The sequence below is a fragment of the Liquorilactobacillus nagelii DSM 13675 genome (genome assembly GCF_019444005.1).
Lineage (GTDB): Bacteria > Bacillota > Bacilli > Lactobacillales > Lactobacillaceae > Liquorilactobacillus > Liquorilactobacillus nagelii.
On sequence record NZ_CP049304.1, the window covers coordinates 2,017,838 to 2,133,180 of the forward strand.

105 protein-coding genes, 1 tRNA gene, 3 rRNA genes, 2 pseudogenes and 1 other annotated feature (2 of these 112 running past the window's edge) are annotated in these 115,343 nt (G+C 37.2%); of the genes and pseudogenes, 86 read left to right on the top strand and 25 right to left on the bottom strand.

The window, feature by feature from the left end; genetic code table 11:
- Window positions 1-3,738, top strand: the 3' portion of a protein-coding gene (gene gltB, locus G6O73_RS10125) for a glutamate synthase large subunit (RefSeq protein ID WP_057884913.1). It extends 732 nt beyond the left edge of the window; the window shows 3,738 of its 4,470 coding nt (coding positions 733-4,470); its start codon lies beyond the left edge, outside the window; the stop codon is at window positions 3,736-3,738.
- Between the two features lie 14 nt (window positions 3,739-3,752).
- On the top strand, window positions 3,753-5,177 hold the full coding sequence (locus G6O73_RS10130) for a glutamate synthase subunit beta (protein WP_057884914.1): 1,425 nt from the start codon (window positions 3,753-3,755) through the stop codon (window positions 5,175-5,177).
- Window positions 5,178-5,667: 490 nt separating this feature from the next.
- On the opposite strand, the gene G6O73_RS10135 is transcribed toward G6O73_RS10130, so the two are convergent.
- Window positions 5,668-6,555, bottom strand: a complete 888-nt coding sequence (locus G6O73_RS10135) for a LysR family transcriptional regulator (protein WP_057884915.1) — start codon at window positions 6,553-6,555, stop codon at window positions 5,668-5,670.
- A 154-nt stretch (window positions 6,556-6,709) separates the two neighbouring features.
- Here G6O73_RS10135 and G6O73_RS10140 point away from each other — a divergent pair, with 154 nt between their 5' ends.
- On the top strand, window positions 6,710-7,693 hold the full coding sequence (locus G6O73_RS10140; protein WP_057884952.1) for a YeiH family protein: 984 nt from the start codon (window positions 6,710-6,712) through the stop codon (window positions 7,691-7,693).
- Between the two features lie 39 nt (window positions 7,694-7,732).
- Here the strand turns inward: G6O73_RS10140 and G6O73_RS10145 are convergent, their stop codons facing one another.
- Both G6O73_RS10145 and G6O73_RS10150 read right to left on the bottom strand, forming a co-directional pair.
- A complete protein-coding gene (locus tag G6O73_RS10145; RefSeq protein ID WP_057884916.1) occupies window positions 7,733-8,560 on the bottom strand; it encodes an undecaprenyl-diphosphate phosphatase in 828 nt (275 codons plus the stop codon).
- 188 nt (window positions 8,561-8,748) lie between these two features.
- Entirely contained in the window at window positions 8,749-9,564 is an 816-nt protein-coding gene (locus tag G6O73_RS10150) for a 2-keto-4-pentenoate hydratase (protein WP_057884917.1), read from the bottom strand.
- A 208-nt stretch (window positions 9,565-9,772) separates the two neighbouring features.
- Window positions 9,773-10,019 (bottom strand) — a binding site (T-box leader).
- Window positions 10,020-10,173: 154 nt separating this feature from the next.
- On the opposite strand from G6O73_RS10150, the gene G6O73_RS10155 reads away from it, so the two are divergent.
- The 3 genes from G6O73_RS10155 to G6O73_RS10165 all read left to right on the top strand — a co-directional run bounded on the left by G6O73_RS10155 (window position 10,174) and on the right by G6O73_RS10165 (window position 13,364).
- Window positions 10,174-11,022 (top strand): hypothetical protein, encoded by an 849-nt coding sequence (locus G6O73_RS10155; protein WP_057884918.1) that lies wholly within the window; start codon window positions 10,174-10,176, stop codon window positions 11,020-11,022.
- Window positions 11,023-11,129: 107 nt separating this feature from the next.
- Window positions 11,130-11,693: an alkyl hydroperoxide reductase subunit C gene (gene ahpC / locus G6O73_RS10160; RefSeq protein ID WP_057884919.1), complete on the top strand. Its 564-nt coding sequence runs from the start codon at window positions 11,130-11,132 to the stop codon at window positions 11,691-11,693.
- 12 nt (window positions 11,694-11,705) lie between these two features.
- Window positions 11,706-13,364, top strand: a complete 1,659-nt coding sequence (locus tag G6O73_RS10165) for an FAD-dependent oxidoreductase (protein ID WP_057884920.1) — start codon at window positions 11,706-11,708, stop codon at window positions 13,362-13,364.
- Window positions 13,365-13,427: 63 nt separating this feature from the next.
- On the opposite strand, the gene G6O73_RS10170 is transcribed toward G6O73_RS10165, so the two are convergent.
- On the bottom strand, window positions 13,428-13,787 hold the full coding sequence (locus G6O73_RS10170; RefSeq protein ID WP_083478427.1) for a bacteriocin immunity protein: 360 nt from the start codon (window positions 13,785-13,787) through the stop codon (window positions 13,428-13,430).
- Between the two features lie 129 nt (window positions 13,788-13,916).
- Entirely contained in the window at window positions 13,917-14,105 is a 189-nt protein-coding gene (locus tag G6O73_RS10175) for a hypothetical protein (RefSeq protein WP_057884921.1), read from the bottom strand.
- Here G6O73_RS10175 and G6O73_RS10180 point away from each other — a divergent pair.
- A pseudogene (locus G6O73_RS10180) lies at window positions 14,035-14,226 on the top strand (bile acid:sodium symporter family protein); the annotation flags it as partial. The gene G6O73_RS10175 and the pseudogene G6O73_RS10180 overlap by 71 nt on opposite strands.
- A 243-nt stretch (window positions 14,227-14,469) precedes the next feature.
- Window positions 14,470-16,113, top strand: a complete 1,644-nt coding sequence (locus tag G6O73_RS10185) for an APC family permease (protein WP_057884922.1) — start codon at window positions 14,470-14,472, stop codon at window positions 16,111-16,113.
- A 52-nt stretch (window positions 16,114-16,165) separates the two neighbouring features.
- On the opposite strand, the gene G6O73_RS10190 is transcribed toward G6O73_RS10185, so the two are convergent.
- The 5 genes and pseudogenes from G6O73_RS10190 to G6O73_RS10210 form a co-directional block, all read right to left on the bottom strand.
- The gene (locus G6O73_RS10190) at window positions 16,166-16,858 is read right to left on the bottom strand and encodes an ABC transporter ATP-binding protein (RefSeq protein WP_057884923.1); all 693 of its coding nucleotides are present in this window, start codon (window positions 16,856-16,858) and stop codon (window positions 16,166-16,168) included.
- 3 nt (window positions 16,859-16,861) lie between these two features.
- The gene (locus G6O73_RS10195) at window positions 16,862-17,923 is read right to left on the bottom strand and encodes an ABC transporter permease (RefSeq protein ID WP_057884924.1); all 1,062 of its coding nucleotides are present in this window, start codon (window positions 17,921-17,923) and stop codon (window positions 16,862-16,864) included.
- A gap of 24 nt (window positions 17,924-17,947) precedes the next feature.
- Window positions 17,948-18,472, bottom strand: a complete 525-nt coding sequence (locus G6O73_RS10200; RefSeq protein ID WP_057884925.1) for a TetR/AcrR family transcriptional regulator — start codon at window positions 18,470-18,472, stop codon at window positions 17,948-17,950.
- A 238-nt stretch (window positions 18,473-18,710) separates the two neighbouring features.
- Window positions 18,711-20,077, bottom strand: a pseudogene (locus G6O73_RS10205) (aldehyde dehydrogenase family protein).
- Between the two features lie 329 nt (window positions 20,078-20,406).
- Entirely contained in the window at window positions 20,407-20,994 is a 588-nt protein-coding gene (locus tag G6O73_RS10210) for a helix-turn-helix domain-containing protein (RefSeq protein ID WP_057884927.1), read from the bottom strand.
- 642 nt (window positions 20,995-21,636) lie between these two features.
- Here G6O73_RS10210 and G6O73_RS10215 point away from each other — a divergent pair.
- From G6O73_RS10215 to cydC, 5 genes are all read left to right on the top strand, one after another.
- Window positions 21,637-21,981 (top strand): DUF1516 family protein, encoded by a 345-nt coding sequence (locus G6O73_RS10215; RefSeq protein ID WP_057884928.1) that lies wholly within the window; start codon window positions 21,637-21,639, stop codon window positions 21,979-21,981.
- A 344-nt stretch (window positions 21,982-22,325) separates the two neighbouring features.
- A complete protein-coding gene (locus G6O73_RS10220; RefSeq protein WP_057884929.1) occupies window positions 22,326-23,747 on the top strand; it encodes a cytochrome ubiquinol oxidase subunit I in 1,422 nt (473 codons plus the stop codon).
- The gene (cydB, locus tag G6O73_RS10225) at window positions 23,747-24,766 is read left to right on the top strand and encodes a cytochrome d ubiquinol oxidase subunit II (RefSeq protein WP_057884930.1); all 1,020 of its coding nucleotides are present in this window, start codon (window positions 23,747-23,749) and stop codon (window positions 24,764-24,766) included. The genes G6O73_RS10220 and cydB overlap by 1 nt, the downstream gene beginning before the upstream one ends.
- A gap of 2 nt (window positions 24,767-24,768) precedes the next feature.
- Window positions 24,769-26,487, top strand: a complete 1,719-nt coding sequence (cydD, locus tag G6O73_RS10230) for a thiol reductant ABC exporter subunit CydD (protein ID WP_057884931.1) — start codon at window positions 24,769-24,771, stop codon at window positions 26,485-26,487.
- Window positions 26,488-28,242 carry a thiol reductant ABC exporter subunit CydC gene (cydC, locus tag G6O73_RS10235; protein ID WP_057884932.1) on the top strand — a complete coding sequence of 585 codons (1,755 nt, stop codon included), beginning with the start codon at window positions 26,488-26,490 and terminating at the stop codon, window positions 28,240-28,242.
- Between the two features lie 109 nt (window positions 28,243-28,351).
- Here cydC and G6O73_RS10240 read toward each other — a convergent pair whose 3' ends face one another.
- Window positions 28,352-29,332, bottom strand: coding sequence for a polyprenyl synthetase family protein (locus tag G6O73_RS10240; protein ID WP_057884933.1), 981 nt, complete (start codon window positions 29,330-29,332; stop codon window positions 28,352-28,354).
- A gap of 115 nt (window positions 29,333-29,447) precedes the next feature.
- On the opposite strand from G6O73_RS10240, the gene G6O73_RS10245 reads away from it, so the two are divergent.
- Window positions 29,448-30,353: a prenyltransferase gene (locus tag G6O73_RS10245; RefSeq protein ID WP_057884934.1), complete on the top strand. Its 906-nt coding sequence runs from the start codon at window positions 29,448-29,450 to the stop codon at window positions 30,351-30,353.
- Between the two features lie 25 nt (window positions 30,354-30,378).
- Window positions 30,379-31,587: an NAD(P)/FAD-dependent oxidoreductase gene (locus tag G6O73_RS10250; protein WP_057884935.1), complete on the top strand. Its 1,209-nt coding sequence runs from the start codon at window positions 30,379-30,381 to the stop codon at window positions 31,585-31,587.
- Between the two features lie 62 nt (window positions 31,588-31,649).
- On the opposite strand, the gene G6O73_RS10255 is transcribed toward G6O73_RS10250, so the two are convergent.
- On the bottom strand, window positions 31,650-32,507 hold the full coding sequence (locus G6O73_RS10255; RefSeq protein WP_057884936.1) for an NAD(P)-dependent oxidoreductase: 858 nt from the start codon (window positions 32,505-32,507) through the stop codon (window positions 31,650-31,652).
- A gap of 772 nt (window positions 32,508-33,279) precedes the next feature.
- Here G6O73_RS10255 and G6O73_RS10260 point away from each other — a divergent pair.
- Window positions 33,280-34,398, top strand: a complete 1,119-nt coding sequence (locus tag G6O73_RS10260; protein ID WP_057884937.1) for a GGDEF domain-containing protein — start codon at window positions 33,280-33,282, stop codon at window positions 34,396-34,398.
- On the opposite strand, the gene G6O73_RS10265 is transcribed toward G6O73_RS10260, so the two are convergent.
- Window positions 34,346-35,110 carry an EAL domain-containing protein gene (locus G6O73_RS10265; RefSeq protein WP_057884938.1) on the bottom strand — a complete coding sequence of 255 codons (765 nt, stop codon included), beginning with the start codon at window positions 35,108-35,110 and terminating at the stop codon, window positions 34,346-34,348. The two genes, G6O73_RS10260 and G6O73_RS10265, sit on opposite strands and share 53 nt — an antisense overlap.
- Window positions 35,111-35,248: 138 nt before the next feature.
- On the opposite strand from G6O73_RS10265, the gene G6O73_RS10270 reads away from it, so the two are divergent.
- The 14 genes from G6O73_RS10270 (at window position 35,249) to rrf (ending at window position 53,053) form a co-directional block, all read left to right on the top strand.
- Window positions 35,249-36,463, top strand: a complete 1,215-nt coding sequence (locus G6O73_RS10270; protein ID WP_057884939.1) for a Firmicu-CTERM sorting domain-containing protein — start codon at window positions 35,249-35,251, stop codon at window positions 36,461-36,463.
- Window positions 36,460-37,062 carry an exosortase family protein XrtG gene (xrtG, locus tag G6O73_RS10275; RefSeq protein ID WP_057884940.1) on the top strand — a complete coding sequence of 201 codons (603 nt, stop codon included), beginning with the start codon at window positions 36,460-36,462 and terminating at the stop codon, window positions 37,060-37,062. The genes G6O73_RS10270 and xrtG overlap by 4 nt, the downstream gene beginning before the upstream one ends.
- 46 nt (window positions 37,063-37,108) lie before the next feature.
- Window positions 37,109-38,428: a TIGR03111 family XrtG-associated glycosyltransferase gene (locus G6O73_RS10280; protein WP_187327493.1), complete on the top strand. Its 1,320-nt coding sequence runs from the start codon at window positions 37,109-37,111 to the stop codon at window positions 38,426-38,428.
- 3 nt (window positions 38,429-38,431) lie between these two features.
- Window positions 38,432-38,800 carry a 6-carboxytetrahydropterin synthase gene (locus G6O73_RS10285; protein WP_057884942.1) on the top strand — a complete coding sequence of 123 codons (369 nt, stop codon included), beginning with the start codon at window positions 38,432-38,434 and terminating at the stop codon, window positions 38,798-38,800.
- A gap of 12 nt (window positions 38,801-38,812) precedes the next feature.
- Window positions 38,813-40,351, top strand: coding sequence for a TIGR03766 family XrtG-associated glycosyltransferase (locus G6O73_RS10290; RefSeq protein WP_162254585.1), 1,539 nt, complete (start codon window positions 38,813-38,815; stop codon window positions 40,349-40,351).
- A gap of 370 nt (window positions 40,352-40,721) precedes the next feature.
- On the top strand, window positions 40,722-43,556 hold the full coding sequence (locus G6O73_RS10295) for a sigma-54-dependent transcriptional regulator (protein ID WP_057884944.1): 2,835 nt from the start codon (window positions 40,722-40,724) through the stop codon (window positions 43,554-43,556).
- Between the two features lie 219 nt (window positions 43,557-43,775).
- Window positions 43,776-44,273, top strand: coding sequence for a PTS sugar transporter subunit IIB (locus G6O73_RS10300; protein ID WP_083478429.1), 498 nt, complete (start codon window positions 43,776-43,778; stop codon window positions 44,271-44,273).
- Window positions 44,274-44,393: 120 nt separating this feature from the next.
- A complete protein-coding gene (locus G6O73_RS10305) occupies window positions 44,394-45,386 on the top strand; it encodes a mannose/fructose/sorbose PTS transporter subunit IIA (protein WP_057884945.1) in 993 nt (330 codons plus the stop codon).
- Window positions 45,387-45,429: 43 nt separating this feature from the next.
- Window positions 45,430-46,239 carry a PTS mannose/fructose/sorbose transporter subunit IIC gene (locus G6O73_RS10310; protein ID WP_057884946.1) on the top strand — a complete coding sequence of 270 codons (810 nt, stop codon included), beginning with the start codon at window positions 45,430-45,432 and terminating at the stop codon, window positions 46,237-46,239.
- A 22-nt stretch (window positions 46,240-46,261) separates the two neighbouring features.
- Window positions 46,262-47,176, top strand: a complete 915-nt coding sequence (locus G6O73_RS10315; protein WP_057884947.1) for a PTS system mannose/fructose/sorbose family transporter subunit IID — start codon at window positions 46,262-46,264, stop codon at window positions 47,174-47,176.
- A 168-nt stretch (window positions 47,177-47,344) separates the two neighbouring features.
- Window positions 47,345-47,749 (top strand): DUF956 family protein, encoded by a 405-nt coding sequence (locus tag G6O73_RS10320; protein WP_057884948.1) that lies wholly within the window; start codon window positions 47,345-47,347, stop codon window positions 47,747-47,749.
- A 443-nt stretch (window positions 47,750-48,192) separates the two neighbouring features.
- Window positions 48,193-49,752: ribosomal RNA gene (locus G6O73_RS10325) — 16S ribosomal RNA — on the top strand.
- A gap of 188 nt (window positions 49,753-49,940) precedes the next feature.
- Window positions 49,941-52,857: ribosomal RNA gene (locus G6O73_RS10330) — 23S ribosomal RNA — on the top strand.
- Between the two features lie 79 nt (window positions 52,858-52,936).
- Window positions 52,937-53,053, top strand: a 5S ribosomal RNA gene (gene rrf / locus G6O73_RS10335).
- The 16S, 23S and 5S rRNA genes sit together here, the layout of an rRNA operon.
- Before the next feature lie 255 nt (window positions 53,054-53,308).
- On the opposite strand, the gene G6O73_RS10340 is transcribed toward rrf, so the two are convergent.
- The 3 genes from G6O73_RS10340 to helD form a co-directional block, all read right to left on the bottom strand.
- Window positions 53,309-53,914, bottom strand: coding sequence for an RNA polymerase sigma factor (locus G6O73_RS10340; RefSeq protein WP_057884957.1), 606 nt, complete (start codon window positions 53,912-53,914; stop codon window positions 53,309-53,311).
- Window positions 53,915-54,077: 163 nt separating this feature from the next.
- A tRNA-Thr gene (locus tag G6O73_RS10345) sits at window positions 54,078-54,150 on the bottom strand.
- A gap of 111 nt (window positions 54,151-54,261) precedes the next feature.
- On the bottom strand, window positions 54,262-56,526 hold the full coding sequence (gene helD, locus G6O73_RS10350; protein ID WP_057884958.1) for an RNA polymerase recycling motor HelD: 2,265 nt from the start codon (window positions 56,524-56,526) through the stop codon (window positions 54,262-54,264).
- 295 nt (window positions 56,527-56,821) lie between these two features.
- Here helD and trpS point away from each other — a divergent pair, with 295 nt between their 5' ends.
- Together trpS and G6O73_RS10360 are read left to right on the top strand one after the other, a co-directional pair.
- A complete protein-coding gene (trpS, locus tag G6O73_RS10355) occupies window positions 56,822-57,832 on the top strand; it encodes a tryptophan--tRNA ligase (RefSeq protein ID WP_057884959.1) in 1,011 nt (336 codons plus the stop codon).
- 36 nt (window positions 57,833-57,868) lie between these two features.
- Window positions 57,869-58,792 (top strand): Ppx/GppA phosphatase family protein, encoded by a 924-nt coding sequence (locus G6O73_RS10360; RefSeq protein WP_057884960.1) that lies wholly within the window; start codon window positions 57,869-57,871, stop codon window positions 58,790-58,792.
- A 161-nt stretch (window positions 58,793-58,953) separates the two neighbouring features.
- On the opposite strand, the gene G6O73_RS10365 is transcribed toward G6O73_RS10360, so the two are convergent.
- Window positions 58,954-60,192, bottom strand: a complete 1,239-nt coding sequence (locus tag G6O73_RS10365; protein WP_057884961.1) for a C40 family peptidase — start codon at window positions 60,190-60,192, stop codon at window positions 58,954-58,956.
- Window positions 60,193-60,803: 611 nt separating this feature from the next.
- Here G6O73_RS10365 and serC point away from each other — a divergent pair.
- Both serC and G6O73_RS10375 read left to right on the top strand, forming a co-directional pair.
- Window positions 60,804-61,898 (top strand): 3-phosphoserine/phosphohydroxythreonine transaminase, encoded by a 1,095-nt coding sequence (gene serC, locus G6O73_RS10370; RefSeq protein WP_057884962.1) that lies wholly within the window; start codon window positions 60,804-60,806, stop codon window positions 61,896-61,898.
- On the top strand, window positions 61,895-63,067 hold the full coding sequence (locus tag G6O73_RS10375; RefSeq protein WP_057884963.1) for a phosphoglycerate dehydrogenase: 1,173 nt from the start codon (window positions 61,895-61,897) through the stop codon (window positions 63,065-63,067). Before serC ends, G6O73_RS10375 begins: the two co-directional genes overlap by 4 nt.
- A 116-nt stretch (window positions 63,068-63,183) precedes the next feature.
- On the opposite strand, the gene G6O73_RS10380 is transcribed toward G6O73_RS10375, so the two are convergent.
- The 3 genes from G6O73_RS10380 to G6O73_RS10390 all read right to left on the bottom strand — a co-directional run bounded on the left by G6O73_RS10380 (window position 63,184) and on the right by G6O73_RS10390 (window position 65,441).
- Entirely contained in the window at window positions 63,184-63,987 is an 804-nt protein-coding gene (locus G6O73_RS10380; RefSeq protein WP_057884964.1) for a metal ABC transporter permease, read from the bottom strand.
- The gene (locus G6O73_RS10385) at window positions 63,987-64,670 is read right to left on the bottom strand and encodes an ATP-binding cassette domain-containing protein (RefSeq protein WP_057884965.1); all 684 of its coding nucleotides are present in this window, start codon (window positions 64,668-64,670) and stop codon (window positions 63,987-63,989) included. Before G6O73_RS10385 ends, G6O73_RS10380 begins: the two co-directional genes overlap by 1 nt.
- A gap of 108 nt (window positions 64,671-64,778) precedes the next feature.
- Complete coding sequence (locus tag G6O73_RS10390; RefSeq protein WP_057884966.1) at window positions 64,779-65,441, bottom strand: HD domain-containing protein; 663 nt, start codon at window positions 65,439-65,441, stop codon at window positions 64,779-64,781.
- Between the two features lie 335 nt (window positions 65,442-65,776).
- Here G6O73_RS10390 and G6O73_RS10395 point away from each other — a divergent pair, with 335 nt between their 5' ends.
- The 5 genes from G6O73_RS10395 to G6O73_RS10415 all read left to right on the top strand — a co-directional run bounded on the left by G6O73_RS10395 (window position 65,777) and on the right by G6O73_RS10415 (window position 70,499).
- On the top strand, window positions 65,777-66,877 hold the full coding sequence (locus G6O73_RS10395) for a glycosyltransferase (RefSeq protein WP_057884967.1): 1,101 nt from the start codon (window positions 65,777-65,779) through the stop codon (window positions 66,875-66,877).
- Window positions 66,878-67,093: 216 nt separating this feature from the next.
- Window positions 67,094-67,633, top strand: coding sequence for a GNAT family N-acetyltransferase (locus tag G6O73_RS10400; RefSeq protein WP_057884968.1), 540 nt, complete (start codon window positions 67,094-67,096; stop codon window positions 67,631-67,633).
- 89 nt (window positions 67,634-67,722) lie between these two features.
- Window positions 67,723-68,235 (top strand): YagU family protein, encoded by a 513-nt coding sequence (locus G6O73_RS10405; protein WP_057884969.1) that lies wholly within the window; start codon window positions 67,723-67,725, stop codon window positions 68,233-68,235.
- A gap of 20 nt (window positions 68,236-68,255) precedes the next feature.
- The gene (locus G6O73_RS10410; protein WP_057884970.1) at window positions 68,256-69,578 is read left to right on the top strand and encodes an MFS transporter; all 1,323 of its coding nucleotides are present in this window, start codon (window positions 68,256-68,258) and stop codon (window positions 69,576-69,578) included.
- 75 nt (window positions 69,579-69,653) lie between these two features.
- Complete coding sequence (locus tag G6O73_RS10415; RefSeq protein ID WP_057884971.1) at window positions 69,654-70,499, top strand: NAD(P)H-binding protein; 846 nt, start codon at window positions 69,654-69,656, stop codon at window positions 70,497-70,499.
- A 54-nt stretch (window positions 70,500-70,553) separates the two neighbouring features.
- On the opposite strand, the gene G6O73_RS10420 is transcribed toward G6O73_RS10415, so the two are convergent.
- Entirely contained in the window at window positions 70,554-71,333 is a 780-nt protein-coding gene (locus G6O73_RS10420; RefSeq protein ID WP_083478432.1) for an OmpA/MotB family protein, read from the bottom strand.
- On the bottom strand, window positions 71,334-72,125 hold the full coding sequence (gene motA / locus G6O73_RS10425; RefSeq protein ID WP_057884972.1) for a flagellar motor stator protein MotA: 792 nt from the start codon (window positions 72,123-72,125) through the stop codon (window positions 71,334-71,336).
- Window positions 72,126-72,631: 506 nt separating this feature from the next.
- On the opposite strand from motA, the gene flgB reads away from it, so the two are divergent.
- The 39 genes from flgB (at window position 72,632) to flgL (ending at window position 104,869) form a co-directional block, all read left to right on the top strand.
- Window positions 72,632-72,997, top strand: a complete 366-nt coding sequence (flgB, locus tag G6O73_RS10430; RefSeq protein WP_057884973.1) for a flagellar basal body rod protein FlgB — start codon at window positions 72,632-72,634, stop codon at window positions 72,995-72,997.
- Window positions 72,998-73,028: 31 nt separating this feature from the next.
- On the top strand, window positions 73,029-73,466 hold the full coding sequence (flgC, locus tag G6O73_RS10435) for a flagellar basal body rod protein FlgC (protein ID WP_057884974.1): 438 nt from the start codon (window positions 73,029-73,031) through the stop codon (window positions 73,464-73,466).
- Window positions 73,467-73,477: 11 nt separating this feature from the next.
- Complete coding sequence (gene fliE, locus G6O73_RS10440; RefSeq protein ID WP_083478433.1) at window positions 73,478-73,798, top strand: flagellar hook-basal body complex protein FliE; 321 nt, start codon at window positions 73,478-73,480, stop codon at window positions 73,796-73,798.
- A 30-nt stretch (window positions 73,799-73,828) separates the two neighbouring features.
- On the top strand, window positions 73,829-75,424 hold the full coding sequence (gene fliF, locus G6O73_RS10445; protein WP_057884976.1) for a flagellar basal-body MS-ring/collar protein FliF: 1,596 nt from the start codon (window positions 73,829-73,831) through the stop codon (window positions 75,422-75,424).
- 5 nt (window positions 75,425-75,429) lie between these two features.
- Window positions 75,430-76,434: a flagellar motor switch protein FliG gene (gene fliG, locus G6O73_RS10450; protein ID WP_057884977.1), complete on the top strand. Its 1,005-nt coding sequence runs from the start codon at window positions 75,430-75,432 to the stop codon at window positions 76,432-76,434.
- Entirely contained in the window at window positions 76,418-77,176 is a 759-nt protein-coding gene (locus G6O73_RS10455) for a FliH/SctL family protein (RefSeq protein ID WP_057884978.1), read from the top strand. The genes fliG and G6O73_RS10455 overlap by 17 nt, the downstream gene beginning before the upstream one ends.
- Window positions 77,176-78,534, top strand: coding sequence for a flagellar protein export ATPase FliI (gene fliI, locus G6O73_RS10460; RefSeq protein ID WP_057884979.1), 1,359 nt, complete (start codon window positions 77,176-77,178; stop codon window positions 78,532-78,534). Before G6O73_RS10455 ends, fliI begins: the two co-directional genes overlap by 1 nt.
- Window positions 78,535-78,574: 40 nt before the next feature.
- Window positions 78,575-78,979 (top strand): flagellar export protein FliJ, encoded by a 405-nt coding sequence (locus tag G6O73_RS10465; RefSeq protein ID WP_057884980.1) that lies wholly within the window; start codon window positions 78,575-78,577, stop codon window positions 78,977-78,979.
- 32 nt (window positions 78,980-79,011) lie between these two features.
- Window positions 79,012-80,787, top strand: coding sequence for a flagellar hook-length control protein FliK (locus G6O73_RS10470; RefSeq protein WP_219935176.1), 1,776 nt, complete (start codon window positions 79,012-79,014; stop codon window positions 80,785-80,787).
- A gap of 21 nt (window positions 80,788-80,808) precedes the next feature.
- On the top strand, window positions 80,809-81,246 hold the full coding sequence (locus G6O73_RS10475; RefSeq protein ID WP_057884982.1) for a flagellar basal body rod modification protein: 438 nt from the start codon (window positions 80,809-80,811) through the stop codon (window positions 81,244-81,246).
- Window positions 81,246-81,611 (top strand): TIGR02530 family flagellar biosynthesis protein, encoded by a 366-nt coding sequence (locus tag G6O73_RS10480; protein ID WP_057884983.1) that lies wholly within the window; start codon window positions 81,246-81,248, stop codon window positions 81,609-81,611. Before G6O73_RS10475 ends, G6O73_RS10480 begins: the two co-directional genes overlap by 1 nt.
- A 73-nt stretch (window positions 81,612-81,684) precedes the next feature.
- Window positions 81,685-82,560, top strand: coding sequence for a flagellar hook-basal body complex protein (locus G6O73_RS10485; protein WP_057884984.1), 876 nt, complete (start codon window positions 81,685-81,687; stop codon window positions 82,558-82,560).
- 29 nt (window positions 82,561-82,589) lie between these two features.
- The gene (locus tag G6O73_RS10490) at window positions 82,590-82,787 is read left to right on the top strand and encodes a flagellar FlbD family protein (protein ID WP_057884985.1); all 198 of its coding nucleotides are present in this window, start codon (window positions 82,590-82,592) and stop codon (window positions 82,785-82,787) included.
- Between the two features lie 27 nt (window positions 82,788-82,814).
- Window positions 82,815-83,285, top strand: coding sequence for a flagellar basal body-associated FliL family protein (locus G6O73_RS10495; protein ID WP_057884986.1), 471 nt, complete (start codon window positions 82,815-82,817; stop codon window positions 83,283-83,285).
- Between the two features lie 15 nt (window positions 83,286-83,300).
- A complete protein-coding gene (locus G6O73_RS10500) occupies window positions 83,301-83,669 on the top strand; it encodes a flagellar biosynthetic protein FliO (protein ID WP_057884987.1) in 369 nt (122 codons plus the stop codon).
- 3 nt (window positions 83,670-83,672) lie between these two features.
- On the top strand, window positions 83,673-84,443 hold the full coding sequence (fliP, locus tag G6O73_RS10505; protein WP_057884988.1) for a flagellar type III secretion system pore protein FliP: 771 nt from the start codon (window positions 83,673-83,675) through the stop codon (window positions 84,441-84,443).
- A gap of 19 nt (window positions 84,444-84,462) precedes the next feature.
- A complete protein-coding gene (gene fliQ / locus G6O73_RS10510; RefSeq protein ID WP_057884989.1) occupies window positions 84,463-84,726 on the top strand; it encodes a flagellar biosynthesis protein FliQ in 264 nt (87 codons plus the stop codon).
- 13 nt (window positions 84,727-84,739) lie between these two features.
- Entirely contained in the window at window positions 84,740-85,501 is a 762-nt protein-coding gene (locus tag G6O73_RS10515; protein ID WP_083478436.1) for a flagellar biosynthetic protein FliR, read from the top strand.
- Between the two features lie 10 nt (window positions 85,502-85,511).
- Window positions 85,512-86,579, top strand: coding sequence for an EscU/YscU/HrcU family type III secretion system export apparatus switch protein (locus tag G6O73_RS10520; protein ID WP_057884990.1), 1,068 nt, complete (start codon window positions 85,512-85,514; stop codon window positions 86,577-86,579).
- A gap of 24 nt (window positions 86,580-86,603) precedes the next feature.
- A complete protein-coding gene (gene flhA / locus G6O73_RS10525; protein WP_057884991.1) occupies window positions 86,604-88,670 on the top strand; it encodes a flagellar biosynthesis protein FlhA in 2,067 nt (688 codons plus the stop codon).
- 31 nt (window positions 88,671-88,701) lie between these two features.
- Window positions 88,702-89,409: a sigma-70 family RNA polymerase sigma factor gene (locus G6O73_RS10530; RefSeq protein WP_057885056.1), complete on the top strand. Its 708-nt coding sequence runs from the start codon at window positions 88,702-88,704 to the stop codon at window positions 89,407-89,409.
- Window positions 89,406-90,113 carry a flagellar hook-basal body protein gene (locus tag G6O73_RS10535; RefSeq protein WP_057884992.1) on the top strand — a complete coding sequence of 236 codons (708 nt, stop codon included), beginning with the start codon at window positions 89,406-89,408 and terminating at the stop codon, window positions 90,111-90,113. Before G6O73_RS10530 ends, G6O73_RS10535 begins: the two co-directional genes overlap by 4 nt.
- Window positions 90,114-90,125: 12 nt before the next feature.
- Entirely contained in the window at window positions 90,126-90,911 is a 786-nt protein-coding gene (locus tag G6O73_RS10540; RefSeq protein WP_057884993.1) for a flagellar hook-basal body protein, read from the top strand.
- A 17-nt stretch (window positions 90,912-90,928) separates the two neighbouring features.
- Window positions 90,929-91,642: a cell division ATP-binding protein FtsE gene (locus tag G6O73_RS10545; RefSeq protein ID WP_057884994.1), complete on the top strand. Its 714-nt coding sequence runs from the start codon at window positions 90,929-90,931 to the stop codon at window positions 91,640-91,642.
- A 145-nt stretch (window positions 91,643-91,787) separates the two neighbouring features.
- The gene (locus tag G6O73_RS10550) at window positions 91,788-93,086 is read left to right on the top strand and encodes a methyl-accepting chemotaxis protein (RefSeq protein ID WP_057884995.1); all 1,299 of its coding nucleotides are present in this window, start codon (window positions 91,788-91,790) and stop codon (window positions 93,084-93,086) included.
- Between the two features lie 30 nt (window positions 93,087-93,116).
- Window positions 93,117-93,614 carry a chemotaxis protein CheW gene (locus G6O73_RS10555; RefSeq protein ID WP_187327496.1) on the top strand — a complete coding sequence of 166 codons (498 nt, stop codon included), beginning with the start codon at window positions 93,117-93,119 and terminating at the stop codon, window positions 93,612-93,614.
- On the top strand, window positions 93,583-94,086 hold the full coding sequence (locus G6O73_RS10560; protein ID WP_083478437.1) for a chemotaxis protein CheD: 504 nt from the start codon (window positions 93,583-93,585) through the stop codon (window positions 94,084-94,086). The genes G6O73_RS10555 and G6O73_RS10560 overlap by 32 nt, the downstream gene beginning before the upstream one ends.
- An 11-nt stretch (window positions 94,087-94,097) precedes the next feature.
- Window positions 94,098-95,117, top strand: a complete 1,020-nt coding sequence (cheB, locus tag G6O73_RS10565; RefSeq protein WP_235805041.1) for a chemotaxis-specific protein-glutamate methyltransferase CheB — start codon at window positions 94,098-94,100, stop codon at window positions 95,115-95,117.
- Window positions 95,118-95,122: 5 nt separating this feature from the next.
- Window positions 95,123-95,896, top strand: a complete 774-nt coding sequence (locus tag G6O73_RS10570; RefSeq protein WP_057884999.1) for a CheR family methyltransferase — start codon at window positions 95,123-95,125, stop codon at window positions 95,894-95,896.
- 23 nt (window positions 95,897-95,919) lie between these two features.
- Window positions 95,920-98,007: a chemotaxis protein CheA gene (locus G6O73_RS10575; protein ID WP_057885000.1), complete on the top strand. Its 2,088-nt coding sequence runs from the start codon at window positions 95,920-95,922 to the stop codon at window positions 98,005-98,007.
- On the top strand, window positions 98,004-98,591 hold the full coding sequence (locus G6O73_RS10580) for a chemotaxis protein CheC (protein ID WP_057885001.1): 588 nt from the start codon (window positions 98,004-98,006) through the stop codon (window positions 98,589-98,591). The genes G6O73_RS10575 and G6O73_RS10580 overlap by 4 nt, the downstream gene beginning before the upstream one ends.
- Window positions 98,592-98,605: 14 nt before the next feature.
- Window positions 98,606-98,968, top strand: coding sequence for a response regulator (locus G6O73_RS10585; protein WP_057885057.1), 363 nt, complete (start codon window positions 98,606-98,608; stop codon window positions 98,966-98,968).
- 19 nt (window positions 98,969-98,987) lie between these two features.
- Window positions 98,988-99,386 (top strand): chemotaxis protein CheW, encoded by a 399-nt coding sequence (locus G6O73_RS10590; RefSeq protein WP_057885002.1) that lies wholly within the window; start codon window positions 98,988-98,990, stop codon window positions 99,384-99,386.
- Window positions 99,387-99,404: 18 nt separating this feature from the next.
- Window positions 99,405-100,436, top strand: coding sequence for a flagellar motor switch protein FliM (fliM, locus tag G6O73_RS10595; protein WP_057885003.1), 1,032 nt, complete (start codon window positions 99,405-99,407; stop codon window positions 100,434-100,436).
- Complete coding sequence (gene fliY / locus G6O73_RS10600; RefSeq protein WP_057885004.1) at window positions 100,429-101,643, top strand: flagellar motor switch phosphatase FliY; 1,215 nt, start codon at window positions 100,429-100,431, stop codon at window positions 101,641-101,643. The genes fliM and fliY overlap by 8 nt, the downstream gene beginning before the upstream one ends.
- Window positions 101,644-101,745: 102 nt before the next feature.
- On the top strand, window positions 101,746-102,042 hold the full coding sequence (gene flgM, locus G6O73_RS10605; RefSeq protein ID WP_083478438.1) for a flagellar biosynthesis anti-sigma factor FlgM: 297 nt from the start codon (window positions 101,746-101,748) through the stop codon (window positions 102,040-102,042).
- A gap of 2 nt (window positions 102,043-102,044) precedes the next feature.
- Window positions 102,045-102,404 carry a flagellar protein FlgN gene (locus G6O73_RS10610; protein WP_057885006.1) on the top strand — a complete coding sequence of 120 codons (360 nt, stop codon included), beginning with the start codon at window positions 102,045-102,047 and terminating at the stop codon, window positions 102,402-102,404.
- Between the two features lie 14 nt (window positions 102,405-102,418).
- Window positions 102,419-103,939 carry a flagellar hook-associated protein FlgK gene (flgK, locus tag G6O73_RS10615; RefSeq protein ID WP_083478439.1) on the top strand — a complete coding sequence of 507 codons (1,521 nt, stop codon included), beginning with the start codon at window positions 102,419-102,421 and terminating at the stop codon, window positions 103,937-103,939.
- A 6-nt stretch (window positions 103,940-103,945) separates the two neighbouring features.
- On the top strand, window positions 103,946-104,869 hold the full coding sequence (flgL, locus tag G6O73_RS10620) for a flagellar hook-associated protein FlgL (protein ID WP_057885007.1): 924 nt from the start codon (window positions 103,946-103,948) through the stop codon (window positions 104,867-104,869).
- A 191-nt stretch (window positions 104,870-105,060) separates the two neighbouring features.
- On the opposite strand, the gene G6O73_RS10625 is transcribed toward flgL, so the two are convergent.
- Both G6O73_RS10625 and G6O73_RS10630 read right to left on the bottom strand, forming a co-directional pair.
- Window positions 105,061-105,420, bottom strand: a complete 360-nt coding sequence (locus tag G6O73_RS10625) for a transposase (RefSeq protein WP_083478440.1) — start codon at window positions 105,418-105,420, stop codon at window positions 105,061-105,063.
- Window positions 105,421-105,544: 124 nt separating this feature from the next.
- Complete coding sequence (locus tag G6O73_RS10630; RefSeq protein WP_162254586.1) at window positions 105,545-105,769, bottom strand: transposase; 225 nt, start codon at window positions 105,767-105,769, stop codon at window positions 105,545-105,547.
- A 376-nt stretch (window positions 105,770-106,145) separates the two neighbouring features.
- Between G6O73_RS10630 and G6O73_RS10635 the strand changes: the two genes are divergently transcribed.
- The 5 genes from G6O73_RS10635 to fliS all read left to right on the top strand — a co-directional run bounded on the left by G6O73_RS10635 (window position 106,146) and on the right by fliS (window position 109,778).
- The gene (locus G6O73_RS10635) at window positions 106,146-107,015 is read left to right on the top strand and encodes a flagellin N-terminal helical domain-containing protein (RefSeq protein WP_057885009.1); all 870 of its coding nucleotides are present in this window, start codon (window positions 106,146-106,148) and stop codon (window positions 107,013-107,015) included.
- 109 nt (window positions 107,016-107,124) lie between these two features.
- Window positions 107,125-107,520 carry a flagellar protein FlaG gene (locus G6O73_RS10640; protein WP_057885010.1) on the top strand — a complete coding sequence of 132 codons (396 nt, stop codon included), beginning with the start codon at window positions 107,125-107,127 and terminating at the stop codon, window positions 107,518-107,520.
- A 9-nt stretch (window positions 107,521-107,529) separates the two neighbouring features.
- On the top strand, window positions 107,530-109,014 hold the full coding sequence (gene fliD, locus G6O73_RS10645; RefSeq protein WP_235805037.1) for a flagellar filament capping protein FliD: 1,485 nt from the start codon (window positions 107,530-107,532) through the stop codon (window positions 109,012-109,014).
- Between the two features lie 17 nt (window positions 109,015-109,031).
- Window positions 109,032-109,388 carry a hypothetical protein gene (locus G6O73_RS10650; protein ID WP_057885012.1) on the top strand — a complete coding sequence of 119 codons (357 nt, stop codon included), beginning with the start codon at window positions 109,032-109,034 and terminating at the stop codon, window positions 109,386-109,388.
- A 12-nt stretch (window positions 109,389-109,400) separates the two neighbouring features.
- Complete coding sequence (gene fliS, locus G6O73_RS10655; protein ID WP_057885013.1) at window positions 109,401-109,778, top strand: flagellar export chaperone FliS; 378 nt, start codon at window positions 109,401-109,403, stop codon at window positions 109,776-109,778.
- A gap of 70 nt (window positions 109,779-109,848) precedes the next feature.
- Here the strand turns inward: fliS and G6O73_RS10660 are convergent, their stop codons facing one another.
- Complete coding sequence (locus G6O73_RS10660) at window positions 109,849-112,047, bottom strand: glycosyltransferase (RefSeq protein ID WP_057885014.1); 2,199 nt, start codon at window positions 112,045-112,047, stop codon at window positions 109,849-109,851.
- 236 nt (window positions 112,048-112,283) lie between these two features.
- On the opposite strand from G6O73_RS10660, the gene G6O73_RS10665 reads away from it, so the two are divergent.
- The 3 genes in view from G6O73_RS10665 to G6O73_RS10675 are tightly spaced (at most 42 nt apart) and all read left to right on the top strand, a layout consistent with a single transcriptional unit that may run on beyond the window.
- Window positions 112,284-113,720 carry a CDP-glycerol glycerophosphotransferase family protein gene (locus tag G6O73_RS10665; protein ID WP_219935178.1) on the top strand — a complete coding sequence of 479 codons (1,437 nt, stop codon included), beginning with the start codon at window positions 112,284-112,286 and terminating at the stop codon, window positions 113,718-113,720.
- Window positions 113,717-114,556, top strand: coding sequence for a LicD family protein (locus tag G6O73_RS10670; protein WP_057885016.1), 840 nt, complete (start codon window positions 113,717-113,719; stop codon window positions 114,554-114,556). The genes G6O73_RS10665 and G6O73_RS10670 overlap by 4 nt, the downstream gene beginning before the upstream one ends.
- 42 nt (window positions 114,557-114,598) lie before the next feature.
- On the top strand, window positions 114,599-115,343 hold the 5' portion of the coding sequence (locus tag G6O73_RS10675) for a Gfo/Idh/MocA family oxidoreductase (protein ID WP_057885017.1). 599 nt of this gene lie beyond the right edge of the window; 745 of the gene's 1,344 nt are visible here — the first part of the coding sequence; it begins with the start codon at window positions 114,599-114,601; its stop codon lies beyond the right edge, outside the window.

A 115,343-nucleotide genomic window follows, 5' to 3' on the forward strand; every position in this document is an offset into this window, starting at 1 on the left:
CATAATGGTGAAATTAATACTTTAAAACGAACAGAAAATTGGATGGCTAGCCATAACATTGAAATTTATAATGAAGATGATTCTGATTCAGCAAAACTTGAAAACTGTATGGAATATCTTTATCGTCATGGTCGCAGTATCCCGCAAATTTTACTGATGATGTTGCCAGAAGCTTGGGGTGAAGGTACTCACTTAAGTAATCAACAACGGGCATTTGATGAATATAATGCTAGTTTCATTGCTCCATGGGATGGACCAGCTGCTTTATGTTTTACGGATGGAGTTCAAGTCGGAGCTGTCTTGGATCGAAATGGTTTACGTCCATCGCGTTACCAGTTAGTTAAAGGTAACTTTTTAATTGTAGCTTCTGAATCAGGTGTTTATGATGTAGTGCCAGCAGATATCCTTGATAAAGGAATTCTAGGCCCAGCGGATATGATTTTAGTAGATACCCAAGAAGGATGTTTCTATCGGACAGCTGAAATTAAAAAACATTTTGCTAGTCAACATCCCTATCATGAATGGTTAAAAAGTCAACAATTAACTTTAGCTGATTTGCCAGCTGCTGATGTAGACGAGAATCTATCAGATAGTGCTTTGCAGACTCTTTGGCGTCGCCATGGATATACCGAAGACGTTATTCAGGATGCCTTGATTCCAATGGCTAAGAATGGTGAGGAACCTGTAATCTCAATGGGTTATGATTCACCACTCTCGGTTCTCAGTCAAAAACCGCAGTCTCTATTTACTTACTTTAAACAACAGTTTGCGCAGGTAACCAATCCACCAATTGATGCCATTCGGGAGAAACTGGTTATCGGAAAAGAAATGTTTTTGGGTGCTGATGGTGATATTACAGCTGATGTTGAAAAAAATGCCAAAAAAATCAAGCTAGAATCACCGTTATTGAATTCAGCAGCTTATGAAAAACTTCGACATTTAAATGGTAAGTTTGGCTTTAAAGCTGCTGAAATATCCCTATGTTATGAACATGTGACTCGAACAAATCGTCTAGAACAGGCTTTAGATGACATGTTTAAAGCTGCTGAAAGTCAGCTTGATCAAGGAGCAAACTTGATTATTTTGACTGATCGTGGGGCAACCCAGGACAAATTAATTATTCCCGTGTTACTAGCCGTGGCAGGTCTCAATAATTATCTAGTCAGGAAAAGTAAACGGGAACTAGCCTCAATTATTGTTGATACCGGAGAAGCCTGTGAAATTCATCATTTTGCGACATTGTTAGGATATGGTGCTTCAGCAATTCATCCTTATGGTGCATATGCAACATTAAATGCATATGGATTAAATGATAAGTTAGAGAATTATCGTCAAGCAGCAGAAAAAGGCATTATTAAAATCATGAGTCGAATGGGAATTTCAACTATTATCGGCTACCAAGGGGCACAATTATTTGAAGCAGTTGGATTATCACAAGCGGTAGTTGATGAATATTTCACAGGGACGGAAAGCCGAATTGGTGGATTAACCCTAGATCAGATTGAAGCCGAATATTTAACGCGCTATCAACGAGCATTTGGGATGAAAGCTGTTGAGCAACTACCATCCGGTGGTAGCTTTAAATATCGGCGTGATGGTGAACATCATCTTTACAATCCATTAACAATGTATAAATTTCAACAAGCGGTTCGAAGTGGTGATTATCAATTATATCAAGAGTATGTTCAAGAAATGCGACAAGAAGAGGCACAGTCACCGACAACATTACGGTCTCTATGGAAAATTAAGAAGACTCGCTCAGCCGTACCATTAAGTGAGGTTGAACCAGTTAATCAAATTGTTAAACGATTTAAATCAGGTGCGATGAGTTTTGGATCGTTGTCACAAGAAGCCCATGAGTGTATTGCACAGGCTATGAATGAATTAGGTGCGAAGAGCAATAGTGGCGAAGGTGGTGAAAATCGTCGTCGGTTTAAACTTCAAGCAGATGGTCGCAATTTGAATAGTAAAATAAAACAAGTTGCTTCGGCTAGATTTGGTGTTAATACAGAATATTTAATGAGTGCTGAAGAATTACAGATTAAGATGGCTCAGGGGGCTAAACCAGGCGAAGGTGGTCAACTGCCAGGAAATAAAAACTTTCCATGGGTAGCGGAGATCCGTGGCTCAGTACCAGGTGTTCGTTTAATTTCACCGCCACCGCACCATGACATTTATTCAATTGAAGATTTAAAACAATTAATTCATGATTTGAAACAAGTTAATCCGTTTGCCAAAGTTACAGTTAAACTAGTTTCAAGTACAGGCGTTGGTACAATTGCAACTGGAGTCGTTAAATCAGGCGCCGACAAAGTTGTAATTAGTGGTTATGATGGTGGCACCGGGGCTGCTCCGCGAAATTCGGTTCGTGATGCTGGATTGCCATGGGAAATGGGATTAGCTGAAGCTCATCAAACTTTGGCTTTAAATAATTTGCGTCAGCGAACGACTTTAGAAACTGATGGGAAATTGATGACTGGACGCGATATTGCAATTGCAATTATGCTGGGAGCTGAAGAATTTAGCTTTGCTTCACTAGTCTTGGTAGCGATTGGCTGCATAATGATGCGAGTTTGCAGCAAAAATACGTGTCCAACCGGAATTGCAACCCAAAATCCAGGATTACGGAAATTTTTTGTTGGAAAACCAGAGCATGTCAAAAACTGCATGCGCTTTTTGGCGGAGGATTTACGAGAAGAAATGGCTAAATTAGGCTATCGTACAATTGATGAACTAGTTGGACATACCGAAAACCTAGTTCCACGGTTTATCGCTAAGGGGAAAGCTAAATCACTTGATTTCTCAAGAATTCTAGGAACTTCAATTGGAATCCAACGAAAAACAACTGATCCTTTTGCTCCAGATGACCAATGGCCAGAGTTGAATGCTTTTGCACAAACGGCAATTGGTGGTCAACAGCCAATTGTTATTAAAAGCTTGATTAATAATCGAATGCGGACAGTTGGAGCTCGAATGAGTGGCTGGATTGCTCAAAGATTTGGCAATACAGGTTTGCCAGCCGGGCGTTTAAAGTATCAATATACTGGGGTAGCTGGTCAAAGTTTTGGAGCTTTTGCAACTCAAGGTTTGGAATTAGAATTGATTGGTGAAGCTAATGATTATGTTGGCAAAGGGCTCAGCGGTGGTCGATTAATAGTTCGAGCACCAGAAGACGCGAAACGCTTGTATAGTAAGGCGCCTATTGTAGGTAATGTCGCTTGTTTTGGAGCAACTGCTGGTGAAGCTTATTTTAACGGTCGAGCAGGAGAACGTTTCTGTGTTCGTAATTCAGGAGCTAAGGTAGTAGTTGAGGGTATCGGTGACCATGGCTGCGAATACATGACGAATGGAATTGCGGTAATTTTAGGTTCAACTGGACGTAATTTTGGAGCGGGGATGTCTGGTGGAGTGGCTTATGTTTACGATCCAGCGGATAATTTTTCTCAACATTGTAATTTTGAAATGATTGAGTTATTTAAATTAGAACGACCAGCAGATGAACAGCAGCTATTGAGCCTGGTTAAACAGCATTACCAATATACAGGTTCCGAAAAAGCTAAGTATCTGCTGAACAATTGGCAAATGGAACGGCAGCATTTTGTTAAAGTATATCCAAAAGAATATCGCCAAATTAATGAAATTATGGCACATTATGCTGATCAGAATTTATCAGTTGCACAATTACAGCAAAAAGCATTTGATGTTGTTGTTGGTGCGCAACCAACACTCATGAAGTAAAGGAGGAAATTACCATGGCTGATCCATTTGGATTTATGAAGTATCCCCGAAAAACTAATCCTTATCGTGAGGTGAAGGAACGCATCAAAGATTTTGCAGAGATGCAGCTGCCTTTGAGTGATGAAGAACGGCGCAAACAAGCGGCACGATGTATGAATTGTGGGGTTCCCCATTGTCATGCTGGTTTTTTCTATGCTGGTGGTCGAGCTGTTAGTGGCTGTCCTAATGACAATCTGATTCCTGAATGGAATGACTTGATTTATCGCCAAGAAGATAAACGAGCTTTTGAACGATTGACTAAAACGAATCCTTTACCAGAGTTCACCGGACGAGTCTGCCCAGCTCCTTGTGAAGTAGCTTGTAATGAAGCGCTCAACGGGAAAGGAATCACGATTAAAGATAATGAACGATTTATTATTGAACAGGGATTTAAGTTTGATTGGGTGATTGATAGCGGAATGCCACAGCATCGAAATGGAATTAAAGTTGCGATTGTTGGCAGCGGTCCAGCTGGTTTATCTGCTGCTTGGCAATTAAACAAGTTTGGTTTTGATGTAACGGTTTATGAACGCGATGACCGCCCAGGTGGGTTAACTATGTATGGCATTCCAAATATGAAATTGCCCAAAGAAATCGTTGCTCGGCGAATTACGACCATGGAAGCAGTTGGAATTAAATTTGTGGTTAATACAGAAGTCGGTGTTGATATCACTGCAAAAGAACTTAAAGATCAATATCAGAGGGTTATTTTAACCGTTGGAGCCCGAGCAGCACGTGATTTAGCGGTGCCTGGTCGTAATCTGAAGGGAATAATGCAAGCTGTCGACTTTTTAACCCAAGCAACTAAAGAGGTTTTGCAAGATGGAATTAAGGCCAATCGGTTGTTAGCTGGGAAAAAAGTAGTTGTAATTGGTGGCGGTGATACCGGTAACGATTGTATTGCAACTGCTGTTCGCCAAGGAGCTGCAGAAATTCAACAGTTAGAGATAACTCGACAACCACCTAAAGAACGGCTTGCTAGCAATCCTTGGCCGCAGTGGCCGATGGTTGCCAAAACGGGTTACGGACAACAAGAAGCTCAAGAAGTATTGGGTCAGCCATTAACTGCTTATGAAACAACAGCCATTAGTTTTAGTGGCAAAAATGGTCAAGTAACTAAAATGACGACTAGCAAAGCACGGTTATTTAAGCCGGTTGTAGGCACAGAACATGATCAGCCGGTTGACTTAGTATTATTAGCAATGGGTTTTACCGGTCCACAGCAAACGGTTTTAGATGCATTTGGAGTTACAAAGATTAACAATGATTATTCAACGAATGAAGAAAGTGTCTTTGTGGCTGGTGATGCTCGGCGTGGCCCAAGTCTAGTTATTTGGGGAATCTATGAGGGAAGAATGGCTGCTGAGCAAGTAGCTCGTTCATGTGAAGTTCGCTTATAATCTTTTCTTGAAAAATCTTTAAGAAGCGGTACTGTGCGTTTTTGTGCAGTACCGTTTTTTTGAGGTGAACTATATGGCTATTTATTTAACCAAGCTGAGCCCAATATGAAGCGAATTTTAAAAAGTCAATTGGACATATTTGTAGGGGATTTGTAACTTCTAAGCAAAAACAGTTGAGGAATTATTAGTAGCATTGCAAAGCAACATACATCGTAAGCTATTAGAAGACGGCTTGATAAGTTACAAGAGTGAAGTAATGCTATGTCCGTGCTCTTTAAATGAATTTAGAAATATCTAAAGCGATGAGCTATTATGGAATAAAATTATTGGCGGAAGAAACCAAAAAATGCAAGAATTGATGTATTTGGCTAACATTAGATGTAAATAATCAATATAGCTTCTTGAAAGTAGCTAGAATTCTTAACAATGTTCGGGTTCTTTGAAAAGCCTATTCTTTTTTTGTAGAGGTCTCGAAATTTTAGCTGCTAGTTTATTGCAGCTGCTGTTTAAGTTCTGTAAACCATTTAAAATATTGTTGCGCAAAATAATTTTCTTTGGCATAAATAAAATATAGATCATGGGCAATTGTCCCGCGTTCAAGCGGTAGTTGTTTAATTGTCCCAGCTGCTAACTCTTTTTTGATTAATAAGCGATAGAGAAAACTAATTCCTGATCCGGCACAGACCAATTGGCGAATTAAGGTTGGTTCAGAAATGGTAATTAACTGCTTAAAGTCATTTAAACTGATGTTTTCTTTTTGTGCCAAAGCAGTTAACAAGGTTCGTGATCCAGATCCGGGTTCGCGAATTAGCAGCGGGTAGGCCGCTAAATCGTTCCAACTAACAATTTTCTTTCTTGCTAAGGGATGAGTCGGGCTGCAAATGGGAATGAATTCTTCTTGGCTGAGGATATGATATGAAAATTTAGCTTTATTAAAATTACCTTCAATAATGCCAAAGTCCATTTTTCCAAGTTCGATTTGTTGTAAAATGTGCTGTGTATTTTCAGCTAAACAACTAATTTTTTGCAAATCATTTTTTAGTTGCAACAATTCAATCAACTGACTACCAAAAACTTCACCTAATGAACGAGTGATTCCGAATTGAATCTCGTGTTTTTGGTGATCATCTTGTAAAATCTCCATTAACTGTGTTGTTTGCGAACGCATTCGGGTAAGAAAAACTGCTAATTTTTCGCCAGCAGGTGTAAGTTTCAGATAAGGACGCTGATAATCAACTAATTTGATTTCTAATTGATTTTCAAGCCGTTGAATTTGTTGGGTGACAGCTGGTTGAGAAATGAAAAGCTTAGCCGCTGTTTTAGTATAAGAAAGGGTTTCGCTTAAAATTAAAAAAGTTTGATATTCAGCAGTTATCATCGCAAGCTCCCATAAGTATTCATTATATTACTATAATAAATCATAATTTTATTTTATGAATGATAGTTAGTATTATTAAAACATTACTTGGGAGGGAATACTAGTGAAGTTTTCAACAGTTTTAAAAACAAAGAGTTTTTGGTTAGCAACTGCGATGACACTGATTTGTGCTGTAATTGGTAGTTTGTTAGCACAATTGCCATATTTTTCATTATTTGGAGCTTTAATTATTGCTTTGATTTTAGGGATGATATTTCAAACAGCAGGAACTTTAAAGAGTCAGGCTGGAATTGGAATTGGCTTTATTTCAAATAAGTTTTTGCGTTTAGGAATTATTTTATTAGGATTTAAGCTAAATTTAATTCAATTGGCACAAGCGGGAATTAAAACGATTCTGTTGGCGGTGGTCGTGGTTAGTGGAACGATTTGTTTGACTTATTTTATAGAAAGAAAATTTGGAGTCGAACCAGAATTAGCTATTCTGGCAGCCAGTGGAACTGGAATTTGTGGGGCAGCAGCAGTAATGGGGATTTCTCCGCAGATAAAAGTGCCGGCAAAACAAGCTGAACGTCAACGGGAGAATGAAGTTTTAGCCGTGGCAATTGTGGCAATTATGGGAACAATTTTTACTTTTATCGATCTGGGCTTAAAACCTTTGTTAGGGTTAAATGCCACTCAGTTTGGAGTTTTTGTCGGCGGATCATTGCATGAAATAGCTCATGCCGTTGCTGCTGGCAGTGCTGCTGGTTCAATCGGTTTAGACAATGCAATTATTACTAAGTTATCTCGTGTTTTAATGTTGGCACCGGCAGCGTTAGCCATTGGTTTCTGGTATCAAAAACACAGTCAAAAGACGCAACCAGTTAGTGATAAAAAAGCTAAATTACCGATTCCTTGGTTTATGGGTGGCTTTATTTTAGCAAGTGTTTTAGGAACTTTTTTGCCATTTAGTACAGCAGCTTTAACAGCCTTGGTTAAAGTAGCTTATATTTTTTTGGGGATGGCAATGGCAGCCTTAGGTATGAGTGTTAATTTTAGAGTTATTTTAAAAAGAGGGTTGCCGGCATTTGCTGCAGCTTTCATTTCATCAGTAATTTTGGCAATTGGAGTTTTAATTGCCAGCAAAATTTGGTTTTAAAAAAAGGCTCAGCAAGATTTTCTTGCTGAGCCTTAATAATTAATGGACTAACATAAAGTAACCAATTACAACAATTCCTAAAATAATTCGGTACCAACCAAAGGCTTTAAAGTCATTTTTCTTAATATAATTCAATAAGAAGCGGATTGACAGATAGGCAACGACAAAGGAAACGACGACGCCAACTAATAATACAATTCCTGGTAAGCCGGCTAAACTTCCACCGTGCATGAAATATTTCAACAGTTTCAAAAACGAAGCACCAAACATGGTTGGGATTGCTAAGAAGAACGAAAACTCAGTTGCAACATATCTTGAGGTTCCAATGGTAATGGCTCCTAAAATAGTAGAACCTGAACGTGAAGTACCCGGAACTAGTGATAGTACCTGACAAATCCCAATTGCAATTGCAGTTGAATAAGGCAAAGTGTCTAAATCTGCATAACGTGGAGTTGTATCCTTGTTGTGATTCTCAATAATGATAAACAAGATACCATAGATAATTAAGGCAGCAGAAACAACTTGCCAGTTCATTAAATGCTCATCCATCCAGTCATTTAGCGGTAAGCCAACAACTACTGATGGAATGACAGCGATAATGACTTTTTTCCAAAGTGTCCAGGTGTTTTTCTTCTCTAATCGGCTTTTCTTAGGTGACCAAGGATTTAACTTATGGAAGTAGATAATGACAACTGCCATAATTGCCCCTAATTGGATAACAACATTGAACATATCGATAAATTGTTTTGATTGTTGTAGCTTAATGAATTCATCAACTAAAACTAAATGTCCAGTTGAACTAATTGGTAAGAATTCAGTAATACCTTCAACAATTCCTAAAATAATTGCTTTGATAATATCAAACATGAAAACTCTCCTTATTCAAAAATCAGATTTACTGATTAATCATACAGCAAATAGGAGGTTTAAACAATTTTATTAAATAAAACCTCTGATTTCTAAGTATTATTTGAGCTGTTTTTTAGAAAAAATAAGCTGTTTTTGGAGAAGCAATCGATCTTCAGCAAAAGCAGCTTATTTTATTGAGTTTTTATTTAATCGGTAACTTTAAAATCAACATTGCCTAGACCATGATCAAAACGTGCCGACCAGTTACCAACTGTTAGTTTAGGAGGTAAGACAAAGGTTCCAGAAGAAACCATTTGGCCAGCGGAGAAAGTCTTTCCCTGCTCAGCTAATTTTGTGACTAGCCAGTGCAATGATTTCAAGGGATTACCTAAGACCTCTGAAGATAAACCTTCAGTTACTTTTTTTTCATCGTGGAACAATTCGCATTTAACATTAGTTGCTGCTGCTACATCATTGAAGACCTTGTTTGTGTCAAATTCTTTCCCATGTAGAACTAAGCCGCCAACTGCTGCATCGGACATGACCATGTATTTTGAAAGCTTTGGAAACCAATCAGCAAAACGAGAATCAGGAACTTCCATGCCAGCTGCGACAGTTGTTTTCTTCATTAAATCACTTAGGGAATCAGTTGGTTTTAAATCTTCTTTAGCCCGAAATTCAAGTTCAACTTCGACTAACGGTTCCATCAGTGTCTTAAGGCTGCGGGTAACTGGGGCTGCCAGAAAATGGCTTTTTACCTGGGCACCATAGAGTGGAGAATCAGAATCAAACATTTTTTGTGTCTGTTCACTAGTCAAAGAAACTTTATAGCCACCAACAGCTTCATTTTTCAAAGCAGTTAGCCTTGCTTGAACTTGATAAGCAGAGGCATCGTCGGTGACGGTTGATTGCCAGTCTTTTTCGGTTAATGGTTGTTGAGTTGTATAAGCTTGATAAAGAGCCTGAGCAAATTTTTCTTCATTGGCAGTTAATTTAGTTGTTGTTGTTTGTGTTTTAGTCATAATAAATTCCTCCGTTTGATTTTTAAGTTAGCAGTCTCCTGCCCACACGTGGGAGAACTGCAGTTGTTAGTAATGAATAGAGCTGTTTAATCTGAATCTGACCATCATCGTTATTTTGAATCTGACTGGAATCATGCATGATCCCCCACCTCACTTTTGAAACGGATTTTAAATTCTAACAAAAAACGCCCTTTAACAACATCTGTTGTTAAAGGGCGTTTTCAGCGCGGTACCACCTTTAATTAAACTAACTTCTCATGAAATTAGCTCCATCTTAACTAGTCAACTATCATTATTATCAATTGCCTACCCCGGTAATGTGGGGAAACAGTTAAGCTTAAAAATTCAGCTTACGGCTCAAAGGTGATATTCATCAAATACATCCTGACTGCTTTGCACTAACCAGCAGCTCCCTGACATTCAATATTGATTACTGTCCTTGTCATTGCTTTTAATTAGAATTTAATTATTTAATGAGTGTATCTTAATCTATTTATTATTGTTTGTCAATAATAAAATAAAAATTTTTCAATAGCGAATCAATTGCCCGAATGCGATTTTTCAGCTATCTTGAAATAAAAGGAAAGTTTTAAGGAAGAAGGGTGTAGCATGAAAAAACAATTATTGGTATTAACTACACTTTTAGTACTTGGGGGATGTAGTTTTAGTAGAAATAAAACTGCTAAAAGTAGTTTGTCAGTTTCAAGTAGTACGAGTGAAGTTAAACATCATTCAACCGGTAGTGATTCATCACATACAAGCTATTCAAATTCAACCACCAGTCAGAGAGCAACGACTAGTTCTAGTTCTTCAGTAACGAATCAAGCAACAAATGTTTCACGGGTAACATTAATGAATCAGCAGCTCATGAGAAGTTTAGGACAAGTTCCTTTGCCTCAAACTGATGGTTTAGAAAATGGTAGCAATCGGCTAAATGTGTATTATCAAGGCGATTCTAATAATTTTACGATTAATTACAGTGTTGGATCACGGGCCAAAAAATTTAATGATGCAACTCTTAAGCAAGAAAACCCTTATGCAGTTTACACGAAAAAGACATATGAATCTGAAACAACAGCAAGACAGCAAATTGGCTATCGTTCAGCAACCGAGTTTAAAGGATTGCCCACGGTTGATTTGGGAGATGAGTTAACGGGAACAATTGATGCTGGGGCCGGACAACAATATTTAAGTTGGTACGAAGGAAATTGGTTTTTGACAGTTCATGCAACAACAGTTAATCAAGGGGACCCCCAGTCTTTAGCTAAAGAAGTAGTTTCTTTTTTAGCTAAAAACAGCTTACCAGCACCTGAAAATTATGGTCGAGTAAGTTTTCAAACCGCGATTGTTGAACGTCAACGTGAGCAGTTGATTATTTGGCAAAAGGGTAATGCTGTTTATCAATTGCAAACACATACGCCGCAAACTGCGTTGAAAATGGCAGTTAGCATAAAATAAAGTTTTCATTAAATTTACATTAGCCATTTACATTGTGCACAATTGATTCTATAATAGGAGTTGGAATTAGAAAAATTCTAAATTACTATTAAAGGAAGGGTGCTCTTATGAACTTTATCAATCAAAAGTTAACCGACTTTAAGGTTAATGCTTATCAACAAGGTGAAACACATCCTGTAACTTTACAAGATGTTTTAGGTAAATGGTCGGTTTTCTTCTTTTACCCAGCAGACTTTTCATTTGTTTGTCCAACTGAATTAGGTGATCTGCAAGATCATTATGCTGAATTTAAACAAGCAAATGCGGAAGTTTATTCAGTTTCGGAAGACACTGAATTTGTTCACAAAGCGTGGGCTGAAGCAACTGATACGATTGGCAAGGTTCAGTACCCAATGTTAGCTGATCCAGCAGGAAAGTTGGCCCGGTTCTTTGGCGTTTTGGATGAAGAAGCTGGTCAAGCGTTTCGTGGTGTGTTTATCGTTGATCCAGAGGGACAAATTAAATCTTATACGATCAATGATATGGGGATTGGTCGAGATGCCGGTGAAATTTTACGAACTTTACAAGCAGCTCAATTTGTCGAAAAGCATGGCGATAAAGTTTGTCCTGCTCATTGGCATCCAGGTGACGACACAATTACTCCAAGCTTAGATTTGGTTGGCAAAATTTAAGAGGACCCGATGATGGCAGATAAAAAAATTTACGATACTGTGATTATTGGTGCTGGGCCAGCTGGATTAAGCGCAGCAATTTATGCGGGTCGAGCAACGATGGACACCTTAGTGATTGAAGCGAATCAAGTGGGCGGTCAAGTAACGACTACTTCGGTAGTTTGGAACTATCCAGCAGTCGAAAAGATTGATGGCACGGCCCTCATGAATCAGATGCAGCAGCAAGCTGCCAATTTTGGTGTGCAAATTGTCCATGATCAAATTACTGATTATGAATTAGAAGGTGATTTGAAAGTTTTGCATGGTAGGCAGGATTATTATGCACGCAGTGTGATTATTGCCGCTGGTGCCAAACCGCGTGAACTTAACTTTCCTGGAGAGCAACAATTTCGTGGACATGGGATAGCATTTTGTTCAACTTGTGATGGTGAATTATTTACTGGCCTGCAAGTTTTTGTAATTGGCGGCGGGTATGCTGCTGCTGAAGAGGCCGATTATCTAACACGTTATGCTAAACATGTAACGGTGATTTCACGTGAAGCAGAATTTACTTGTGCCCCCCTAACTGCGGCCCGTGCTTTAAATAATCCCAAGGTAGATGTCAAGTTTAATACGGAGATTGTTCGAGTTACTGGGAAAGATTATTTGGAAACAGCTGTTTTTAAAAATAATCAAACTGGAAAAGAGTTTTCTTACCAACCTGATTCAAGTGAGCAGACATTTGGTGTTTTTATTTATATCGGTACCCAGCCGGCAACAGCTAAGTTGACTAAAATATTAAACCATGATGAACATGGTTATTTAAAAGCTGATGCTACTTTGGCAACTAACTTGCCGGGTGTCTTTGCTGCTGGTGATATTGTTGTTAAACCACTACGGCAAATTGTTACTGCAGCTAGTGATGGAGCAGTTGCCGCAACTAGTGCAGAGCATTATGTAACAGCGCTTAAACAACGGCTACAGATTCCGATTGAAAGGAAGCAAAAATCAGCAACTAAACCAGTGGGACAAACAACCAAATTGGCGGAAAAATCAACCGTAATGGTTCATCAAGGATCTTGGTTTGATGCTAAGTTGCAGCAGCAATTAAAATCAATTTTTGAAAGATTAACTCAAAAGGTTACTTTGCAGGTCTTGAGTGATAACGGTCAGAAGAGTCAAGAATTGCAAAGTTTCGTTAAAGAGTTCTGTGATTTAGATCGGCACTTGGACTATCAAGTTCGAGCTGCTGATGGTGGAGAAGACTTTTTGCCTTTGTTGGAACTATTAAATCAGCAACAAAATCTGACTGGTATTCGTTTTGCAGGTATTCCAACTGGCCATGAACTGAATTCATTGGTGTTGGCAGTTTATAATTTAGCTGGGCCCGGGCAAGAATTAGCTCCGGAACTTATTGAACGGATCAAGGCTTTGCCTGTGACAAAGATAAAAATCGGGGTAGCTTTAACTTGTCATTTTTGTCCTGATGTAGTATCAACTTGTCAGCATATGGCAGCTATTAATCCAAATGTTTCGGCAGAAATGCTTGATTTACAGCTTTTCCCTGAACTTCGGCAAGCAAAACACATTATGAGTGTTCCAGCAACCATGATTAACGATCGGCCAGTAATTTTTGGCAGTCAAACTGCTGAACAGTTAGTAGCTGCTTGTGAATCAGCGACGGTTAAGTAATTAGTATTTTAAAAAAGCGATTTGATACTGAAGTTTGGCAGTATCAAATCGCTTTTTTGCTGATTAGTCACGTTGGGAAACGTGTTCGAAAATGCTGTAAAATTGTGATTTATCAGTATATCCACCTAAATAATTACCATTTATACCAGCTTTTTGGCCCAGAACTTCTAATTCAATAATTATTTTTTCTTCAGCTGGTGGGAAGTGAAGTTTTCCCTTTAAGGCGGTACTGCGGAGATAATTAATGAAGTGGTTAATTAAGACAGCGGGGTCTTTTGTCTGATCTAATTTAGTATAGACTTGCAGTAAAACATCGATAATGTCTAATAATTCAGCTGGCCGATCTGTTTTCTTATCTAATTGCTGCAACAGTTTTTTTGTGAGCTCTTTAGCTCTTTGGCGGTCGTTGATGGAATCTTTCAAGTGAATCAGCTCCTTGGGTTAAATTACTTATCATTAATTTTACTCTTAAAAAATAATAAAAACCAGTTTTAGCAGTAATTGCTTAAACTGGTTTTTATTATAAGCATACCCCTTAGGAGTATGCTGAAACTATTTTGTGAAATCAACATCTTTAGTTTCGATGATTGTTAGTAAAGCAATGAAGCAGGCAATAGCCATGGTTCCTAGATAGAGTCCAACTGACTTAATTCCCCAATTATCGGCTAACCAAGTTGCGATTGTCGGTGCAACTTTAGCGATGAAGTATTTTGCTCCAGCAGCAGCAATTCCTTCGACCATTTTCAGTATATGGCACAATATTTCCGGTTCAGTTTTATCTTCGTATTGGCGAAATAAAACTGAGTTGGCAGTTCCAAGTCAAGTTAAAGTTTCCCAATCAGCAGCAAGTTCAGATAACTAACTTCTGATTAAATAGAAAAAATTAAAAAGTTTCCATGAATTTTCAGTTAACAATTAGTGTGATTGAAAATTTGTGAAAACTTTTTTATTTGAAGATAATATTTTACAATGTTAACATTTTATATGTTGTTTGTGGAAAATGTATTCTAAGGGGTTAATTAGATTGGAACCTGTGTCCATTATTAAGAATAAGTAACTAAAGAGATTTTAATTTTAAACAAAAGAGGAGATTACTACTTAAACTATGAATTCTACTAGCAACAAAATCAGTTTATTTAATGCAGTAATGTTGGGACTCGGCACAATTATCGGATCGGGTTGGTTATTTGGTTCATGGGAAGCAGCACGAGTTGCTGGGCCAGCGGCAATTATTTCCTGGGTTATAGGGGCAGTTATTATTGCTATTATTTCCTATAATTATATTGAATTAGGAACAATGTTGCCAGAAAATGGCGGAATGAGCAAATATGCCCAATACACTCATGGATCATTAGTTGGTTTTATTGCGGCATGGGCGAACTGGATTGCTTTAATAACAATTATCCCAATTGAAGCTGTTGCTGCAGTTCAATATATGAGCAGTTGGCCGTGGAAGTGGGCAAACTTTACCAATGGCTTGATGCAACACAACCAAATTACGACTAGTGGTTTACTGGTGGTCTTTGTGTTTATTATTATTTTTACATTATTTAATTTTTGGTCAGTTAGTTTATTAACGCGTTTTACCAGTTTTATTTCGATTTTTAAAATTGGGATTCCTTTGCTAACAATTATTATGTTGTTATTTAGTAGTTTTCACCTTGAAAATTTAGGTAGCAATTTACATGCATTTATGCCATATGGTTCAGCACCGATTTTTAAGGCAACGACAACCGCGGGGATAATTTTTTCTTTTAATGCTTTTCAAACAATTATTAATATTGGTAGTGATTTAGAAAATCCTAAGGTGAATATTAAACGAGCAATTAATCTTTCCCTCTTAATCAGCGGGATTATCTATATTTTGCTACAAATAACTTTTATTACGGCAATTTCACCTAAACTAATTGCTAGGGTTGGTTGGAGTGGAATTAACTTTAATTCACCATTTGCTGACTTAGCAATTTTATTAGGAATTTATTGGCTTTCGGTGCTGTTGTACATGGATGCCTTTATCTCACCTTTTGGCACAGGGGTTTCAACAGTTGCCTCAACTAGTCGAGTTTTAGCAGCAATGGTTGATAATGAACACTTGCCCAAATTCTTAGGAAAAATTAATCAACGTTACCAGATACCTAGAAATGCTATGATAGCTAATGCTGTTTTAAGTATTTTAATGGTAACTTTCTTTCGTTCTTGGGACACATTAGCGACAGTAATCTCAACTTCAATGTTAATTGCACTGCTGACCGGACCAGTAACGCTAATTGCTTTTCGAAAAATGGCTCCCGAATTTGCTCGACCAATTAAAAATTCACGGGTCAATTTGACAACATCACTATCATTTATATTAGCTTCGCTGGCAATTTATTGGGCGATGTGGCCAACAACCCTTGAGGTTACTTTAGTCATTCTTTTAGGATTGCCATTGTATTTTTACTATGAGTGGAAGAATGATTGGAAACGGACCAAACGCCAATTTGACGGTAGTTGGTGGATGATCTTTTATTTATTGGCGTTGTCAGGAATGTCTTTTATTGGTAGTAAGGAATTTAATGGAATTAATTTAATTCCATATCCGTTTGATTTGTTAGCGGTTATTGCACTGGCTCTCGGGTTTTATTACTGGGGAACTAACAGCAATTTGTTTACTAAATATTTCAAATATGCTAAAAAATTGAATTATACTAAAGTGATGTCACCGAAAAGGCGTAAACTACTTTTGCGAAAAGCCAACCGCAGAAAATAATTATTGGCAGTCTAAATAGTAGTCCCTAGTTGAACACGACTGGGGACTACTATTAGTGATTGATAACTGTCGGTAATAGTTGACCATCTTTAATTTCGTTGATTTGATCAGCAAATCTTTTTAGCCGCAAGTCATGAGTAACAATGATCACGGCTTTTTGTTCAGTATGAGCTAAATCAGCAAATAATTGTCCGACTTGTTCAACTCGCTGACTATCAAGAGCAGCTGTCGGCTCATCAGCCAAAATAATTGGTGGATTGGGGTAAAGCGCACGTGCAATTGCTACACGTTGATTTTGCCCACCTGAGAGTTCGGCTGGATATTTATCGATTAATTCAGCAATTCCTAGTTCATCCAATAAGCTAGCTAATTCAGTTGGGGAAAGATTATTAGTAGGTTTGATTCGGTCAACTAAAGCGAATTGATCGCTAACTTTGAGGTAAGGTAGGAGATTGTATGCTTGTAAGACAAAGCCAATTTGATTTAAGCGCAATGAATCACGCTGTTTAGCAGATAATTCTGTTAATACTTGTCCAGCCAACTTGACTTGTCCGCTGGAAGGTGACTGCAGGCCACCGGCGATTGTTAAAAAGGTGCTTTTCCCAGATCCAGATGGACCTAGGATCAAATTTAACTGACCTGCCGCTGCTGCAAAATTTAGATCATGCAAGACATGAACTTTACTTAGACCATTACCAAAACTTTTATTAATTTGCTGCATTTCAAGCAATTTTTTTGTAGTCATTACTTAACCTCCAATTGCAGAAACTGGATCAATTTTAGCAATTGTCCAAACTGGTATCAATGCCCCCACTAAAGCTGTGACAATCAGACCACCAGCAATACTAGTTAACAGCGGCAGGTTAAAAGTCATAGGAGTTCCAGCGGGAATAGCAACTGCCGTAACTCCAGTTAATCCCGCTGCAATGATTATTCCGATTAAGACTAATAAGAGTGCTTGAGTAAGCGTCGCTCGAATTAAGAATCGGGCTGGGATACCTTGGGCTCGCAAAACGGCATAGTTTTGAATTTTTTGAATTGTCAAAATATATAAGAAAACAGCAATTACAATTAAAGAAATTATCATCAGAAAAGCGATCATAAAGGTAAAAGTTATATTTTGAGCGGAGTAGCCAGGCAATTTGTTAATGAATTTTTGAATACTATATGTTTTTAAACCGTTTGAATGAGATTGGTAATTAGCTTGCTGAGAAACGACAGCACTGGCCTTGAATGATTTGTTCAGATTTTTGAGTTGTTGCCAGGCTGCTAATTGCCCATAAATGACTGGAGCGACACTTAACTTGGCATTCTCAGTAAAACCAACGATTTGATAGTCAGTTTTGTTAGAGTTTAATTTTAAATGATCACCTAATTTATAGCCGGCAGTTTTAAATGCTTGATCGACAACTAATTGTTGCGAGTTCTTTACCCAATGTCCGCTGGTTAATTTAACTTGTTTAGCAATAAATTGATTCGATTCTAACCCAATGAATTGAGCAGATTCTTTGGCTAAGCCGCTTTTTTTGGCAACTACTGGAGCTTGACCGATATAGGCCTCTTTTTTAGTTAGATGGAGTTGTTGGCTGTTTTTTTTAGTAATTAATGATTGAGTTAAGTTAATATTGGCATTATTATTCAGAACTATTTGTTTAACATTCCATGACTTAATAGCAGCTGTGTTCTGTTGTGCCAGACCTTGAGCTAAGCCAGTTAAAACGAAGACTAGATAACTAATTAGCATAATCATTCCGATAATTAAGCTATAGCGTAATTTTTCATACTTAATTTCTTTCAATGATAAAAACATTTAATCAACTCTTTTCTAAACCAGCTAATCCTGATCGACTAATGAGGTTAAAGCGATTGCCAAACGATCTAAAAAAGTTTGGCGTTTAGCAGGCTGAAGTAAAATATCACGAATGGTTGCGTGAGACAAAGTCATAGCTGACCAATGGCGGGCATCTAGAGTTAAAGCTGGTGCTGGTTTAGCTTGGGGCAAAATGACTTCGTTATATAGGATGTGTAACTTGATTAAGTTGTAATAACGGCTATTAACGATTTTTCCGGTAAAATCACTGGCAGTTTGCAGATAAATTTCCGGTTGATAATTGCTGGTTAAACTGGCGGTGGGCAGTGGTTGATGAATAGCTGTCATTGCTTGATGATACAAGTATTGATAAGCATCGGGTAAGTCTTTAAAGTAGGTGTAAAAGGAACCACGGGAGATATCAGCACTTTTAACGATTCGGGCAACCTGTGCTTGATTAAGTGGGTAACTCGAAAATTCTTTTAATAGGGCCGAGTTGATTCGCTGCAATTTAGTATCAGTTACCTTAGATAGATTCGCGAGCACCATTAATAAATTCCTCCTTTATTGACACCGTGTCAATTTTTATTTAGTCTAGCATTTCATTGACACTGTGTCAACGAATGATGTTTAGTTAATCCAAAAGAAAAAGCATTGGTTTAATAATTATAACTAACTAGTGAAGAAGGTCAGCTAATAAAAAATTAGCTGACCTTCTTTGAGGATTAAAATATTTAAATTTTATGTTCTGTCGTGTTTACAAAAAACAAAGTAATTATAAAATCATTTAACCAAGAATAGTTTTAATATTAGCAAATTCTCGTATACCGAGATCGCTAAGTTCCCGGCCGTAGCCAGAATGTTTTACACCACCGAAAGGCAATTCAGGAATTGAAGATAGTGGTTGATTAATAGCTACTTGACCAGTTTCAATTTTTGCTGCTAAAGCTCGAGCAGCTGGTAAATTTTCAGAATAAATAGCTCCACCTAGACCGTAATTTGAGTGGTTAGCAATTCTCAAAATGTCAGCTTCATCAGTAACGCGATAAAGCTGGGCAACTGGTCCAAATAGTTCTTGGTCGTACATCGGATTATCAAATTTCATTCCACTAATAATTAAGGGATTGAAAAAAGCTCCCGGACCACTGACAGGTGTTGGATCCCCCATAAAACTTTTGCACCACCAGCTAATACATCCTTAACTTGTTGCTGTAAAGTTTTTTGAGCTGATTTTGAGGATAGTGGAGCCAGCGTTGTATTTTCATCCAAGGGATTTCCAGGTTGGTATTTGGCAAACTCTTGTTTAAGTTCTGCTAAAAAATCATCATAAATTCCAGATTGGACTAAGTAGCGTTTGGCAGCAGTACAAACTTGTCCTGAATTATTTAATCTACCTTTTGCAGCACCGACAACCGCTTTATTTAAGTCAGCATCATCTAAAATAACACAAACATCTGTTCCACCAAGTTCCATAGTTGATTTTTTAATGTTTTTACCAGCGGCAGCTGCAATTTTGGCGCCAGCTTTTTCTGATCCGGTCAAGGCAACCCCTTGCACACGAGCATCACTAATCATAGTAGTAACTTGATCATAAGAAGCAAAAAGATTTTTAAAAGCACCTGTTGGAATTTCAGCTGTTTGACAAGCTTCTTCAAAGGCGTGAGCACACTCGGGAACGATGCTAGCATGTTTTAAAATTACGGGGTTACCCAAAATAAAGTTAGGCGCAAAAACCCGCATTACTTGGGTATAGGGAAAATTCCAAGGTTCGACGGCGACAATCGCACCAATTGAACTGAATTCTAGATGTGCCGGTTGTTTTGCACTTGCGGAGTAATCTTGATTAGCTAAAGCCGCCGCTCCATGATCAACATAGTATTGAGCAAAAGCCGCTGTTTTTTTAACTTCTGCTTGGGCGTCATTAATTAATTTTCCCATATTTGTAGTAATGAAGCGTGCATAATAATCACAATTTTTTGTGAACTCTGCAGCCAAAGCAGCAAGTTGTTTAGCTCGTTGTTCAAAAGACTGTTTTTTGGCATTTTGATAAAAATTTTCAGCAGCTGTTAAAGCTTCTTCAACTTCAGTATCGGTACTTGGAGCAAATTCTTTAATTAATTTTCCGTTATAAGGGTTAACTGCGCGATAAGCCATAAAATCTCCTCCTGTGGTTTTTCACCTAGAAAGTCTGCTGTTTTACTATCCTAAAGATACAATTTTATTATAAGAAGTTATAAGTGGAAAAGGAACTAATATGTTTCTAGGTTAATTCAGCCCTAAAACCAAAGCTGAATAAGATTGTAAATCAAGTAGAGCTGGCAGTTGGATCCGATGATAGATATTAAGCAGCGTTTTAAAGAAAAGTTGTAATAATTTCAGGTAGTTCAGCATAAGCTAGCGTAAAATGAAAATTTTTGATATCAAGTAATTATTACTGGTTCAAGTGTTCTTAGTATCTACTTTGGGGGATGGTAACTTGATAATTAGTGCAGATACTTATAGAGAAACATGAAAGGTATCGCTACGATCACTGTGATCACCAAGATAATCACTCCAATACCAATGGCAAGCCCCCATTGGTGTAATTGATCACGCACCCAATTACGATGTCTTCTAATTTTCTCAATGTCTTTGTTATCCTCATAGGCAATGATTTCCTTGTAGGTGCGGACGTCTACCTTGTGTTTGAGATATTCTAAATGAATTGCTGGAATAAATCCAAGAACAAAAGGAGTTATAACCATAATGTAGAACCAAGGACTAGGCAACCATAGTGATGGTCCAATAGTAACTATTCCAATTATCCAACATGCAATCATCAGTTTAGCATCTCGATTGGATTCTTTTGTGAAGACTTTCTTTTTCATATTTGGTACATCTCCTTTGACTAATTGGTCTAAGGAGGTATCGAATAGCACACTCAGCAAAAGAAGATTCTCGATATCTGGGTAGTGTCGATCATTTTCCCAGTTAGAAACTGTCTGACGAGAAACATATAATTTATTAGCCAGCTGGTCTTGGGGCATGTTCAGACGCTCTCGTTGCTTTTGAATTTGTTTGCCAATTTTCATTTTTTACCTCCTTCTCAATAGTCACAGGAACATTGAGATTTCTCTATCAAACAGTTTTGTCGGTGGCGCTAAAACCTTTTTACCTTTCTTTTAGGAGTGAGTTTGCAGCAGTTGTTGCAGGTTTGGTGATTTCACATAGTATTGGTGTTCGAAGACCTGACTAATCACGATTTGATAATGTATGTAAAGTTCCTGTGATTTAGTCTTGCGCTTCCGATTTAGCAAGTAAGAAGATGCAAATCTCTATCAACTAGTGGAACTGTATCATCGCTACGATAGTTTGTAAAGCTGACTGGTGTGGAAAAGTAACCATGAACTGTGATTGAAGCACGAAAAAGATAGCAGCTTATTAAGAGGACTGTTTGTTTAAGCTAGGCCAATTTTGGGACAACTTGTTACTGTAACATTTTTGATATTAAGCAATATCAGTAGTTTAATTGTTTAGCAAATTTATTTCCCAGGAAATAAGGGCTTTTAAGTGATAGAAAATAAAGATTACTGATAGTTCATATCATTGCTGTCTCTTTAAGGGGGTTTTCGTTTTTAAATTAATACAACGATTGATTTTTTTGACAATAAGTTCATCTGAGTGTACTTTTTAACCAGTGAGTTTAGAATAAGAGGAAAGTGAGGTGTTATAAAATGTGGATTTGGCTACACTTAATAACGTGGATTGTATTAGCAGGAGTAATTTTAACTGCAATAGTTCAAAAGAAAACAACTAGATTAGGGGTGACGATTGCCCGAATTTGTTATGTAGTAGCAATTATCAGTGGCATCATGCTGACGGGGTATGCTTGGCAGCATTCACCAGTTTTGACAGTTTTTAAAATTTTATTGGCAATCGGCGCAATTGGGTTTTGTGAGATCTTTTTCAGCCAAACAGACCATTTTTCAGCTACTAAACGATGGTTATTATTAGCGGTTATTTTTGCAGTTGGAGTTGTGGGCTTGTTTTTGGCAGGAGGCTATCCTTTTGTGAGATAGCTAAGAAACGGATTTGTTTTTAATGAAAAATTAATTTTTTATTTGTGAATAAAAATTCAATTTTTGAGATTTTAAAACGGGCTTGGTAAAGAAAAGAGTGATGGCTCTTTAAAATTAAAGCTTTGGTGGAAACGCCATCTTCGGCTAGTAGTCGCTTTTCTTTAAGAATATTCAAAACAGCTTTTAGCTAACAAAAATTATATTTTTCACAAGGTTTATGCAGGAATTTGGTTGGAATTTTCAATTGAATGGAGTATATTTGAAGTGTTAAGTAGAAATTTTTTAAATTTTGCGAAAGTTATCACTTTTGCAATTAAGTAATTATAAAAAAGGAGGAGATCTGAATGAGTATCGTTTCATTGGCGCGCTTTCAATTTGCAATGACAACGGTTTTCCACTTTTTCTTTGTACCATTTTCAATTGGAACCGCACTTGCTGTTGCAATTATGGAAACGACTTATGTTGTTACTAAGAAAAAAGAGTATCTCCGAATGACAAAATTTTGGGGAAATATTTTCCTACTTAGTTTTGCAGTCGGAGTGGTTACTGGCATTATTCAAGAATTTCAGTTCGGAATGAACTGGTCGGATTATTCAAGATTTATGGGGGATATTTTTGGAGCACCATTAGCAATTGAGGCGTTGTTGGCTTTCTTTATGGAGTCGACTTTCCTTGGCTTGTGGATGTTTACTTGGGATCGTCTCAGCCCTAAAGTCCATGTAGTGTTTATCTGGCTGGTGACTTTTGCCTCAATGATTTCAGCTTTGTGGATTTTAACAGCTAATAGCTTCATGCAGCATCCAACAGGCTATGCAATTAAAAATGGTCATGCTGTTATGACTAGTTTTTCGGCACTTTTAAAAAATCCGCAAGTTTGGTTTGAATTTGGTCATGTAATTGCTGGAACAGTGGTTACTGGTGGGATTATTATTGCTGGCTTGTCAGCTTTTCGATTACTTCATCAAAAGGCGAAAGAAACAGCTTTTTATAAAAAGTCACTACGACTAGGACTACTGTTGAGTTTGATTGGTGCAGTATTAGTGATTTTTGCTGGTGATCAGCAAATGAAGTATTTGATTAATGAGCAACCAATGAAATTTGCGGCAACTGAGGGAGTATATAACACAACTAAAAATCATGCGGCGTGGTCGGTAATTGACTGGTCTAATGAAAAAGAACACAAAAATGATTTTAGTTTGGACATTCCTGATATGCTAAGTATTTTAGCATATGGCCGGCCTTCTGGTGCGGTTCAAGGAATGAATGAAGTTAATAAACAGTTAGAAAAGAAGTACGGAAAGAATAATAACTATTACCCACCCGTTAATGCATTATTCTGGAGTTTTCGAATTATGGCTGGCTTTGGCGGCTTGATGTTGTTAGTTTCAGCTTTAGGTCTCTTCTTCACTCGCAAAAAGAAGCAGATTTTGTATGAGAAGAAGTGGATGTTGTGGGTTTTAGGATTGTGTACTTTTACACCATTTTTGGCTAATACGGCTGGTTGGTTAGTAACTGAACTTGGTCGTTATCCGTGGACGGTTTATGGCTTGTTTACCATAAAACAAAGTGTCTCACCAAATGTTTCAGTTGGTTCACTTCTAACAACTAATATTGTCTATTTCTTATTATTTGCATTCATTGCAGCAACGATGATTTCTTTGGTTCGTTTAGAGTTGAAAAAAGGACCATTTTATGAAGATGAGATTGCTGCTGACGATCACAAGGCCGACCAAGTCGATCCATTTGATAAGGAGGCGTTTGAATAATGAGCCCATTACAATTTATTTGGTTTTTATTAATTGGTGTTTTGTTCGCAGGATTCTTCTTTTTGGAAGGGTTTGATTATGGCGTTGGAATGGCCACAAAAACTTTGGCACGCAATGAGCAGGAAAAGAATCAGTTAATTGCAACGATTGGACCTGTTTGGGATGGTAATGAAGTTTGGTTGATTACTGCCGGAGGAGCAATGTTTGCTTCTTTCCCATTTTGGTATTCTGCTCTTTTCAGTGGTTACTATCTAATTTTATTTCTTATTTTGGTTGGTTTAATTATTCGCGGGGTTTCCTTTGAATTCCGAGCTAAATCTCCAACCAGCAAACAAGGTGTTTGGGGAGCAACGCTAGTTCTTGGGAGTTTCTTGGTTCCATTTTTCTTTGGTGTGATGTTTATCAGTATGATTCAGGGAATGCCATTGGATGCTAAGGGTAACATGACGGCAACGTTCTTTAATTACATTAATTTATTTTCAATTGTTGGGGGAGTTGCGGTTGTTTTAATGAGTTATCTGCACGGTTTGAATTATATTGCATTGAAGACAACTGGTCCCGTTCGTGAACGAGCTAAAATGCAGGCAAGCAAGCTTTATTGGGTTTTATATGCTGGCCTAGTAGTGTTTGCAGTTTTGCTTTATTTACAAACAGATTTCTTTAAACTGCATTTTACAGCCACACTGGCCTGGGTCGTACTGATTGTTTTGTTGACAGTTGCGGCTCATGCAGCAGTTATGAAGGGCAAAGAACTACCAGCTTTCTTAGCTAGTGGTTTGACTTTTGTAGCTTTAGTTGGATTATTATTCAATGGATTGTTTCCACGAGTAATGATTAGTTCAATTAGTTCTAAATATGATTTGTTAATTTCAACTGCATCATCAAGTCCATATACACTAAAAGTTATGACAATTGTAGTTTGTGTATTTTTACCATTTGTGTTGGCGTATATCGGTTGGACCTACTATATTTTCCATAAACGGATCAGTCATCGGCCAGAATCACAAACTGGGTATTAAGTATGATTGATAAAAAATTAATGTCTTTTCCTGGAATTCGCCGAGTTTTAGCGTTGTTGTTAGGATTGGCACTATTGCAAGCCGCTTCGATTCTGGGGCAGGCTTGTTTTTTAGCCAAAGCAATTACTAATTTGTGGGAAGGAAAGTCTTTAACCGAACAATGGAACTGGATCTTAGCTTTTGTTGCTTGCTATTTGTTGCGTCATATATGTTTGTTATTGCGTACGCGTATACTAGACAATTATGCTCAGCAACAAGCACAACGGTTGCGGCAAGATTTACTAACTAAGGTTTTTGAGCAAGGACCGCAAATTATTCAAGATCAAGGTACCGGTAACGTGACAACAATGGCTTTAGAGGGAATTGATCAAGTTGAAAATTATCTGCAATTAATTTTGGCAAAAGTTGCGACTATGACGATTGTTCCTTGGGTGTTATTAGCGGCAGTTTGGTTGCTTGATTGGAAATCAGGGGCTTTCTTATTGGCGATTTATCCATTGATAATTATTTTTATGATTGTTTTGGGTTATGCAGCCCAAGCTAAAGCAGACCATCAATATCATACGTATCAATTATTATCAAATCATTTTGTTGATTCCTTGCGGGGAATTGATACTTTACGTTATCTAGGGCTTAGTCGGCGTTATGCTCGGAGTATTTTTAAAACGAGTGAACGTTTCCGCAAAGCGACAATGAGCACTTTGCGAATTGCAATCTTGTCAACTTTTGCTTTGGATTTCTTTACTACACTTTCGATTGCAGTAGTCGCTGTAATTTTGGGTATTAGGTTAATTAATGGGGCAATTTTGTTATTTCCGGCTTTGACCATTTTGATTTTAAGTCCAGAGTACTTTTTACCTATCCGTGATTTTTCTAATGATTATCATGCTACTTTAGATGGTAAAAATGCTTTGACAGCAATCGAGGAAATTTTAGCAAATAAAAAAAATGAGATTAAAATGATTGAATTGCCAACTTGGCGAACAGATAGTCATTTGACAATTCAACAACTTGATTTTACCTACGCTAAGCAAACATCACCGACTTTAAAACAGCTTGATTTAGCAGTCACAGGTTTCCAGAAGATTGGAATTATTGGACTCAGCGGTTCTGGAAAGTCAACTTTAATTAACCTATTGGGAGGGTTTTTAAATCCTGATCGAGCACAGATTCAGATAGCTGGAAAAACGATTTCGTCATTTGAGCAACCAACCTGGCAGCGGCAATTGATTTATATTCCGCAAAATCCTTACATTTTTCGGGCAACATTACGGGAAAATATTGCTTTTTACCGTCCGAGTGCTTCAATCGCAGCAATTAAAGAAGCGGTTAAAGTGGTCGGCTTAGAGCAGTTGGTTGCAGAATTACCCCATGGCTTGGATACCCAAATTGGGGAGGGCGCACGTGGTTTAAGCGGTGGTCAAGCGCAACGTATTGCTTTAGCCCGCGCATTTTTAGACCAACAACGAAAAATTCTGTTATTTGACGAACCAACAGCTCACTTGGATATTGAAACTGAAGTTGAATTAAAAGAGCGGATGTTGCCATTGATGGAAAATCATTTAGTATTTTTTGCGACGCATCGGCTGCATTGGATGCAGGAAATGGATCAGATTGTTGTCTTAGATCACGGTCGGATTGCTGAGCAAGGTAGTTTAGCTCAATTGCAGCAACAGCAGGGAGCTTTTGCCAAGTTGAGTCAATCATTAAGGAGTGTCTAAATGCAGCTATTTAACCTTTTTAAAGAAGATAAATGGGTTCGTCCCTTTTTGAGAAAATATCGCCGGTCCCTGATTTTAGCTTTAGTTTTGGGCTTTGCAACCTTCTTTTGTGCTTCGGCTTTAATGTTTAACTCAGGGTATCTGATTAGTCGCTCGGCATCCCTACCAGAAAACATTCTTTTGGTTTATGTACCAATCGTTTTGACTAGGGCTTTTGGGATTGGTCGCCCGGTTTTTCGTTATTTAGAACGCTTAACTAGTCATAATTGGGTTTTGCGTTTAACCTCGCGTTTACGTTTGAAGTTATATCAAACTTTGGAAAGAGATGCTGTTTTTTTCAAAAGTCGGCATCAAACCGGTGATGTCTTAGGTTTATTATCTGATGATATTGCTCATTTACAGAATCTATATTTGCGAACAGTTTTTCCAACCGTTACAGCTTGGATGTTATATTTGTTCATTATTCTAGGCCTGGGTTGGTTCTCTTGGTGGTTTGGTTTGGTGATGCTTTTATTTTTTGGTGTCATAGTATTTGTTTTTCCGTTATGGTCACTATTGGCTAATGCAGCTCGACAGGAAAGACGTAAACAGTTACGCACACAATTGTATACTGATTTGACCGATAATATTTTAGGTGTTTCCGATTGGATTTTTAGTCAAAGAGCAGATGAGTATCTGAACACACATCGACAACACGAACAACAATTGGCCGCAGTTAAAGCCAAATTACAACAGTTCGATCGGCGGCGGGATTTTATGGTTCAAGTTGTTTTTGGTGTGATTGCTATCATGCTGTTGGTATGGAGCAGTTTTCGTTTTCCAGGTAGCCATGGAGGAGCAGCTAATTGGATTGCCGCATTTGTGCTCTCGATTTTCCCGTTGGTTGATGCATTTGCTCCACTAAGTCAAGCTGCTGAGGAAACTAATATTTATCAAGATTCGTTACTTCGATTAAATAAGCTGCCAGAAAATGAAAAGCAAATGACGGCTACGACGGTTGAACCGCCTCGGGGACCATACACTTTAAAAATTGATCAAATTAGTTATACTTATCCGCGAGCAATTAAGCCGGCTTTGAAGGAGTTAAGTTTGACTATTAAACCCGGAGAAAAGTTAGCAATTCTTGGCCGAAGTGGTTCAGGAAAAACTACTTTGGCTCATTTGCTACGTGGTGATTTAAAACCAAGTAGCGGTCTGGTGACACTAAATGGTCAATCCACTTGGAAAATGACACAGCAAATTAGTCATTTCATCGGCGTTTTGCATCAGGCCCCGTACCTTTTCCATACAACCTTAAGTAATAATTTACGCTTAGCTGATGAAAATGCTACTGATCAACAGTTATGGGCTGTCTTGGAGCGAGTTGGACTAAAGGAATTGGTTAAGCAGTTGCCGCAGCAATTAGAAACCGAAGTTGATGAGGCCGGATTGCGCTTTTCTGGTGGAGAGCGCCATCGTTTGGCTTTAGCACGAATCTTACTTCAACAAGTGCCAATCGTTATTTTGGATGAGCCGACCGTCAGTTTGGATCCAATTACGGAACAGGCATTAATTGAAACTTTTAATCAACAATTAAAAGATAAAACTTTAATTTGGATTACTCATCATTTGCAAGGATTATCTTTAATGGACAAAATTATTTTCATTGAAGATGGTCAATTGCAAATGAGCGGATCACCAACTGAGTTAGCGACTAATAATCGACACTATCAACGACTATTGGCAGTTGACCGCGGAATTTGGAAAAATGAATAATTTTTTCTAAGTTAAACTCTAAATATTAGAAATAAATTATTATATGATTTAAAATGTAATTAGTTAAAACAAAAAAACTGCCGCAATTAACTTGCTGCAGTTTGATTAGTCAAAATTTTCTCTTTAATAATTTTTGCGCTAGCTGAGATATTTCGCTAGTGACAGGAGAGTCAGGTAGAAGTGAAATCTTTTCAGCGGCTTTTTCAGTAAAGCTCTGGGCTAATTTTTTAGCTTGATTGACACCTTGATGTTTTCTTACTAAGTGGGCAACTTGGCGAATTTCACTTTTAGTTATGTGCTGTCTTTTATCGAGCAGGTCTTTAAATTCAGTTGGAGCTGTCTGATAGGCTAACAGGAGCGGCAATGTATAGACACCTTGGGCAACATCTTCAAGAACAGGTTTCCTTAAGACTCCAGTACTGGAAGAGTAGTCAAGAATATCATCAAAGATTTGAAAGGCCATGCCAATATTTTCGCCGATTTCACCAGCTAGTTCAATTGTTGTTGAATCACTACCGCCAAAGTAAGCTCCTTCTAAGCAAGCTAAGCGAAATAATGCGGCAGTTTTACCGCGAATGTTTTCTAAATAAGCCGTAACTGGTTGCTGTTGTTGAAAACGAGCTGCCATTTGGCTCAGCTCTCCGCGGAGCAATTGTTGCATAGCATCAGCGTTGATTTTTAGATAGTGAGTGCCATTCATCGTTTCAATTAACAATTGAAAAAAGACGGTGAATAATAAGTCACCTGCATAAACGGCCGTATCCTTACCATATTTTGCTTGAAGCGTAATTGCCCCGCGGCGTAAAGGAGAATCATCAATGATGTCATCATGGATCAGCGTTGCTTGATGAAGAATTTCAAGGGAAGCAGCAATTTTAATTAATCTGTCACTTTTTTCTGCAGGAGTTGCCGTTAATTGAGAGAACAATAAAAAGAATCCTGGCCGTAACATTTTTCCTTGTTGACGGGCACAGTCATTTAATAAAGATTGAATAGCTGGGTTGTCAGAAATCATTAATTTCTGAATTAATGAATTAACATCATTAAGCTGCTCCGAGACTTGCGGGTAACGCTTCCATAAATCTAACATTGGTTAAATCCCTTCCTGTACTTGCATTTGATTTTGTGCAAGGTAATACTTCTAAGTAATATTAAACCACACTTTTCAATTAAGCGGGGAAAAATAAGAATTGGAGGAACATTGAATGTCGCTGCGTGTTTTTTTAGAACTGGTTGAAATTAAGGCTAAAACAGCAAGCGTATTACCTTTTATTTTAGGAGCTTGTTATAGCTGGTATAATTACCATTCAATTCATCCAGGATTGTTGCTACTGTTTTTTATTGCTATGTTTATTTTTAATATGTCAGTTGACATCATGGATAATTATAACGATTATCACCATGCAATTGATACTGATAACTATCGTGAAAAAACCAATATTATTGGTCGCGAAAATTTATCGCTGCAATTAGTTTTCGGGTTGATGTGTGGAATGATTGCCTTATCTGCACTTATTGGCATTGGAATTTCGGCTATTGTCGGTTGGCCACTGTTAGTAATGGGGTTTGTCTGTTATTTTGTTGGCATTTTTTATTCATCTGGTCCTAAACCGTTATCAAGCTTGCCATTAGGTGAACTTTTTTCTGGACCAACGATGGGCTTTATGATTACATTGATCTGTGTTTATATCAATACTTACCAAGTCTTTACGTGGAACTGGACTAGTTTAGGTCAGGTAGTGCTAATTTCGCTACCAAATACTTTGTGGATTTCAAACTTGATGTTGGCCAACAATATTTGTGATTTAGCTGAAGATGAAAGCAATCAGAGATATACTTTAGTTCATTATTTAGGAAAAGAACGTGCACTACATTTTTTTGGTATAATGAATTTGGCAGCAATTATTGGCTTGATTGCAGCAGTCTTCGTTGGAATTGCACCATGGACAGTTTTGTTATCTTTGTTAGCTTTGCCAGTTATTATTAAACAGGTACGTTTGTTCTGGCAAAAGCAAGTCAAGAAAGAAACTTTTAGCTGTGCGATCAAGATTCTAGCGATTGGTGCTGCTAGCCAAGCACTTTCATATTTAATTTATATGCCATTTGTTTAAAAAGATTAAAGGAGATGTTGGAAAAATGAAGGAAATTGTAATTTTAGGTGCAGGTTATGCTGGATTAAGAGCATTACATCGTTTACAAGCAGAAAAAGGTGACTTTCATATTACTTTGGTTGATCGGAACAGTTATCATTACGAAGCAACTGATTTGCATGAAGTTGCAGCTGGTACTCAACCAAAGGAGAAAATTACCTTCGAAATTAACGATGTAGTTAAGTCCTCGATGACAACTTTTGTTCAGGCTACTGTTGAAAGGATTAATCGTGAGCAGCGAGAAGTAACATTGAGCAACGGTAAAACCATCCACTATGATTATTTAATTGTTTCCTTGGGCTTTCGTTCAGAATCGTTTGGAATCCCTGGAGTTGAGGAATATGCATTGCAGATGGTTGATATTGAAACTGCTGAAAAAGTTTATCAGCATATTGTGGAACAAATGCGTGATTATCAACAAACTAAAAATCCGGCTGACTTGAAAATTGTTGTTTGTGGAGCAGGATTTACAGGGATTGAGCTATTGGGTTCATTATCGGATGCTCGTCGTCATTTGGCATCGATTGCAGGTGTTCAGCCAGAAGAATTACAATATTACTGTGTTGAAGCGGTGACACGTTTACTACCAATGTTTAATGAAAAATTGGCGGATTACGGAATTTCCCATTTGAAAGATTGGGGTGTTAACTTCCTGACCGGTAAGCCAATCAAAGAAATTAAACCAGACACAGTAATCTATCAGGATGATAAAGAAACTGGTGCTACTAAAGAATTAACAGCTAAAACAATTATTTGGACTACCGGAGTAAGCGGCAGCAAAGTAATGGAAGTATCTGAATTCAAGCAGCGTCGTGGTCGAGTAATGGTGAGCCCAGATTTGACTGATCCAGATTATCCAAATGTTTATATCATCGGGGATGTTTCAGCTGTGATGAATGACGAAAATCAGCGGCCTTACCCGACAACGGCTCAAATTGCTTTAAAGATGGGAGAGCATGCAGCTAATAATTTATTAGCGCAATTGAATGGATCTAAAGGTGAGAAGTTTACTTTCCAATCACAAGGATCAGTAGCCTCAATTGGCAACACCCATGCCTTTGGAATGGTTGGCACAAAAGACATCAAGGGCTATCCAGCATCTTTTGTAAAGAAGGCAATCATGGATAAAGCGTTGTATGCTACTGGCGGATTAAAGGAAATGTTCGCTAAAGGTCGTTTTGATTTATATCATTAGACAAAAAATAAAAAGGCTTTGAAGTAACTGAACTCAGTTGCTTCAAAGCTTTTTTGTGCTCATTAGTAAATATTAATTAACCCTTGGGTGCCTTGATCGCCTAAGCCTTTGACATCGACCATGATTTCATATAATCGTTTTGCGTTCTCAGTTGCACGTAAATCTAAGCCCATTTTATCAGCTTCAGCTAATGCAATCCGCAAATCTTTTAAAAAATGGCGGGCAAAAAATCCGGGAGTGTAATCGTCACGCAAGATTCTTGGCACATAGTTTTCCATACTCCAATTAGCGGCTCCTCCGCCTGATAAGGCAGCAAGTACTTTCTGTTCATCTAAGCCAGCTTTTTTGGTATATAATAACATTTCAGTTAAACCGGTCATTGTTCCAGCAATCATAATTTGATTAGCCATTTTGGCATGTTGTCCGGCACCGGCTTTTCCAAAATAAGTTGTTGTTTTACCCATCAATTTAAATATTGGCAAGAGCTGTTGATAAATTTTTTCTTCACCACCAACCATAATAGTTAGATTAGCATTTTTGGCCCCAATATCACCGCCGGATACAGGAGCATCCAATGCGTGGAAGTTATGTTCAGTAGCATAATTGCCAATTTGGGCAGCAAGCGACGGTTGACTGGTCGTCATGTCAACAACAATTGAATTTTTTCGCAATTGTTTAAATATTCCTTTTTCTCCAAAATAAACAGCTTTAACATCACTAGGGAAACCAACCATTGTAAAAACTAATTCACTGACTGCAGCTACTTCGGCCGGTGAATCATACCAGACAGCTCCTTGCGCGACTAGCTGATCAGTTTTGCTCTTGGTCCGATTATATACTGCTAATTGATGACCGGCGGCAATTAAATGACCAGCAATGGCGGATCCCATGACGCCAGTTCCGATAAATCCGATTTTCAATGTTCATTCTTCCTTTCTTGATGCAAATCTATCTTAAGGTTAGCATACTAATCTCAAGTATTGAAATTTATTGATTACTACTTGCGGTTGACAAACTATAGTTTGCATGTTAAACTTAAGATTCTATTATACGGCGAGGTATCTGCGTGGAAGGCAGATACCATTTTTTTTTGCAAAAAATATTACTTAGATGGCAATTATAATTGGTTTCATAAAATAAACATGTGTTTAAGTCTTGGGGAATTAGCATCTATCAGGACTAAAACCAAGTAATAATAACAATGAAAAAGTTTTCAAAACCTAAATAAGCTTAGGTATTGGTATCTGAAATTAACTATCACATTAAACTTTAAACACTAAATTTATTTTGTAAATATTCAAAAGCTGTTTGATAAACTTCTTTAAATCAACGATTCGATGTTGAGTTTTCTAAAGAATAAGGATATAATTTGAAGAAAGGTTTTTAAGATTTTTTTAACACATTTTTTTAAAAAAAGTTATAAGTAAATAAATTTTTTGAAGTGGTTTTAAGGAGCAAACTATTTTTAAGGAGCAAGTACCATTGATTAAAAATAAGTGTTTTTGGTGAATTTAAAGCCTTTCCTTATAAACAAGCGTTTAATTTAGTAGATGATGAAGTTCAAAGAACGTTTTAATTCAAACAGTTCTCTATTAAAGCGTTATGATGATGAACATTTTTGTTAGAATAGTCACTAATTATTTAATATTATGTAAAACAATCTCATTTTTAAGCTATCTAGGAGCGAAAATTATGAACGAGATAGTTACTTTAGGCTTTATTATGCCAATCATGAATATCTGTTTTTTGTTCTGTAAGTTTCATTTTTTTCGACTTTATGAGAATGAAATCAGACAGCAATTTTTAAAGTATGGAGTTTTAGCAGTTTTTTTCCTGGTTTTTGGCTTTGTTATGGCAACTTTCTCGTTGAATTATTTTCAATTCATTAGTTTCCAATATACAGTTCCAATTACGGCTTTCTTTTTTGATGGTCGAAAGCGCAGTTATTTTACTTTCATATTAGTACCATTAACAATTGCGCTCTCACTGAGTGTGAATGGGCTTTTTTCCCTTAAAGCAATGATGGTAGTTCTGATAGAGGCTGTAGGAACAATATTGTTTTGTGAATTAATTCAGCTATTGAACAAACTTGATGTTTTTGCAAAATATGCAACTTCAATAATTATTATTAATATTATTACACCTATTGAAAATCAATATAAATGGAACCTGGTTTTAACAGATCAGTTATCGACTTTTTCTTTACCAATTCTAATTGGTTCAATCATTATTACGGTATTGGTTTGCTCCTATGTAAAAGCAATGCAAAAAAGAGAAGCTACAATGGAAAAATTAGAATACGAAACGAATCACGATAATTTAACAGCGTTACTAAATTATCGAGCTTTCTCAAATTATATTATTCGAATTACTAATCAAACCAAAGTTAATTACACGATTTTGATGATTGACTTGGATAACTTTAAGCGAATTAATGACCAGTTTGGCCATTTAGAAGGAAATCACCTTTTGAAATCATTCGCCAAAAAGCTTAGGCATTTCTTTGAAATTAAATATCAAGAAAAAGTCAAAGTGTTTCGTTTTGGTGGTGAGGAATTCTGTATTGTTTTAAAAAATGTTTCTCTCGAGGATGGTTATGAAACTATCTGGGAATTTGAAGAATTGTTATCTAAAGCGGATTATTCAACAACCGATGGAGAGCAGGCGACAATAACTTTTTCTGGTGGAATTGCTAACACCGATAAGAAAATAAATATCCATGAAACAATTAGAAATGCTGATGCAGCTGTGTATATGGCTAAGAGTAACGGTCGGGCACAAATTGTTTGTCCGGACTGTTCAATTGATTGATTTGGTGATTGTTAACTAATTTACGCCACCAAAAGCCTTGTTGTAAAGAAATGCCATGGTCTAAAGCAAGTTTAGCTTTTTGTGCACAGTCAATTCCTTCAACTACTAATTCTAAATGTTCTTTCTCAGCTAACATTTGAGTAAAAGTTAGCAATTCAGCTAATAAATCTGCATCTAGCTGTTTGAATTTTAACAGCGAAAGTTTAATTCTTTTGAAATATTTTAAGTCATTTAAAAGTAACTCTAAAGTGTTCTGCCCGCTTCCTAGGTCATCAAAAGCAAGTTTATAACCACTGTTACATAGGTGTATAAGAGCCTTATCAAACTCGACTTTTTGTTCAGCTGCAAAGGAAAACTGTTCAGTTATTTCGATGATTAGCTGTGATTGATGGCTTGACAATTCGCACAATAAATTTGTAGTACTAGGAAATGCCAGCTGCTGTGGATCAAAGTTGATTGAAATTGTTTTAGCAGGATCTTTTTTGAATTCATTTAGCAGGGCTTCTCTAAGCCAGTGCATTAAGGCAGAATTGTATTTTTCATTTTGAATAAGTGCGTTGAATTCGCTTAGTGGGAACTTGTTGTCCTTTTTAGAGCGCAATAAGAATTCATAATCACTTATTTTTAACTCAGAAGCATTTACAATTGGCTGCAATTCATAGGAAAGCGAGGCTATTAATTGATTGTTTCTCAGATTGAACGTTTCTTCCATAATTACCTCCGATTGAACAAGTTTTAAACACTCTAGATTGTTTATCGGCTAAAATTTTTGGATATTAATTGTCGGCTAATACTTTTTGATTTTTCTAAGCAAGTTTGGGTTTGAAGGACAGAATACGAGGGGAAAGTTATGAAAAGAAACTTTTTGATAGTTACACTAATACTTTGCTTAATAAGTATTTACTACTGGTTTTTACCAACTGTTAAAGCAGACAGCATCAGTGTTGACGGAGATTTTGCTGACTGGAGCCAAGTTGATAAAACGAATTTTGGCTCTTCTGGGGGAAAATGGGCACTAACAGTTAGTGATAGTCAAGTTTACATCTATATAAAAAATACCAATGTACCTAGTAATAGTTATGATTTAAAAATTAATGGAATTGATTTTTATTTATATTTCAACAATTCGAGCTCTTCGGGAACTGTTAGTGCCGGAAACAATAATGGATTTGGCTGGCGGGATGGTATTGGCCAATTTTGCTTTAAACAAGACGGCAATGTTCAGGTTTGTGAAATTGGGCTTCCGCTAGCTAAGCTAGGTGTTAGTGATGTAACTGCTGAAAATGTTAGTTTGACTCAGCAAGGTCAGACAATTAAAGCAACTCAGCTTTCTGCTGTAGCTAGTTCAAGTTCATCTTCTGCTGCAGAAAGTTCTTCTTCTGATTCATCATCCTCGGCGACTGATTCATCTTCAACAAGTCAGTCCTCGGCAACTGGAAATTTAGGAATTACAATTAATGGCGATTTTTCTGACTGGTATGATAAGACTAAGTCAGCTATGAAAGAAAACGGGGATAATGACAATATAAAGTACGTTTCATTATTAACAGATGATAAGAATGTATATTTCTATGTTGAAATGAAGCCCCAATTGTCAGGAGGTTACACTGAACTTCAGCCGTCTGGGTATAAATTAACAGTTGGGGGAGTCGTATATGATATTGATTTTAATAATAATAAATCTGTTTCTTTAAGTAAGGGCCAAATCAAAGAGTTATCCGTTGGAATTTATAATGAAAAAACGGGTTCGTATACGGTTCTTAATAATCAAGTAGCAGTTAAATACCAAAAAATCACGCAGGAAATGGGGGATAGCTCCAGCGTTGACGGCTGGGGAGCGGTATTAGAGTGCGAAATTCCATTTAGTGCGCTGACGAGCAGCTCAAATACTGCTGGTCAGGTTATTACTTTAGCAAATAGAAATTTATGGGAAGGGCAAGTTACTGCTAGTGGTGGCAGTACTAGACCATTTATTTTAGCGTTGATTAGCTTTCTAGTTGCAGTAGGTGCACTATGGATGATTTTTAAAAAACAGCAGACAAGGAGCGATCAAGGGAGTAAATGAATCCATATTTAATAATTGGCAGTATTTTGTGGGTATATATACTTTCACTATTAAAGAGAGCTAAATTAACCGCGTTTTTCTTTATCTGGGGAAGCATTGGACTATTTTTTATCTTGATTGCATTAAGCGATCCATATTGGATTTGGTTAGCCACGCATTTAGTGACTAGAACGACAGGTTGGTTGGGATCATTAGTTAATATGAGTCAGACAATGATTCACTATAATATTATTAGTATTTTTAATGCAACTGAACCAATTAATATGACAATTGATTATGAATGTTCTGGAATTATCGAAACACTGGCTTTTTGGAGTTTAGTTATTTTCTTTCCGATTTTTAATCGCTATGAGAAGTTGTTTTTCGGGATAATAGGTGCACTATGGATTTATTTGGCAAACTTAGTCCGTTTAATGTTAATCATTATTTTGATTCATTTTTTGGGGGGACAATACTTTTTTGTTGTCCATTCAATTTTAGGCCGACTTGTTTTTTATATCTTAGCGATAACTCTTTATTATAATGTTTTCACTTACTCACAATTAGTCAAAAGCATATATACAAGGTGGCAGAAACTGTTTAGCCACATAGCATCTTAAAGGAGCTGCAGATTTGAATTATTGGGTAGACTTAACATTCTTCAAAATGGGTTTTTGGATTACATGGGCGTTGATCCCCGTAGTCGTAGAAATTTTTCCGGCAATAATTTCAGGCACTTGGCTGTTAATCCATAATTGGCGGACAGAAAAATTGGCAATACCGGAGAAACTGCCGTTAATTTCACTAATTGTTCCAGTTTATAATTCGGAAGCCACGCTTTTTAAATGTATTCGTTCAATTGCAGTTTCAACTTATCCAAAAGAACTGATTCAGATAATTTTAGCTGACAATCAAAGTACTGATGATAGTTTTTTGATTTATGATCAAGCTCAAAAAGAATTCCCTGATTTGAATATTCAATTGATTCGGACAGAAAAGGGGAAGGCCAAAGCGCTGAATGCAGCAGTTTATAGTAGTATTGGAACTTATATTATTAATATTGATAGTGATGGTGCTCTAGAAAAAAAAGCACTCATGAATATGGTTTTACAATTTGAAAATAATCCCCAAATTGCTGCATTAACAGGAGTTATTTTACCTGAACCTGAGATGGTTAAAGAAAAGCAGTATTTAGGATTAGCTCTGTTACAGCGAAATGAATTTTTTGAGTATGCCCAAGCTTTTTTAGCTGGTCGTTCAATTGAATCACGGCATAATCAATTATTTACAATGTCAGGTGCCTTTTCGGCGTTTCGTCGGAGCTATTTATTAGACACTTTTTTGTATAACACTGAGACAATTGGAGAAGATACCGATATGACTTTTCAAATAAGGGAGAGGCTGAATGATCAAGTTGTAATTTGTACAAAAGCAATTTTCTTTATTGAACCGATTAAAAGCTTAGACAATTTATATCGTCAGCGGCAACGTTGGCAGCGCGGAGAAATTGAAGTAGTACAGCAATACAATCGAAAATTGAAAATAACTTATTTTTTTAAGAACTTTTTGGTTCGCCGAATGTTGATTGACCATACTTTTTTATTTCCTAAAATGATTTGGTTATTTGCCAGTTTAGTTTTAGTTGCGTTAGGCTACTCTTGGAAATTATTATTGTTATCTTATTTGGTAATTTATTTGCTTTATGTTTTTGTGGGGGCATTAAATTATATTTGTGTGCTGTTGTTATTACGGGGATTTTCGGTTGAAAAAAAATTTTTTGCAGTTTTATGGTGGGTTGCATTGACCTTACCGTTTTACAATTTTATTTGTTCTTGGATTCGATTTATCGGCATTTTGAATAGTATGACTCAAAAATCAAGTTGGAATGCTCTTACATTTAATGAAGAATTTTCTGCTTTGAAATTAGTTTTGAAAAAGGATTTGCAGCTCTTTAAGAAAAAAGTATCCAAGAAAGGTAGAGAATAAAAAATGACTTTAAAGTATAGTTACAAAATTAGATCGTTTTTCAATGCAAGTCACGCAGTACGTTGGGAAAATGGAATTGGTCAGCAGCATACACATACATGGGAAGTTGTCTGTGAATTAAGTAGTTCGGCAGATAAAACAGTGATTTTTAAAGAAATTGAAGATACCATACATAAAGTCTTCCAGACCTTTTCAGGTAAATTTTTAAATAATTTGCCATACTTTAAAGAAACTAACCCAACTGTGGAAAATGTTACGGTGTGGTTGTATCAGTTATTGACAGAGGCTTTTCTGGCTTTAGGCATTCAGCTAATCAGAATTGAAGTCGGAGAATCACCAACACGTTCATATTGCATTAGTGTAGCAGATTAGGAAATGGTGAATATGTATAAACGACTTAATAATGGTATTTTATATTTGTTTTATTTTTTGTTTATTCTAACGCTTTTTTTTGCTCTGACATCGCCTAATTTAATTTTGGGAGACAATCGAATTACTGGGGCGGGAACTACCTACTTTACAACAATCGTATTATTAATAATTGGAACAATGGGTGTTTGTCTGATTGTTTTTACAACTTTTAGGAAATGGCTCAAAAAAATATTTATAGATAAAGGCTTGCTTACATCTATCGTTAGTTTGGTGTTGGTTGTTTTGTGGCAGTTACTATTTGTATTTTTAGTTCATCCCGCAATTGGTTTTGATGTCAGTGCAATTCATCAAGCTTTAGTAGATCAATCTAACACAACAATTCGCTCGTATTTCAGTCAAAATTATAATAATTTGCCTTTACTGTTAGTTCAGCATCAGTTAGCACTTGTTTTTAAAACAACTAGCTGGTTATTCTTTGATTTAATAACGCTATTTTTAGTTGACTTAGCAGCTATTTTTAATATTTTTACAATCTGGATAATTGATCGCAAAAAGATTTTGATTGCAATTTATTTGCAAGTTTTTTGGTTAGCTGTTTTTCCAATGATTATTGTTCCATACACTGATACTTGGGTTTTACCATTGGTGGCAGGTTATTTATTAGGATATTGTATGCTTTTTCATAGTAAACGATCAGTTCTTTTTAAAATGACTGGGGCAATATTATTTGGAGTGGCGTTGGTAGCGGCATATTTTCTCAAACCATCAGCAATTATTGGCGGCATTGCAATATTGCTGATTGAGCTATTGCAATTATTTGGAATAGGTAAAGACACTCGAAATTCAAGGAATGAAAATTTATTGCTAGTTTTATTGATGTTTTTATCCTTAGGAGGCAGTTATTATTATGTAAGTCGTACAATTAAGGGACAACAATATATCAAAGTTGATCAAAGCCGAGAAATACCAGCGATTCATTTTATTAGTATGGGTGTATCAGGCAATGGCGGATACAATCCTAAGGACGCTTTGGAGATGGCAAAAATTCAAACCAAACAAGGTCGAATTGATTACTCTAAAGAAGTTTTATGGGAAAGATTACAAAAAAAAGGTTTTGGAGGGTATTTGTGGTTCTTGGTTCAAAAGCAACAAAGCAATACTGCAGATGGAACTTTTGCTTGGGTCAAAGAAGGCAACTTTATTGCCGGCGAAACTAAACCGTTATCTGACGGAGTGGCTCGTCAATTAGAACAATTTATTTATTTGTATGGTACTCGGTTAGGTGACTTTCGCTTTATTGCGCAAATTTGGTGGTGCTGTTTACTGCTGTTAATTGCTTGGGGATGGCAGGAGCGCAGTCGTTTTGTCCAAATGTTGCGGCTGGCAATTATTGGCAGCTTTGTGTACTTATTAATTTTTGAGGGTGGACGCAGTCGCTACTTGATTCAGTTTTTACCATATTTTTTGACACTGGCAGCAATGGTTGGTTCTACTACTTGGAAAAACTGGAAATTAACTTACCAATGGCTAAGCGGTAAATTGACTAATTAAAATCTAAAATGTATTAATATGTTCACAGAAACAAGCTTAGGTAAGTTTCTGTGAACATTATTTTATCAGTAGTTTTATTGATTAAATTAAGTTAAAGATAAACAGCGAAAATGAATTGCTAAGTTCCGAAGAGTTAAGTAATACTAAAAGCAATCTATTTTATTATGTTAAGTGATTTTTGAACTTTCCAGTTTCAGTTAAGATAACTGTAACTCAATGATATCGACGAGTACGGTCTATTTTTGTACTTTCAACCTTTAGTGATTAATAGTTCGATGATTAAATGTCAGAAGATGTTTTAACCTAGGCTTTATTTATTTCTGTGATACACTTGTGATACACAAGGAATTATGTGAAAGGTGGGGCTAATATGACTCGGCGGGAAAAAATTCTGCAGTATTTGCAGGCACATGCAAAGGTAGACGTTGGGTTAACAACTAATGAGATTGCTCAGTCACTCGGTATTTTACGTTCAAATGTCAGTAAAGAACTAAATAATCTGGTTCGACAAAAGCAAATATTTAAACTTAAAGGTCGACCAGTGCATTATTTACCAGTTACTGAATCTAATACGACGTTCAATGATTATCTTCAAAGTGAACAAGCACCCACAATTGGTTTTGCGGGCCAAGCTAAGCAGCCAACAGCTAGATCGACTAAAAATGATGATCGGAATGTTTTCGATAAAATGGTCGGTAGCCGTGCAAGTTTGAAAAATCAAGTCGAACAGGCAAAAGCAGCTTTACTTTATCCACCACACGGTTTGAACACCTTAATTATTGGTCCTACTGGTTCTGGGAAGACTTATTTTGCTAATACAATGTATCGCTTTGCTCGTGGACAAGGACTGGTTGGTGATCAAGAATTTGCAACCTTTAATTGTGCGGATTATGCACACAATCCGCAATTATTAATGTCTCATTTATTTGGTTATGTTAGAGGGGCCTTTACCGGGGCTAGTGAAGATCAACCAGGCTTAATTGAACAAGCTGCTGGCGGAATTCTGTTTTTAGACGAGGTACATCGCCTGCCACCAGAAGGACAAGAAATGATTTTCTATTTTATGGATCATGGAACTTATAGTCGTTTAGGTGAGACAGCGAAAACACACCATGCTGATGTACGATTGATTTGTGCTACGACAGAAGATCCAGAAAGTGCACTTCTGCAAACCTTTGTGCGCAGAATTCCAATTTTAATCCAATTACCGCCTTTTAATCAGCGTACTCCGCAAGAAAAATTAGCTTTATTGGAACAATTACTGACACTTGAAGCAAATCGAATCCATAAGAACATTCGTTTAAATGAAGATGTGGTGCAAGCATTGCTAGGAAGTGTAACTTATGGGAATGTTGGACAATTAAAATCAAATATTCAGTTAGTTTGTGCTCAGGGGTTTTTGAATAGTATTCAAAATAAAGCAGAGATTACTTTGAAATTTGATCAGTTACCGCCAAATATTAAAGATGGTTTGACCAATTTAGCAGGAAATCGGCAAGAACTTGGTAAGCTGACGCGCTTATTAGAACCGATAATGTTAATTAAGCCGGATGCGCAACGAGATGTGCCGCAAATTGATAGTTATGAATTACCGTATAATTTGTACGAAATTATTGGTGATAAAGCAGCTTTACTTAAAGATGAGGGCTTAGACCAGCCATCGATTAACAATTTCATCATGACAGACATCAATTTGCATTTAAAGTCTTTCTACCATCAGGGACAATTTGATAGGGCGGAGAATCGACTTAATGAGATAGTTGATCAGGAAATTATTGATTTAACCAAAAAAATCCAAAAATTTTTGCGCCAACAGCAATATCCAGTTCGCGAAAATTTTATTTATGCGATGAGCTTGCATATCAGTTCATTTATAAAACGAATTCAGTCAGGTAAACCATTACGCGAAATTTCAGCTGATTTAATTTCTTTGGTTCATGATTATCCGGCAGAACTGAAAATGGCTAGTCAAGTTAAAAGTTTGATTGAAAAACATTATCATATTCCAATCCCTGAATCGGAGGTTTATTATTTGGCTGTTTTGTTGGCTTCTTTGCGCTCGGCTCCGAAAACCGGTAAAGTAGGAATTGTTGTCGCAGCTCATGGTAAAAGTACGGCGACATCAATGTCTCAAGTCGTTTCGCAGTTGTTGTCAATTGATAATATTGCTGCTTTTGACATGCCGTTAGAAATGAGCCCTAAAAGTGCATTACTGGGAATTGCTCAGCAAATTAAAAAGGTTGATCAGGGCAATGGGGTATTGTTATTGGTTGATATGGGGTCGTTAAGTACGTTTAGTGAAAAGTTGACAGAAATGACTAATATTCAAGTTAAGACAATCGATATGGTAACGACAGCGATGGTTTTAGAGGCAGCTCGTAAAACTTCTTTGATTGATAGTGATTTACAGACGGTATCTCATGAATTACAAGAATTTGATGGATACTCTCGAACACCGAGTGGCCATGGTTTGGCAGCTAAATCAGTAACACACGAAAAAATGACAGTGGATCAGCGGCATAAAGCAATTGTGGCAGTTTGTTCAACGGGACAGGGAACAGCGCAAAAAATTAAAGATTTGTTAGATAAACTGTTAATTGATAATTTGATTGAAGATGTTAGTGTGATTCCAATTTCAATTGTTAACATGAAAAGTCGATTGCAACAAATTCAGCAAAAATATCAAATTATTGCCACGACGGGAGTCACTAAACCTGAAATCGCAGCACCTTTTATCTCGCTGGAAAGCCTGCTTCAAGGCGGGGGAGAAGCTTTTATTAATATGATTGATCAGTTGAGTGGTGAAGATCAATCGGCATTAATGATGCTAGAGAATTCTCCAGAGGCTACTGAACAATTGGCAGAAAAATATTTAGCACAATACTTTACTTTTATTAATCCCCCGAAAGTTATCAAGGTTTTGGATAGTTATTGTGACTTTATTGAACGACGTCAGCAACTTAGCTTAAGCAATTCATTTAAACTTAGCCTTGTAATGCATTTGGCTGGTGCGATTGAGCGGTGCTTAACTAACTCACAAATGCATGTTGAACAAGAACAGATTTCACAGCTGCGAAAACAGCCGCTTTTTCAAGTAATTAGCCAAGCAAACGATATTTTGCGAGAAACTTTGAATTTAAATTTAGCAGCCGCTGAAACATACTATATTTATCAGCTGATTGATACAGAAATAAAAAAACAGTGATACACTAAAGACACACTATTCTTAAATTAGTGTGTCTTTTTTATTTTTAAAGTAAAATGCTGTTAAATAAGTCCTGAAAGCGATACACAAAAGTTGGCATGCTTTTTGCTTATAAATAAAGTGAAGTGTTGTTAAGCGTGGCGAATTACTGCTAAAGATCAATTGCTACGAATTCACCTGCTTTTTACAAAATCAGTCATTGGGAATTTGGTGATGTGAATGTCAATGGATATTCGCCTATTGCGAATTGATAGTCGTTTACTGCATGGTCAGGTTACTACTAACTGGGCAAAGGTAACTAAAGTTAATCGGATTTTAGTTGTTTCGGATGAAGCTGCTCACAATAACATTAGGCGAACATTGATGTTTCAAGCAGCACCTCCCGGGATTCGAGTAAATGTTATGCCAGTATCTAAGATGCTTAGCATCTATCGCGATCCGCGCTTTGATTTCTTTCAAGTACTTGTTTTAGTGGAACGACCAGTTGATGCGCAGCGTTTAATTGCTGGAGGACTTAAAGTTTCGAAGGTTAACATTGGAGCTTTAAGTTTTGATAGTAGTCGGATAATGGTAACGGATACAATTGCTGTTAATCAAGATGATGTCCTAGCTTTTAAATGGATGCACCAGCATGATATTCAATTAGATGTTCGCAAAGTCTCTGGAGATAATTCTAAGAATTTGTGGAAATATTTGAAAGATAAAAAGTTAGTCTAGACTGTTTGAAGATGAAAGGTGGTGAGTAGATTCACGGCAGGTATTTTCAGTAATTTGGGAATGCGTGACACTTTGCAACCCTTAATGTGTTAAGGGAATAAATTTTAGGAGGTATTAAACATGGTAGGAATTATCCTAGCAAGTCATGGTGGCTTTGCTGAAGGCATTTACCAATCCGGATCAATGATTTTCGGCGACCAGGAAAATGTTGCAGCAGTTACCTTGATGCCAAATGAAGGCCCAGATGATGTCAGAGCTAAAATGGAAAAAGCGATTGCATCATTTGATAATCAAGATCAGGTTTTGTTCTTAATTGACCTTTGGGGCGGAACACCGTTCAATCAAGCCAATAATTTATTAGAAGCACACAAAGATAAGTGGGCAATTGTAGCAGGAATGAATTTGCCAATGGTGATTGAAGCTTATGCCTCAAGATTATCGATGGAATCAGCTCACGAAATTGCTGCTCATATTATTGCAACAGCCAAAGATGGAGTTAAAGTCAAACCTGAGGCGCTGCAGCCAAAAACTCAAGCAGCTACTAAGGTAGCTAAAGGACCGCGTGGCCGATTAGCACCAGGAACAGTTGTTGGTGATGGCAAGATTAAGTATGTTTTGGCACGAATTGATTCTCGTTTGTTACACGGACAGGTTGCAACAGCTTGGACAAAGACGACTCAGCCGACGCGAATTATTGTCGTTTCTGATAATGTTGCTAAAGATGAATTACGTAAAAAATTGATTGTTCAAGCAGCTCCCCCAGATGTTAAAGCCAATGTTATTCCAATTGATAAGTTGATTGAAATTGCAAAAGATCCACGATTTGGCAATACTAAAGCTTTATTGTTGTTTGAAAATCCAGAAGATGCTTTACGGGCAATTGAAGGTGGAGTTGATATTAAAGAATTAAATATCGGTTCAATGGCACATTCAGTTGGCAAAGTTGTTGTTAATAAGGTTTTATCGATGAGTCCTGAAGATGTGGAGACATTTGAAAAATTGAAGGGAAAAGGCATTAGTTTTGATGTCCGCAAGGTTCCAAATGATTCACATGGCAATATGGATGAATTAATTAAAAAAGCAAAGTCTGAATTGGCAGCAGTTCAAAATTAATATTGTTGTCAAAGAGATATAACTGAAAAAAAGGAGGATTATCATGTCTGCTATATCGATTATTTTAGTTGTCATCGTTGCATTTTTTGCAGGGATGGAAGGTATTTTAGATGAGTTTCAATTTCATCAACCATTAGTAGCATGTACTTTAATTGGTTTGGTGACAGGCCAGTTGATTCCATGTATCATTTTAGGTGGTCAGTTGCAAATGATTGCTTTAGGTTGGGCAAATATCGGTGCAGCTGTTGCTCCCGATGCTGCTTTGGCTGCTGTAGCTTCTGCTATTATTTTGGTTTTAGGTGGTCAAGGAACTAAAGGTGTAGGAACATCAGTTGCAATGGCAATTCCGTTGGCTGTTGCTGGTTTGTTCTTAACTATGATTGCTCGGACATTGGCTGTTCCGATTGTTCACTTTATGGATGCAGCAGCTGCTGAAGGTGATACACGTAAGATTGATTTTTGGCAAGTTGTAGCAATTTGTATGCAAGGATTACGAATCGCAATCCCGGCTGCAGCTATGATGTTTATTCCAGCTTCAACAGTTAAAGGTGTCATGGAATCAATGCCTTCTTGGTTAACAGATGGGATGACCATTGGTGGTGGCATGGTTGTCGCTGTTGGGTATGCAATGGTTATTAACATGATGGCAAGCCGTGAAGTTTGGCCATTCTTTGCAATTGGTTTTGTTGTAGCAACTGTTACAGATTTGACTTTAATTGCAATTGGCGCATTAGGCTTGTCACTAGCTTTAATTTACCAAAACTTGTCGAAGAAAGCCGCTAATGGTGGCGGTAACGGTGGCAATGGCGGTAATGGTGGCGATCCGTTAGACGATATTTTGAATGATTATTAATTTAATGAAGGAGGAATAAAAAATGGCAGAAAAGAAGATTCAACTAACAAAAAAGGATCGTTTAGCCGTTGCTTGGCGTTCTACCTTCATTCAAGGTTCTTGGAACTATGAACGTATGCAAAATGGTGGTTGGTGCTATGCTTTAATTCCAGCTTTGAAAAAGTTATATCCCAAAAAAGAAGATCGGGCGGCAGCTTTAAAACGTCATATGGAATTTTTCAATACCCATCCGTATTTAGCTTCACCAGTTATCGGTGTTACATTAGCTTTGGAAGAAGATCGAGCAAATGGGGCTGCAGTTGATGATGTAGCTATCCAAGGTGTTAAAGTTGGTATGATGGGACCTTTGGCTGGTGTTGGTGATCCAGTGTTCTGGTACACGGTTCGTCCAATCTTAGGTGCTTTAGGTGCTTCACTAGCAATTAGTGGAAATATTGTTGGACCAATTTTGTTCTTTGTTTTATGGAACATTATTCGTTGGGCATTTATGTGGTATACACAGGAATTTGGTTATCGCGCGGGTTCAAAGATCACTGATGACTTGTCTGGTGGTTTACTTCATGATGTAACTAGTTTAGCTTCGATGATGGGAATGTTTGTTTTAGCAGCTTTGGTACAACGTTGGGTATCAATTAAGTTTATACCAGTTGTTTCTAATGTTAAACTTAGTTCCGGTGCTTATATTGATTGGGACAAAATCTCAATGAATCATGCAGGACTTTTAAAGGCGTTTACAGATTATAAGGCTGGTTTGTCCTTAACCCAATATAAAACGACGACGCTGCAAAACAACTTAGATTCATTAATTCCTGGCTTAGCTGGTTTATTATTAACCTTCTTATGCATGTGGCTTTTAAAGAAGAAAGTTTCGCCGATTATCATTATTCTAGGACTTTTCGTAGTTGGTGTTGTAGGCCATGTTATTGGATTGCTTTAAAATAGTGAAATAGTTTGATTGTTTTTTGCCTATTGAAGGGTTGGCTTAGGTCTATGGTAAAGCGAGAGTTTTATCATAGACCTTTTTATTAACAAATAATGTAGGGAATCGAATTTTTTGACTTATAATTAATACTATAGAAGACATTCAGTTAGAGGAGGTTAAAAAATGGTACAATCACTTAATACAAAGGTTGAATTGGTAATGGAGTCAACTTCATTTTTGGGTTTAGGCGATTACGGTCAAGTAATGGTTGGAAATCGAGCTTTTGAGTTTTATAATTCTCGTGATAAAAATAAGTATATTCAAATTCCCTGGGAGGAGATTGATTATGTGGAAGCAGCTTCAATCTTAAATGGCAGATGGATTCCACGTTATGCAATTAACACTAAAAAAAATGGTCGCTATATGTTTTCATCACGACATCCTAAAGAAGTTTTAAGAGCGATTCGTGTTCATTTAGGGCCCAACAAAATGTTTCACTCACTAACCTTCTTTCAAATCATTGCGCGTGGACTAAGGGCAAGCAGATTTAATTTTAAAAAAAAGCAAGAACATGAAGAAAAAAAATAATTTTTTTGAGGAATTTCTATATTTGAGAGATTCCTTTTTTGTTTGCTTTTTGGGGTAATTTTAAGTTATCAAGTCTATTTAAAATATAGTTAACGGATACAAAACTAATGAAAATGTGAAGGCATAGAAAAAAAGTCTGTTTATTTGGTGAGTTCCATTTATTGGCTAACAAGAAAAAAGCAAATTCAGCTTGACTTATTTGAGGCACAAAGGTAATATTAAACACGTTGCTGCTGAGCAACCGAGCTTTTAAAAATAAAAACTTCAAATTAGTTCTTGACTGATTATGAATTATGTTATATACTTTAAAAGTTGCGTTATTAAAACAGTAGACCTTTGAAAACTGAACAAAGTTTCGATAAAGCAAATGTGCAGGGCCTTGCGAAAGCAAGGACAAAATTTGCGAAGTCAATTCGCTAGTAATAAAAATGAGTCACAAACTTTAAAATGAGAGTTTGATCCTGGCTCAGGACGAACGCTGGCGGCGTGCCTAATACATGCAAGTCGAACGAAGCTGTTTTAACTGGTGCTTGCACCGACTTAAACAACTGAGTGGCGAACGGGTGAGTAACACGTGGGTAACCTGCCCCAAAGCGGGGGATAACATTTGGAAACAGATGCTAATACCGCATAACCACAGAAACCACATGGTTTCTGTGTCAAAGATGGTTTCGGCTATCACTTTGGGATGGACCCGCGGCGTATTAGCTAGTTGGTAAGGTAATGGCTTACCAAGGCAATGATACGTAGCCGAACTGAGAGGTTGATCGGCCACATTGGGACTGAGACACGGCCCAAACTCCTACGGGAGGCAGCAGTAGGGAATCTTCCACAATGGACGAAAGTCTGATGGAGCAACGCCGCGTGAGTGAAGAAGGTTTTCGGATCGTAAAACTCTGTTGTCAGAGAAGAACGTGTGCGAGAGTAACTGCTCGTGCAGTGACGGTATCTGGCCAGAAAGCCACGGCTAACTACGTGCCAGCAGCCGCGGTAATACGTAGGTGGCAAGCGTTGTCCGGATTTATTGGGCGTAAAGGGAACGCAGGCGGTCTTTTAAGTCTGATGTGAAAGCCTTCGGCTTAACCGAAGTCGTGCATTGGAAACTGGGAGACTTGAGTGCAGAAGAGGAGAGTGGAACTCCATGTGTAGCGGTGAAATGCGTAGATATATGGAAGAACACCAGTGGCGAAAGCGGCTCTCTGGTCTGTAACTGACGCTGAGGTTCGAAAGCGTGGGTAGCAAACAGGATTAGATACCCTGGTAGTCCACGCTGTAAACGATGAATGCTAAGTGTTGGAGGGTTTCCGCCCTTCAGTGCCGCAGCAAACGCATTAAGCATTCCGCCTGGGGAGTACGACCGCAAGGTTGAAACTCAAAGGAATTGACGGGGGCCCGCACAAGCGGTGGAGCATGTGGTTTAATTCGAAGCAACGCGAAGAACCTTACCAGGTCTTGACATCTTCTGATAGCCTAAGAGATTAGGTGTTCCCTTCGGGGACAGAATGACAGGTGGTGCATGGTTGTCGTCAGCTCGTGTCGTGAGATGTTGGGTTAAGTCCCGCAACGAGCGCAACCCTTATTGTCAGTTGCCAGCATTAAGTTGGGCACTCTGGCAAGACTGCCGGTGACAAACCGGAGGAAGGTGGGGATGACGTCAAATCATCATGCCCCTTATGACCTGGGCTACACACGTGCTACAATGGACGATACAACGAGTCGCTAGACCGCGAGGTTAAGCTAATCTCTGAAAGTCGTTCTCAGTTCGGATTGCAGGCTGCAACTCGCCTGCATGAAGTCGGAATCGCTAGTAATCGCGGATCAGCATGCCGCGGTGAATACGTTCCCGGGCCTTGTACACACCGCCCGTCACACCATGAGAGTTTGTAACACCCAAAGCCGGTGGGGTAACCAATAGGAGCCAGCCGTCTAAGGTGGGACAGATGATTGGGGTGAAGTCGTAACAAGGTAGCCGTAGGAGAACCTGCGGCTGGATCACCTCCTTTCTAAGGATAGAAACGGAACCTGCACAAGCACGAAACTTTGTTTAGTTTTGAGAGGTTTACTCTCAAACTTGTTCTTTGAAAACCAGATAATATCTTTTTTATTAAACCGAGAACACCGCGTATTAAAAGAGTTTTGAACAAGAAGTTCTTGACGCAAACTCATAACCGTTTTACCGCAGGTAAAACAAGGTTAAGTTGATAAGGGCGCATGGTGGATGCCTTGGCACTAGGAGCTGATGAAGGACGGGACTAACACCGATATGCTCCGGGGAGCTGTAAGTAAGCTGTGATCCGGAGATTTCCGAATGGGGCAACCCAATAGCTGTAATGAGCTATTACTGCTAGTTGAATACATAGACTAGTTAGAAGCAAACGCAGGGAACTGAAACATCTAAGTACCTGCAGGAAGATAAAGAAAACTCGATTCCCCCAGTAGCGGCGAGCGAAGCGGGAAGAGCCCAAACTAGAAAGCTTGCTTTCTAGGGTTGTAGGACTGAACATTTGAGTTAACAAAGAAAACGATAGTCGAATGATCTGGGAAGGTCAGCAAAATAAGGTGAGAGCCCCGTAGACAAAATCGTTTTCCCTCAGTTCAGGATCCTGAGTACGGCGGAACACGTGAAATTCCGTCGGAATCCGGGAGGACCATCTCCCAAGGCTAAATACTACCTAGTGACCGATAGTGAACCAGTACCGTGAGGGAAAGGTGAAAAGCACCCCGGAAGGGGAGTGAAATAGTTCCTGAAACCATGTGCCTACAAGTAGTTAGAGCCCGTTAACGGGTGATAGCGTGCCTTTTGTAGAATGAACCGGCGAGTTACGTTTGTATGCAAGGTTAAGTCGTAAATGACGGAGCCGTAGCGAAAGCGAGTCTGAAGAGGGCGAATTAGTATGCAGACGTAGACCCGAAACCAGGTGACCTACCCATGTCCAGGTTGAAGGTGTGGTAAAACGCACTGGAGGACCGAACTCGTGTATGTTGAAAAATGCTGAGATGAGATGTGGGTAGCGGAGAAATTCCAAACGAACTTGGAGATAGCTGGTTCTCTCCGAAATAGCTTTAGGGCTAGCCTCGAAGTTAGGATAATGGAGGTAGAGCACTGTTTGAACTAGGGGCCCGTCTTGGGTTACTGAATTCAGATAAACTCCGAATGCCATATATTTATCTTCGGGAGTCAGACTGCGAGTGATAAGATCCGTAGTCGAAAGGGAAACAGCCCAGACCACCAATTAAGGTCCCTAAATATATGTTAAGTGGAAAAGGATGTGGAATTGCACAGACAACTAGGATGTTGGCTCAGAAGCAGCCACCATTTAAAGAGTGCGTAATAGCTCACTAGTCGAGTGATCCTGCGCCGAAAATGTACCGGGGCTAAACATATTACCGAAATTGTGGATGCAACCGTAAGGTTGCGTGGTAGGAGAGCGTTCTAAGGGCGGAGAAGCTGGATCGTAAGGACCAGTGGAGCGCTTAGAAGTGAGAATGCCGGTATGAGTAGCGCAAGACAGGTGAGAATCCTGTCCACCGAATGACTAAGGTTTCCTGGGGAAGGCTCGTCCACCCAGGGTTAGTCGGGACCTAAGCTGAGGCCGCAAGGCGTAGGCGATGGATAACAGGTTGAGATTCCTGTACCAGCAATGATTGTTTGAGCAATGGAGGGACGCAGGAGGCTAAGCACGCACACTGTTGGAGGTGTGTTCAAGCAACAAGTCTGTTAGTGAGTAAAATGCTTGCTGACATAAGGACAAGTTGTGATGAATAGCGAAATTTAAGTAGTGAAGGTGCTGATGTCACACTGCCGAGAAAAGCTTCTAGTGAGATCAAAGCTGCCCGTACCGCAAACCGACACAGGTAGTCGAGGAGAGAATCCTCAGGTGAGCGAGAGAACTCTCGTTAAGGAACTCGGCAAAATGACCCCGTAACTTCGGGAGAAGGGGTGCTGAGCGTAAGCTCAGCCGCAGTGAAAAGGCCCAGGCGACTGTTTATCAAAAACACAGGTTTCTGCAAAATCGTAAGATGACGTATAGGGGCTGACGCCTGCCCGGTGCTGGAAGGTTAAGAGGATGGGTTAGCTTCGGCGAAGCTCAGAATTGAAGCCCCAGTAAACGGCGGCCGTAACTATAACGGTCCTAAGGTAGCGAAATTCCTTGTCGGGTAAGTTCCGACCCGCACGAAAGGCGTAACGATCTGGGCACTGTCTCGACGAGAGACTCGGTGAAATTATAATACCCGTGAAGATGCGGGTTACCCGCGACAGGACGGAAAGACCCCATGGAGCTTTACTGTAGCTTGATATTGGGTGTTTGTACAACTTGTACAGGATAGGTAGGAGCCATAGAAGCCGGAACGCTAGTTTCGGCAGAGGCATTGGTGGGATACTACCCTCGTTGTATGAACACTCTAACCCTCGCCAATAAACTTGGCGGGAGACAGTGTCAGGTGGGCAGTTTGACTGGGGCGGTCGCCTCCTAAAAGGTAACGGAGGCGCCCAAAGGTTCCCTCAGAATGGTTGGAAATCATTCGCAGAGTGTAAAGGCACAAGGGAGCTTGACTGCGAGACAGACAAGTCGAGCAGGGACGAAAGTCGGGCTTAGTGATCCGGTGGTTCCGAATGGAAGGGCCATCGCTCAACGGATAAAAGCTACCCTGGGGATAACAGGCTTATCTCCCCCAAGAGTCCACATCGACGGGGAGGTTTGGCACCTCGATGTCGGCTCATCGCATCCTGGGGCTGTAGTCGGTCCCAAGGGTTGGGCTGTTCGCCCATTAAAGCGGTACGCGAGCTGGGTTCAGAACGTCGTGAGACAGTTCGGTCCCTATCCGTCGCGGGCGTAGGAAATTTGAGAGGAGCTGTCCTTAGTACGAGAGGACCGGGATGGACACACCGCTGGTGTACCAGTTGTTCTGCCAAGAGCATAGCTGGGTAGCTAAGTGTGGATGAGATAAACGCTGAAAGCATCTAAGTGCGAAACTCACCTCAAGATAAGATTTCCCATTCTTTAGAGAAATAAGGTTCCTGAGAGAAGATCAGGTAGATAGGCTGGAAGTGGAAGTTCAGTGATGAATGGAGCGGACCAGTACTAATGAACCGAAGACTTAACCAAAGAAGAAGAACGGAGTTCGAGGGAAAAAGAAAAAGATATTAGCTGGTTTTGAGAGAACAAGATTTTCTCAAAAGAAGAGTGCGGTGGCGATAGCAAGAAGGATACACCTGTTCCCATGCCGAACACAGAAGTTAAGCTTCTTAACGCCGATAGTAGTTGGGGGATCGCCCCCTGTGAGGGTAGGAAGTTGCCGTGCTCATAGAAAAAAGCAGTTGATGTGTAAAAGCATCAGCTGCTTTTTTGAGGTGCGCCCGGGTGATAACTAGGCGGTGTAAGTCCGCTGTGGGCCGTAATTGAAATAATCAATTACCTCCTACTTGGATTGTCGAACTTTATGACTAAGGAACCTTTAATACAAGCAAAAAAATTAACGAATCTTATAAAAATAGCAAATGAAAAAGCTATTGGTAGATTCCACTACACAATAGCCACTACAACAATTAAAGCAAATTTATTTTTTTTGAATTGTTTCAGAAATTTTCTTATGACAACGAGATATTGCTCGCTTAATTTGAATTGTTTCTTTTTCCAGCTCAGCAGCAATTCTTTCTGGTGTTTGGTGTTCAACCATTAGTAAATACATAATTTCAAATTCCATTTCAGATAAATATTCAATCGCTTCTTGGAGTTGTTCTTGAGCAATGAGAATTGAGAGAGGATAATAACTGAAGCTTGTTAAAGATACTGAATAATCTCTTCGATTTTCTAATACTTCTTCAAAAGATTCAGCATATTTTTCTTGTTGTCTTTTTGAAGCGTTTTCTTTTCTTAACAAACTACAATAGTGGTTTCGCAAACTACGTTGGAAAAATTTTCCGAATGAAACTTGAGATTTTAATTTATAGGCTAAAACATCTTGGTAACAAACCAATCGAGCCTCTTGCACTAAATCTTCTATTTCTAAAAATCTGAAATGATATCGAGTAATTGAATTGCAAACAACAGGGAGGTATTTTTGAAATAATGATTTAAACGCCAAACTATCATTATATTTTCTGATTTTTTTGATTAATTGCTGATTTTGAACATTCGATTTAACAAAAGCTATTTCATCCATTTTGTTTCCCACCTTAATTAGTTAATTTATTTGACAACCACAATATATCAAATAATACATTTAGAAAAAGTTATCTATATTACAAAATTAAAAAAATTAGGGAATTTATTTTGGAATTCTAAAAAAAAACGACTGGCTTTAAAAGTCAGTCGTTAAAATTAAGAGCCACTTACCGGACTTGAACCGGTGACCCCCACCTTACCATGGTGGTGCTCTACCTGCTGAGCTAAAGTGGCAACAAAACATTACTTAAATAGTATATTACAGTCGAGATTTAAAATCAACGGTAATTAAAAATAATTAATTATCAAGCATGCTTTGCAAACGATTGAGGAAGATAGCAAAATTTATTTTAGTAACTGGTTAGTGAAGTCTTTTTTCTCAAAAGTTGTTGGGTCAATTTGCTCTATCAGTTCAGCGGGTGTACCAATGCTTAGCAATGTTAAGCGATGCATTGCACGTGAACAAGCAGTGTAGAGGATACTGCGATGTTTGTTAGGATATTCTAGCTCACTGACGTCGTAAACTATTACAGCGTCAAATTCTAATCCCTTTGCTAAGTAAACTGGTAAAATAATAATTCCACTTGGTAATTTGTAATTATTACTTTGCAAAACAGTTGTTTTAAGTTGTGGTCGTAAATAAGCTTGAAGCTTCATTGCTGTTTTACTTGTTTGAGTTATAATCGCAATTGAAGTAAATTCAGTGTGCAGATTGGAGATTTGTTGCAATAGCCTTTCTTTCCAATTAGTTTGATCACAAATTAGCCATTCGGGTCGTGTTCCATGACGACTAAAAGGTTTAATACTTTCGTCAACTGGGAGCATTTGTCGAACAAACAAGGTTATTTCTTGGCTTGAACGATAGCTTTTATTTAATTCAACCAATTGAGCATGTTTAAAATGTAAAGCTGTTTTTAGATCAAAAAGTGTTTTTTTGGCGCTTTGAGCAGTAGTATAAAGTGCTTGTTCACTATCACCAAGCAAAGTAAAGTGAGCATTTGGAAAAGCATGTTTTAAATAAAGTAATTGCGCAGGAGTGTAATCTTGCATCTCATCGATAAATAATTGTTTAATTTGATGATTTTGGCCAGACCCGGTTAATGTGTCACGCAGTATCAATAAGGGAGCACAGTCTGCTAAAGTTAAACGATGAAATTCTAGTTGTTGATTAAATAAATCAGCAGCGGTTTCATCATTTTCGGTTAAAAAGAGGCTGTACTGTTTATAGATATCGATGAAGTAATCATTATAAATTGCTTGAAATAAAGGCTGATAACTTTCAGTGACAAGTCGCTGGCGCAATGCTTGTTCGATTACTACGGGATCATTATCTAATCCCACTGTCATTGAACGAATTTGTTCGTCACTCAAATCTTGCAATTTATCAGTTACCCAATCTTTATTCAAATTGGCTTGAATTTTATTGCGCAGCAAAAGACGTAATTTTTTCTTGGTTTCGCTATAACGTAGGTTGGCTGGCCAGGCTGCTGGTGTTGCTTGATACAAAGAACGAATTTTTCTTTGGGTAATGATAGTTCTGCCAGCTAAACTTAAGGGAACAAATTGCAATGATTCTGCTGGTAACTTTTTAGCGTAGTCACGCACTACACGAATGAATTCAGCTGATTGTTTAATCTGATTAATTTGAGTTAAAATTGAATTTGAATCGGCTACTTGTTGTTCAAAACTATTAAAAAGATTTTCAATTTTTAGTCCCTCAAAACGTTTACTAAAAAATTCAGCTAATGTTACTTGGCGAAGATTGTTTTCCCCTAAACTGGGTAAGACTTCAGAAATATAATTGCTAAACAAGCGATTCGGTGAAAACAAAACCATTTGTTCTGCTGTTAAATTTTCACGGCTATGGTAGAGTAAAAAAGCAATGCGTTGGAGTGCAGCTGAAGTTTTTCCACTGCCAGCGACCCCTTGGACCAATAATAAATCATGTTTTGTATCACGGATAATTGTATTTTGCTCTTGTTGAATTGTAGCAACAATATTTTGCATATACTCCGTGCTATGTTCACTAAGCATTTCTTGTAATAATTGATCTCCGACTGTTTCATTAGTATCAAACATCTGCCTGATTTGGCCCTGTTTGATGCGAAACTGTCTTTTTTTCATCAGCTGAGCTGTTTGCTTACCGCCAGGTGTCTGGTAAGCAACTTGTCCAAGAGTACCATTATAATAAATACTGGAAACGGGTGCTCGCCAATCATAAATCAAAAAATTATTTTTTTTGTCGGCGAATGAAGCATTGCCGATATATAAGGTTTCAGCTTCTGGTTCATCGTCTTCATGAATATCGATGCGGCCAAAGTATGGGGATGAACTTAACGAATTCAAAGTTTTAACTTGCTGGTCTAAAATGTCTTCACTTTGGATATTTTTAGCCACTAATTGTTTTTGTTGTTGAACTTCAGCATTGGTTTCCATTTGGTCATCAATTTCAAAAGTGTTGATTTTTGCATTTTGACCATAGTTTTTTTCAACTGCTGAGCGCTCAGTTCGAGCTTGTTGTAATTCTGCAGTTTTAGTGGTTAATTTGTTTTTAATTTTGGCAACAACTTGGTTAACTCGTTGTTGTTCGATTCTTTTTTCGTTTTTCATAGTTCCTCCTTGGGACTATTATCTTAGCATATCAAGTTATCAGCAACAATTATAGCGCATAAAACGGGCCAGCTTTTGACTTTTAAGTAAAATTTGCGTTAAAATAAAGCAAAGTAACTAAGTAGTTGAGCTATTGACAGAGATGTACTAGATGCTGAAAGGTACAAAGGTTCGACGAAATGGACTAAGTTAAATTTGATATTGAGAGGCAGGAGCATCCTGCAAAATAGGTGGCACCGCGATAATTCGTCCTATTGCATTTTTTGCAATAGGTTTTTTTTATAGGAGGAAAATTATGAAGACAATTTTAACAGGTGATCGACCAACTGGCAAATTACACATTGGACATTATATCGGATCTTTAAAAAATCGTGTAAAAATGCAAAATAGTGGTAAGTACCGGACTTTTATCATGATTGCAGACCAACAAGCATTGACAGATAATGCTCGTGATCCAGAAAAGATTCGGCGCTCACTGATTGAAGTAGCACTAGATTATCTTGCAGTTGGGATTGATCCAGCTAAATCAACTATTTTAGTGCAGTCACAAATTCCAGCTTTAACTGAATTAACTAGCTATTATTTAAATTTAGTGACAGTGTCCCGGATTGAAAGAAATCCAACTGTCAAAGCGGAAATTCAGCAAAAGCATTTTGAAAGATCAATCCCAGCCGGCTTTTTTATTTACCCCGTTAGCCAAACAGCTGATATTACGGCTTTTAAAGCTGATTTGGTGCCAGTAGGTGATGATCAAGAACCAATGATTGAACAAGCACGTGAAATTGTTCGAAGCTTTAATACTATTTACCAAAAGGAAATCTTAGTTGAACCGCAAGGAGTTTTTCCACCTAAAGGATTTGGCCGATTGCCCGGGTTAGATGGTAACGCTAAGATGAGTAAGTCATTAGGAAACTGTATTTATCTTTCAGATGATGCGGATACTTTACGCCAAAAAGTTATGTCAATGTACACTGATCCTGATCATATCCATGTTAGTGATCCAGGTAAGGTAGAAGGAAATATGGTCTTTACTTATCTTGACATTTTTGATACAAATAAGGCTAAAGTAGCTGAGTTAAAAGAGCAGTATCAAGCCGGTGGATTAGGTGATGTCAAGATTAAACGTTATTTGAATGATATTTTGGAAGCTGAATTTCGGCCGATTCGCGAACGACGGCAAGAATTTGCTAAAGATATCCCAGCAGTGTATGATATTCTAAAAACTGGTAGTCAGCGAGCAAATGAAGTAGCTGAGCAAACGCTTAAAGAAGTTCGTGAGGCAATTGGAGTTAATTATTTTGACTAATCAGTTACCGTACAGGTTACACTAGAGGTGATGGGAATGAACAACTTAGTTGTACTGGATTTTGGTTCTAATTCAGTTCGGTTTTCAATCAATCAAATTACAGGTAAAAATGACTTTAAAGAGATTTTAAGGCGCAAAGCAACTACTAGATTAGCCGAAGGAATGGGACTTGCTAAGGGTGAGAAACGATTAACACAGGGAGCAATCAAACGGACAATGACAGCTGTTGCTGATTTTAAAAAAATCTACCAGCAATACTCAGATTATCAGGTAGTTGGTATTGCCACTGCTGCTGTCCGTGAAGCTGTGAATCGCCAAGAGTTGCTTGATCAAGTGACTCGTCTAACGGGTTGCCGTTTACAGGTTTTAAGTGCGGATCAAGAAACCTATTTTGATTTTTTAGCAGTTACTAATTCTTTATCAATTAAAGATTGTCTAATCTTTGACATTGGTGGTGGCAGTTGTGAATTAGCATGGGTTGCGGCAGGGAATTTTCAAGTTGGTGTTAGCTTGCCATTTGGTGCAGTTAGTCTAACTGAACAATTTGCCGCAAAAGATTTAACCGCAGCCAACTTATTTGCTATGCAGCGTTTTTTGCAAGAACAATTTCATAACTTGCCGTGGTTACGGCAAGCAGTTAAGCTACCTTTAGTTTTATTGGGGGGATGTAATCGTTCAGTAGCCCGAATCAAACGAACTGAAATTAATTTGCAGCCAATTGATTCTTTCCATGGATTCAAGGTGACCACATCTGACTTTCAAAGAATTTATCAGCAATTATTAGCTTTAAGCAACCAGCAACGTAAAGAAGTTCTGGGTATGGAAGTTTTACGTTCTGATATCATTTTAGCTGGCATGACACCGGTCGTTTTACTTCAGCAGCAATTAAGCTCACCTAGAGTAATTTTCTCAGAGAGTGGCGCCCGTGAAGGTTTTATCTATCATCAATTACAAGAGTAAGATCAGACAGTTGCGAAAATGAGGATAACTAATAAAAGAAGCTCGGTTAATTTTAAAATTAGCCGGGCTTCTTTTATAGCAGTGATGAAATTGCTTATTAGACGAAAAGAGCCCAAAATCTTCTATTTGATTTTGGACTCTTAAAAATTGAATATTTCTTATTAGTTCATATGAATAGCAAATGAAGGTTGGAAGTACTGGAAGCTCTTAACAGCAACTGATTGGCCAGTTGTTGGAGCAGCAATATAACTTGAACCGCCAACGTAAATCCCTACATGCCATGCAGAACCCTGACCACCCCAGAATAATAAATCACCTGGTTGAGCTGATGAAACAGAAACGGCTGAGCCAATTGTTGATTGATTTTCAGAAGTTCTTGGCAAGCTAACACCAAAATGAGCGTAAACATACTGTACAAAGCCAGAGCAATCAAAACCACTAGGAGAAGTTCCACCAGATACATAAGGAACCCCGACAAATTGTTCTGCATAGCTAATTACTGAAGAAGCTGATACGCTAGCAGTTGAAGTAGTAGCAGTTTGGCTGCTGGTAGTAGTTGTTGCTTGAGTACTTTGTGTAGCCTGTGAAGTACTGTTAGTAGTAGTAGCTGCACTGCTGCTTGAAGCTGCAGTTGTTTGAGTGCTACTTGAGGTTGCAGTAGCTTGAGAACTTGCACTTGAACTAGCAGCTTGTGTACTTGTAGTAGTTGCTGCACTACTTGTGTCAGTAGCAGTTGAAGTAGTAGCTGTTGTTGCAGGAGTCTTAGTTGGGTCATTAATTGTCAAAGTCTGACCGGGCAATAAGACGCTGCTCAAATTATTGGAAGAACGTAATGAATCTACTGAAATACCATATTCTTGAGCAATAGTATATAATGAATCACCTGATTTAACTGTGTATGTAACATGGTTAGCAGATACAGTTACTTGAGATGTAGTTGTTGCTGTTTTTGTAGTTTGAGTAGCAGTTGTTGTTGCAGTGCCACTAACTTTCAAATTTTGACCAACAGTAATTAAAGTTTCACTATCGGAAAAGCCGTTTAATTTTTGCAAATTAGCAACGGTTGTACCGTATTTTTGAGCAATTGTCCAAAGTGAATCACCACTATTGACAGTTACAGAAGAAGTATTGCTACTATCTGTATTTGTTTTAGTTGTATTTGAACTCTTGTCAGGAATAGTTAAAGATTGGTTTTGTAAAATCAAATGACTACTTGTACTGATATGATTTGTTGATTCAATTGAATCAATTGAGACATTGTATTTCTTTGCAAGTCCCCATACAGTATCATTCTTAGCTACTTTAACAGTGGTAGATGCGCTCGCGTTTGCTGTAGAAGCGAGGAATAAACCTGCAGCACCAACAGTGCCCGCGATAATTGTCTTTGTTGTTTTTTTCAAAATTAATTCACTCCTACTAAAATTTTCAGTCTTTTCAACTTTTACTTTATTTAATCAGTGCCTATAGTTTAACTGATTAATATTGCAAAAGAGTAGAAAAAACATTACAAATTCTAGGTTAATGTAATAAAACAGCTGAAAATCCTATTAAATCAAGTAAGCATGATTTTTTTTTTTTTAAGTTTAAAAAAATCGAAGCTTTTGTTAAGCGAAAATGCTGAATTTTCGCTGTTTTTAAGTAGAAAAGTTATTTTAAGAGTAATAATTGCAGAGATTTTGTTTACAATAATGTTACAAAAAGTTTAAATTTACTGAATTAACTATTTTTCATCACAATTTAGAAAAGTTATAATTTCTTGATTTTTAAAGAATTTATTACGAAAGTGTTAAATTAACAAATCATTTATTATTAGGCAGAATTTTTGTAATGGGTAATTGGTTAATAAAACAAAAAAACTGCCGGTTTATACTTAGAATTCATTAGAAAACAACTTGACATTGTTAAAATAATGAGCTAGATTTTGAACATTGGTTATCTTTTTCATTAACCCTAAATGAGAGTTTGATGAGCAAATAACTGATGATTAAAACAAAGAAAGAAGTGGGAAGCTTTGCCGCAAGTGTATAATTTTGCAGCTGGACCGGCAGTTTTACCGGCCGAAGTTGTCAAACAAGTTCAGCAGGAACTAACATCTTATCAGAAAAGTGGAATGAGTATTTTGGAGATCAGTCATCGCTCCTCACTGTTCACTAATCTCCAAACAGCAGCTGAAAACGATTTACGTCAGTTGATGCAAATTCCAGTCGATTATGATGTTTTGTTTCTTCAAGGGGGGGCCACACTGCAGTTTACGATGACAGCTCTTAATTTGGCTCATAAAACGGGGAAAATTGCTTTTGTGGACACTGGCCATTGGTCACAACGGGCCATTCAAGAAGCATCTTTGCTACCGGATATCAAACCGACGGTAATTGCTAGTGGAAAAGAAAGCAAGTTTACGGCCCTTCCAGATATTCCTGAAATTAGTGAAAACTTTGATTACGTGCATTTAACGATTAACAACACGATTGAAGGAACGATGTACCATCAATTGCCAGTAAACTTAAAGCATCAGTCGGTAGTTGCGGATATGTCTTCAATCATTTTAGGATATAACTATCAAGTAAAAGATTTTGATTTGATTTATGCTGGAGCACAAAAAAATATTGGACCAGCTGGATTAACAGTCGTAATTTTAAAACATGAACTTTTAAAAAATATTCCAGATTTACCAGCTATGCTTAGTTATCCGAAACAAGTCAAAAAAAACTCTACATTAAATACGCCACCAGTTTTTGCGATTTATACTGCTGGGCTAGTTTTCAAGTGGTTATTACGTCAAGGCGGTGTTGCAGCAATGCAGCAGCAAAATGAAATTAAGGCACAACTTTTATATGATGAAATTGCTAATTCTAAACTCTATCATTCTCCCGTGACCGTTGCTGATCGATCCCTAACAAATATTCCATTTGTAACAGGTTCTAAAGAATTAGATACAGAGTTTGTTGTTCGTGCAACTGAGAAAGGATTATTAAATTTGAAGGGGCATCGATTAGTCGGTGGAATGCGAGCTAGCTTGTATAATGCAATGCCATTAGCCGGTGTTAAGCAACTGGTTGAATTTATGCAGCAATTTGAAATGAATCATGAAGGAGTTGCAAAATGAAACAAGATATTAAGACCTATAATGTAATTGCTGAAGAGGGATTGGCACTCTTTCCAAAAGATCAGTATAGAATTAATCAAAGTGACAAACCAACAGCCTTGTTGATACGCAGCCAGGATATGCATAAAACATATTTTGGACCGAATGTTTTGGCGATTGCTCGCGCGGGAGCTGGAGTGAATAATATTCCCTTAGTTCAAGCAACATCTAATGGAACTGTTGTTTTTAATACTCCGGGTTCGAATGCCAATGCGGTCAAAGAATTAATTATTACGATGCTGATTTTGGCAAATCGACCGGTTATTAAGTCAATTGATTGGGCGAAAAAGGTTGTAGGAGCCGATGTCAGCTTGCAAACAGAAGAAGGCAAAAATCACTTTGCAGGAACGGAGATTGCTGGCAAAACACTTGGAGTGATCGGACTAGGTTCAGTTGGTTCGAGAGTTGCCCAGGCAGCTGGGGCACTCGGGATGAAAGTAATTGGCTATGATCCTTATATTAGTGTTGAACACGCTTGGCAGCTCTCAAATCAAATTCCACGGGCTGAAAAATTAAGTGATTTATTACCACAATGTGATTATTTGACGATTCATATTCCTTATACGGAGAAAAATAAAAATTTGATTACTGCCGAGCAATTGAAACAGATGAAATCAAGTGCAGTTTTATTAAATTATTCTCGTTGGGGAATCGTTAATGAAAAAGCAGTAGTTGCAGCCTTAGATAACGGAGAATTACAAAAGTATGTAACTGATTTTAGTTCAAATACAATAATAGGTCATCCGAAGATTGTAATTACACCGCATATCGGCGGTACGACTAACGAAGCTGAGGTTAATGGTGCTAAAATGGCAGCACGGACACTTCGAAAGTATTTAGAGACGGGGAACATTATTAACTCAGTTAATTTTCCAACAATTGAAATGCCCTTTGAAGCACCAGTTCGCTTGACTTTAATTCACCAGAATGTACCCAATATGGTTGGCCGTATTACAACTATTTTGGCAGATGAAGAGATCAATATCGATAATATGATTAATCGCAGTCGGGATACGATTGCTTATACGGTGATTGATACTGGAATGATTGTTGAATCACTCTTGAAAAAAATTAAAGCACGATTGTTGCAGATTCCTGAAGTAATTCGGGTGCGGGCTTTAGAAAAATAATTATGGTATAATTGGGTTCCTTGGCAGGGGCACTATAATAAAACAACCAGTCAGTGATGAAATTTTTCATCTCTGGCTGGTTGTTTTATTAGAAAGTAAAAATTAAGAATCTAAGTTTAAGCAGTGATTGTTTTTCGATAAACTGCCGCAATTAAATAAAAAACAGTTTCGATTGTGGCAATGAAAAAGGTTACTGGTAAATTAGTTAAATAGCCTAAATAAAGGCCGCCCCAAGTTCCAATCAGAGCAAGGACAATACTAAGCAGAATTAAGCTACTAACGGAACGGCAGAATGGTTGAGCACTGGCACTGGGCAATGTTAGGAGAACAAAAATTAATAAAGCACCCACGATTTGGGCAGCAACACTAACACTTAACGCCACCATTACTAAAAAGATCAAAGTGATCCAATGACTGGAGACATGCTCAATTTCGGCGCCAGTTGCATCAAAAGAATCGAATTTTAAGCGACGATAGATTAGTCCTAAAGACAGTAAGACAATCAGTGACACAATGACAATTTGGGTAACATTTTCTTGGCTAATACCAACGATGCTGCCAAATAAAATGCTGGTAGCATAGGAGGAATTTTGACTGGATAAGGATAAAAATAAAACCCCTAAACCCATGAAAAAGGCTGAAACAGTACTGATAACTGCATCACTAGTCTCATTATGGTTATCGCCTAGACCTAGTCGATCAGCAGCTAAGGCACTTAAGATAGTAAAGATCATCATTCCTTGTAATGGTGATAAGCCAATCCAAACTCCGAAGGAAGCTCCGGAAAAGCCGATTTCTGAAAGTGTATGAGTCATGAATGGTAAGCGACGAGCGGCAACGAAAACTCCCATCGCTCCGCAAAGAATAGCAACGATTGTGCCAGCTTCAAAGGCATAGCGCATAAAGTTTAAAGCAAACATTATTTTCCTCCTAAATCAGCTGTTGCACCAGTTGTATATTGACCACTATCGAATTCAAGGTAGTGTTTGCCGTATTTGTTTACCAAATCCCAATCATGAGAAATGAAAATGATAGTTGTTCCAGCTGTTTCATTCAATTGCTTAACGGTCTCTAATACTTCATACTTGGCTGTTTTATCCAGACTGGCAGTTGGCTCATCAAGGATCAGTAATTCTGGTTGATTTAAAATTGCTTGAGCCAGATAAGCCCGTTGTTTTTCACCACCAGAAGCTTTTCCGAGTATCTGTTGTCGCTTAGCGGTCAATCCAGTCAGTTGCAGAGCTTGAGTCACTAACCCTTTTTCCTTTTTAGAGAGCCAAGGCTTGAGTGAATTACTTAGTTTCAAAGCTACGAAATTTTCAATTGAGAGTGGATAGTTTGCGTCAATATTGCGAAATTGAGGAACATAACCAATATTGCTAGCATTATGTAATTCTGTGGCTAGTTCGATTTTACCGTTAGTTGGAATTTCTTTACCCAATAATAGTTTGATAAAAGTTGTTTTGCCTGTTCCATTTGCACCTAGAAGGCAGAAAAAATCACCTTGGCGAATGACTAGGTTTAAATCAGTAAAAAGCTGTTTATTGCCAAAGGCCATTGTTAAGTGAGAGCAAGAAATTAACGAAGCAGATAATTCAGACATGGCATCCTCCTGCAAATAAAAAAAGTAATCGGTACTGCTTGATTATATCAGTTTTAGCTTTGGTGTAAAGAGTAACCATTACTTTTTGCTTTAATAAAAACAAATTCTTTACTTTTCACCAGTCCATTCGGCTTTAAATTCAGTTAAAAAATTCAGCATGAACTGTTGTCGCTGTTCAGCAAGCAGTTTTCCGCCAGTCGTATTCATTAAAGCTTTTAGCTTCAACAACTTCTCATAGAAATGATTAATGATTGTTTCATTGGCTAGGTCACGATACTCTTGTTTAGAAAAACTTTTACGGGGTTTGATTTTTGGATCATAAATTATTTCTTGATGGGCACCACCATAGTAGATAGCTCGGGTAATCCCGATTGCTCCAATTGCATCCAATCGATCAGCATCTTGGACCATCTGTCCAGCCAAAGAAAGCTGCTGGTGTTTATTTTCTAAGGATTTGCTGAAGGACATGTTATGTGTAATTGTAGTGATGGCTGCAATTTGTGAGGGCAGAAACTCAATTGAGGTTAAAAAATTCTTCATTTCAGTCTCACTTGCTTGAACATCAGTAACTAGTTTATCATCGGCAATGTCATGTAGATAAGCTGCACTAACAGCGGTTAAATAATTAAATGGTTGCGTCTCTTGAGCAGCAATGTATTTAGTCAGATTAACTACCCTTTGAATATGGTCAAAACCATGGCCAGTTTTATCAGATTTCATCTTTTCATAGGTATATTGATGAATTGCCCTTAATTGCTGAGCAGTATTCAAATTAAACCCTTCTTTCATGTAATTTAAAATTAGTATAGCAGATCAGCTTAACAATTAAATTAAACAAATATTTACTTTTTATCTACAAAGCTAAAATTAACGTGGAATTATGAAGGCTGATATATTAAGAAAATTTATTTGTTTTGGTTATTAATCAAGTGAAGGTAAGCAAAATGTTTTTAAATTTCTAATTAGTATGATAAAGTTATCTCATAGGAAACTACATTAAGCGTCGGTCGGTTTGATTTTAGTCGTTGCTTAATGCATTTTTTTCTACCCAATTTTATCAATTAGTGAAGGGAGGGAGTGGTCTTTCTCACAAAGACTGCCTGTAGATGAAATTATTAATCGTTTTAGAAAATGTTGTAATGGATGGGGTTAAGCGAGCAGCAACTGTGTTGGGGAACAATTTAAACCGACAAATGGATGTTGCTTTTTATTCATTAGAGAACGTTCAACCGTATTATACTTTGGAGGCACCATTAGTAACTGCTAAACGGCCAGCACCAAGTAATGTTTTAAATTATTATGGAGCTGAGCCCTATCAACAATATGCTGATCAAATTGAAGATTTGTGTGATTACTTAGTTACTGAAAAATATACTAGTGTTATTTTGCCGGCTGGATTACTGACCAGTTTTGCTCCATTAATTAAAAATCAAGTTCCCGAGATTCGGGTGATTGCTTGGATGCATAATAACTTTAAAACTTACATGACACAGTACTACAAATTAATGCAGACAGAGTTTAAAGCTGGCCTTGCGGCGGCAGATACGGTAGTGGTTCTAACTGATTCAGATTTAGAACATTATCGACAATTTAATCCTAATACTGTTAAGATATACAACCCACTGACCTTAGCACCGGAGCGGCAAGCTGATTTGAATAGTCATGTAATTGCTTTTACCGGCCGAATTGCGATTCAGCATAAGGGAATTGATTATTTATTAGAAGCAGCCAAATTTTTACCAGCAGATTGGAAAATTGCGATTGCTGGCAGTGGAACAGCTGAAGACATGGCGATTTTTAAACAATTGATTAATAAATTTCAAGTGGCTGATAAAATAATTTATCGTGGTGCTTTAAAGGATCGGCAGCTGCAACAACATTATGAAACAGCTTCGATTTTTGTGTCAACTTCGCGCTGGGAAGGCATGCCATTGGTAATGGGAGAAGCGATGGCCTTTGGTTTACCCATTATTGCCATGGAAAATACCGGATCAGCTGAGTACTTACAGCAGAACAGTTACGGAATTATGACTAAATCACAAGATGTTGCAGACTTTGTTCGGGTGCTCCAACGTTTTACTAGCAGTCGTTTTCTGCGTCGTTATTATGCTGAGCGTTCATTAGAACGAATCAGTCATTTCACACCAGCAACGATTGCAGCTCAGTGGTTACCTTTAGTTAAAGAAACAAACCAAGAATTAGTTTAACTAACTAATCAATAAAGAGGAATGAAAATTGAATAAGAATGAATTTTATTATTAAAGAGTGGCAATAAAAAATGCGACTCTTTTATTTTGTGTTCAAAACAAGTATGAAAATATTTTTAGATTGCATAAAATGATTTTTTTTTATAACCAAATCAGGTAAAATGTAATCTACCCGACAAAAAGATGTCGGTAATAAATTTGAGGAGTGAACTACTAATGGCAGCAACTTTTATTCGACCAGCAACTTTAACTGATTTACCGGCAATGATGGGGATTATTGAAGAAGCACGACAACTTTTAGCAGTGGATAATATTCCTCAGTGGCAGGATGGTTATCCTAATAAAGAATCTATCAAGCAAGATATTGAAAATGAAATTGCTTATGTGCTGGTGAATGATCAGCAAGTAGCTGGCGTCGCCGCATTGCAAACTTGGCCGGATCCCGATTATTCCGAGATCTTTGCCGGTGCTTGGCAACGACCAGATCAAAAGCATTATGCGACAATTCATCGAATTGCAATCGCACAGCGTTATCGTGGGCAACATCTGGCACAATTGTTTTTAAGCAATTTGACCTCACAGGCTTGGCAATTAGGGTTTGACCAAGTCAGAATTGATACTCATCCGACTAATCAGCGGATGCGACATTTAGTTACTAAATCTGGTTTTGATTTTGCCGGGGAAGTCCACCTAAAAGAACGCGCAGTGCCGGAACGTTTGGCTTACCAATTATTCTTAAAATCCGAGGTAGATTGATTTAAAAACCAAACTGATTATTGGTAAGTTAAAAGTAAAACGAGTAAAATTAATCCAGAATCAGACTCTTAGTCAAGGGGGATCATATGATGGGAAAAGATAATTTTGATGTTAAAAATGCGATTATTGCCGGAAGTATTGCCGGAATTGTTTCAGGCTTTGTCAAATTAGGCTGGGAAAATTTATTTCCACCGCGGACACCAGACAGGGATGCAACTAATCCACCGCAGCAATTTTTACAGCAACTGGGTGTTCCAAGCAAATTAACTCACGCAACTTATACCTATTCTGAACATAAATTGCCATGGGTCAGCTTTTTACTGCATTTTGGCTTTTCAACCAGTTTTGGAGCTTTTTATACCGTCGCTGGTCATTACTTGCCACTACTTAAAATTGGGCAAGGAACTTTTTTTGGTGCCGGCGTCTGGGCAGCCGCACATCTAGTTGCTTTGCCACAATTAGGGACAGTACCAGCAGCCAAAGATCAGCCTCTCGAAGAACATTTGTCTGAACTATTTGGTCATGTTTCTTGGATGTGGGTCACACATGTTGTCGCTGAGGAGCTGCTGGCGGAGAATAAGCCGCATAAATCGACAAATTAAATCGGGAAAGGAAATCCCAAATGAAAGATGAAGCTAAATGGCAAACACGGTGGCCGGAAAGAATTAGTTATGGCTTGAGTGATGCAGCTGATAACTTAGTTTTTCAAATGATGACCACCTATTTACTGTTCTTTTATACTGATGTTTATGGTTTGGGTGCTGGTGCAGCTGCAATTCTCTTTATTGTTGCTCGAATCGCTGATGTAGTTGAAAGTTTGATTATCGGCTTGATGATCGACCACACCCATTCAAAATATGGGAAGAGTCGGCCGTTTTTCTTGTGGTATGCCTTACCATATGCAATTTTTGCAATTTTAACTTTTGTTACGCCTAATTTTTCGGCAACAGGTAAATTAGTTTGGGCTTATGTAACTTATTTAGGTTTGGGATTCTTATATACTGCAGTTAATTCGCCGATTACTTCAATTTTACCAACGATGACCCAAAATCCTCGTGAGCTAACTTTGTTAGGTGTTATTCGTCAATTCTGTGGTAGCTCAGTTCAAATTATTGTAGCTGTTTTTACTTTGCCATTAGTTGCTTTTTTTGGTGGGGGCAATCAGCGGCAGGGCTTTTTCTGGACAATCGTTGTATTCGGTGTAATTTCGTTGATTTTGATTTTGAATACTTTTGTGCATGTTCGGGAACGATTTACAGATCATGAAATTGCTCACCAACCCTTGAAGAAAGTTGTTAAAATGTTGCGGCAAAATCATCAGTGGATTGTGATTTCAATTGTGATTTTTTTGTTTTGGCTGGTTACAGCAATTAAGAATCAAACAACAATTTACTATTTTAAATATACTTTGCATACGGCTGGATTGGTACCATTGGCAAATAGTTTTACCTTGAGTTCTTTAATTGGCGTTTTATTGATTATGCGGTTGACCCATTTTTTAAGCAAGAAGCAAACGATGCAACTGGGAATTTTAGTTGAATTGATTGGCCAACTATTGTTAACTGGTGGTGTTTATCTAAATTGGCTACCATTACTGTTTGCTGGAATTTTAATTAATTCAATTGGCAACGGAATCGTTGTTGGCTTGGTTTCAATTATGATAGCAGACACTGTAAGATATGGGATGACAATGGGAATCCAAGCAGAAGGTGTCTTAGCTTCAACTGATGATTTTGGTGTTAATATGGGTCTAGGCTTAGGAGGCTTAATAACTGCTGGCTTGTTTGATTTAGCAGGCTATGTCCCTAATCATTCACAAAATGTGGCTACTCTTGGGATGATCAATCTGAACTATGTCTGGTTACCGTTAATAATTTATTTATTGATGCTGTCTGCTCTTCACTTCTATAATGAACAACAAATGTTATTGGAAATTGATAAATAATTCATTTTTTTTGACAATTCTTTTACTTGATGTTACTTTTATAATTACAAAAGTCAATTTAAGGAGGAATTTTCGATGAAATATGGAATTACAGCTGCGACAGGTAAGTTTGGAAAAACGGTGGTGGAAACACTATTGAAAACAGTGGACCCAACTGAGATTGTCGCGATTGTCCGTAACCCTGAAAAGGCAAAACAAAGCTTGCCGAAAAATGTTGAAATTCGTCAAGGGGACTACACCAAGCTGGGACAACTTGAAGAAGCTTTTCAAGGAATTGAACGCTTGTTATTTATTTCCTCACTTCCAGGCGGTAACTACCCACGAGATAAACAGCATTTGAACGTTGTTGCTGCTGCAAAGAAGGCAAAAGTTGACTATATAGCTTATACTAGTTTTCCTCATGCTGATCAAGCAAAGAGTGTTTTATCGGCTGATCATCGAATAACAGAAAAAGCATTGCAGGATAGTGGTATAGCGTATTCATTTTTGCGGAATAACTGGTATTTGGAAAACCAGACTGATTTAATTCGTTCAGCACAAGCCGGTAAGCCAATTTACTTTTCAGCTGGTGACGGTCAAGTTGGTTGGACACTGGAGAAATATTACGCTCAAGCGGCAGCTAAAGTTTTACAGTTGAAACAACCGAAACCAGTTTATGAGTTTGCTGGTGCACCACATACTTTTACTGAATTAGCAAAAATAGCCGCTAAGCTTAGTGAAAAGTCAGCTAAAATTTACCAAGTTAGTGATACTGAATATCGCGAAATTTTAAATAAAGCTGGATTACAGGCTGCCTCAGAGGCAATTGTTATGATTCAGCAGTTAATTCGTCAAGGCGAACTTGCTGAAAAAACTAGCGATTTAACAGATGTTTTGGGTCAACAGTTACCGAGCTTAAGTGAATCAATTCAAGAAATTTAATTCAAAGCAAAAAAAAGAGATGACTTTCCTTTAATTAAGGGATTCATCTCTTTTTTACTTGCTGTAATTTATTCTTTGAATAACAATTTCAACGCGTCGATTCAGAGCTTGACCGGCGGGAGTTGAGTTAGAAGCACGGGGTTTGTTTTCCGCGTAGGCTTGAATAGAAACATTGCTTTCATTCAAAGTTTGATTATTAACATAGAATTGCATAACATTTATTGCCCGAGCTGAGCTTAGTTCCCAGTTGGAATGGTATTGACCGTTTCCGCCTTGAAAGGGAACATTGTCGGTGTAACCTGCAATAACAACAGGATTTTGACTTAAAATTTTCAATGATGGTGATAAAGTATTAAGCGCATTTTTGGCTTGATCATTTAGGTCGGCACTTCCGGTAGCAAATAAAATATTACTTTTTAAGTTAATATGAATACCGTCTGACTGTAAGCTGATAGTAATGTTTTGCGATAGGTTTGGGTCTTTGTTGATACTTTGCTGTAGTTCATTACTAACATTTTGTAATTGTTGTGTTTCTAATTGATCTTTTTTAACTAAGGAAGCGTCACTTTTGGTTGCTCCAGATTTTTTTAGGATGCTTTTGTCAGAACCTTCAGCAGATTTGACACTAATCATATTTTTGCCGGATTGGTACGTATTTGAGTGATTTGATAAGATTGTTCCAAACTCGGTTTTAAATTCCTGAAATTTATGTTGATCTATCTTTGCCATAGCAAATAAGATAATAAACAATGCTAACAGTAAAGTCATCATATCAGAATATGGTAAAAGCCAAGCTTCAGACGTCTCCTCATCTTTTCTCTTTTTTTTTCTCAATTATTTTTTCCGCCCCTCCTTATCCTGATCTTCGTTTTGAGTTCGCTGGGCTGGAGCAATCAGACTATTTAATTTTTGTTCGATACTTCTGGGAGCTTGACCGGACTGAATTGCCAATACTCCTTCTAGAATTAAATTAAGAGCTTGAATCTCTTGTTCAGATTTAACGGTTAGCCGTGACCCCATAGGTACCAAAATAACATAACCAAAAAAAATCCCAAACATTGTAGCTACAAAAGCTGATGAGATCATTTCTCCCAACTTACTAATGTTTTGTAGATTGCCTAAGGCGCCAATTAAACCAATAACAGCACCCAATACCCCTAGAGTTGGAGCGGTCGCACCAGCTGTTTTAAAAATACCAGCACCAACTCGGTGACGTTCCTCAATTCCTTCAATTTCATTTTCCATAATTTCCCGGACTTCATCGGGGTCAACCCCATCAACAACCATTTCGAGTCCTTTTTTCATAAAAGGATTTTCCAATTTTTGCACAGGTTCTTCTAAAGCGAGCAGCCCATCTTTTCTAGCTCGAGTAGCTAAGTCAACGATTGTACTGACGATTTCACCATATTGGTATTCTTTATTTGAAAATAGAATTTTAAACATTTTTGGAACACGTTTAATTTCTTGAACTGGATATGAATTGATAGTTGCGGCAATTAAACCGACAAAAATAATTAGTGCAGCTTCTGGACTAATTAGAATTGAAATGCTGGCACCTTTTAGCAGCATACCTGCTAAGACTGCAACGGTTCCAACAATAATTCCGATTATTAAAAATAAATCCATGATTAATAGCCTCCTACAGTTGAATAACTCCGTATATATATATCGGTTCAGTTAGTCAAATAATTAAGAACAAAGCACTTATTTTTATGTTTGTAGAAAACAAATAATTTTTTTTTTACAAATTTAATTTAGTCAGTTTTTACATTTTTTTCAGACCACAACAATTATAATTTGAAACTCTAATTTAAAATTAAAATTATTTTATAAATATTAAGAGGCAAATGTAGCTGTTAGTACACCAATAATAAGCTTTGTTCGATTAGAGAATAATTTTATATTCTTTAAAACAATATTTGCGTTTTTTGAACAATAATTATTTAGAAAAAGGATAATATTATATTTAAAATTTAATAAAATGTAAAATAATATAATCTTAAATGCTTTTATTAAAGCAAAAACTAAAATCGTATTTAGAAAAAGAGAATGTTATAATAAACCATAGAAAAACTTAAAATTTATATCTCCTTAATTTTTATAGACTATTTTACGAAAGAGGGGGCTTGTAATTGGATACTTATGATTTAATGAAAACAGCAATGGGAGTTTCAGCTACACAAGCTAAAGTTATTTCAAGCAATATTGCCAATGTAAATACTGCAAATTATAAAGCAAAACGAGTGATTTTTGAAAATCAATTAGCAGGAGCTAAACAAAACCTAGGTTTAGTAACGACAAATAAAAGGCATATTGATTCTGGTTATTCAAATGCGTATATAACGATGAATAGCGATACCAGTGTAACAAAAAATGGTAATAATGTAGATTTAGATGTTGAGTTGGCTAATCAAGCAACTAACAGCTTGTATTACAATTCCTTGGTGTCTCAGATTAATGGACGATTGCAAATGATGGGATATGTGGTTGAACATTGATAAAAATTCTTGAAAAGAGGGTGGAAGTAAATTGAGTGTTTTTGATGGGTTAGCAATCAATACTAGTGGATTGGCACTTGAAAGATTGAAATTAGATACTATTTCAACCAATATTGCTAATGTTAATACGAACACGACGGCAGATGGCGGACCATATAAATCAAAGTCAGTTTTATTTGCTGAAAATGTTAAGAATGCTGGTAAAGACGATTCGGCAATTACAGATAATGGTCAAATGAGTTATGGCGTTAAGGTTACTGGAATCCAGCAGGATAATTCAGTTAAAAGGACTTATGATCCAACGAGTCCGCAAGCGGATCAAAATGGTTACGTTGAAACTTCAAACGTTAATTTGGCAGACCAAATGGTTGATATGATCCAAGCAATGCGGACTTACGAAGCAAATGAAACAGCCGCGGAATCGAATAAAGAAATGTTAAAAAAAGCATTGGAAATTAGTAAAGGGTAAGGTGACTAATAATGGGCACAAGTAGCATTGGAGCAGTAAACTTGCAAAATTATCAAAAGTCATTAGAAAAGTTAACTGGATTTGATCAGACAAACAAAACAAATAAAAATGCTGCAACCTTCAGCAATTATTTAGACAAGGCAGTTTCAGGTGTTAATCAGAAGTTAGTCTCGATGGATAATGCTACTGATAATATGATTAGTGGAAAATCGAGCGACCTAGGTAATGTAATGGTCAAAATGACTGAAGCACAGTTGTCAATGGAAACAGCGGTCCAAGTTAGAAACAAATTGTTGGATGCCTATAACGATATCAAAAATATGCAATTTTAAGGTGAGTAGCTAGAGGGAGTTTGAACAACTGTGGGAAAAGTGGCTGCGTTTTTTTCAGGATTAAAAGAAAAATGGCAAGATCAAAGCCGAATAAAGAAAATTATTTGGATCTTAGCAATTCTAAGTATCCTTTTTGTTTCCGGCACAGTTTATTATTTAAACACTAGGGTACAATACGATGTGCTCTTTACCGGACTAAGCGAAGGCGATGCTGGAACAATCGCCGATGAACTAAAACAAGAAAATGTTCCTTATAAATTAGCTGATAATGGTCAAACAATTATGGTAGATAAAACACAGGTTGATCAGGTCAGAATTCAATTGGCAGAAGATAATAAGTTACCAAACAGTTCACAAGGATTTGAATTGTTTGATAATTCAAATGTAATGACGACTGATGCTGATCGTCGAATTATGTATCAGCGAGCTTTAACTGGAGAATTGGAAAAAGCAATTGATGCGCTTAGCGAAGTGCAAACGTCAAAGGTGATGTTGGTGACACCTAAGGAAAGTGTTTTTGCCGACAGCGATAATGGCGATAGCTCTAAACCGGCTAAGGCCTCAATTGTTTTGACTTTAAAGAGCAGCGGTATTTCTAATCAAGCGGTTCAGGGAATTGTCGCATTAACAGCTGGAGCAGTCGAGAATCTGGATCAACAACATATCAAAGTAGTTGATAGTCAGGGTAATGTTCTTTTCAATGGCAAGAAAGGTTCCGGCAGTTTGGTTAGTGCCAATGATAAATATTTGACGATTAAGCAAAATTATGAAAAGAGTTTGCAAAAAAAGATTCATAGCTTATTAGATCCAATTTATGGCAAGAAAAATGTTGAAGTATCTATTAATCTCGATATGAATTTTGACTCAGTCAAAAATAAAACTGTTACTTACAATAATCCGCAAATTAGAAGTGAAAAAACTGATAGTGAAACAAATGGTAATACAACCCAAAACACCCAAACAGGTGAAGCTAATAATAATGCTTCTAACCAGACGGGAAATAATAATGGTGCAAGCCAGTCATCTAGTCGGACTGTTAATAATGAGTTGAACACGTCAACTACAGACACCATTCGAGCACCAGGGTCAATTAACCGTATGACGACATCAGTAATTATTGCTGATGGTGTTTCTGGTGCTGATCGTAAACGAATTCGAAAGTTGGTTTCGGCAGCTATAGGCTATAACCAAGGTCGTGGCGATAGTTTGCAAGTGCAGGGCGTTAACTTTGCTAAACATAATAAAAAACCACATCATACAACTAAAAAACACAAGAAGAGCAGTAATTGGAATATTTGGGCTTATATTGGGTTAGGTGTAGCAGCTTTAGTTCTAATCGGAACAATTTTCTTCTTAATTATGCGTTTTCGGCGTCGCCGGTTGGAAGAGGAATATGAAGATTATGAGGATGAAACAGCTCCAACTGCTGATGTTACAGCAGATGCAGCTACTAAGTATCCTGAAGAACAGAAACCGGAAAAAGAAGATAAGGAACCACTTGTTAAACCAGCGAAACCATCTAAAGAACAGGAACTTAATAAGCGGACGCGTGAATATGCTAAAGAAAATCCAGAAGAGGTTGCTGATTTATTAAAGGCATGGATGAAAGAAGACAATAAGGGGTAAAGATTATGGATTCAATGGAAGGAGTTAGGAAAGCAGCAATTCTTTTAATTTCTTTAGGTTCAGAAACCTCTTCGAAAATCATGAAATTGTTGCCGGAAAATCTCATTAAAAAACTAACCTATGCAATTGCGAATATTGAAGCGGTCGATTCGGATGAACAGTCACAAGTTCTAAATGAAGTTGTTAATACGATTCATGCCCATAAATATGTTTTAGATGGTGGGATTGATTACGCTAAGAATTTATTAATGCAAGCAGTCGGTCCGCAAAAAGCAAAGGAAATTCTAGACGTTTTAAAACAAATTCAACTAAAAGAACGTCCCTTTGATATTGTGAGACGAGCAGATGTTAAACAACTGGTCAATTTATTGTCGGATGAACATCCTCAAACAGTAGCGTTAATCTTTTGCTATTTACAATCAAATAAGGCTGCCGAAGTTCTTTCAAATTTCCCACCTGAAAAGCAAGCGGATATTGCCGAACGAATCGGAACGATTTCCAGTGCTTCGCCAGCAATTATCAAGCAAGTTGAAGGGGTAATTGAAACTAAGTTTTCAAGCTATGTTGAAAATGATAATGAAAATATTGGTGGTGTGAAAACCTTAGTTGATATTCTCAATTCTGTTAGCCGCAGTACTGAAAAACATATTTTGGGAGACTTGGAAAAGCGGCAGCCTGAATTGGCGAGCGAAGTTAAGGCTAGTCTCTTTACCTTTGATGACATCATCACACTTGATCCACGAGATGTTCAAAAAGTCTTGCGCGATGTTGAAAATGATGTCTTGGTATTGTCGCTTAAAGGTGCTAATGATCAAATTAAAGAATTTGTCTTCTCTAACTTATCAACGCGAGCTGTTGAAAATATCAAAGAAGAAATTGAGTTCTTGGGGCCTACTCGATTGTCCAATATTGAAGAGGCTCAACAGAAAATCGTTGGCGTTATTCGTCGCTTAGATGAAGCTGGTGAGATTATCATTCAAAGAGGTGGGCAAGATGAAGTCGTCAGCTAAGAGCATTTTAAAACAAGCAGCGGTGGCTGAATCAGGCCAAGCTAAGGCGATTATTACTAAGCAGCCTCTTAAAAGCCAATCAGAGGACGAAACTGGAAATTTGTGGTTGAAAGATGGAACATTGAATCCACAAACTAAATTAATTTCGCCTGAAGAACAACTTGAGCTTAAGTCCGTCCGACAGCAAATTATTGATCAGGCGAAAAAAGATGCTGAACGATTAAAACAACAGGGCTATCAAGCAGGCGAAGCTGCCGGACATAAAGCGGGCTATCAAGCAGGTTATCAAAAAGGTCTATCGGCTGGGCAGCAGGCAGCTGAAAAATTAACAGCACAAGCTGAAAAAAATATGCAAATAGCGATGACAAGTGCTCAGACATATGTCCTTGAACGGAAAAAGGAGTTAATGCAATTTGTGATTAAGATGGCTGAAACTTTGGTCAAGAAAGAATTGGATCAAGATCCGACTGCCATTAATGCAATCTTACAGCCGATTCTATTACAAATGCAGCAACCGGAACAGCTATTAATTATTCGAGCTCATCCACGTTATCACCAGCAGTTAGAACGTCAGATGAAATTAGAAAAGCAAAAGTTGCCGGGATTTCGTTATTTGATTTTAGATGATGCTGATAAATCAGCTTATCAAGTATCGGTTGAATCTGATGAAGGACTTGCTTTATTTGATTTAGGCCAAGAATTGGAACGCTTTTTACAACAGGCTGAGAAAAAGGTGATTTGATGGAATTTTCACTCCCACTAACAGATTATTTAAATCAAGCACAAAAATATCATTTTTTCTTTACTTATGGAAAAGTTAGCGAAGTTGTTGGTTTATTGATTAAAGTTGAGGGACTAAATGTTTTTATTGGTGAAGTTTGTGAAGTTGAAGTCAATAAATCAGGGAGAGTAGCTCAAGCCGAAGTTGTTGGATTTGTCAAAAAGACAGTTCTACTGATGCCTCTAGGGGAATTAAATGGTATTGGTCCGGGATGCTTGGTCCGACCAACTGGTCACTTATTGTCAGTCAAGGTAGGAAAAGCCCTGTTAGGGCACACTCTGGATGGCTTAGGACGAATAATTGATGGAAATTCAGTTGATCAAGCAGATTTAATTGCTTATCCGGTTCAACATGATTCACCTGATCCATTTCGCCGTCGACCGATTAAGCAGATTTTACCAACTGGTGTGCGGCCGATTGATGGTTTATTGACGGTTGGAGAAGGGCAGCGATTAGGCATTTTTGCTGGTAGTGGGGTTGGAAAGAGTACGCTATTAGGGATGATTGCTAAATTTAGTGAAGCAGATGTCATTGTAATTGGATTGATTGGTGAACGTGGACGTGAAGTTCGTGAGTTTATTGAAAAGGACTTAGGTGAAGAAGGTTATCGTAAAGCGGTAGTGGTTTGTGCGACTTCAGATCAGCCACCACTAGTTCGTTTGAAGGGGGCTTATGTTGCTACGGCCATTGCAGAATATTTTCGTGATCAAGGCAAAAAAGTAGTTTTGATGATGGATTCAGTTACTCGTTTTGCAATGGCTCAGCGAGAGATTGGTTTGTCAGTTGGTGAACCGCCAACAACCAAAGGGTATCCGCCATCAGTATTTGCTATTTTACCAAAGCTGCTAGAACGCAGCGGTACCTCATCACATGGCTCAATTACCGCCTTTTATACGGTTTTAGTTGAAGGTGATGATATGAACGAGCCAATTGCTGACGCGGTTCGAGGAATATTAGATGGACATATTATTTTATCACGTAAGATAGCTAGTCAAAATCATTATCCAGCAATTGATATTCAAAATAGCTTAAGTCGGTTGATGAAGGACTTAGTAGCCGATGAACAATACAAAGCAGCAGGTGAATTACGGGAAAATATGACAGTTTATGCTGATGCAAAGGATTTATTAGATGTTGGAGCCTATAAACCGGGAACTAATGCTGTGATTGATTATGCTGTATCGTTGCATCATCCAATCGATTCATTTTTATGTCAGCAGGTAGACGAGTTTTCCGAATATTCAGCTACTGTCAAGCAATTATTGCAACTGTTTGATGATCAATCAACAGACCGTTCGCAACAACTACAGTCAACCTAATAGATAGGTGGTAAGAATCATTAAAAAGTTTAATTTTCAATTGACAAATTTATTAGATTTTCGTCAACAACAAACAGATCAGGCTAAAGAAAACTTAATGCTTGAACAAAAAAAGCTTAATTTGCTGCAACAGAAATTAAGTGATTTGTTACAAGAAAAAAAAGCAACGTTTAAAATAGATGATTTTAATATTGGCAGAATGCAGTTACAGTATCGCTATATTTTAAGTTTGGAACATGAAATTCAACTAGCAGCGGCGGCAGTAGCACAGCAACAACAGCAAGTTGAACAAGTTCGGGAAAAGTTGATAGCTGCAAAAAAAGAAAGCCAAGTTTTAGAAAAGTTGGAAGAAAAACAATACAGTCAATATTTGTTAGATAGCAAACGCCAAGAACAAATTGTTTTAGATGAAATTGCTAATCGAAAGAAGTTTTCTTTATTTTAAGTTATTAATTAAATTTGAAAGGAGGTGAAAAAATGGGAAATATCGGAAGATTACTTAAAGCGACAACTGTCAAAGCAAACGGTAATAGTAAAAACAATAAAGCAGATAAATTAAAGTTTTATCAGACAATGTCACAATTGCAACTGAGTTCAGCGAAAACTACGGCATTACCAAGCCAATTAAAAGTCAACTCATTGTTGGATGGTAAACAAGCAGTAGCGGCAACTCGGACGGCTATTATAACAAAAAATTCACTTTCAAGTTCTCCTACAAAAAACAACAATAATTCTTTTTCTGGTGCTAATCGTTTAGCAGACAAAAATTTGGATCAAACTGAACAAGAAGATCAGGCAATAGCATCAGCTTTGGCAAGCTCAATTTTGATAACTAGCCAAAACCAATCTAATATGCCATTAGTTGAACAAAATCAAAAAGAACAACCAGCATTGTCAGTCAATTCTATTAGTAGCGAGGATGAAAAAGCAGCCAATTCAAGTTCAGTTGCACCGCCAACTAGTCCAGTCACAACAACGACTAATGTTGCAGCGACTGAAACAGCCAGCCCGTTGAAAGGTTCAATTACAAGTGTCAAACCAACGGAAAAAGCTGAGCTTAAAGCAGCCAATTCAAGTTCAGTTGCACCGCCAACTAGTCCAGTCACAACAACAACTAATGTTGCAGCGACTGAAACAGCCAGCCCGTTGAAAGGTTCAATTACAAGTGTCAAACCAACGGAAAAAGCTGAGCTTAAAGCAGCCAATTCAAGTTCAGTTGCACCGCCAACTAGTTCAGTCACAACAACAACGACTAATGTTGCAGCGACTGAAACAGCCAGCCCGTTGAAAGGTTCAATTACAAGTGTCAAACCAACGGGAAAAGTTGAGCTTAAAGCAGCCAATTCAAGTTCAGTTGCACCGCCAACTAGTCCAGTCACAACAACAACGACTAATGTTGCAGCGACTGAAACAACGGATCAATTAGAAAAAATAAGCTTGGGCACTGCCAATGAGACTATATCAAAAAATTCTGAAATGCAAAACATTTCTGACAAATCGCAATCATTTAGTTTAGAGAAGGTTATTGTGATTCCATTGGCCAACCAACAGCAAAGCACAGCTGGAGCAATTAGTGATTCAGTCGAATTGAGGAATGCACCAACAGCTGCACATACTCTAGTAAAGTCGACTACAATCAATAAAAATGTTGCGAAAACAGGAATGACATCGGATTTGATTCAAAATATCATCTCGGCTAACTCAAGTACAAAAATTAACACTAACACTAGGCCTTCTGCAAACCAGGGGAAGCAAGAGTTAGTTTGGAACGTCGCTGATTCACGAGGACAAACTCGGCTTGTCAGCAATTTAACTAAGGAAATTACAACACTAAAAATTCCTGAAAGTAAAACTGTTACGATTAAATTATCTCCAGAAAATTTAGGAAATGTTGAAATTACCATGAAAACAGGCCAAAGCCAAGTATCTCTCGCAGTTAAGGTTCAAAATACAGCAGCAAAAGAATTATTAGGGTCGATTATGGATAAACTGGAACAAGTTTTACAAAATCAACCCTATTCAACTGATGGAAGTAATGGGCTAAAAAATGCAATTCCAGTTAATCAGGCTAATTTGACAACTGCAGCTAACACATTTTTTAACTTTAATAGTTCGCAGCAGCAATTTACTCGTCAGCAACCACAACACAATTTTGTTGGATCTAGCTCAAAATTTGCAAATGAAGCACAGAAGCAAACTGCTGAAGTCCAACAACGAGATTTGCAAAAAAGTACGATTAGCATCTTGGCCTAATTAAGGAAGGAGGTAGTTATTGTGAACAATAGTTTAACTGACGCAATTGCATCACTTGCTAGTTCAAATATCTATAATGCTGATAGTAGTAGCTCGAAAACTACGGTTTCAATGGATGATTTTCTGAAAATTATGTCTGCAACGATGAGCAATCCTTCAATGGATGGCAGCAGCTCTTCTGGCAGTGGGTCAAGCACTGATTATATGACATCACTGGCTCAATATGAAAGCTTGAATACCTTAATGGCAATGAATAAATCTTTAACAGCGTCTGTAGCTGTACAGCAACAGCAAGAGGCACTGGGAATGTTAGGCAAGCAGGTTACCTTGATTGATAACGGTCAGTCGGTTAGCGGCAAGGTTGATCAAGTTAAATTTTCTAATGGTTTAGCAACGTTAGTGGTGAATGGAAAAGAATATCAGCTTAGTTCCCTGAGTGAAGTAGGTGAAGGTAAATAATGTTGGATAGAATTAATGGGATAGCTTCCAATAGTTTGAATGTTCCAACAAAGGCCATGGATTCAAAAGCAGCAAAAGTGCCAGCTTTTAAGCAAATTTTACAGCAAAAAACAAATAAAGTTAATGTTTCTAAACATGCGCAACAGCGCCTAGTATCTCGTAATTTGCAACTTGGACAAGATGATATTCATCAATTGTCGACAGCGATGAATGAGCTGAAAGCCAAGGGAAGTAAGGAATCGCTTTTGGTCTATAAGAATATGGGTATTATTGCTAATGTCCAAAATCGAACGATTATTACAGCGATGGATATGAATGAATTGGAAACAGTAACTAATATTGACAGTACAAAGTTTATTAAATAAAAGCGACTGGACCGCAAGGAAGTTGTTAAGCTTTCTGATTGACGGAAGAAAGCAATTTAGGGAGGAAATACAAATGTTAAGATCACTTTATTCAGGTGTTAGTGGATTGAAAAGTATGCAGACAGATTTGGATGTAGTTGCAAACAACATTGCTAATGTTAATACTCCAGGTTTTAAATCGAGTCGAGCGATGTTTCAAGATATGGTTAGCCAAACATTGTCGGATGCAACGGCACCTTCAAACGCTTCTGGCGGGATTAATGCTAAACAGATTGGATTAGGTACTCAAATTGGATCGATTGATACGATTACGACTAATGGAGCACCAAAATCAACCGGTCGAAGCCTAGATTTGTATATAAATGGTGGTGGCTATTTTGCTGTTCAAGGAACAGGAACAACTCCACAGACATACTATACGCGGGTCGGAGCATTTGAACGGGATGCAAGTGGAAATCTAGTGTCTACTAGTGGTGGCATGAAAGTTTTAGGTTGGACCCAGACGCCGGCTGCATATAATGGAACGGATAATGTTTCGACTACAGGGAATCCTGGAACAATCAATATTCCCAGCACATTGAATGGTGTGCAATATAGCGCTGGATCATTGGCAATAGATCAAAATGGGTTAATAACAGCTACGTATGGTAATCAAAAATATGCTTTTGGGAAATTAGCATTTGCAAACTTTACCAATCCTGAAGGCTTAGAGCGTGTTGGGGATACTCAATTTGCCGCTTCCGCTAACTCGGGTGCTGTTAGTTATTCACCATCGGGGTCTAATGGCGTTGGTTCACTTGTTTCTGGCGAATTGGAGATGTCAAATGTTGATTTGTCATCAGAGTTTACAGAAATGATTATTGCTAATCGAGCTTATCAAGCAAATGCCCGTGTGATTACTACTTCAGATGATGTTTTACAAGAATTGACAGGTTTAAAGAGAAGCTAATAGCATGGTAGAAAGTTGGGGGATAGTTATTGATTGAACTCACAGCAATTAGCGGAGCAAAGTTTTTTTTGAATCCAGACTTGATTTATCGAGTTGAAGAAACACCAGATACAGTGATTACGTTGACAACTGAGAAAGTACTTTTGGCACAAGAGTCAGCAGAACAAATCAATTATTTAATTATTGCTTATCGGCGTGAAATATTTGCCAAGTTGTTTGAGCATTAAAAAGGGGCGTTATTGAGGTGGATAGATATGGCTAAAGAGGAAAAAAGTTCTAAAGGGAAAAAATGGATTATTATTATTCCTTTAGTGTTAATTCTAGCAGTTGGCTGTGGAATCGGAGGCGATCTCCTAGCCAATAAGTTATTGAATAAGCCTAAAGTTGAAAAAAAAGTTGATACTGGTGGAATTGCTAATGGCGAGAAGATTGTTCCAATGGATAAGTTTTTGGTTAATTTAGCTAATGATGGTTCTTCACAAAAATATATTAGTGTCAATATTTCGTTAGTTGTGTCGAGTAAAAAGGCGGCACAGTTAAAGAAAAACACTGCTCTAGTTAGAGATAGTGTAATTAATGTTTTGCGGCAAAAGAAAGAAAGCGATATTTTAGCCAATGCTAATAGTGTGCCGAATCTGAAGACTGAATTGATTAATACAATCAACCAGAACTATGGTCAAAAAATTGTTGATCAGGTTTTCATCACTAATATGGTAATTCAATAGGAGACAAAGTAAAAAATGGAAATGCTGTTTACGGTACTAAAACTGATCATCGGACTAGTTGTAGTCGTGTATTTGATTAATATTTTCTTGAAATATTTAAATCATTATTCGCTGCAAACTAACAAGTCGTTTCGTATTCTCCAAAAGATTCCAGTTAGCAAAAGTTCTTCAATTGGAATTGTCCAAGTTGTTGACCGGGTTTATGTAATGAGCTTTTCAGAACAGCAAAACCAAATTTTATTTGAAATACCAACTGATGAAGCTAAAAAACTATTGGCTGAAATTCAACAAACAACTACGACCGATCCTAAGAAACTGCAGCAAAGCTTTGTTAGTGTGCTAGCTCAAGCTAAACGAAATTTAGAAAATAAAAAGAGGAAGTAACCGATGAAAAAAAAGCTGACATTGTTATCAATATCCGGATTAGCTGCTTTATTTTGGCTTTTGATTCCAGCGACACCTGTATTGGCAATCAGCACAAGTGGAATTTCATCGGCCGTTAATAATCTAGTTGGTGGAAATAGTGGGTCAAATCAAATTATCAATACATTTTTGATGTTGACTTTGCTGTCGTTTATCCCTTTACTATTGGTTATGACAACTTCTTTTACTCGCATCATTATGGTATTGTCATTTACTCGTAGTGCACTAGGAACTCAACAAAACCCGCCTAATCAAGTTTTGATTGGGCTGGCTTTGTTTTTGACTTTTTTCATTATGCGGCCAGTCTATACTAACATTTATCAACAAGCCGTGGTTCCCTATGAACGACAACAAATTACGCAACAGCAAGCGGTTGATCGATCGGAATTGCGAATGAAAAAGTTTATGTATAAGCAAACACGAGAAAAAGATATTCAATTATTTGTTGAGCAAAGTTCTACTCCAAATCAGCACTACCATTCATATAAGAAAGTACCAATGACAATTATTACACCGGCGTTTATCTTGAGCGAATTGCGAACGGCTTTTAGCATCGGTTTTTTAATCTTTATTCCGTTTTTGATTATTGATATGGTTGTTTCAAGTGTCTTAATGTCAATGGGGATGGTAATGTTGCCACCAGTTATGATTTCATTGCCATTCAAAATTTTGTTATTTGTTTTGGCTGATGGTTGGTATTTGTTGGTTGAATCACTAATTCAGAGTTTTAAATAATTGCTTGGAGGAAAATGCAATGTCGCTTGAAATGGTTATGGATGTTTTACGAGATGCATTTATTAGAACCTTACTAATTTCAGCACCAGTTTTGTTGGTTGGAATGCTGGTTGGCCTGGTTATTAGTGTCTTTCAGGCAACAACGCAAATTCAAGAACAGACATTGAGTTTTGTTCCCAAGTTAATAGCGGTTTTTTTGACGCTGATTTTAACCGGGAATTTTATGATTAATATCTTGTTAGAATTTACCAAATATATTTTTCGGTTGATTTCTTCCTTATGAGGTGATGAATTCAGTGATTACATTGGTCGAGGTTCAAATTGTTGCATTATTACTTTGCCGGATCATGTCCTTTTTGGCTGCTGCACCTATCTTCTCACAGAAGGCCTTCCCTAACCTAGCTAAAATAATCATTGGTTTTAGTCTGATTATTGCTGCTTATCCAATTGTCGCTAAATATCAAGGAACGAGTAACGAATTAGTTTTTATCTTGTTGGCAGCCAAAGAGATTTTAGTTGGCTTGGCGATGGGATATTTAAGTCAACTTGTTTTTAATGCAGTAATGATTGCCGGTCAGATGATTGATTTTCAAGTTGGTTTTTCAATTGCCCAAGCTTATGATGCAACTTTCCAAATGATGTCTTCACAATTTGGGCGTGTCTATTATTGGTTAGCAACGGCGGTTTTTTTCATGATGGATTTTTATCAGCAATTAATCATTGGTGTTGTCCGATCGTTTAAGATTATTTCATTAACTGGTGGATCAGCTGACGGAGCAACAATTCAGGGTGTAGTTCGTTTGTTTTGCCAAGCTATTGTAATGTCATTGGAGTTAGCAGCACCAATGGTTGTTGCTATGCTGGTAGTTAATTTATTACTAGGAGTTATTTCAAGATCGATTCCGCAGATTAATGTTTTGATGCTTAGCTTACCATTACAAACTGGTTTGAGCTTCTTATTGATGTTGCTGATATTGCCAAATTTAATTAGTTTTTTTCAACAAAATTTACCAAATTCAATTAACAACATGATGGATTTTGTCAGGTCATTGAAGTAAGGAGCTTTCCATGCAGGATAAAAACGGGAAAACTGAAAAGCCGACTGCTCACCGGCTGCGTAAAGCGCGGCGTGAGGGCAATGTTCCGCGTAGCCAGGATCTTAATTCTGCGTTGGCTTTATTGGTGTTCGCTGTTGTACTGATTCCTTTATGGGAATATGTAGTTGAACATTTTGTGCCATATTTAATTGAGCTAATTGAACAGCTAGCTAACTACCAACGAATGATTACAGATTTACCCAAAATTGCTTTGCAAGTAGTTTTGCTTGTTTTGTTTCTTTCAGCACCATTTTTTGTTTTGAGTTTGTCGATTGGTTTTTTATCAAATTTTTTGCAAGTTGGGGTGCTCTTTACTACCAAAACATTAAAACCAGATTTTAAAAAGATTAATCCATTAAAGGGCTTTAAACAAATGTTTAGTATGCGAGCTTTAGAAAACTTGGTTAAAACATTGGCAAAATTTGGGATTGTAGTATATTTCTGTTACCAAAAATTTATGGAGTATTTACCGGGCTTCTATAATTTAAGCGATGTTGAACTGCCACAGGTGTTGTTTTTTGTTTTGAAGTTTGCCCAAGCACTTTCACTGCAAACGGCGATTGTTCTACTGGTTTTAGCTTTCCTTGATTACGGTTATCAGTTTTACAGTCACCGACGTGATTTACGGATGACAAAGCAGGAAGTCAAGGATGAATTTAAGCAACAAGAAGGCGATCCACGGTTAAAGGCTCAACGTCGTTCGAAGTATGCAGCGATGGTACGAAATTCATTAAAACAGGTTAAGGATGCTACAGTTTTGGTAACTAACCCGACCCATTTAGCATTGGCGATTAAATACGATGCTGATAGTGAAGGCGTTCCGCGACTGTTGGCTAAAGGGGCAGATCGTTTGGCACAGCAAATGCGAGCTGAAGCACGCAAATATAACGTACCAATTATTGAGAATCGTCCTTTGGCTTGGGCTTTATATGGCAAAGTTGAACCGGGAGAATTTGTTCCGGTAGAACTTTATGAATCAGTTGCTGAAGTTATTGCTTTAGTTTATAAACTTAACGAACAAGCTAAAAATAAAATTTGAGAGAGTTGAGGAGGAGAAGAATTTATGAATCGAGTATTCGGCAAGAAAATGACTAGATCAGATATCTGGATATCTTTTTTGGTGGTCGCGATAATTGCGCTGATCATTATTCCTTTGCCGGCAGCATTATTAGATATCTTGATAGTAATCAACTTGACGCTCTCAATGAATATTTTGCTGATTACCTTGTTTACTAAATCGGTATTGGAGTTTGTTTCATTTCCAACGCTATTATTATTTACAACCATGTTTAAATTAAGTTTGAATATGGCTTCAACGAGATTAATTTTAACCGATGGTAGCGCAGGTCAAGTAATTAGTGCTTTTGCTAATGTTGTTACGGGTAGCAACTATGTTGTTGGGATAATCCTGTTTATTATTATTATGATTGTTCAATTAGCGGTTGTTACAAACGGAACCGGCCGAGTAGCTGAAGTTTCAGCCAGATTCACGTTGGACGCGATGCCAGGAAAACAAATGGCAATTGATTCTGACTTGAACTCTGGTTTGTTAGATGAAAAACAAGCGCGGAAAAAACGTGAAGATTTACAGCAAGAAGCCGATTTTTACGGGTCGATGGACGGCGCTAGCAAATTTGTTAAAGGCGATGCAATTGCTAGTATCTTGATTGTCTTAATCAATTTGATTGGCGGACCAATTATCTTTGCTGCTGGCGGAAAAATGACAATTATCGCAGCACTTAGCCAATTTGGTAAGCTGTCAATTGGTGATGGTTTAGTTAGTGCTATTCCATCGTTGTTAATTTCGATTGCTTCAGGTGTCATTGTTACTCGATCAGAAAACCAAATTTCCTTTGGTTCGACATTAACTAGGGACTTATTGCGCAACCCACAGTTGTTTAGAATTGTTGCGGTTATTCTAATAGTGTTATCAATTATTCCTGGTTTTCCCTTTATTCCGTTCGCATTAATGGGAGTAGTAATGTTTGTAGCTAGTTCAATGGTGGAAAAGAAAACTGTTCAACATGCGCAGGCTAAAAAACGTCAACAGCAGCAGTTGGAATTAAAGAAAAAACGGACGAAACAAGAACCTGATGAATCTGTAGCATCTTTTCAGGTGGAACCCCTGGCAATTGAAATTGGCTATGGGTTGATCCCATTAGTTGATAACTCAATTGAAAATAGCTTAATGGATCGAATTGTTTCAATTCGCCGTCAAATTGCCAAGGAATTAGGAATTCTAATTAGTCCAGTACGAATTAGGGATAATTTGTACTTGGATTCAAATGGGTATTCAATAAAAATTCGTGGTAATGAAGTTGCTAAAGGTAAAATTTATCCTGACAAGTTTATGATTATTGCCCAAAATGATGGCAGTTTTCCTTTTAAAGGTATGCCAACTAAAGATCCAGCTTTTCATTTAGATGCTTTATGGATTAATGCTCAAGATAAAGAACAAGCCGAATTACAAAACTTTACGATTATAGAACCATTGACGGTAATTGCTACTCATTTAAAAGAGGTTATCAATAAGCATGCTCCTGAACTACTTGGACGTCAGGAAGTTAAGAAGCTTTTGGAAGGAATTAAAGATCAATCTGGAGTAGTAATTGATGAATTGATTCCAGATATTATGCGCTTAGGTGAAGTTGAAAAAGTTTTACAAAATCTATTGGCGGAACAAGTGCCGATTAATGATTTGGCTACGATCCTTGAAACGTTAGCTGATTATGGCACTATTACCAAAGATGCTGAAATGTTAACTGAGTACGTTCGCCAAGCCCTAAAACGAACAATCGCGGCACAATATGCTGATGAAACGGAAAATATTAATATTGTGACAGTTCATCCACGGGTTGAAGAGATGGTTGCTCAAAACATTCAAAAGACACCAACTGGTTCTTACCCGGTTCTCAAGTCAGAGACGGTTAACCAGATTTTAACGGCCGTTGGCAAAGTTCAACAAGAGCTACTAGTCAAAGATATCAAGTTTGTGATTTTGACTTCACCAAAAATCCGCCTAGTATTTAAAAAATTAATTTCGATGAATTATCCAGATATAGCGGTTATTTCATTAAATGAAATTCCAAATGAAATTAAAATTGCAACAGTTGGCACAATTGAGCTTTGATGATCAAATTCAAACGGAAGGAGCAATCCCTATGTATAAGATAAAGCTTGAAGATAAGGTGTTAAAATATTTGCCATTAGTTGAGCGGGTAGCTAGTCGAATTCCGATTAAAAACTCTGAATATGAGTATGGCGATCTGTATGATATTGGAGTAATCGGCTTAATTGATGCGTTGCAAAAATTTGATGCCAGTAAACAAGTTCCGTTTGAAAGATACGCCATGATTCGAATTAAAGGAGCCATTATTGATGAGGTTAGGAAACACGCGAAAATTTCACGTTATAAAATGGCTAACATTAATAGCTTTTATGCAGCTAAACAAGAATTGGAACAGAAATTAAAGCGTGAAGTAACTGACCAGGAAATTAGCGAGGAAATGAAAATTTCCTTGACTCAATTGAATGAAATTTATGAGAATATTCATTACCTGGCAAGCATTTCATTGGAAAGTACTATTTTTCCGCAAGCCGATGATTTTACTTTAGAAGATATTTTGGAAGATACGGCAGCAGTTAATGGTGAAAAGGGCTTATTACAAGAAGAAGAAAAAAAAGCGCTAATAATAGCTGTAAAAAAATTGAATCAGCGAGAGCAATTAATTTTGAGCTTGTATTATGAACAAAATGCAACTTTAAAAGAAATAGCAGCAATTCTAGATGTTTCAATTGCCCGGGTTTCACAAATTCATGGAAAAACGATTATCAAGTTACGCCAGTTGATCAAGGAGGAAATGAAATGATCAGAGGTTTGGATACACTTTATCAAAGTGTCAATCTGTTAGAAAAGAGACAAGAAAATATTAGTGGCAACATTGCCAATGTTCAAACAAGCGGTTATCAAGCTAAAGAACTTTTTCAGTCAACCTATAAACAAGTTCAACTGCATAACTTTCAAGGCGGTAATAACAATAATCAAAGAATTCAATATGATGGGTTTACTTTTGGTAATTATCTAGCAGGTTCATATCTGAACTCAACGAAAGGAGCTTTACAGCAAACGGGCAGAACAACAGATTTTGCGATTAATAGTGATGGCTATTTTCGAGTACGGATGAATAATGGTCAGGTTGCTTATACGCGAAATGGGAACTTCCGTTTAAACGATCAGAATCAATATGTTACTCAAGAAGGTTATCAAGTATTGGGCAACAACAATGGATCAGTTACAGCAACCACTGGCATTCCTGATTTTTCAGTGGTTTCTTTTCCCAATGATGGTGCTTTAGAAAGCGTCGGTAATGCTTATTATACCAGTCAAAACGCTGGAACTGCAGTTGCTTCACCTCAATTGGAACAGGGCTACTTAGAACAATCTAATGTTTCAACTGCTGATGAGATGGTTTCAATGATTCAGACCTCGCGCGAGTTTCAAGCCAATCAAAAAGCATTAAGTGCAACTGATGATACTTTGAAGAAAGCAGTCAATGATTTAGGAAAAATTTAGGGGGGATAAGTAATGAATGTTAATGATATTTTGTCAATTAGCCGGACAGGGTTAAATGGTTTGCAAAATAATCTTGATATTGTAGCCAATAATGTTGCTAATTCAAATACAGTTGGTTTTAAAAATCGTGATACTAGCTTTACTGATTTGTTAGAAAATTCAACTACGTCTCAAGATGTCAATGTAGAGAATGGGCAGCAGAATAAAATGGGGATGACAACGGGCTTAGCAACTCATCAGCAATCAATTAATTTCTCACAGGGAAGTTTGCGTAATACAGATTCGCCTTATGATTTAGCAATTAGCGGGAAAGGCTTTTTCGGGGTACGTGGTAGTGATGGTCAACTTTACTTAACTAGAAATGGCGACTTTACTCGTGACGCTAATGGAAATGTTGTCGATCAAGCAGGTCGCAAATTAGACATTCAGGCGACAATACCAGAAAATCAATGGCCGCAAGGAACTGTTTCAATTGGTCAGACAGGACAAATCACAATTGAACAAAATGGGCGCAGTACACAGGTGGGCAGTATTGTCTTATATCAACCAACTGAGCCGCAAGACTTACAGGCTGTCGGAAATAATTTGTATCGTGTTCAAGGCGGGACATTGAATTCGTCATTGAATGGGGCGAACGGTTTAGGAACAATTGAACAGTATCATTTAGAGAATTCAACTACCGATTTAGCTGATGCAATGAGCAATATGATATTAACTCAACGAGCCTATTCCTTAAATTCACGAGTTTTACAGTCAACCGATGATATGTTGGGGACAATTAATGAGTTTTCAAATTAATAAAGGTTGGGATCAGATTGATTAAACTTGAACATGTTTCAAAGTTATATGATGGTAAGGTGCAGGCTTTAGAGGATATATCTCTTCAAATTAATCAAGGTGAGTTTGTTTATATTGTTGGACCAAGTGGTGCTGGAAAGACAACACTTTTGAAGTTAATGGACAAGCAAGAAAATCTGACATCTGGTTCATTACAAATGGGGAGTATGTTGGTTGAACGAATACGGCCTAGTCAAACCTATATTTTGCGTCGTCAAATTGGAATTGTATTGCAGCAAGATTTATTTATTCCTTATTTGAATGTTGACGAGAACATTATTTACAGTTTAGCAGCTTCTGGTGTCAGTGACTTACAGCAGCAGAGAGAAAAAATGCAGGCAGTATTAACAACGGTTGGCATGTCTGCTTATCAAAATCGACGTCCAGCAGAACTGTCGGTTGGACAGCGTAAAAAAGTAGCGATTGCGCGAGCCCTAATCAATCAGCCCTCAGTTGTATTAGCAGATGAACCAACAGCTAATTTAGATGCTAGATCAGCGATTGAAATCATGAAATTATTTTTTAAGTTTAATCTGAATGGAACAACAGTTATTATTGCGACGCATGATAGTACAATTGTTAATTCGCTACGTCATCGTGTTATTGAATTACAAAAGGGAAAGATAATCCGTGATGAGAATAATGGAAAGTATTCAACTCGTTCTGATCCAAAAGATATTTATGTTTGGTAACGAAACGACTTAATTTCAAAAATTATTTACCGATAGTAGATAATAGATTGCTATCCAAGTTTTTAGATTAGGGGAGTGAGGGTTAGCGTATCTTTGGATGCATCTGCAACGTTTAACTATCAAATTGATAGAAAGGGATAGAATTATGGCAAAAAAGAATACTAGTTTTTGGAAAAAGTTTAAGTGGGGTTCACTACTACCAGTTGGGATTACCATTTTAGTATTGCTGATTTGTTATTTTATAGTAATTAAACCAGTTGCTAATGGCGGATTGGACCATAGTTTCGGAATGTTTTCCATTGTTCTAATCATTGTTCATTTATTGGCAGTTTTATTTTTAGCACCTCAAGGCGGTCACAGTGCTAGTCCAGAATTGAATCAAATGCTGAAAATTTTTGATCAAGTCAGCACAGGTGATTTAACGGGCGCAGAAAAGTTAGGCCAAATGAAAGTGCAAAGCCCATTAATCGGTAAAATAAAAGACAGTTTTCAATCAATTATTAATGTCTTCAAAGCTGTTGTTGAGGGAATGAAAGATGAGAGTCAACGTTTAGGCAAAATGTCACAAGATTTGACCAAAACGACAACTCAGGCTAAGGATTCAATCAGCAGTGTCAAAGAAACAATGAGTACGATTGCTGATTCAGCGAGTTCTCAAGCTGCAGAAGCTGAGCAAACCTCGAATGATATGAAAGAACTTGGCAGCAAGATCGAAAAAATTCATACCGAGATTGAACGTATGAATGGCTATGCCGATACTTCACGCCAGAGTAATCAGAAGAACTCGAAATTAATGGTTGATGTTTCTCAAAGTTGGGAAACAGAACGTCAGAGCCAATCAGAATTGGTTAAAGAAATGAATGATATGAATAAAAACGTTCAAAGTATTGGTAAAATTGTTCATTTAATCAACGATATTTCTGAACAGACTAATTTGTTGGCATTGAATGCCTCAATTGAAGCAGCTCGGGCTGGTGATGCCGGAAAAGGTTTCGCAATTGTGGCAGAAGAAATTCGGAATTTAGCCGAACAAAGCGGCCAGTCTGCAAAAAATATTACTGAAATTATTGAAGCAATTCGGAATCAATCTGAACAAATGGTGACGGCGTTAAATGATTCTTACTCCAGCAGTGAAAAGCAGACAGAGACAATCAATAATGCGATTGACTCATCTAAGGAAATCTCAGAGATTGTTGAAAAGTTTGTCGAAAGTATTGAAACAGTCAAAGCGCATATCAATGGAATTTCGAAAGAAAAAGATTTAGTTGCTAAATCAGTCAATTCTATCTCCTCATCAATTACAGAAACTTCTGCCGGAACCGAAGAAGTTACTGCCAGCATTGAAGAATTTTATCAAGGATTGGAACAGTTTGAGAAGAATGTTAAAGAAGTTAGTCAATCAGCTGAAATCTTCAAATTCCAAGTAGAGAATTTCAAGATTTAAGGTTATTAAGATCAAAAGGGGGGATAACTGGTGGAACAATATGTCGTTTTTAAAAGTCATGATCAATTTTTTGCCTTACCAGTCTTATTAGTTACACGGGTCGTTGAAACTGATCAATTTATTTCTTTGCCGGATGTGCCGGATTTTGTTTTAGGCGTGTTTGAATACCAAAAACATATGATTCCGATTATTGATTTGCGGCGCAAACTGTTTGCTGAGTTTACACCAACGACTGATGCAACTAAAGTGATTTTGTGTGATTGGCAGGGGCAGCATTTGGGGTTGTTTATCGAAAATATTGTTGGAATTAATTACTTGGAAGAAACCAATTATGAAGAAGAATTATCGCAAGCTGATTTAAAACGCGGTTATATTGGAAAGTTTTTGAAATTTAAAGATCAAGTAGTTATTTCTCTTAAACTAGATTATTTGTTTGATAACAACCAGTCGCAGTCTTTATCTGATAGTGTTGCGAAACTTGAAAAGGTTGAGGAAGATGCTGATGACACTCCAACAACAACCGACTGAGTTTCGGATAGGAATTGCTGATTACAAGGTTAGCCAAGCTCCTAATAGTTTGATAACCGTTGGCTTGGGTTCTTGTATCGGAACATTAATTTATGACGAACGCAGCAAAATCGGTGGCTTGAGTCACATTATGCTACCGGATAGTCGACCGTTTGAAAAACGGGCAGCAGTTAATGCCGCCAAGTTTGCCAATTTGGCTTTACCACAAATGGTAGCCGAAATGAAGCAAAAAATTAGTTTTCCACATTTTAAGGCCAAGATTGTCGGCGGAGCCAATATGTTTAACTTTGATAATAATTCGCAAAATGTTGGGGCGCGCAACATTGCAGCTGTCGAAGAAACATTGAAACAATTGCGAATTCCGGTTATTGCCAAACATGTGGGTGGCAGTAGTGGACAGACAATGGTAGTTGATTTAACCACTTTTCAAGTAATGGTCAGAATTGTACATCAGGAAACAGTTTATTTATAAGGACGATAAATATCATGAAAATTTTAATTGTAGATGATTCTGCCTTTATGCGGAAAGTCATTAGTGATTTAACTCAAAAGATTTCATTTATTCAAGATGTTAAGGTTGCTCGGAATGGTCAACAGGCACTTGAAGAAATTAAAGACGATGCGGAAATTGATTTGGTATTAATGGATATCGAAATGCCAATTATGGATGGACTAACAGCGTTGAAAGAAATCAAGAAAGTGCGGGATGTGCCGGTTGTTATGCTGAGTTCGTTGAGTAATCAGGAAGTAACAATTGAGGCCCTCGATGCTGGGGCCGCTGACTTTATTGAAAAACCAGTTAATTTATTTTCGATTAAACAAGAATGGATTACAGATTTTGAAAGTAAAATATTAATGGTTAAAAATAAACATCAGCAAGTAGAAAGCCCGGTTGTTCAACCAATAAAAGACCAAACTAAAATGACAGTTCCGGGGCAATTACCTTCTTTTGTTCATGCAATGGTAATTGGAGCTTCTACCGGTGGACCACGTGCTTTATTGGGAGTTATTCGCCAGCTTCCGGTTGAAATTAAAGTGCCGATTTTCATCGTCCAGCATATGCCGAAAGGATTTACAGCATCATTTGCAAAACGCTTGAATCAAGAGACTGCTAGTCCAGTAGTTGAAGCCCAAGACGGCATGCGGATTGAACGCCGAATTTACCTTTGTCCAGGAGATTATCATATGACCTTGGAAAACGGCAGAATTAATTTAAATCAGCAACCAAAGCTTCATGGAACTCGTCCAGCCGTTGATTATTTATTCAGTTCAGCAGCTAAAATGTATCGGCGCAACTTAGTAGCAGTTTTACTTACGGGAATGGGCAACGACGGAGCCAAAGGCATGGAAGATATTCATGGATTAGGCGGCTATACAATTGCTGAAGATGAGGAAAGTTGTGTGGTTTTCGGAATGCCGCGTAGTGCGATTGAGCTGGGCGTTGTTAATGAAATTTTGAGTTTATCGGCAATTGAACAAAAAATCAATCAAATAGTCGGGTGAAACATATGGAATTAAATTTTGATTTTTTTAATAACTGGGTTCAAGCAAAATTAGGAATTAAGTTAACGGCGTATAAACAACGTCAAATGCAGCGAAGAATTGGTAATATTATGCGAACGACAGGAGCTAAGACTTTAGAGGAATATGCCCATATTTTGGAGACTGATGCACAAGCGCGGAAAGCTTTTATCGAGCATCTAACGATTAATGTTACTGAGTTTTACCGGAATCGCGATTTATTTGATGTTTTTGAAAAACAGCTTTTAACTACCATTATTCCAAAATTTCCGAATCCAAAAATTTGGAGTGCAGCTTGCTCAGAAGGAGCTGAGCCATATACTTTAGCGATGATTCTAGAAAAACATCATTTGCAAGGAGCGAAGATTATTGCTACCGACATTGATGATGATATCTTGGCTAAAGCTCATCAAGGATGCTATCGCAAGGACCAGTTAAAAAACATCGCTCCGGCAGATTTAAATAAATATTTTACAGCGGTTGCTGGTGATCGTTATCAAGTAACGAGTGGGTTAAAAAAGCAAATAGTTTTTAAGAAACAAGACTTATTAAAGAATCTCTATGAAAAAAATTGTCAGGTAATTGTTTGCCGTAATGTCACGATTTACTTTAAGCCGGAAATACGTGATGAAGTTTATCAAAAATTTAGCGATTCACTGGTTACTGGTGGAATTTTATTTACTGGAGCAACAGAAACGATTAATTTTCCAGAACAATTTAATTTGCGAAAATTAGATTCGTTTATTTATCAGAAGATTTAGTTTGTTGAAGGGAGTTGAGAGTAGTGGATGACAATAGTGCGTATCGTGATCTTTTTTTTGAAGAAAGTGAAGACAATCTACAACAGTTAAATGATAATGTCTTAGAGCTGGAAAAAGAGCCCGATAATATTGATTTAATTAATGAAATCTTTCGGGCCGCTCATACTTTAAAAGGTAGTTCGGCCACGATGGGTTATGAAGTAATGACTAAGCTGACTCATCGAATGGAAGATATTTTTGATCTTTTTAAATCAGGCAAATTAAAGGTTAATGGAGATCATATTTCATTGATTTTTAAATGTCTTGATCGTTTGTCACAATTGCTGGATGATTTACGTGATGAAAAAGATCTCAGTGAAGATCAAATTAAGGATTTGATTGATGAACTTAATAAAGTTGAAACGGGGGTTACCGGTCAGGCTGCGGAAACGGAAGCAGCTAGTGAACCAGTTAAAGCACAACCAGCTGCTAAAGCAGAGTTAAATACAACCTTTGTGAATTTAGAAGAAGCTGATGTTGATGTGGCCGAACAAGCTAAAAGTAGTGGACAGAACGTTTTTACAATTGCAGTTCGCTTAGATGCAGAAACATTGTTGAAAGGGCCACGGGTCTTCTTGATTATGCAAAAGCTGGAAGAAGAAGGTGACGTGATTCATACTGAACCAACAGCTGATTTGCTTGAGGACGGTAAGTTTGATACTGACTTTAAATTGGTTTTTGTTACCAAAGAAACTTTAGCGGATATCAAAACAAATGTTGAAAGTAATAGTGAACTTGAAACGGCAATTGTTGAGCCATTTGATTCTGAAAAAGCTGTAGCAGATCAAAAGAAGGCCAAAGAGGCTCCGGTTAAACAGTCAGCTCAAGTAACTGAAACTGTTAAGCCAGCACCTAAAACTGTTTCTAAGAAGCCGACTGCAAAACCGGCCGCTAAGGCCAGTGGAGGTCATCATAATGCGCGTAATCAATCAATTAGGGTAGACTTGAGCCGCTTGGATCGATTCTTGAACTTAGTTTCGGAGTTGGTTGTATACCGTAATCAGATGGAGGACTCCAGTCATCGCAGTGATTTAGATGGTATTCGCGATTCATTGGAACAAGTTTCTCGTTTAACTTCTGAGTTGCAAGACTTAGTTTTACGGATTCGGATGCAGCAAGTCAGTGTTGTTTTTAGCCGTTTTCCGCGAATGATTCGTGATTTAGGTCGTACTTTGCACAAAGATATGGATTTAGTCATTATTGGTGAAGATACTGAGTTGGATAAAACTGTTGTTTCTGAATTGGGTGAACCAATGATTCATATGTTGCGTAATTCGGCTGATCATGGGATTGAGGACCCAGATACGCGTGAGAAACTTGGCAAGCCACGAAAAGGAACGATTACTCTCTCGGCTTATCAAGAAGGCAATCGCGTAATCATTACTTTGGAAGATGACGGCAAAGGTCTTGATCCAGCAGTGCTCAAGGCTAGTGCGGAGTCAAAGGGAATTAATACAGATGGAATGTCCGAAGACGAACTAAAGCATTTGATTTTTCACCCGGGATTTTCAACGGCCAAAAAAATTACGGATATTTCTGGACGTGGAGTTGGACTAGATGCGGTTCAGTCAAAGATTACGGAGCTTGGCGGATCAATCGAATTACGCAGTCAAATTAATGTTGGCTCGAAGTTCATTATCAAGTTGCCATTAACCTTATCAATTATTCAGGCCTTAATGGTTAAAGTTGGTGCAGGAAACTTTGCCATTCCATTGGATGTTGTTGAGCGAGTTGTAATGTTGCATGAGAATGATATTGTACCAACTGCTAAAGGCGAGGTTTATCGTTTCCAAGACACTTTAATTCCAATTATTCGAACAGATCAGATTCTAAACATTGAGTCAAAAGAAAACACCAAAAAGTTCGCCATTATTGTTAAAAGTGATCAGCAGTATTTTGGTATTCTAGCAGACCAATTAATTGGTCAAAAAGAAATTGTGATTAAAAAAATTGATCCGGTATTACAAAAAATCAATCGTTATCAAGGTGCAACAATTTTTGACAATGGATCAATTGCACTGATTCTTGATGTTAATGCTTTATGTCAAACCAAAAAAAGGGCTAAATCATGAAATATACAGATTTACAAATTGATGGATTACGCGAAATGATCAATATCGGCGGCGGCAATGCAGCAACTAGTATTTCAAAAATGGTTGATGAAAAAATTGATATGAAGATTCCAGAAGTTGCTATTTTAAGTTATCAGGAATTATATCAAAAAGTAATGGCTGATGATGTTGAAGTTTACGGGGTAATTAGTAAAATAGTAGGAGAGTATCAAGGAGCAATTTTGTTTGTGGTGACTGATCAAGCCATTGACCAGTTGGCAGGATTGATTTTAAAGGGTACTGAAGCATCGTGGGATGTTAAGCTATCCGCGGTAAGTGAATTATCCAACATTATTGCTAATTCATTTTTAAATGCGATTGGAAGATTACTCGATGTACAATTGATTTCGTCACTGCCGCAGGTCAAAAATGATTTTTTTGGAGCACTGATTAGCAGTGCTTATCTCGCGTTTGATCAATATGATGAACAAGTTATGGTTATTCGCAATGAATTTACTTACGCTGAAAAAAAACTTGACGCTTCTTTGTTTTTAATCCCAGAAGAAGGCGTCTTGGATAATTTAATTAAATCGCTTGGAGTATGAAAGGAGCAAGTAATTTGGGAAAGAAAATTTTGATTGTTGATGACGCGGTCTTCATGCGAATCAAGTTAAAGGATATTTTAGAAAAAAATGGTTATGAGGTTGCCGGTGAGGCACAAAATGGTCAAGAAGCTTTTGATCAGTACCAAGAAGTCAAACCAGACCTTGTTACGATGGATATTACAATGCCAGAAGTTGACGGACTGGAAGCGTTGAAAATGATTCGCAAGGCTGATGCCAATGCCAAAGTTATTATGTGCAGTGCGATGGGCCAACAAGGTATGGTAATGGATGCAATTCGAGCTGGTGCAATTGATTTTATCGTTAAACCTTTTGATACTGAACGAGTAATTAAAGCGTTGGATAAGGCTTTTTCATAATCCAAGGAGATGATCACAGATGCAAATGATTCTTTTTAAACTGAATCAGCAATTTTATTTGATCTCAGCAGCTTCAGTTGAAGAAGTCATCGATACTATCGAAATAACTCCAGTACCACTGGCACCTAAATGGGTTAAGGGTTTGATTAATCTGCGTGGGGCAGTTATGACAGTGGTAGGATTATCAGAATTAATCGGTGTGCCGGAATCAAAAGAGTATAAAAATATTTTGATCATGAAAAAAGATGATAAACGTAAAGGCTTATTAATTGAAGAAGTTAGTGAAATTCTTGATGTAGATTCTAAGAAGATAGTTTTGAATGATGATTCGAAAGAGCAAAATGAATATTATTCAGGAATCGTTTCGTTTCCCGATAAAGTAGCTAATGTTGTTGATGTAACTAAAATGATTTTTTAGTAGTAAGGAGGGGTCAGATTGGATCAGGTATTATCGCAGCAAGAAATTGATAAGCTGCTGACAGCAATGAACAACGGCGAAATTGACCAAGAAAAGATTGAAGAAGAAGAAAAAGCCCCCAAGGTCAAACCCTATGATTTTAGAAGGCCAATCAAACTTTCCAAGGAATATGTCAATACGCTACATATGATCTTTGAAGACTTCTCTAAAATGAGTACCAATATACTATCAAATTTGTTACGGGTTAATGTTACATTACAGTTAGCGTCGATTGAGCAAATTAGTTTTGATGAGTTTATTCATTCAATACCGCGAGTTACCTTGATTGGACTATTTCATTCGGCTTTAGCTGATAAAACACCAATGAAAGGAATTCAAATGTTTGAGGTTAATCCGCAGCTTTGTATGCGTTTGGTAGAGTTATTATGCGGGGGAACGGAAATTGAGCCTGGAAAAGTAGCAGTTTCGGATGATGCGATTGATGATAAAAATTTTACTGATATTGAATTGGCTATTTTACGTGAAGTTTTGCAAGAACTAGGGAAGGTTTTCCAAAACTCTTGGAAAGATATTGTTCAAATGGAGACGGCATTAGATGATTTAGATACTAATCCGCAATTATTGCAGACAATGTCACCGAATGAACCGGTTGTGTTAACGACATTTACAATGCAGATTGGTGATATGAGTACATTCTTAAACATTTGTATTCCGTATGTTTTCTTTGAAGGAATCAGTGACAAACTGAGCTTTAGAAATTGGTTTGACTCAAGTCAAAAGCTCAGCAAAGATGACGAACGCGAATTGCAGCGAGGGTTAAATAATGTTGAAGTGTCGTTTGAAACCCGCTTAGGAAGTGCTCAAATGGAGATGGCAGACTTCTTGCATTTGGAAGTTGGCGATGTGATCAAACTTGACCGCAAGACGAGTGCTCCGTTAGACACTTATGTTAATGGAATACCATTTTATCAAGCTAAACCTGGTAAAAAAGATGGTAATTTGGCAGTTGAATTATTAGATAAGTTGGAAGGAGACCCAGAAGATGAGTGATAGTTTATCGCAAGAAGAGATCGACAAGTTAATGAAGGGCAATAACGAATCGGCAACTTCTGACAAACCAGCCGAGGAAAAGTCAGCCGAAGAAAAGCAGGCGGCAACGAGTGAGAAAAAAGTATCAGCCACAGAAATTGAAAGCAAATATGATGAACAAACCAAACAGGATATTATTGGTGAAGTCGGTAATATTTCGATGTCACAGGCGGCAACAACCCTGTCTTCAATTTTAAATCATCGTGTAACCATCACGACCCCAAAAGTTTCTCGAGTATATTTTAAAGAATTGATTTCAGACATTGCAACGCCTAAAGTTGCGATGACAGTTGGTTTTAAAGAAGGATTGATTGGAACTAACTTGATGTTGTTGCAAGTTAAAGATGCGAATGTTATTGCCGATTTAATGATGGGCGGTGATGGTGAACCAAAATCCCAGGATTTTACTGAAGTTGAACTTAGTGCGGTTTCGGAAGCCATGAATCAAATGATTGGTTCGGCAGCAACGGCGATGGCAACGATGATTAATCGCAAAGTTGATATTTTACCACCCGATGTTAAGGTTTGGCGTGAACCGGATAATATTCAGTATGAGAATATTGGCGGTGATCAAAAGATTTATAAGGTTTCTTTTTCGTTAAATGTTGAAGGATTAATTAAAAGTGAAATTATGCAGATTTTCACTGAAGATATGGTTGAAGATATTGCTGATGCAATGATGGCCGATAAAGCAACGGTAGTTAAAGAACATGAAACTAATGAGAAAAAGCAGTCTGCTTCTTCAACAGCGGATAAAGTTCAACCACAATCGCAACAACCGAAAATTAAACCTGACCAGCAAACAACAACTGCACCTCGACCGTCTCAACTTGCTCCAAAGTCAAAGCAAACGGTTGAAGTTAGCCAACCTGAATTTCAGCAATTGTCGGGTGAGAAAGTTCCACAGGGCGACAATCTAGATTTGATTATGGATGTTCCGCTGAATTTGAGTGTTGTTTTAGGACGTGCTGAAAAAAGCGTGCGTGACATTTTGAATTTCAATTCAGGTTCAGTGATTGAGTTAGATCGCTTGACAGATGAGCCCTTGGAAATTTTATTGAATGGTAAATTAATTGCTACTGGCGAGGTAGTAGTTATTAATGAAAACTTTGGCATTCGGATTACCAATATTGTTTCCCAGCGGCAGCGGATTGATCATATGGGATAGGTTGTTTAGAAGATTAATTATTGTAAAAAATGACAGTAACTATTTAACTTTTTTGTAGTTGTCCGATATGATACATATGACAGGGAAAAAAGGAGGTCATTTATGATGAAAATTGAGGGCAACTATAACAATGACATTAAAGTTGATTTAAGCAATAATCAGTTTTCACCCAGCAATTCAGCTCATACAGTTAAAAACACGCAGGCTGAAACAGCTAACGGTGTGACTCTATCAACGACTGCCAAAAAAATATTAGCAAATGAAAATAATGATCGTGGTTTTGATGCAAATAAAGTTAATGAACTAAAAAAATTGATTGCAAATGGCAAGTACCAAGCATCACCTGAAGAAATTGTTACGGGGATGTTTGATGAAATCAAAGCTCAAGGGAAGCACTGATTATGAAGGCAGCTGAATTTGAACAATTATTACGTCGTTTTTGCCGGCTGCTGCAGCAAGAAAAAAAATATTTGATTAGTAATCAGCCGGACAAACTCATACCATTAGTTGAAGAAAAGCAAAAGTATGTCCGGCCTTTTCAAGAATATCCGGGTCAAGTAACAGTTAGAATGAAAGAATTAATCCAACAGATTCAAGCATCACAGCAAGAAAATTTGTTATTAACTAAACAGGCAATGGGATTTGAAGAAATGATGTTAAAATCAATTCGCAGTAATTTGAAAACCCCAGGAACAATTTATTCACCAGATAAATCAAAGAGAGCTGCTGATAGTCTTTCTTTAATTGACTGGGAAGCCTAGACTGGAGGTCAACTTTGAGTTTATTTGGAGCATTAAATGTTGGAAATAGTGGTATGAGCGCTAATCAGGTAGCCATGGAAACCAGTGGTAATAATATTGCCAATGCGAATACTCCTGGTTATTCAAGACAGCAAGTCAGCATGACTGAGCAGCCGGCATTTTATGAACCGGGGATTGGATCAGTTGGGACTGGAGTCGATGTAACTGGCATTCATCGAGTAGTAGATGATTTTGTTAGAACGCAAGCGCGGGATGCTAATTCAAAATACCAGTATTACCAAGAAAAGTCTGACAAGCTTGGTCAGTTGCAAGACATTTTAAATGAACCATCAAGTAATGGAATCGTTAAGCAATTGTCAACTTTGACAACTGCTTGGAATACACTTGCTGATGATCCTGAGTTGGGAACTGCTAAATCTTCAGTAGTTGAAGATGCCAGTTCATTTGCTGATACTGTTAAAGAAATGGCAGGTAATATCTCTGATTTAGGGGACAACATTACAAGTACCCTAGCCAAGAATGCACTTGATTTTAATAGTGATGTTAAGCAGTTACAGACACTTAATCAGCAAATTTATAATTTGACAAGTGTTGGTCAAACACCGAATGATTTGCTTGACCAGCGAGATGCAACCCTGAAGAATTTGTCGACCATTGCTGATGTGACAACTTCGGTTGATAATTATGGCCGAGTTTCATTGAAGTTAGGCGATCAGACGATTTTAAACGGTGATACTCGTAATACATTAAGTGTGGTAACTGCTAATGTAGATGGGACAGCAACGATTGCTAAAGATGGTGATACAGTTGATGGTCAACAGCAAGTTAGCAGTAATTATCCGGCAAATACCATTTTACTAACTCAAACTGGTGATGATGATCAAGTCAATTACAGTCAAGTAAACATTGATAACGGCACAATTGGCGGCTTGGAAACTGCGGCGGAAGAGGTTACTCAACGATTACAAGAATTGAATAATTTTGCAACGACAATTGCCAAAACAATTAATATGGTTTATACCAATGGGCAAAGTAGTACGAGTGGCTTTTTTGAAATTGGTAATGATGCCAGTTCGTATGCTTCTAAAATGGCAGTTAACTCTGCTTTAGCAGCTGATCCAGATAAATTAACTACCGGTGCTAGTGGTGCTGCAGGTGATAATTCTGTGGCGACAGCGATTGTTAATCTGAGTACCCAAAAGTTCGATTATCCAATAACTGACAGCCAATTGAATTCATATAATAAAACAACGATGACTTTTGACGCATCAGCTAGCGGTAAAACTTATTCAGATGCTTTTAATAATATTGTTACTAAAAATGCAATTTCTAAACAGCAAGCTGATAATTTAGCGACTGCCCAGAATTCAGTTCTAAGTCAGCTAAACAATCAAGATCAGACTGTGTCTGGAGTATCAGTCAATGAAGAAATTACCAATGTCATTGCTTACCAACGTGGCTTCGAAGCTAATGCCCGGGTGATTAGTGTTATTTCTGATATGCTTGATACTTTGATTAACAAGACAGGAGTGTGATAAATAATGCGAATTGCTGATAGTACAATGTATGATAGTTTCTTAACCAGCTATGAAACCAGTACAGCTAAAATGCAGAAAACCATGACGCAGCTATCCAGTCAAAAACAATTAACAGAAGCTTCTGATGATCCATTAAAAGCATCTAATATCATTAATCTGAATACGTCGATTGATCAAAATGCGATGTATGGTGATACTATTCAAGATGGCGTTTCTTGGAACCAAATGCAAGATTCGGCGTTAAGTTCGATTAGTGATGTCATGTTAAGAATGCGGGATTTGATTCAAAGCTCAGCTAATGGTACAAATGGTGCAGATGTTAATAGTGCGAATAAGGCTGAAATTGAACAAGATATGGGCCAAATTGTTGATACGCTAAATACCAAGTATGGTAATAAGTATATTTTTGCGGGTGAAAACACGACAACTAAGCCTTTTGAGCTAGAAAAAAATGCTGCTGGGGATGTTACCGGCCTAAAATATAGTGGAACGGCTGGAAACTTATCAAGACAGATTGCCGATAATGTTTCGGTTAACTTGTTTGCCAACGGGAGTAAGTTCGTCTCGAATAGTAGTATCGGAGCTCAAACGGCAAGTTTAGGAGATTATTTCAACAATGTTGTAACAGCACTTAATAGTGATAATAAGGATCAATTAAGTGGAACATTACTATCAGATACAGATGCCTATCGCGATAATTTTGTTAATATCCGGACTCAAATTGGAGCTTTAACAAATCGTTTACAGTCAGCGCTAAGTCGTAATCAATCACAGGCAACCAATTTGAAAGAAAGTCTCTCAAACGATCAAGATGTTGATGTAGCAGCAGCTTATTCAAAATTTGAAAAAGAAAAGCTAACCTATAATGCAACTTTGGCCATGGGAACAAAAATTATGCAGACAACAATCTTGGATTATATGTACTAATTGGTGTTGACAAGCAATTAATTCAAAAAAACCTAAGGTATGGTCTAGGTGATGGTGTTTTTCTCATGTTCTGTATTTAAGCAATTGTGATTGTTTCTTTACTAAAAAGCAGTTTTCACAAGTTTTGTTTTCTAGTAGTATTGATAAATAAAATTATTTAATTTGCAATTTAAATTGTTATAGCTGAATTATTAGGCTATCTGTTCTTCGGAATGGATAGTTTTTTTAATGTAGTAATGATAGTTTAGGCTGATATAACTGTTTTTTAAAGATATCAGAATTCTTAAACGAAAGTTCTCAAAATTTCTAAATTCATACGCGGTCCGTTTAATAACTTTGATTTTATTATTGGTACCTTCTACTGGACCATTTGAAAACGATGTTTTGAAACTGTTAATGATTTCAGCTTGATGTTTACGTAGCATTCGGTTAGCTTTCTTTATTTGTTCAAGCATCTCAGAAGCTGAATCTAATAAACTATTTAAAGCTTCCGTATCTTGATGATGAATGACATATAACGGTTGTTGGTATAAGTGTGGGCGTTTTTCAATTCATCAGACATAGCTAATAGGCGATCGACAACATCTGCATCACATAATTGTCGGTTTTGAAAATTAATCCGTTTGGACTAATGTTGGTAGTTTATTTCAGCTGAATCCTTTACAATAATTTCCACTACCGTTTAGGCGCACGCCAATCGTGAGAACCACTACCGGTTTGCCTCATGACTTGAAGTCGAACTGAATTTAAAGCTTGAAAAGCTTGCACGACAACATGGAAATGATCAGCGATAATAATTGCATTGGGGAAGAGTTCATTAATTAAAGGACGATATGGTGAGTAAAGATCAATGAAAAGCTGGAGAACCTTGGCCTGATAAATATGACCGAGATTCTTCAACAAATCCAGAGTGCTTAAGTTGTTGAACCGCCGTATGCGGAACCGCACATACGGTGGTGTGAAAGGTCGGTAAATGAATTAATCATTTATCTCTTGCTCTAACTGTTAACTTTGTAATCTTTTTAAATTTTATTTAGATTTTTTTATAACATCTTTACTTATATTTTTCAAAGTACGAGTTTTACCATGTTTGCAGCATTAATTCTTTTGTTTTCGAGTAATAATTTGCTGATAATTGTATATGATTAATGCAAAAAATTGAGCTGAAAATAAAAATATTTTGGCAAAACTATTAAACACCTTTCTTTCCGGCCGATACATATAAACAGAGGGGGAAAACCTCAGAAATAAAAGAATTTTAATTGGAGGAATTAACATGAGAATCAATACGAATGTCTCAGCAATGACAACATTGCGTTATTTAAACCAAGCAACAGATGCTAAGAGTTCTGCTCTTACAAAATTATCATCCGGTTCCCGGATCAACAGTGCAGCTGATGATGCAGCTGGCTTAGCTGTTTCTGAAAAAATGAAGGCTCAAATCGGTGGCTTGACCCAAGCTCAAAGTAATGCTCAAGATGGTGTTTCTTTGATTCAGACGGCTGAAGGTGGTTTAAGCCAGATTCAGACAATGCTCGACCGGATGCGTGACTTAGCTGTTCAAAGTTCTAACGGTACTTTGGGAACCGATGATCGTAAAGCAATTGATAAAGAATTTGGTGATTTGAAGGACGAAATTACTCGAATCGCTGGGACAACTCAGTTCAACAATAAGAATTTGTTAGGTACTAGTGCTACTGCCACTGCGGCAACGACATTTACTTTCCAAGTTGGGGCGAATGCTAATCAAACATTGTCAGTTCAAATCTCAGCAATGAATGCATCTGCTCTTGGGTTAGACAGTAAAATTGATATTGTGGCTAGTCAAACGGGAACTGCGGATAACACTGCCGCAGATATTAAATCTGCGAATGCTGCAATTACTGCTATTGATTCAGCAATTGCAACAGTTACAACACAACGTTCAACTCTGGGAGCTACGCAGAACCGTTTGAACTATGCTATCAGCAACTTGGAAACTTCTAATGAGAACTTGTCAGAAGCTAACTCACGGATTCGTGATGTCGATATGGCCCAAGAAATGACTCAGTTTACCAAGGATAATATTCTTACACAGGCTGCTACTTCAATGTTGGCACAGGCTAATGCAATGCCGAACAGTGTTTTGACCTTATTACAAGGCTAATCTTTAGGTTTGTTGTAGTATTTGGAAAGTCGGTCGTCAGTTGGCGGGCGGCTTTTCCTACATAAGAAGCAAGCTTTTTATTCAATTAAAAATGGGAGAAGGTCAGACTATGAGTAATGAACATATTGATGCTGTCAGTAAAATCGGTGGAATTGATGCTGAATGGTTCAAGCAGTCCGATAATCAGTTTGGCAGTTTTCAAGCACAACAACTACAACAAACCATGAAGTCCATGCAGCAACAAGTCAAGGCTGATGTCTCAGAACAACAAGACAAGCCGCAAGCTAAAGAACTTGAAACAACGATGAATAAATTTAATCAACAGTTGGAAAACGATAGTGTCGAAACAAAATTTAAGATTCATAAACGGACTGGGCGAATTTATGTTCAGCTGATAAATGAAAAGACGGGTAAAGTTATTAAAGAGATTCCTTCATCAAAAATGTTGGATTTAATTGGACATATTTGGGATGAGATGGGAATTATGGTCAATAAGAAAGGATAGTGAGTAATTATGGCAGTTTTAACAACTGATGGTATTAGCTCAACCTTAGGACAATATTCTGGAATTACTGCCAGTGATATTATTACCTTATTGAAATCTAGTGCAGCTTACCAAAATGAAACGGATGCGCAGAACAAAATTTCAACGATTCAAACGCAAGAAAATGCTTGGAATGCAATTAGCACCCAACTAACTTTATTTTCAACTAAAGTTAAGGCACTGCAATCTAACGATACGTATTTAACAAAAGTAGCAACGACCACTGATTCAAGTATTGCAACAATTTCGGGTACGACTACTGCACAGCAAGATACTTATGATCTAAAAGTTGATCAACTGGCAACAGCGACCTCAATTAATGGAACTCAAGCTTCCACCAGCAGTAAAACTAAGCTGGGATTAACTGGAAGCTTGACTTTAACAAGCCCTGATACTGACAGTAACGGCAATTCTTTGACATTTGACATTAAACTGGATAGTTCAGATACGTTAAATACGGTAGCTGCTAAAATAAACGCTTTAACAGCAGATTCAACGGATGATGATGGTAAGACAACGCAGGGATCACATGTTAGGGCATCGGTAATTGATAACCACTTAGTGTTGACCAGTACAACGCTGGGAACAAAAAAAATTGGTGTCGGTGGAGATACAGATGTTATTAACGGTCTCGGCCTTGGCACTGGGGCAACAACTACCAGTGGTCAAAATTCTAAATTTGAATTAGACGGGATGACGATTGAACGTGATAGTAATACAATTACTGATGTAGTAGATGGCACAACGTTTAATCTTAATAAGGTTAGTGATTCGCACGTTACTTTGTCACTGGCCAATGATACATCGAAGATTGTTTCCGCAGTCCAAGATATGGTCAACTCCTATAATACTTTAATGAGTACAATTTCCAGTGACTTAGATGTTGGTGATCCGACTCAATCTAACAATACAACCGGACCTTTAGTTGGTGATAATGAACTAATACAGCTGCAATCTAGCCTGAGTAGTCTGGTAACCAATCCAACAGTTGCCGGCTCAACGATGAATGCTAATTCAGTTGGAATTTCGTTTGTCGATAAAAATGGTACGCTGGGGCTTGATACTGATAAGCTAAAAGCAGCTATTAGTAATGACCCAACTGCAGTGAAAGATTTCTTTTATTCAGCTAAGACAACGGCAAGTGGTTTGGTAACAATCTCAAGTTCGGGTTATAGCCAAGGTGTGCTGGATTTGGTTAACAAATACCTCTCTGGCGTTACTGGAGCACTGACAGCTAATAAGAGTATTATTCAAATTAAAACTGATGGCTATCAGAGCCAAATCAAGGACTTGAATAGCCAAATTAAAGATTTTGAGAGCACCTTAGAAATGCAAAAACAGCAATATATTGATACTTTTACCCGCTTAGATCAGGCAATGATGGAAGGAGAATCAGAGTTAAGCTACTTTACTAGCAGCAGTTCAGCACTGAATTCTTCTTCAAGCAAGAGTTAAACTGAATCAGGTGAATAATGGATAATTATTATCAAGAAAAATTAAATCGACAAAGAGTAGTAATCCTGAAAGCTATTTTGCAATGTTTGCAGGATTGGGATGAAACATTACCACAGGCAGAGTTGATTTTTAAAAAAAATAAACAGCACATTGCTGATTTAGAAAAACTGGGATTTTCTTTAAATAAATTGGATCAATCAGATCGAAAATTAGTGAATGAGATTGTTACTGAATATCAGCAGATTTTAACTAAAATTCGCCAGGATAAAGCAGAAGTTAAAAGGCAAGTGTTAGAACTGACTTATTCACGAGGGGCATTGAAAGCTTATCTGGATCGTGATCGACGCCGATCATTAATTGATTTTGATTTTTAGGAGTGGGAGAAAATGGGGTATCAAGAGGTTAATAATAGTTATTTGAAGAATCAAGTAATGGGAGCATCGCCTATCAAGTTAGTAGTAATGCTATATGAAGGTGCAATTCGGAGCATGAAAATGGCAAAAGTAGCAATTGACAAACAAAATGTTGTCCAAGCACATACTCAGCTAGTCAAGGCACAAAATATTATTGCCGAGTTAAAGAATTCAGTAAACACTGATGTTGATGTTACAATTTCGCAGAACTTGATTAATTTATATGATTTTTGTAATGAACAACTGCTTCAGGCTAATCTAAATAAAGACAATTCGCTAATTGATAACGCAATTAATACAATGTCTGAGTTACTAGATTCCTGGAAACAATTGGAACAGAAAAAAGAATGATTACAATTACCAAAAAGCCTGCCAAATTCATTATTTGAGATGAACTTGGCAGGCTTTTTTAATCTTTTTACTATTTTGTGATTTGATGTAACAAGTCAGTTGCTTCAGAATCATTGGGAACAATTTCAACCAATGATTTCAATAAAGGCAACGCAACTTGTTTTTGATCAGCAGCAATTAAAGCACGAATTTTAATTTTAATTTGTGCAGCTAACTGATTAAATTCCTGCTGATTATGTTTAACTTTTTTAATCTTATTATCAAAATTAAAAATTAATTTGTTTATTAATGAGTTTCCCTTAGGATAAGCTTTTAGAGCTAGGTTTAGATTTTTGAGATAGTTAACTTCGTTCTGCATTTTTTTTGAAGAGAGTGCCGAGTGAAGGTAGTAAGCAAATTTGAAATTTGCTGGTAATAAGTTGTTAAGATTAAGCTGAAAGTTTTCAACGTTGTATATTTTATGAGCAAAGTTTAAAGAATCACATACATAATTATCAATTTCTCGATAAATATCTGTCAAAAGAATCTGATTACTGAACAAATATGTTTGTCTAAGATTCATGCATAGTAGGTCTCTTTGAGGGCATTGAGGATAGCATTTTTCCATTTTGTTAATAAAGTTTGGTATGCTTTTAATTCTTTTGAGAAAGAAAGTATTAATGTAGTTAACTAAACTGTTTAATTCATTAAAATCTAATGACAAAACAACACTGCTTGGATCCTTTTTACAAGTAACAAGCAAAATAAACAATTCTTCATATGGAGATGAACAAATAATTTTATTATTTGCTAGTCTTTCCGTGAGTTGTTCCCTTTCGTTAGTGTTTTCATTATATAATTCAGCCTGCTGCAATTTGAAATAAGGATGATTTATATTAGTTCTGGTTAGCAATTCCATGAATTTTGTTTCATCTTCAAGTGTCAGAGAAAACTTATATGAATTGAAAATTTTACCTAATTTTAAGCAATTGGATTCTTTATCATTGATTTTTCTCCAAACATCAGCAAGAATCGTCGGATTATTATTCTTGAATGATATTTGACAAATAGTTAAAAGTACTTGAGAAAAGTTATCCAAATTAGATGATAGAGGCAATTGGTTAATCAAATTGGAGCATTCGTTCCAATCCTTAACTTCAATTAGGTGGGATAGTACGGTTGAAGTCATATTAGCTAATTTAGTATAAGAAACTGTGTAAGATAAGAAAGGTGTATATTGTTGTAGTAGATTTTCTTCATTATCTTTAAGCATATTGAAATTCATTAAGTATTCATTAAAAATAGTTTTTAAATTATCCTTACTGTTTAGTTGAATTAAAGCATTAAAAACAAAGTAATCAATCATACATAGATCATAATTTCTTAAAAACATTATTTTAAGGTAGTTTTTTGCTAGATTTATGACTTGATGCCAATTTTTATCTAATGAAGCAGACTGTAGCCAGTAACCCAAAATGGCGGCAGCAAAAGTCTGTTCATTTTCTTTGGGGTTATTTATTTTTTGAAAATTTCTCAATGCTAATTCAGCGAAGTAAGTTATTTTTTCTCGGTTCTTTGATGTGTCCCGATCATAACCAGCAATTAATTGAGCCCAACTATGCATGTCCTGAGGAGACTTTGAAACAATACTTTTAAGTAGTTTATCGTTACGTTTGAATTTGTTTTTTCCAACTTCTTTAGCATAGCCATAGTGGTGAACAAAAGAAGTTACATATTTAGTTGGAGAGTAGGTTGGATCTAAAAATTCATGAACTTTTCCGCTGAAATGTGAATAATTCCAAAGTCTAGAACAACGATTAGACTTAGTTAGTTTAAAGTTAGTTCCAGTTGAGTCGTAATAATTATGGAAGTTGTAGGCTAATGAAAAATATTTATTTTGTTCATTTTCATTATTGAAAAACTCAACTAATTCGCTAACATCATCGAACCATTCATCATCATCAATAAACATGAACCATTTACCATGAGCTTCTTTGAGTCCGGCATTTCGGGCAGCAGCAAAGTCATCACACCATTTAAAATGGACAACTTTATCGGCGTATTTTTCTGCAATTGCCAAAGAACCATCACTGTTCTCTGGTCCAACAGTATCGACAACGATTAATTCACTGGGTACTTGGTACAATAAAGGCTGCAGTGATTCCATACAATTACGAATAGTTTTGATACTATTTGAAACTAACAGAGAAATTGTCAAAGTAGTTGTGTAAGGACGTTGATTCATCTGAACAAAGTTCCTTATTTTATTTTGTCGTGTAAGATCATTCATTAAAAAAGCTCCTTAAATGCTATTTAATACTTATCTACAGTCTACTATCGGTTGGAAGAAGCAAGTTTTAAACAACAAATTTTCAAATGGAAATTTTTTCTAATGAAATTAGACTTAAAGTTATCTGTTGGCAACCGATATAAAACTTAGGGTAAATAATAGACCGAGGTAGATAAGCAATGATCTTTTTAAAAAAAAAGCGTCGATTACTAGAATTGTTGAAAACGATAATTCAAATGACAGATTTATTAGAAAATGAGAATGAACAGGCTAATGTTATTGCCAATTGTCAAATAGCTATCAGTACAATCTATGATAACCTTATAGCTGAATTTTCTGAAAAAGAAACCGTTTTTGCTGACTTGCAGGCAGTATACGATCTCTTAACTTTGATTAATGAACAAGAAATTACTGTTAATGCAGAATTAACTGTAAAAATGAAGCAGCTCCTACAAATTATTTTTAGTAAACTTGATAAACTAATTCCACTTAAGCTAAATGTAGCGTTTATGCCATATAAGGTGACAATGTGGGATAGTCTAGCCTCAATATATGAAACGGCTCAGAAAGATCCTGATTGTGTAACAAAGGTGATTCCCATCCCATACTATAAATTAGCAGATAGTCAAAAAATTCCAACTTATGAAGGTGATTTGTTTCCTGAAGATGTAAAAATTACACCATTTGACCAATACAATTTAGAACAAGAAGAACCGGACATTATTTTTATTCATAATGCGTATGATCAATTTAATACAATTACACAAGTGGATGAAAGATTCTTTACCTCCAATTTAAAGAAATATACTAATATGTTGGTATATGTACCATATCATATTACTGGACTCAGAAAGCTAACCGGTAATAATCAATATTTTGCTTATACAACACCAACTATGGGAAATATAGATAAGATTATTGTTGCTGGACAATATGTTAAAGATGCAGCTATTAAATACGGTATTCCAGCTGAAAAGGTTTTGGCCTTAGGATCACCTAAGCTGGATGCGGTTTATCAAGTAACTAAAAAGGGCAAAAATATTCCTCCCAAATGGCAAAATCAATTGACAGGAAAATTTGTTTTTGCTTTAGATACAAATTGTATGTTTTTAATCAATGATTCTTTTTATGGTTTGGCTTTTATTGAGCAAGTTTTTGATGCAGCCCGAATGATTCCTAATTGTGCAGTTATCTGGCGACCTCACCCATTGACACGGATTTCAATTGCTCATTACCTTCCTCAAATGTTAGAGCGATATGATCAAATGGTTAAAGAAATTAAAGAACGTTCACCAAGATATCCAAATATTATTTTTGATGACGGGGCAGAGTATCAATCCTTTTTGAATTCTTCTGACGCGTACATTTCACAGCCAAATTCTTTAATGGCATCCTATACGATAACAAATCGACCAATCATTATAGCATCAGATAAATTAGATAAATATAATTTGATGCCAGATGAAGCTTTTTATCATTTTTATGATTTAGAGTATCCTTGGCAGCAAATTGCTAAGGATTTAGTTAATGGGAAAGATATAAAAAGAAAATACCGAAAAAATTTAGCTAATTCTATTTATAGTTATACAGATGGTACAAGTGGAAAAAGGATTTACGAGGAGATAAAAAAAGAAAATTTAAATAATTTTTTAAAAAGGAATTTTAAATTATGAAAAAGACAATCAATTTATCTTCCATTCAATTAAGAAAACTTCATCAGGTTGATTTAGAGATATTACTTGAATTTGATCGAATCTGTCGAAAATACAAAATTAAATATTCGCTTGATGGAGGGACATTATTAGGTGCTGTTAGAGAAAAAGGCTTTATTCCGTGGGACGATGATGTTGATGTTGTTGTTTCAAGAAAAGAATATAATAAGTTTTTTAAAGTATGTCAACAAGATTTGGATCGTTCACGTTTCTTTTTGCAAAATTATCGTACGGATAAAAATTATATTTTTGGTTATGCAAAATTAAGGCGTAAGGAAACTGTATTTAAAAGAGTTGGACAAGATCATTTAAAACAAAAGGGTGGGATTTTTATCGATATTTTTATCAGAGATAATGTTCCAGACTCATTTCCACTGAGACAAGTTCATTGTTTTGTATGTTATATCTTAAAGACGATTTTAAATTCGGAACTGAATAAGGTTAATGGAAGAAACTTTTTAATTCGCTATTGGAATAAACTTTTGAATTTAGTTCCTTCAAGGACAGCTTTTTGCATACTAGGCAAAATTGCTGATTTTTCTAATAGAAAAGAAACGAGATTATGGAGAACGTATACGTTTAGTATGCCGCATAGTGAATATGGTTTTCCAAAGGAAATTTGTCAAGAATTTATAGAAATAGAATTCGAGAAACATCAATTCATGGCTTACAAACGTAGTCAGGAGTATTTGACTATTCTTTATGGCCCAAACTTTATGCAACGTCCTCCTGTTGAGGAACAAGTAGGACACAATTATGTTAATGAAATAAATTTTGGACATGCCTGTGATCGATAGTCAGATCTGAAGATATATGCCATACATTGGGGAGATTTTTCGATGACTAAAGTAATAACATATGGGACCTTTGATTTGTTACATAACGGTCATTTACAATTATTAAAAAGAGCAAAAAAATTAGGCGATTTTTTAATAGTTGGAGTAACTGCTGACAGCTTTGATCAAGCACGAGGAAAAATAAATGTTCAACAAAATTTATCGGAAAGAATTGCAAATATCAAGGCTACAGGCTTGGCCGATCAGATAATTGTTGAAGAATATGAAGGACAAAAAATTGATGATATTAGAAGATTTAATATTGATATTTTTGCAGTAGGTTCTGATTGGAACGGTAAATTTGATTATCTAAAGGATTATTGTCAGGTTATTTATTTAGATAGAACGCAGGGTATATCAAGTAGTCAGTTAAGAACTAATAAAAACAAATTAAGAATAGGAATCATAGGACGTTCATATCATGTTTACAAATTCATTAGAGAATCAAGATTTATTAATGGTGTCAAAATAATAGGATTGTGTACAGATGAACGTCGCCCCTTTTCAGTAGAAATTGATAGTTCAATAATTGTTACTAACGATTTTGATGAACTATTAAAAAAGGTTGATGCTTTGTATATCACTTCTAAGATAGACAAACATTTTTCTCAGATAAAACAAGCGTTAAAAGAAAAAAAACATGTTCTATGTGAAATGCCAATTACATTAGATGCGAAAGAATATGATGTGTTATCAAATCTAGCAGAAGAACAAAACTGTATTTTAATGCCAGCTTTAAAAACTGCTT

Coding starts and splice junctions, on each gene's coding strand:
- G6O73_RS10130 (WP_057884914.1), top strand. CDS start 3,753: ATGGCTGATCCATTTGGATTTATGAAGTATCCCCGAAAAACTAATCCT.
- G6O73_RS10135 (WP_057884915.1), bottom strand. CDS start 6,555: ATGATAACTGCTGAATATCAAACTTTTTTAATTTTAAGCGAAACCCTT.
- G6O73_RS10140 (WP_057884952.1), top strand. CDS start 6,710: ATGACACTGATTTGTGCTGTAATTGGTAGTTTGTTAGCACAATTGCCA.
- G6O73_RS10145 (WP_057884916.1), bottom strand. CDS start 8,560: ATGTTTGATATTATCAAAGCAATTATTTTAGGAATTGTTGAAGGTATT.
- G6O73_RS10150 (WP_057884917.1), bottom strand. CDS start 9,564: ATGACTAAAACACAAACAACAACAACTAAATTAACTGCCAATGAAGAA.
- G6O73_RS10155 (WP_057884918.1), top strand. CDS start 10,174: ATGAAAAAACAATTATTGGTATTAACTACACTTTTAGTACTTGGGGGA.
- ahpC (WP_057884919.1), top strand. CDS start 11,130: ATGAACTTTATCAATCAAAAGTTAACCGACTTTAAGGTTAATGCTTAT.
- G6O73_RS10165 (WP_057884920.1), top strand. CDS start 11,706: ATGGCAGATAAAAAAATTTACGATACTGTGATTATTGGTGCTGGGCCA.
- G6O73_RS10175 (WP_057884921.1), bottom strand. CDS start 14,105: ATGGTCGAAGGAATTGCTGCTGCTGGAGCAAAATACTTCATCGCTAAA.
- G6O73_RS10185 (WP_057884922.1), top strand. CDS start 14,470: ATGAATTCTACTAGCAACAAAATCAGTTTATTTAATGCAGTAATGTTG.
- G6O73_RS10190 (WP_057884923.1), bottom strand. CDS start 16,858: ATGACTACAAAAAAATTGCTTGAAATGCAGCAAATTAATAAAAGTTTT.
- G6O73_RS10195 (WP_057884924.1), bottom strand. CDS start 17,923: ATGTTTTTATCATTGAAAGAAATTAAGTATGAAAAATTACGCTATAGC.
- G6O73_RS10200 (WP_057884925.1), bottom strand. CDS start 18,472: ATGGTGCTCGCGAATCTATCTAAGGTAACTGATACTAAATTGCAGCGA.
- G6O73_RS10210 (WP_057884927.1), bottom strand. CDS start 20,994: ATGAAAATTGGCAAACAAATTCAAAAGCAACGAGAGCGTCTGAACATG.
- G6O73_RS10215 (WP_057884928.1), top strand. CDS start 21,637: ATGTGGATTTGGCTACACTTAATAACGTGGATTGTATTAGCAGGAGTA.
- G6O73_RS10220 (WP_057884929.1), top strand. CDS start 22,326: ATGAGTATCGTTTCATTGGCGCGCTTTCAATTTGCAATGACAACGGTT.
- cydB (WP_057884930.1), top strand. CDS start 23,747: ATGAGCCCATTACAATTTATTTGGTTTTTATTAATTGGTGTTTTGTTC.
- cydD (WP_057884931.1), top strand. CDS start 24,769: ATGATTGATAAAAAATTAATGTCTTTTCCTGGAATTCGCCGAGTTTTA.
- cydC (WP_057884932.1), top strand. CDS start 26,488: ATGCAGCTATTTAACCTTTTTAAAGAAGATAAATGGGTTCGTCCCTTT.
- G6O73_RS10240 (WP_057884933.1), bottom strand. CDS start 29,332: ATGTTAGATTTATGGAAGCGTTACCCGCAAGTCTCGGAGCAGCTTAAT.
- G6O73_RS10245 (WP_057884934.1), top strand. CDS start 29,448: ATGTCGCTGCGTGTTTTTTTAGAACTGGTTGAAATTAAGGCTAAAACA.
- G6O73_RS10250 (WP_057884935.1), top strand. CDS start 30,379: ATGAAGGAAATTGTAATTTTAGGTGCAGGTTATGCTGGATTAAGAGCA.
- G6O73_RS10260 (WP_057884937.1), top strand. CDS start 33,280: ATGAACGAGATAGTTACTTTAGGCTTTATTATGCCAATCATGAATATC.
- G6O73_RS10265 (WP_057884938.1), bottom strand. CDS start 35,110: ATGGAAGAAACGTTCAATCTGAGAAACAATCAATTAATAGCCTCGCTT.
- G6O73_RS10270 (WP_057884939.1), top strand. CDS start 35,249: ATGAAAAGAAACTTTTTGATAGTTACACTAATACTTTGCTTAATAAGT.
- xrtG (WP_057884940.1), top strand. CDS start 36,460: ATGAATCCATATTTAATAATTGGCAGTATTTTGTGGGTATATATACTT.
- G6O73_RS10280 (WP_187327493.1), top strand. CDS start 37,109: ATGGGTTTTTGGATTACATGGGCGTTGATCCCCGTAGTCGTAGAAATT.
- G6O73_RS10285 (WP_057884942.1), top strand. CDS start 38,432: ATGACTTTAAAGTATAGTTACAAAATTAGATCGTTTTTCAATGCAAGT.
- G6O73_RS10290 (WP_162254585.1), top strand. CDS start 38,813: ATGTATAAACGACTTAATAATGGTATTTTATATTTGTTTTATTTTTTG.
- G6O73_RS10295 (WP_057884944.1), top strand. CDS start 40,722: ATGACTCGGCGGGAAAAAATTCTGCAGTATTTGCAGGCACATGCAAAG.
- G6O73_RS10300 (WP_083478429.1), top strand. CDS start 43,776: ATGTCAATGGATATTCGCCTATTGCGAATTGATAGTCGTTTACTGCAT.
- G6O73_RS10305 (WP_057884945.1), top strand. CDS start 44,394: ATGGTAGGAATTATCCTAGCAAGTCATGGTGGCTTTGCTGAAGGCATT.
- G6O73_RS10310 (WP_057884946.1), top strand. CDS start 45,430: ATGTCTGCTATATCGATTATTTTAGTTGTCATCGTTGCATTTTTTGCA.
- G6O73_RS10315 (WP_057884947.1), top strand. CDS start 46,262: ATGGCAGAAAAGAAGATTCAACTAACAAAAAAGGATCGTTTAGCCGTT.
- G6O73_RS10320 (WP_057884948.1), top strand. CDS start 47,345: ATGGTACAATCACTTAATACAAAGGTTGAATTGGTAATGGAGTCAACT.
- G6O73_RS10340 (WP_057884957.1), bottom strand. CDS start 53,914: ATGGATGAAATAGCTTTTGTTAAATCGAATGTTCAAAATCAGCAATTA.
- helD (WP_057884958.1), bottom strand. CDS start 56,526: ATGAAAAACGAAAAAAGAATCGAACAACAACGAGTTAACCAAGTTGTT.
- trpS (WP_057884959.1), top strand. CDS start 56,822: ATGAAGACAATTTTAACAGGTGATCGACCAACTGGCAAATTACACATT.
- G6O73_RS10360 (WP_057884960.1), top strand. CDS start 57,869: ATGAACAACTTAGTTGTACTGGATTTTGGTTCTAATTCAGTTCGGTTT.
- G6O73_RS10375 (WP_057884963.1), top strand. CDS start 61,895: ATGAAACAAGATATTAAGACCTATAATGTAATTGCTGAAGAGGGATTG.
- G6O73_RS10380 (WP_057884964.1), bottom strand. CDS start 63,987: ATGTTTGCTTTAAACTTTATGCGCTATGCCTTTGAAGCTGGCACAATC.
- G6O73_RS10385 (WP_057884965.1), bottom strand. CDS start 64,670: ATGTCTGAATTATCTGCTTCGTTAATTTCTTGCTCTCACTTAACAATG.
- G6O73_RS10395 (WP_057884967.1), top strand. CDS start 65,777: ATGAAATTATTAATCGTTTTAGAAAATGTTGTAATGGATGGGGTTAAG.
- G6O73_RS10400 (WP_057884968.1), top strand. CDS start 67,094: ATGGCAGCAACTTTTATTCGACCAGCAACTTTAACTGATTTACCGGCA.
- G6O73_RS10405 (WP_057884969.1), top strand. CDS start 67,723: ATGGGAAAAGATAATTTTGATGTTAAAAATGCGATTATTGCCGGAAGT.
- G6O73_RS10410 (WP_057884970.1), top strand. CDS start 68,256: ATGAAAGATGAAGCTAAATGGCAAACACGGTGGCCGGAAAGAATTAGT.
- G6O73_RS10415 (WP_057884971.1), top strand. CDS start 69,654: ATGAAATATGGAATTACAGCTGCGACAGGTAAGTTTGGAAAAACGGTG.
- motA (WP_057884972.1), bottom strand. CDS start 72,125: ATGGATTTATTTTTAATAATCGGAATTATTGTTGGAACCGTTGCAGTC.
- fliE (WP_083478433.1), top strand. CDS start 73,478: ATGGGCACAAGTAGCATTGGAGCAGTAAACTTGCAAAATTATCAAAAG.
- fliG (WP_057884977.1), top strand. CDS start 75,430: ATGGATTCAATGGAAGGAGTTAGGAAAGCAGCAATTCTTTTAATTTCT.
- G6O73_RS10455 (WP_057884978.1), top strand. CDS start 76,418: ATGAAGTCGTCAGCTAAGAGCATTTTAAAACAAGCAGCGGTGGCTGAA.
- fliI (WP_057884979.1), top strand. CDS start 77,176: ATGGAATTTTCACTCCCACTAACAGATTATTTAAATCAAGCACAAAAA.
- G6O73_RS10470 (WP_219935176.1), top strand. CDS start 79,012: ATGGGAAATATCGGAAGATTACTTAAAGCGACAACTGTCAAAGCAAAC.
- G6O73_RS10480 (WP_057884983.1), top strand. CDS start 81,246: ATGTTGGATAGAATTAATGGGATAGCTTCCAATAGTTTGAATGTTCCA.
- G6O73_RS10485 (WP_057884984.1), top strand. CDS start 81,685: ATGTTAAGATCACTTTATTCAGGTGTTAGTGGATTGAAAAGTATGCAG.
- G6O73_RS10495 (WP_057884986.1), top strand. CDS start 82,815: ATGGCTAAAGAGGAAAAAAGTTCTAAAGGGAAAAAATGGATTATTATT.
- G6O73_RS10500 (WP_057884987.1), top strand. CDS start 83,301: ATGGAAATGCTGTTTACGGTACTAAAACTGATCATCGGACTAGTTGTA.
- fliP (WP_057884988.1), top strand. CDS start 83,673: ATGAAAAAAAAGCTGACATTGTTATCAATATCCGGATTAGCTGCTTTA.
- fliQ (WP_057884989.1), top strand. CDS start 84,463: ATGTCGCTTGAAATGGTTATGGATGTTTTACGAGATGCATTTATTAGA.
- G6O73_RS10520 (WP_057884990.1), top strand. CDS start 85,512: ATGCAGGATAAAAACGGGAAAACTGAAAAGCCGACTGCTCACCGGCTG.
- flhA (WP_057884991.1), top strand. CDS start 86,604: ATGAATCGAGTATTCGGCAAGAAAATGACTAGATCAGATATCTGGATA.
- G6O73_RS10530 (WP_057885056.1), top strand. CDS start 88,702: ATGTATAAGATAAAGCTTGAAGATAAGGTGTTAAAATATTTGCCATTA.
- G6O73_RS10535 (WP_057884992.1), top strand. CDS start 89,406: ATGATCAGAGGTTTGGATACACTTTATCAAAGTGTCAATCTGTTAGAA.
- G6O73_RS10540 (WP_057884993.1), top strand. CDS start 90,126: ATGAATGTTAATGATATTTTGTCAATTAGCCGGACAGGGTTAAATGGT.
- G6O73_RS10550 (WP_057884995.1), top strand. CDS start 91,788: ATGGCAAAAAAGAATACTAGTTTTTGGAAAAAGTTTAAGTGGGGTTCA.
- G6O73_RS10560 (WP_083478437.1), top strand. CDS start 93,583: ATGCTGATGACACTCCAACAACAACCGACTGAGTTTCGGATAGGAATT.
- G6O73_RS10570 (WP_057884999.1), top strand. CDS start 95,123: ATGGAATTAAATTTTGATTTTTTTAATAACTGGGTTCAAGCAAAATTA.
- G6O73_RS10580 (WP_057885001.1), top strand. CDS start 98,004: ATGAAATATACAGATTTACAAATTGATGGATTACGCGAAATGATCAAT.
- G6O73_RS10590 (WP_057885002.1), top strand. CDS start 98,988: ATGCAAATGATTCTTTTTAAACTGAATCAGCAATTTTATTTGATCTCA.
- fliY (WP_057885004.1), top strand. CDS start 100,429: ATGAGTGATAGTTTATCGCAAGAAGAGATCGACAAGTTAATGAAGGGC.
- flgM (WP_083478438.1), top strand. CDS start 101,746: ATGATGAAAATTGAGGGCAACTATAACAATGACATTAAAGTTGATTTA.
- G6O73_RS10610 (WP_057885006.1), top strand. CDS start 102,045: ATGAAGGCAGCTGAATTTGAACAATTATTACGTCGTTTTTGCCGGCTG.
- flgL (WP_057885007.1), top strand. CDS start 103,946: ATGCGAATTGCTGATAGTACAATGTATGATAGTTTCTTAACCAGCTAT.
- G6O73_RS10635 (WP_057885009.1), top strand. CDS start 106,146: ATGAGAATCAATACGAATGTCTCAGCAATGACAACATTGCGTTATTTA.
- G6O73_RS10640 (WP_057885010.1), top strand. CDS start 107,125: ATGAGTAATGAACATATTGATGCTGTCAGTAAAATCGGTGGAATTGAT.
- fliD (WP_235805037.1), top strand. CDS start 107,530: ATGGCAGTTTTAACAACTGATGGTATTAGCTCAACCTTAGGACAATAT.
- G6O73_RS10650 (WP_057885012.1), top strand. CDS start 109,032: ATGGATAATTATTATCAAGAAAAATTAAATCGACAAAGAGTAGTAATC.
- fliS (WP_057885013.1), top strand. CDS start 109,401: ATGGGGTATCAAGAGGTTAATAATAGTTATTTGAAGAATCAAGTAATG.
- G6O73_RS10660 (WP_057885014.1), bottom strand. CDS start 112,047: ATGAATGATCTTACACGACAAAATAAAATAAGGAACTTTGTTCAGATG.
- G6O73_RS10665 (WP_219935178.1), top strand. CDS start 112,284: ATGACAGATTTATTAGAAAATGAGAATGAACAGGCTAATGTTATTGCC.
- G6O73_RS10670 (WP_057885016.1), top strand. CDS start 113,717: ATGAAAAAGACAATCAATTTATCTTCCATTCAATTAAGAAAACTTCAT.